This window comes from Azospirillum sp. B510, from assembly GCF_000010725.1.
In the GTDB taxonomy this organism is placed as follows: Bacteria; Pseudomonadota; Alphaproteobacteria; order Azospirillales; family Azospirillaceae; genus Azospirillum; species Azospirillum lipoferum_B.
In genome coordinates, this window is the sequence record NC_013858.1 from 280432 (window position 1) to 391340 (window position 110909).

At 68.8% G+C, this 110909-nt stretch carries 106 protein-coding genes, 2 pseudogenes and 2 riboswitches (2 of these 110 only partly in view); of the genes and pseudogenes, 58 read left to right on the forward strand and 50 right to left on the reverse strand.

The window, feature by feature from the left end:
* Positions 1–859 carry the 5' portion of a 4-hydroxyphenylpyruvate dioxygenase gene (gene hppD / locus AZL_RS28605; RefSeq protein WP_012977878.1) on the reverse strand. Its footprint begins 215 nt before the window's first position, so 859 of the gene's 1074 nt are visible here — the first part of the coding sequence; it begins with the start codon at positions 857–859; its stop codon lies beyond the left edge, outside the window.
* 135 nt (positions 860–994) lie between these two features.
* Here hppD and AZL_RS28610 point away from each other — a divergent pair, with 135 nt between their 5' ends.
* Positions 995–1501: an Lrp/AsnC family transcriptional regulator gene (locus AZL_RS28610; RefSeq protein WP_012977879.1), complete on the forward strand. Its 507-nt coding sequence runs from the start codon at positions 995–997 to the stop codon at positions 1499–1501.
* Between the two features lie 143 nt (positions 1502–1644).
* Positions 1645–2333 (forward strand): annotated as a pseudogene (locus AZL_RS34920) (IS5 family transposase).
* A gap of 32 nt (positions 2334–2365) precedes the next feature.
* Here the strand turns inward: AZL_RS34920 and AZL_RS28625 are convergent.
* From AZL_RS28625 to AZL_RS28665, 9 genes are all read right to left on the reverse strand, one after another.
* Positions 2366–3658 (reverse strand): IS701-like element ISAzs6 family transposase, encoded by a 1293-nt coding sequence (locus tag AZL_RS28625; RefSeq protein WP_012973655.1) that lies wholly within the window; start codon positions 3656–3658, stop codon positions 2366–2368.
* Positions 3659–3735: 77 nt separating this feature from the next.
* Positions 3736–4884, reverse strand: coding sequence for a glycosyltransferase family 4 protein (locus AZL_RS28630; RefSeq protein ID WP_012977880.1), 1149 nt, complete (start codon positions 4882–4884; stop codon positions 3736–3738).
* A gap of 2 nt (positions 4885–4886) precedes the next feature.
* Positions 4887–6128 (reverse strand): glycosyltransferase family 4 protein, encoded by a 1242-nt coding sequence (locus AZL_RS28635; protein ID WP_012977881.1) that lies wholly within the window; start codon positions 6126–6128, stop codon positions 4887–4889.
* Positions 6125–7405, reverse strand: coding sequence for a glycosyltransferase family 4 protein (locus AZL_RS28640; protein ID WP_012977882.1), 1281 nt, complete (start codon positions 7403–7405; stop codon positions 6125–6127). The genes AZL_RS28635 and AZL_RS28640 overlap by 4 nt, the downstream gene beginning before the upstream one ends.
* Before the next feature lie 5 nt (positions 7406–7410).
* Positions 7411–8376: a GDP-L-fucose synthase family protein gene (locus AZL_RS28645; protein WP_012977883.1), complete on the reverse strand. Its 966-nt coding sequence runs from the start codon at positions 8374–8376 to the stop codon at positions 7411–7413.
* 98 nt (positions 8377–8474) lie between these two features.
* Positions 8475–9470 carry an NAD-dependent epimerase/dehydratase family protein gene (locus AZL_RS28650; RefSeq protein WP_012977884.1) on the reverse strand — a complete coding sequence of 332 codons (996 nt, stop codon included), beginning with the start codon at positions 9468–9470 and terminating at the stop codon, positions 8475–8477.
* A gap of 33 nt (positions 9471–9503) precedes the next feature.
* Positions 9504–10859, reverse strand: a complete 1356-nt coding sequence (locus tag AZL_RS28655; RefSeq protein ID WP_012977885.1) for a nucleotide sugar dehydrogenase — start codon at positions 10857–10859, stop codon at positions 9504–9506.
* Between the two features lie 414 nt (positions 10860–11273).
* Positions 11274–12737 carry a flippase gene (locus AZL_RS28660; RefSeq protein WP_012977886.1) on the reverse strand — a complete coding sequence of 488 codons (1464 nt, stop codon included), beginning with the start codon at positions 12735–12737 and terminating at the stop codon, positions 11274–11276.
* Between the two features lie 53 nt (positions 12738–12790).
* Positions 12791–15064, reverse strand: a complete 2274-nt coding sequence (locus AZL_RS28665; RefSeq protein ID WP_042446101.1) for a GumC family protein — start codon at positions 15062–15064, stop codon at positions 12791–12793.
* 508 nt (positions 15065–15572) lie between these two features.
* Between AZL_RS28665 and AZL_RS28670 the strand changes: the two genes are divergently transcribed.
* Positions 15573–15848 (forward strand): hypothetical protein, encoded by a 276-nt coding sequence (locus AZL_RS28670; RefSeq protein ID WP_042446104.1) that lies wholly within the window; start codon positions 15573–15575, stop codon positions 15846–15848.
* Positions 15849–15888: 40 nt separating this feature from the next.
* Complete coding sequence (locus tag AZL_RS28675) at positions 15889–16092, forward strand: YgaP family membrane protein (RefSeq protein ID WP_012977888.1); 204 nt, start codon at positions 15889–15891, stop codon at positions 16090–16092.
* A 79-nt stretch (positions 16093–16171) separates the two neighbouring features.
* On the opposite strand, the gene AZL_RS28680 is transcribed toward AZL_RS28675, so the two are convergent.
* The gene (locus AZL_RS28680) at positions 16172–16741 is read right to left on the reverse strand and encodes an ActR/PrrA/RegA family redox response regulator transcription factor (RefSeq protein ID WP_012977889.1); all 570 of its coding nucleotides are present in this window, start codon (positions 16739–16741) and stop codon (positions 16172–16174) included.
* A 36-nt stretch (positions 16742–16777) separates the two neighbouring features.
* Positions 16778–18187, reverse strand: coding sequence for an ActS/PrrB/RegB family redox-sensitive histidine kinase (locus AZL_RS28685; RefSeq protein WP_012977890.1), 1410 nt, complete (start codon positions 18185–18187; stop codon positions 16778–16780).
* A gap of 63 nt (positions 18188–18250) precedes the next feature.
* Here AZL_RS28685 and AZL_RS28690 point away from each other — a divergent pair, with 63 nt between their 5' ends.
* The 3 genes from AZL_RS28690 to tenA are packed head-to-tail and all read left to right on the forward strand — an operon-like array spanning position 18251 to position 20670.
* Entirely contained in the window at positions 18251–19105 is an 855-nt protein-coding gene (locus AZL_RS28690; RefSeq protein WP_247894540.1) for an ABC transporter ATP-binding protein, read from the forward strand.
* Positions 19092–19934: an ABC transporter permease gene (locus AZL_RS28695; RefSeq protein ID WP_012977892.1), complete on the forward strand. Its 843-nt coding sequence runs from the start codon at positions 19092–19094 to the stop codon at positions 19932–19934. Before AZL_RS28690 ends, AZL_RS28695 begins: the two co-directional genes overlap by 14 nt.
* A 49-nt stretch (positions 19935–19983) precedes the next feature.
* Entirely contained in the window at positions 19984–20670 is a 687-nt protein-coding gene (gene tenA, locus AZL_RS28700) for a thiaminase II (RefSeq protein ID WP_012977893.1), read from the forward strand.
* A gap of 5 nt (positions 20671–20675) precedes the next feature.
* Here the strand turns inward: tenA and AZL_RS28705 are convergent, their stop codons facing one another.
* Positions 20676–21893 carry a citrate synthase family protein gene (locus AZL_RS28705; protein ID WP_012977894.1) on the reverse strand — a complete coding sequence of 406 codons (1218 nt, stop codon included), beginning with the start codon at positions 21891–21893 and terminating at the stop codon, positions 20676–20678.
* Positions 21894–22000: 107 nt separating this feature from the next.
* On the opposite strand from AZL_RS28705, the gene AZL_RS28710 reads away from it, so the two are divergent.
* Positions 22001–23434 (forward strand): CoA transferase, encoded by a 1434-nt coding sequence (locus AZL_RS28710; RefSeq protein ID WP_042446107.1) that lies wholly within the window; start codon positions 22001–22003, stop codon positions 23432–23434.
* A gap of 25 nt (positions 23435–23459) precedes the next feature.
* Here AZL_RS28710 and AZL_RS28715 read toward each other — a convergent pair whose 3' ends face one another.
* Positions 23460–24038, reverse strand: a complete 579-nt coding sequence (locus tag AZL_RS28715) for a manganese efflux pump MntP (RefSeq protein WP_042446110.1) — start codon at positions 24036–24038, stop codon at positions 23460–23462.
* A gap of 83 nt (positions 24039–24121) precedes the next feature.
* Positions 24122–24245, reverse strand: a riboswitch (yybP-ykoY riboswitch).
* A gap of 133 nt (positions 24246–24378) precedes the next feature.
* Between AZL_RS28715 and AZL_RS28720 the strand changes: the two genes are divergently transcribed.
* On the forward strand, positions 24379–25608 hold the full coding sequence (locus AZL_RS28720) for an ISAs1-like element ISAzs5 family transposase (RefSeq protein ID WP_012973506.1): 1230 nt from the start codon (positions 24379–24381) through the stop codon (positions 25606–25608).
* 36 nt (positions 25609–25644) lie between these two features.
* Here AZL_RS28720 and guaD read toward each other — a convergent pair.
* Positions 25645–26961, reverse strand: a pseudogene (gene guaD, locus AZL_RS28725) (guanine deaminase); the annotation flags it as partial.
* A gap of 35 nt (positions 26962–26996) precedes the next feature.
* Positions 26997–28184, reverse strand: a complete 1188-nt coding sequence (locus tag AZL_RS28730; protein ID WP_012977899.1) for a urate hydroxylase PuuD — start codon at positions 28182–28184, stop codon at positions 26997–26999.
* Between the two features lie 241 nt (positions 28185–28425).
* Here AZL_RS28730 and AZL_RS28735 point away from each other — a divergent pair, with 241 nt between their 5' ends.
* The 4 genes from AZL_RS28735 (at position 28426) to AZL_RS28750 (ending at position 33919) form a co-directional block, all read left to right on the forward strand.
* Positions 28426–29187 carry a TetR/AcrR family transcriptional regulator gene (locus AZL_RS28735; protein ID WP_042446113.1) on the forward strand — a complete coding sequence of 254 codons (762 nt, stop codon included), beginning with the start codon at positions 28426–28428 and terminating at the stop codon, positions 29185–29187.
* A gap of 44 nt (positions 29188–29231) precedes the next feature.
* Complete coding sequence (locus AZL_RS28740) at positions 29232–30425, forward strand: efflux RND transporter periplasmic adaptor subunit (RefSeq protein WP_012977901.1); 1194 nt, start codon at positions 29232–29234, stop codon at positions 30423–30425.
* Positions 30426–30435: 10 nt separating this feature from the next.
* The gene (locus tag AZL_RS28745) at positions 30436–33510 is read left to right on the forward strand and encodes a multidrug efflux RND transporter permease subunit (RefSeq protein WP_012977902.1); all 3075 of its coding nucleotides are present in this window, start codon (positions 30436–30438) and stop codon (positions 33508–33510) included.
* 223 nt (positions 33511–33733) lie between these two features.
* Positions 33734–33919, forward strand: coding sequence for a hypothetical protein (locus AZL_RS28750; RefSeq protein WP_042446116.1), 186 nt, complete (start codon positions 33734–33736; stop codon positions 33917–33919).
* 20 nt (positions 33920–33939) lie between these two features.
* Here the strand turns inward: AZL_RS28750 and AZL_RS28755 are convergent, their stop codons facing one another.
* Positions 33940–34131: a hypothetical protein gene (locus AZL_RS28755; protein ID WP_042446118.1), complete on the reverse strand. Its 192-nt coding sequence runs from the start codon at positions 34129–34131 to the stop codon at positions 33940–33942.
* A 354-nt stretch (positions 34132–34485) separates the two neighbouring features.
* Here AZL_RS28755 and AZL_RS28760 point away from each other — a divergent pair, with 354 nt between their 5' ends.
* The 4 genes from AZL_RS28760 (at position 34486) to AZL_RS28775 (ending at position 39188) form a co-directional block, all read left to right on the forward strand.
* Positions 34486–35331: a phosphate/phosphite/phosphonate ABC transporter substrate-binding protein gene (locus AZL_RS28760; RefSeq protein WP_012977903.1), complete on the forward strand. Its 846-nt coding sequence runs from the start codon at positions 34486–34488 to the stop codon at positions 35329–35331.
* Positions 35328–38129: a hybrid sensor histidine kinase/response regulator gene (locus AZL_RS28765; protein WP_012977904.1), complete on the forward strand. Its 2802-nt coding sequence runs from the start codon at positions 35328–35330 to the stop codon at positions 38127–38129. The genes AZL_RS28760 and AZL_RS28765 overlap by 4 nt, the downstream gene beginning before the upstream one ends.
* A gap of 131 nt (positions 38130–38260) precedes the next feature.
* The gene (locus tag AZL_RS28770; RefSeq protein WP_012977905.1) at positions 38261–38653 is read left to right on the forward strand and encodes a hypothetical protein; all 393 of its coding nucleotides are present in this window, start codon (positions 38261–38263) and stop codon (positions 38651–38653) included.
* Between the two features lie 160 nt (positions 38654–38813).
* On the forward strand, positions 38814–39188 hold the full coding sequence (locus AZL_RS28775) for a response regulator (RefSeq protein WP_042446122.1): 375 nt from the start codon (positions 38814–38816) through the stop codon (positions 39186–39188).
* A 34-nt stretch (positions 39189–39222) separates the two neighbouring features.
* Here the strand turns inward: AZL_RS28775 and AZL_RS28780 are convergent, their stop codons facing one another.
* Positions 39223–40437 carry an NnrS family protein gene (locus AZL_RS28780; RefSeq protein ID WP_012977907.1) on the reverse strand — a complete coding sequence of 405 codons (1215 nt, stop codon included), beginning with the start codon at positions 40435–40437 and terminating at the stop codon, positions 39223–39225.
* Positions 40438–40570: 133 nt separating this feature from the next.
* Between AZL_RS28780 and AZL_RS28785 the strand changes: the two genes are divergently transcribed.
* Together AZL_RS28785 and AZL_RS28790 are read left to right on the forward strand one after the other, a co-directional pair.
* Positions 40571–41833 carry a winged helix-turn-helix domain-containing protein gene (locus tag AZL_RS28785; protein WP_012977908.1) on the forward strand — a complete coding sequence of 421 codons (1263 nt, stop codon included), beginning with the start codon at positions 40571–40573 and terminating at the stop codon, positions 41831–41833.
* On the forward strand, positions 41826–42344 hold the full coding sequence (locus AZL_RS28790) for a GNAT family N-acetyltransferase (RefSeq protein WP_012977909.1): 519 nt from the start codon (positions 41826–41828) through the stop codon (positions 42342–42344). The genes AZL_RS28785 and AZL_RS28790 overlap by 8 nt, the downstream gene beginning before the upstream one ends.
* On the opposite strand, the gene AZL_RS28795 is transcribed toward AZL_RS28790, so the two are convergent.
* Positions 42289–42768 (reverse strand): Lrp/AsnC family transcriptional regulator, encoded by a 480-nt coding sequence (locus AZL_RS28795; RefSeq protein ID WP_012977910.1) that lies wholly within the window; start codon positions 42766–42768, stop codon positions 42289–42291. The genes AZL_RS28790 and AZL_RS28795 overlap by 56 nt on opposite strands.
* 182 nt (positions 42769–42950) lie before the next feature.
* Here AZL_RS28795 and AZL_RS28800 point away from each other — a divergent pair, with 182 nt between their 5' ends.
* Positions 42951–43637, forward strand: a complete 687-nt coding sequence (locus AZL_RS28800; protein ID WP_012977911.1) for an alpha/beta fold hydrolase — start codon at positions 42951–42953, stop codon at positions 43635–43637.
* Here AZL_RS28800 and AZL_RS28805 read toward each other — a convergent pair.
* On the reverse strand, positions 43630–44391 hold the full coding sequence (locus AZL_RS28805; protein WP_012977912.1) for an AraC family transcriptional regulator: 762 nt from the start codon (positions 44389–44391) through the stop codon (positions 43630–43632). The two genes, AZL_RS28800 and AZL_RS28805, sit on opposite strands and share 8 nt — an antisense overlap.
* A gap of 362 nt (positions 44392–44753) precedes the next feature.
* On the opposite strand from AZL_RS28805, the gene AZL_RS28810 reads away from it, so the two are divergent.
* Positions 44754–46262 (forward strand): acetyl-CoA hydrolase/transferase family protein, encoded by a 1509-nt coding sequence (locus AZL_RS28810; RefSeq protein ID WP_012977913.1) that lies wholly within the window; start codon positions 44754–44756, stop codon positions 46260–46262.
* Between the two features lie 61 nt (positions 46263–46323).
* Here the strand turns inward: AZL_RS28810 and AZL_RS28815 are convergent, their stop codons facing one another.
* Positions 46324–46494, reverse strand: a complete 171-nt coding sequence (locus AZL_RS28815) for a hypothetical protein (protein WP_247894507.1) — start codon at positions 46492–46494, stop codon at positions 46324–46326.
* 383 nt (positions 46495–46877) lie between these two features.
* Between AZL_RS28815 and AZL_RS37240 the strand changes: the two genes are divergently transcribed.
* Entirely contained in the window at positions 46878–47963 is a 1086-nt protein-coding gene (locus AZL_RS37240) for a hypothetical protein (protein WP_012977914.1), read from the forward strand.
* A 41-nt stretch (positions 47964–48004) separates the two neighbouring features.
* Positions 48005–49186, forward strand: coding sequence for a hypothetical protein (locus tag AZL_RS28825; protein ID WP_012977915.1), 1182 nt, complete (start codon positions 48005–48007; stop codon positions 49184–49186).
* 97 nt (positions 49187–49283) lie between these two features.
* Here the strand turns inward: AZL_RS28825 and AZL_RS28830 are convergent, their stop codons facing one another.
* The 4 genes from AZL_RS28830 to adh form a co-directional block, all read right to left on the reverse strand.
* Positions 49284–51113 (reverse strand): ATP-binding response regulator, encoded by a 1830-nt coding sequence (locus tag AZL_RS28830; protein ID WP_012977916.1) that lies wholly within the window; start codon positions 51111–51113, stop codon positions 49284–49286.
* A gap of 4 nt (positions 51114–51117) precedes the next feature.
* The gene (nosP, locus tag AZL_RS28835; protein ID WP_012977917.1) at positions 51118–52311 is read right to left on the reverse strand and encodes a nitric oxide-sensing protein NosP; all 1194 of its coding nucleotides are present in this window, start codon (positions 52309–52311) and stop codon (positions 51118–51120) included.
* A gap of 120 nt (positions 52312–52431) precedes the next feature.
* Complete coding sequence (locus AZL_RS28840; RefSeq protein ID WP_012977918.1) at positions 52432–52812, reverse strand: DUF779 domain-containing protein; 381 nt, start codon at positions 52810–52812, stop codon at positions 52432–52434.
* 95 nt (positions 52813–52907) lie between these two features.
* The gene (gene adh / locus AZL_RS28845) at positions 52908–54428 is read right to left on the reverse strand and encodes an aldehyde dehydrogenase (protein WP_012977919.1); all 1521 of its coding nucleotides are present in this window, start codon (positions 54426–54428) and stop codon (positions 52908–52910) included.
* Positions 54429–54710: 282 nt separating this feature from the next.
* Between adh and nadA the strand changes: the two genes are divergently transcribed.
* The 3 genes from nadA to nadC are packed head-to-tail and all read left to right on the forward strand — an operon-like array spanning position 54711 to position 58232.
* A complete protein-coding gene (nadA, locus tag AZL_RS28850) occupies positions 54711–55721 on the forward strand; it encodes a quinolinate synthase NadA (RefSeq protein ID WP_052293799.1) in 1011 nt (336 codons plus the stop codon).
* Positions 55722–55779: 58 nt separating this feature from the next.
* Positions 55780–57414, forward strand: coding sequence for an L-aspartate oxidase (locus AZL_RS28855; RefSeq protein WP_012977921.1), 1635 nt, complete (start codon positions 55780–55782; stop codon positions 57412–57414).
* Positions 57399–58232 (forward strand): carboxylating nicotinate-nucleotide diphosphorylase, encoded by an 834-nt coding sequence (gene nadC / locus AZL_RS28860; RefSeq protein ID WP_012977922.1) that lies wholly within the window; start codon positions 57399–57401, stop codon positions 58230–58232. Before AZL_RS28855 ends, nadC begins: the two co-directional genes overlap by 16 nt.
* 57 nt (positions 58233–58289) lie before the next feature.
* Here nadC and AZL_RS28865 read toward each other — a convergent pair whose 3' ends face one another.
* Together AZL_RS28865 and AZL_RS28870 are read right to left on the reverse strand one after the other, a co-directional pair.
* Positions 58290–58856 (reverse strand): carbonic anhydrase, encoded by a 567-nt coding sequence (locus AZL_RS28865; RefSeq protein ID WP_042446130.1) that lies wholly within the window; start codon positions 58854–58856, stop codon positions 58290–58292.
* A 626-nt stretch (positions 58857–59482) separates the two neighbouring features.
* A complete protein-coding gene (locus AZL_RS28870) occupies positions 59483–60655 on the reverse strand; it encodes a mandelate racemase/muconate lactonizing enzyme family protein (protein WP_012977924.1) in 1173 nt (390 codons plus the stop codon).
* 158 nt (positions 60656–60813) lie between these two features.
* Here AZL_RS28870 and AZL_RS28875 point away from each other — a divergent pair, with 158 nt between their 5' ends.
* From AZL_RS28875 to AZL_RS36440, 3 genes are all read left to right on the forward strand, one after another.
* On the forward strand, positions 60814–61806 hold the full coding sequence (locus tag AZL_RS28875) for a LysR family transcriptional regulator (protein WP_012977925.1): 993 nt from the start codon (positions 60814–60816) through the stop codon (positions 61804–61806).
* A gap of 238 nt (positions 61807–62044) precedes the next feature.
* A complete protein-coding gene (locus AZL_RS28880) occupies positions 62045–62275 on the forward strand; it encodes a hypothetical protein (RefSeq protein ID WP_042446133.1) in 231 nt (76 codons plus the stop codon).
* Between the two features lie 132 nt (positions 62276–62407).
* A complete protein-coding gene (locus AZL_RS36440) occupies positions 62408–63043 on the forward strand; it encodes a hypothetical protein (protein WP_012977926.1) in 636 nt (211 codons plus the stop codon).
* Positions 63044–63066: 23 nt separating this feature from the next.
* Here AZL_RS36440 and AZL_RS28890 read toward each other — a convergent pair whose 3' ends face one another.
* Positions 63067–63501, reverse strand: a complete 435-nt coding sequence (locus tag AZL_RS28890; protein ID WP_042446136.1) for a flagellar export protein FliJ — start codon at positions 63499–63501, stop codon at positions 63067–63069.
* Positions 63498–64835 (reverse strand): flagellar protein export ATPase FliI, encoded by a 1338-nt coding sequence (gene fliI, locus AZL_RS28895; protein ID WP_012977928.1) that lies wholly within the window; start codon positions 64833–64835, stop codon positions 63498–63500. Before fliI ends, AZL_RS28890 begins: the two co-directional genes overlap by 4 nt.
* Before the next feature lie 254 nt (positions 64836–65089).
* Between fliI and ctrA the strand changes: the two genes are divergently transcribed.
* From ctrA to AZL_RS28915, 4 genes are all read left to right on the forward strand, one after another.
* The gene (ctrA, locus tag AZL_RS28900; RefSeq protein WP_012977929.1) at positions 65090–65830 is read left to right on the forward strand and encodes a response regulator transcription factor CtrA; all 741 of its coding nucleotides are present in this window, start codon (positions 65090–65092) and stop codon (positions 65828–65830) included.
* Between the two features lie 277 nt (positions 65831–66107).
* Positions 66108–66317 carry a cold-shock protein gene (locus AZL_RS28905; protein ID WP_012977930.1) on the forward strand — a complete coding sequence of 70 codons (210 nt, stop codon included), beginning with the start codon at positions 66108–66110 and terminating at the stop codon, positions 66315–66317.
* 95 nt (positions 66318–66412) lie between these two features.
* A complete protein-coding gene (locus AZL_RS35950) occupies positions 66413–66619 on the forward strand; it encodes a hypothetical protein (RefSeq protein ID WP_042446139.1) in 207 nt (68 codons plus the stop codon).
* A 48-nt stretch (positions 66620–66667) separates the two neighbouring features.
* Entirely contained in the window at positions 66668–66892 is a 225-nt protein-coding gene (locus AZL_RS28915; protein ID WP_012977932.1) for a hypothetical protein, read from the forward strand.
* 96 nt (positions 66893–66988) lie between these two features.
* Here AZL_RS28915 and AZL_RS28920 read toward each other — a convergent pair whose 3' ends face one another.
* The 5 genes from AZL_RS28920 to AZL_RS28940 form a co-directional block, all read right to left on the reverse strand.
* Entirely contained in the window at positions 66989–67828 is an 840-nt protein-coding gene (locus tag AZL_RS28920; protein WP_012977933.1) for a CheR family methyltransferase, read from the reverse strand.
* Complete coding sequence (locus AZL_RS28925; protein ID WP_012977934.1) at positions 67825–68991, reverse strand: protein-glutamate methylesterase/protein-glutamine glutaminase; 1167 nt, start codon at positions 68989–68991, stop codon at positions 67825–67827. The genes AZL_RS28920 and AZL_RS28925 overlap by 4 nt, the downstream gene beginning before the upstream one ends.
* 116 nt (positions 68992–69107) lie before the next feature.
* The gene (locus tag AZL_RS28930) at positions 69108–69473 is read right to left on the reverse strand and encodes a response regulator (RefSeq protein ID WP_012977935.1); all 366 of its coding nucleotides are present in this window, start codon (positions 69471–69473) and stop codon (positions 69108–69110) included.
* Positions 69474–69561: 88 nt separating this feature from the next.
* Complete coding sequence (locus AZL_RS28935; protein WP_012977936.1) at positions 69562–70062, reverse strand: chemotaxis protein CheW; 501 nt, start codon at positions 70060–70062, stop codon at positions 69562–69564.
* Positions 70059–72860 carry a hybrid sensor histidine kinase/response regulator gene (locus tag AZL_RS28940; RefSeq protein WP_012977937.1) on the reverse strand — a complete coding sequence of 934 codons (2802 nt, stop codon included), beginning with the start codon at positions 72858–72860 and terminating at the stop codon, positions 70059–70061. The genes AZL_RS28935 and AZL_RS28940 overlap by 4 nt, the downstream gene beginning before the upstream one ends.
* A 216-nt stretch (positions 72861–73076) precedes the next feature.
* Between AZL_RS28940 and AZL_RS36670 the strand changes: the two genes are divergently transcribed.
* Positions 73077–73250 (forward strand): hypothetical protein, encoded by a 174-nt coding sequence (locus AZL_RS36670; RefSeq protein WP_173380531.1) that lies wholly within the window; start codon positions 73077–73079, stop codon positions 73248–73250.
* Between the two features lie 21 nt (positions 73251–73271).
* Here AZL_RS36670 and AZL_RS28945 read toward each other — a convergent pair whose 3' ends face one another.
* Positions 73272–73952 carry a histidine phosphotransferase family protein gene (locus AZL_RS28945; RefSeq protein WP_012977938.1) on the reverse strand — a complete coding sequence of 227 codons (681 nt, stop codon included), beginning with the start codon at positions 73950–73952 and terminating at the stop codon, positions 73272–73274.
* Positions 73953–74074: 122 nt separating this feature from the next.
* On the opposite strand from AZL_RS28945, the gene AZL_RS28950 reads away from it, so the two are divergent.
* Together AZL_RS28950 and AZL_RS37455 are read left to right on the forward strand one after the other, a co-directional pair.
* Positions 74075–74254, forward strand: a complete 180-nt coding sequence (locus tag AZL_RS28950) for a DUF3553 domain-containing protein (RefSeq protein ID WP_012977939.1) — start codon at positions 74075–74077, stop codon at positions 74252–74254.
* A gap of 109 nt (positions 74255–74363) precedes the next feature.
* Complete coding sequence (locus tag AZL_RS37455; RefSeq protein WP_042446142.1) at positions 74364–74486, forward strand: hypothetical protein; 123 nt, start codon at positions 74364–74366, stop codon at positions 74484–74486.
* Positions 74487–74509: 23 nt separating this feature from the next.
* Here the strand turns inward: AZL_RS37455 and AZL_RS28960 are convergent, their stop codons facing one another.
* The gene (locus tag AZL_RS28960; protein ID WP_042446363.1) at positions 74510–75577 is read right to left on the reverse strand and encodes an esterase-like activity of phytase family protein; all 1068 of its coding nucleotides are present in this window, start codon (positions 75575–75577) and stop codon (positions 74510–74512) included.
* Positions 75578–75802: 225 nt separating this feature from the next.
* On the opposite strand from AZL_RS28960, the gene AZL_RS28965 reads away from it, so the two are divergent.
* Entirely contained in the window at positions 75803–76525 is a 723-nt protein-coding gene (locus AZL_RS28965; RefSeq protein ID WP_148219712.1) for a sensor histidine kinase, read from the forward strand.
* Positions 76526–76534: 9 nt separating this feature from the next.
* Here the strand turns inward: AZL_RS28965 and AZL_RS28970 are convergent, their stop codons facing one another.
* A complete protein-coding gene (locus AZL_RS28970) occupies positions 76535–76906 on the reverse strand; it encodes a NifB/NifX family molybdenum-iron cluster-binding protein (RefSeq protein WP_012977942.1) in 372 nt (123 codons plus the stop codon).
* 233 nt (positions 76907–77139) lie between these two features.
* Between AZL_RS28970 and rpoH the strand changes: the two genes are divergently transcribed.
* Positions 77140–78021, forward strand: coding sequence for an RNA polymerase sigma factor RpoH (gene rpoH, locus AZL_RS28975; RefSeq protein ID WP_012977943.1), 882 nt, complete (start codon positions 77140–77142; stop codon positions 78019–78021).
* Between the two features lie 32 nt (positions 78022–78053).
* Positions 78054–78701 (forward strand): pyroglutamyl-peptidase I, encoded by a 648-nt coding sequence (gene pcp / locus AZL_RS28980; protein ID WP_012977944.1) that lies wholly within the window; start codon positions 78054–78056, stop codon positions 78699–78701.
* A 70-nt stretch (positions 78702–78771) separates the two neighbouring features.
* On the opposite strand, the gene AZL_RS28985 is transcribed toward pcp, so the two are convergent.
* Entirely contained in the window at positions 78772–79680 is a 909-nt protein-coding gene (locus tag AZL_RS28985) for a LysR substrate-binding domain-containing protein (protein WP_012977945.1), read from the reverse strand.
* Positions 79681–79822: 142 nt separating this feature from the next.
* Here AZL_RS28985 and AZL_RS28990 point away from each other — a divergent pair, with 142 nt between their 5' ends.
* Positions 79823–80254 (forward strand): VOC family protein, encoded by a 432-nt coding sequence (locus AZL_RS28990; protein ID WP_012977946.1) that lies wholly within the window; start codon positions 79823–79825, stop codon positions 80252–80254.
* 31 nt (positions 80255–80285) lie between these two features.
* Here the strand turns inward: AZL_RS28990 and AZL_RS28995 are convergent, their stop codons facing one another.
* The 3 genes from AZL_RS28995 to AZL_RS29005 all read right to left on the reverse strand — a co-directional run bounded on the left by AZL_RS28995 (position 80286) and on the right by AZL_RS29005 (position 83234).
* On the reverse strand, positions 80286–80471 hold the full coding sequence (locus AZL_RS28995) for a hypothetical protein (RefSeq protein WP_012977947.1): 186 nt from the start codon (positions 80469–80471) through the stop codon (positions 80286–80288).
* A 217-nt stretch (positions 80472–80688) separates the two neighbouring features.
* Complete coding sequence (locus AZL_RS29000) at positions 80689–82236, reverse strand: ABC transporter ATP-binding protein (RefSeq protein ID WP_012977948.1); 1548 nt, start codon at positions 82234–82236, stop codon at positions 80689–80691.
* A gap of 11 nt (positions 82237–82247) precedes the next feature.
* The gene (locus AZL_RS29005; protein ID WP_012977949.1) at positions 82248–83234 is read right to left on the reverse strand and encodes a BMP family lipoprotein; all 987 of its coding nucleotides are present in this window, start codon (positions 83232–83234) and stop codon (positions 82248–82250) included.
* A 226-nt stretch (positions 83235–83460) separates the two neighbouring features.
* Here AZL_RS29005 and AZL_RS29010 point away from each other — a divergent pair, with 226 nt between their 5' ends.
* Positions 83461–84099 carry a LysE family translocator gene (locus AZL_RS29010; protein ID WP_247894508.1) on the forward strand — a complete coding sequence of 213 codons (639 nt, stop codon included), beginning with the start codon at positions 83461–83463 and terminating at the stop codon, positions 84097–84099.
* A 32-nt stretch (positions 84100–84131) separates the two neighbouring features.
* Here the strand turns inward: AZL_RS29010 and AZL_RS29015 are convergent, their stop codons facing one another.
* Entirely contained in the window at positions 84132–84791 is a 660-nt protein-coding gene (locus AZL_RS29015; RefSeq protein WP_052293800.1) for a DedA family protein, read from the reverse strand.
* Between the two features lie 369 nt (positions 84792–85160).
* On the opposite strand from AZL_RS29015, the gene AZL_RS29020 reads away from it, so the two are divergent.
* Positions 85161–86861 (forward strand): methyl-accepting chemotaxis protein, encoded by a 1701-nt coding sequence (locus tag AZL_RS29020; RefSeq protein ID WP_012977952.1) that lies wholly within the window; start codon positions 85161–85163, stop codon positions 86859–86861.
* A gap of 285 nt (positions 86862–87146) precedes the next feature.
* Here the strand turns inward: AZL_RS29020 and AZL_RS29025 are convergent, their stop codons facing one another.
* From AZL_RS29025 to AZL_RS29040, 4 genes are all read right to left on the reverse strand, one after another.
* The gene (locus tag AZL_RS29025; RefSeq protein WP_012977953.1) at positions 87147–87959 is read right to left on the reverse strand and encodes an IclR family transcriptional regulator; all 813 of its coding nucleotides are present in this window, start codon (positions 87957–87959) and stop codon (positions 87147–87149) included.
* 175 nt (positions 87960–88134) lie between these two features.
* Positions 88135–89103 (reverse strand): DMT family transporter, encoded by a 969-nt coding sequence (locus AZL_RS29030; RefSeq protein ID WP_042446150.1) that lies wholly within the window; start codon positions 89101–89103, stop codon positions 88135–88137.
* 164 nt (positions 89104–89267) lie between these two features.
* On the reverse strand, positions 89268–89990 hold the full coding sequence (locus AZL_RS29035) for an ABC transporter ATP-binding protein (protein ID WP_012977955.1): 723 nt from the start codon (positions 89988–89990) through the stop codon (positions 89268–89270).
* Positions 89983–90750 (reverse strand): ABC transporter ATP-binding protein, encoded by a 768-nt coding sequence (locus AZL_RS29040; protein WP_042446153.1) that lies wholly within the window; start codon positions 90748–90750, stop codon positions 89983–89985. The genes AZL_RS29035 and AZL_RS29040 overlap by 8 nt, the downstream gene beginning before the upstream one ends.
* Before the next feature lie 182 nt (positions 90751–90932).
* Positions 90933–91159, forward strand: a riboswitch (cobalamin riboswitch).
* 44 nt (positions 91160–91203) lie between these two features.
* Here AZL_RS29040 and AZL_RS29045 point away from each other — a divergent pair.
* From AZL_RS29045 to cobJ, 8 genes are all read left to right on the forward strand, one after another.
* Entirely contained in the window at positions 91204–91392 is a 189-nt protein-coding gene (locus tag AZL_RS29045) for a CbtB domain-containing protein (protein ID WP_042446155.1), read from the forward strand.
* 9 nt (positions 91393–91401) lie between these two features.
* Positions 91402–92196 carry a CbtA family protein gene (locus AZL_RS29050; protein WP_012977958.1) on the forward strand — a complete coding sequence of 265 codons (795 nt, stop codon included), beginning with the start codon at positions 91402–91404 and terminating at the stop codon, positions 92194–92196.
* Positions 92197–92209: 13 nt separating this feature from the next.
* Positions 92210–93271: a cobalamin biosynthesis protein CobW gene (cobW, locus tag AZL_RS29055; protein ID WP_012977959.1), complete on the forward strand. Its 1062-nt coding sequence runs from the start codon at positions 92210–92212 to the stop codon at positions 93269–93271.
* Between the two features lie 164 nt (positions 93272–93435).
* Positions 93436–96843: a cobaltochelatase subunit CobN gene (cobN, locus tag AZL_RS29060; RefSeq protein ID WP_012977960.1), complete on the forward strand. Its 3408-nt coding sequence runs from the start codon at positions 93436–93438 to the stop codon at positions 96841–96843.
* Entirely contained in the window at positions 96840–98180 is a 1341-nt protein-coding gene (cobG, locus tag AZL_RS29065; RefSeq protein WP_012977961.1) for a precorrin-3B synthase, read from the forward strand. Before cobN ends, cobG begins: the two co-directional genes overlap by 4 nt.
* Positions 98173–98811, forward strand: coding sequence for a precorrin-8X methylmutase (locus tag AZL_RS29070; RefSeq protein ID WP_012977962.1), 639 nt, complete (start codon positions 98173–98175; stop codon positions 98809–98811). The genes cobG and AZL_RS29070 overlap by 8 nt, the downstream gene beginning before the upstream one ends.
* Complete coding sequence (locus AZL_RS29075) at positions 98808–99557, forward strand: precorrin-2 C(20)-methyltransferase (protein WP_012977963.1); 750 nt, start codon at positions 98808–98810, stop codon at positions 99555–99557. The genes AZL_RS29070 and AZL_RS29075 overlap by 4 nt, the downstream gene beginning before the upstream one ends.
* Positions 99554–100327, forward strand: coding sequence for a precorrin-3B C(17)-methyltransferase (cobJ, locus tag AZL_RS29080; protein WP_012977964.1), 774 nt, complete (start codon positions 99554–99556; stop codon positions 100325–100327). Before AZL_RS29075 ends, cobJ begins: the two co-directional genes overlap by 4 nt.
* An 18-nt stretch (positions 100328–100345) precedes the next feature.
* On the opposite strand, the gene AZL_RS29085 is transcribed toward cobJ, so the two are convergent.
* Positions 100346–101086 (reverse strand): cobalt-precorrin-6A reductase, encoded by a 741-nt coding sequence (locus tag AZL_RS29085; protein WP_012977965.1) that lies wholly within the window; start codon positions 101084–101086, stop codon positions 100346–100348.
* A gap of 55 nt (positions 101087–101141) precedes the next feature.
* On the opposite strand from AZL_RS29085, the gene AZL_RS29090 reads away from it, so the two are divergent.
* From AZL_RS29090 to cobM, 3 genes are read left to right on the forward strand one after another with little or no spacing between them, the layout of a single operon-like run.
* Positions 101142–102380, forward strand: a complete 1239-nt coding sequence (locus AZL_RS29090; RefSeq protein WP_012977966.1) for a bifunctional cobalt-precorrin-7 (C(5))-methyltransferase/cobalt-precorrin-6B (C(15))-methyltransferase — start codon at positions 101142–101144, stop codon at positions 102378–102380.
* The gene (locus AZL_RS29095; RefSeq protein WP_012977967.1) at positions 102368–102811 is read left to right on the forward strand and encodes a cobalamin biosynthesis protein; all 444 of its coding nucleotides are present in this window, start codon (positions 102368–102370) and stop codon (positions 102809–102811) included. Before AZL_RS29090 ends, AZL_RS29095 begins: the two co-directional genes overlap by 13 nt.
* Positions 102808–103569 (forward strand): precorrin-4 C(11)-methyltransferase, encoded by a 762-nt coding sequence (cobM, locus tag AZL_RS29100; RefSeq protein ID WP_012977968.1) that lies wholly within the window; start codon positions 102808–102810, stop codon positions 103567–103569. Before AZL_RS29095 ends, cobM begins: the two co-directional genes overlap by 4 nt.
* On the opposite strand, the gene AZL_RS29105 is transcribed toward cobM, so the two are convergent.
* Positions 103548–104657, reverse strand: a complete 1110-nt coding sequence (locus tag AZL_RS29105) for a cobalt-precorrin-5B (C(1))-methyltransferase (protein ID WP_012977969.1) — start codon at positions 104655–104657, stop codon at positions 103548–103550. The two genes, cobM and AZL_RS29105, sit on opposite strands and share 22 nt — an antisense overlap.
* Positions 104658–104718: 61 nt before the next feature.
* Between AZL_RS29105 and cobA the strand changes: the two genes are divergently transcribed.
* The 5 genes from cobA to AZL_RS29130 all read left to right on the forward strand — a co-directional run bounded on the left by cobA (position 104719) and on the right by AZL_RS29130 (position 109596).
* On the forward strand, positions 104719–105534 hold the full coding sequence (gene cobA / locus AZL_RS29110; RefSeq protein ID WP_012977970.1) for a uroporphyrinogen-III C-methyltransferase: 816 nt from the start codon (positions 104719–104721) through the stop codon (positions 105532–105534).
* A complete protein-coding gene (locus AZL_RS29115) occupies positions 105512–106840 on the forward strand; it encodes a cobyrinate a,c-diamide synthase (protein ID WP_012977971.1) in 1329 nt (442 codons plus the stop codon). The genes cobA and AZL_RS29115 overlap by 23 nt, the downstream gene beginning before the upstream one ends.
* Positions 106841–106843: 3 nt before the next feature.
* Positions 106844–107497: a 5,6-dimethylbenzimidazole synthase gene (gene bluB / locus AZL_RS29120; RefSeq protein ID WP_012977972.1), complete on the forward strand. Its 654-nt coding sequence runs from the start codon at positions 106844–106846 to the stop codon at positions 107495–107497.
* Between the two features lie 176 nt (positions 107498–107673).
* The gene (locus AZL_RS29125) at positions 107674–108603 is read left to right on the forward strand and encodes an AraC family transcriptional regulator (RefSeq protein ID WP_012977973.1); all 930 of its coding nucleotides are present in this window, start codon (positions 107674–107676) and stop codon (positions 108601–108603) included.
* A 156-nt stretch (positions 108604–108759) separates the two neighbouring features.
* Entirely contained in the window at positions 108760–109596 is an 837-nt protein-coding gene (locus AZL_RS29130) for an oxidoreductase (protein WP_012977974.1), read from the forward strand.
* Positions 109597–109662: 66 nt separating this feature from the next.
* Here AZL_RS29130 and AZL_RS29135 read toward each other — a convergent pair whose 3' ends face one another.
* On the reverse strand, positions 109663–109929 hold the full coding sequence (locus AZL_RS29135) for a hypothetical protein (RefSeq protein ID WP_042446162.1): 267 nt from the start codon (positions 109927–109929) through the stop codon (positions 109663–109665).
* Positions 109929–110909, reverse strand: the 3' portion of a protein-coding gene (locus tag AZL_RS29140) for a chemotaxis protein CheA (RefSeq protein WP_012977976.1). The gene runs 1245 nt beyond the window's last position; only the last 981 of its 2226 coding nucleotides appear in the window; the start codon falls outside the window, past its right edge — the gene reads right to left on this strand; the stop codon is at positions 109929–109931. Before AZL_RS29140 ends, AZL_RS29135 begins: the two co-directional genes overlap by 1 nt.

Consider the following 110909-nt stretch of genomic DNA (forward strand, 5'->3'; position numbering starts at 1 on the left):
AGCGCTTCAGGTCCTGCCCGTGGCCGGGTACGCGGCCGTCGATCCGCTCGTAATAGGTGTCGGGCGTGTCCTGGAACGGGGTGCCCATGCCGCGCATCGTCTCCACCGTCCGGATGATGTCGTCGGTGCCGAGCGCCACATGCTGGATGCCTTCGCCCTTGTAGTCGCGCAGATATTCGACGATCTGCGACTTGTTGTCGGCGGACTCGTTGATCGGGATGCGGATCTTGCCGCAGGGGCTGGTCATCGCCTTCGACCGCAGGCCGGTCAGCTTGCCCTCGATGTTGAAATAGCGGATCTCGCGGAAACCGAACAGGCGGCTGTAGAAGTCGGCCCATTCCGCCATCCGCCCGGTGTGGACATTGTGGGTCAGATGGTCGATGTAGGTCAGGCCGGCGCCCAGGGGATGCTGCTCCACCCCCGGCAGGGGCACGAAATCGACCTCATAGATGCTGCCGCGGTCGGCATAGCGGTCGACGAGGTAGATCAGCGAATCGCCGATGCCCTTGATGGCGGGGATGTTCAGCTCCATCGCGCCGACACGGGTCTCGACACCCCAGGCGCCGAGATCGAGCGCCCGGTGATATGCCTCGGCGGCGTCGGCGACGCGGAAGGCGATGGCGCAGATCGACGGGCCATGCTGGGCGGCGAAGTTGCGCGGGAAGCCCGACGGCTCGGCATTGACGATGAAGTTGACGTCGCCCTGGCGATAGAGCGTGACATCCTTCGACCGGTGGCGGGCGATCGCGGTGAATCCCAGCCGCTCGAACAGGCGGCCCAACGCCACGGTGTCCGGCGCGGTGAATTCGATGAACTCGAAGCCGTCGGTCCTCATCGGGTTTTCCCACATGTCGGCCATGGCGTCCCTCCCTTGGTCAATTCCGCGATCAGTGTACCTGACTGTTTGTGGAAATAGCTTTCAAAGCGGGGCGGGCCCACCTATGATTTTGGCAGGCTTTCCCGCAACACCGGGACATGGTGGAGAGATTTTCCGATGCCATCGGCTCTTTCGGAAAGCGACGTCAGACTCCTCATCGCTTTGCAGGAGGATGCGCGCCTGACGGTGCAGGAGCTGGCGGACCGCGTCGGCACCTCCCCCTCCTCCTGCTGGCGCCGGCTGAAGTCGCTGGAGGAGACCGGGGTGATCCGCCGCTATACGGCGCTGGTCGATCCCAAGGCGGCGTCGGTGGGCGAATGCGTCTTCGCCCATGTGACGCTCGACCGCCATTCGGCGGAGACCGCGGCGATCTTCATCGACACCGTGCGCAAACGGCCGGAGGTGCTGGAATGCTATGCGGTGTCGGGCGACGCGGATTATCTGCTGCGGGTCGCGGTGCGGGCCATCGCCGACTACAACCGCTTCCTGGAGGAGTTCGTCTTCCAACTGCCCTTCCAGGTCCGCATCCGCTCCAACTTCGCCCTGAAGGAGATCAAGTTCGAGACGGCGCTGCCTTTGGGGGGCGGGACACATCCCTTCTCCCCTCCGGGGAGAGGGAGCTAGGGCCTGTTGACATTCGCGTTGAGAAGGGGCTTCCTGTGGTCACAGAAATTTGATTCAAGGCTACCAAAAGGGAGGTGGCCTTGGATCGGATTGTATTGCGAGATGATCAGTGGGAGCGGATAGCGCCGCTTCTTCCCGGCAAAGTGGGTGACCCTGGCCGCTCGGCAGCGGACAATCGCCTGTTTTTGGAGGCGGTCCTGTGGATCGTCCGCGTTGGAGCGCCCTGGCGGGACTTGCCCGCAGCGTTCGGCAATTGGAACTCGGTGTTCCAGCGCTATCGCCGATGGGCCAAGGCCGGTGTCTTCGACGAGGTCTTCGCCGCTTTATCGAGCGACGCGGACTTCGAGTACGCGATCATTGATGGCACGATTGTCCGGGTGCATCAGCACGGTACCGGCGCAAGGGGGGGACTCAGGCTCAGGCCATCGGTCGCTCTCGTGGCGGGCTGACGACCAAGATCCTGGCCGTCGTCGATGCGTTGGGGAACCTTGGGCGCTTCATCCTGCTGCCGGGCCAGCGACATGACAGCGTCGGCGTCGAACCGGTGCTGGACGGCATCGAATTCTCCGCCTTGCTGGCTGACAAAGCCTTCGACAGCAACGCCATCCGTATCTTGATCGCCGAGCGAGGCGCGGTCGCCGTCATTCCGTCCAAGGCCAACCGATCTCCCCCGATTCCCCACGACGCCGAGATGTACAAATGGCGCCATCTGGTCGAGAACTTCTTCTGCAAAATCAAAGAATTCCGACGCATCGCCACACGATACGACAAAACTGATACAAGCTTCGCCGCTGCCATTAACCTCGTCGCTACCGTCTTGGTAACACGATGAATGTCAACAGGCCCTAATACTACAGCCGGTCCTTATCGGTTTGGGTGCGTCGTTTCCAATGGGAGCGCCGTGCTCGCTGTTGGTGGCGTCTTCGCCAGATGGACCAATCGATAATGGCGGTGGGTGGCGCGGGGGGCCGGCCGATCAAGGCGACCAGGAGGGCGCGGATCTCGGGCACGGTCAAGGGCAGAAGATCGGCGGACAGGTCGAGTTGATCCTCTCCCCCCGATGGCCGCCGTGCGCACGACGGTGAGAAAGGCCAGGGCCAGCATGGCCAAGGTGACGTGGCGGTGCCAGCCGGTCCACGAGCGCACCTCGTACTGGTCGAGCCCGACCTCGCCCTTCGCCGCCTCGAAGCAGGACTCGATGGTCCAGCGCGACCCGGCGACCCGGACCAATGTGGCGACCGGCGTGCCTTCCGGGGCGAAGGTCAGATAGTAGGTGAGTTTGTCCGGCTCGGCGATGGAGCGGCGCACCAGCAGACCGCGGCACCAGCCCTCGCGCAGGGAAGCGTAGGTTTTGTGCGCCCAGTCGTAGAGGCGTGGCCCCTTGGCTCCGTCGCCAGCACTCAACCGCTGCCAGTCGGTGGCGGTGAAGCCGGTCGTCCGCTCCTTGACCGTATCGAAGCCCATGGGCGCGCGCTGTTTGCTGGTGATCGCCAGCACGTAGCCCAGCGGTTGGCGCTCCAGCCATAGCCGCAGCGCGTAGTCCCCGCCGTAGACGGAGTCGGCGGTCACCCAGCGGCAGGGCAGGCCGGCTGCCACGGCGCGCTCCAGCATCGCCCGCCCCAGTTTCGGCTTGGTGGCGAAGCCGACGGCGTTGGGGACGCCGGCCATCCGTCGGCGTTCGTCGTTGCCAGCCCAGTCCTCGGGCAGATAGAGAGCGCGGTCGACCAGCACCCGGCCGCGTCGGCTGGCGTAGCCGAGGAAGACGCCGATCTGGCAGTTTTCGATACGTCCGGCGGTGCCGGAATACTGCCGCTTCACCCCGACCGAGCGGGTGCCCTTCTTGACGAAGCCGGTTTCATCGAGGACCAGCACGGCCTCATCGTCGCTCAACCGTTCGATGACATAGGCCTGGAGGTCGTCGCGGACGGCGTCGGCATCCCAACGGGTCCGGGCCAGGAAATCCTGCATCGCCGCCGGCGAGCAATCCCCGGCGGCTTCGGCCAACTGCCAGCCATTCTTGCGATCCAGCGGCGCCAAAAGACCTCTCACGTAACGCAGAGCCCGTTGGCGACCGGCCGCGCTGTAGAAGGACCTCAATCCGCCGACCAGCCCTTCCAGGGCATCGGACCATTCCGCCGCTTCCGTCATCTCGGTCATGCTCGGACCCTCCAGTCGGTTCCAAGCTCAACAGGCCGCCCGGCCGCATATTCCGTCTTTCGCGACCGGCTGTAGTACTAACCCGCCACCCGGCGCTTGGCCGGCACGGCGGCGGATGCCGTGGCCGGGTGCGGGCCGGCGATGCGGTCGAGCAGCAGATCCAGGCCGCTGCGGCTGGTCTCATGGGCGACCCGCGCCCGTGTCAGGGTCTGGGCCGAGGCGGCGGCGAGCGCCTCGCGGTCATCGGCCCAGGCGGACAGGATCGGCACGGCCGCCTTGACGAAATCGGCGTTCCGCGGCACCAGCCCGTCGGCCGGGATGTCGGAGCCGATGCAGCCGCGCTCATAGGCCAGCACCGGCACGCCGGCCGCCATCGCCTCGAACAGGACCAGCGGCTGGGCCTCGTTCCGATATTGGGTGGGGAAGACGAAGACGTCGATGTCGCGGTAGAAGGCGTCCTTGGCCTCGCCGGAAACCGGGCCGTGATACTCGACCGCCCCGTCGAAGGCCATCAGCCCGGCGGCGACCATCACATCGTCCCGCTGCGTCAGACCGGGACCGGCAAGGATCAGCTTCGCGTCCACCCCCTCGATCTGCAAGGCGCGCAGCAGGGCGAACAGCGTGTCCAGTCCCTTGTCGGCGCACAGGTTCGACAGATGGCCGATGCGCAGCGGACCGTCGCGCCGGCGGCGCGGCGCGGTGTCCGGCATCGAGAAGATGGCGTTCGACATCGCCATGCAGGTCCGCGCCGCCGGATAGACCGACTGGAAGCGCATCTGCATCGCCGGGCACAGCAGCACATGGGTGCAGTCGGCCCCGGCCACCCTGGTCAGCAGCCGCATCCGCCAGGTCGGCTTGGCTATGGTGGCGAAGGAATGATGGTGCAGCACCCGGTCATAGCCGAACATCCGCGCGGTGCCGGCGAGTGCGGCGGTGTAGAGCGTGCCCCAGCCCGAATCCACCGGCATGTAGAAGCGGCGGTCGGGCTTGCGCAGCCCGGCGGCGAGCCGGCCCATGGTGCGGGCCACCCGCGTCACCTTGCGCAGGTGATAGGCGGGTCCACCGCCGTTCCAGCCCGGCGACAGGTCGGCGACCTCGACACGGCCGCGCCCCCGCATGCGGTCGCGCAGGCGGTCCAGCACCAGGGCGGTGACCCGGCTCATCCCGTCCACCGGCGGCGGCAGGCGCCCGGAGACGACCACATGGGGGCGCGCGTTCCGTTCCATCGTCAACTCCCGGTCAGGGCCGCGCCGGCGGACCGGCCACGCTGGCCACCCTCCGGGTCGGCGGAATAGTCGGACGCATAGTCCGTATCGGCGCTGCGCTCGGCCTTCGGGCCTCCCAGCGCGACCACGGCCTTCTCCACCGACTGGGCGAAGAAGCTGGCATCAGCCAATGCCTCGAAGGGGCGCCCGTTCAGGCTCAGGCGGCGCCACTCCTCCTCGTCACCCGCCACCGACAGCATGTGGCGCGCCAGCCCCTCGGGGTTGTCCGGCTCCACGATGTGGCCGTTCAACCCGCTGCGGATCAGCACGTCGCGCGCCCCGCACTGGTCGGACAGGATGGTCGGCACCCCCATGGCGAGCGCCTCGTTCACCACCAGCCCGAACTGCTCCTCCAGCGACGGCAGCAGCAGGCAAAGCGTGGAGCCCAATGTCTCGGCGATCCCCTTCTCCTGGAGGAAACCGCGGAAGACGATCGACCCGTCCAGCCCGCGCCGCGTCACCTCGGCCCGCAGTTCCGCCTCAAGCGGGCCGGACCCGCAGAGGTGAAGCGGGCGGGCGGCCGGACCGGCCAGCCGTTGGTAAATGTCGTAGGCTTCGACCGCCCTGAACAGGTTCTTCTTCGGGACGAAGCGCGCGATGATGGTGAAGTGGCGATCGGCGAAGGGTACTCCACCAGGGGCCGGTTCCATCCCGGACAGGCGGCGGATGCGCTCGAGCGACAGCGTGTCGTATCCGATGTAGAGCCGATCCTTCGGAAGACCCAACAGGCGGAAGTAATCCACCGTGCGGTGACTGCCGCCGATCCCCGCCTGATAGGGGGCGTAGAAGACGCTTTTGACCATCTCGCGCCACAGGATGCGCGGCTTGTCGTCGTATTTGGACGCGTTCATGTTGATGACACGGCGCCCCATCAGCCGCATGGTCAGGGCGAGCGCGAAGACGTCCGGATCCTCGTAATGGCACAGGAAGACATAGCGCGCGTCGGCGCGCCGGCATTCGCGCAGCAGGGCGCGATACACCGTGGCCGTCGACAGGTCGGCCTTCGACTGGCCGGGGAACAGTGTGATCTTGCGGAAATTCCGGCCCGTTCCGGTCGAATCCCAGGCGTAGGTGTGCGATTTCGACCCGACCTCCAGCCCGACCACGTCATAGACATGGCCCAGCCGGCGGCCGACCGCCTCCAGCCGGTCCATGTGGTAGGGGCCGAACATCTCCCAGCTGAAGACCAGCGCGGGCTTCTTCATGCTGCCTCTCCCATCAGAAGGCGGGCGTAGCGGTCGAGCGCCACGGCGCGGGTGGCGTTCGCCTCCACCCAGGCGCGGCCGCGGCGGCCCATGGCGGTGGCGCGGGCGGGGTCCGACAGCAGGGAGGCCACCGCCTCGGCCATCGCCCGCGGTTCCTCCGGCGGGGTGCAGAGGAAGGCGCCGACCTCGGTCTCCAGCGTGGCGAGCGCCGATCCCGGCAGGCAGGTGCTGACGAAGGGGCGGCCGGCGGCGAGGATGGTCACCGCCTTGCCGGGCATGGCGAAGGCCGCCCCTTCCGGCCGCTGGGGCACCAGATGGACGTCGCCCTCCGCCATCGCCTCGTTCAGCCGGTCCTTCGGCGCCAGCGGCTGGAAGACCACGGTGCCGAGCCCCATCGCCTGGGCGCGGGACTTCAGCTCCTCCTCCAGCCCGCCCTGCCCGCGCAGCAGGACGCGGGCCTGCGGCATCAGCGCCGCCAGATGGCCCGCCATGTCCAGCACCTGCTCCAGCCCCTGCTTGCGGGCGAAGGCGCCGCTGTAGAGCGCGGTGGGCGGCTGGTCGGGGCGCGGCAGCGGGTGGACCGCGTCGGCGTCGACATGGGGCGGAATCACATGGATCGGCCGGGTGACGCCCAGTTCCTCCAGCACGCCGCGCATCGGTTCCGACAGGACGACGATGGCGTCGGCGCGGTTCAACGCGGCGCGCTCCATGGCGCGGATCGCCTTGACCGCCGCCTTGCCGCCCATGCCCAACGCCCCGGCGAGGCCGGACTGGATGTCATGGACGATGGCGACATGGCGGCCGTCCGTGGTCTTGAACCGGTTGGCGATCGCCACCGACAGGATCGACGGGCAGAGCGACAGCACCGCCCGGTGCCGCCCGACCCGGCGGCGGGCGAGGGCCGCGGCGAAGCCGGCATGCAGCACGCCCTCGTGGATCAGCCGGGCCTTCAGGCCGCCGCCGGCCGGCGGGATGGTGTGGAGACGCTCGATCAGCACCCCGTCCACCGTCCGGCTGTCCCGCGACCCGTCGGCATAGTCGTCATAGACCCGGTTGCCGGGATAGTTGGGGCGCGCGGTCAGCACCGTGGTATCGGCCCCGGCCGCCGCGAAGGCGGTGGCGAGGTCGGTCATCATCGGCGCGCTGCCGGCCGGCTCCGGCCAATAGCTCTGCGCCACGAGCAGCAGGTCCCCCGGTACCGGCACATCCGCCAGGGAGAGGGACCCGGACGGCCGGTCGAAGTCCGGCGGCCGCGGATGGGTGGAAGCGTCCGGCATCGGCCTTACTCCGCCGCCTGCTTGGAGGCCGGGGGGTGTGCGGAAGCCGCGTTCTCCAGGAACCAGCCGTAGGTGCGGCGCAGCCCCTCCTCCAGCGACACCCTGGGGCGCCAGCCGGTGGCGAACAGGCGCGACACGTCCATCAGCTTGCGCGGGTGGCCGTCGGGCTTGCTCAGATCATGGGTCAGCGTGCCGGGATAGCCGACGGTGTCGCGGATCGATGCCGCGAGATCGGCGATGGCGATGTCGTCGCCGGGGCCGACATTGATGATCTCCTCGCTGTCATAATGGTCCATCAGATGCAGGCAGGCGTCCGCCATGTCGTCGGCATAGAGGAACTCGCGCCGCGGCGTGCCGGTACCCCACAGGGTGACGGTCGGAGCGCCGGCCAGCTTGGCGTCATGGAAGCGGCGGATCATGCCCGGCAGGGCGTGCGAGGTCTCGGGATCGAAATGATCGCCCGGACCATAGAGGTTCGACGGCATGGCGCAGATGGCGTTGAAGCCATATTGGCGACGGTAGGCCTGGCACATGGTGATGCCGGCGATCTTGGCGACGGCATAGGGCTTGTTGCTCGGCTCCATCGGGCCGGACAGCAGCGCCCCCTCCTTGATCGGCTGCTCCGCATGCTTCGGATAGAGGCAGGAGGAACCGAGGAACAGCAGTTTCTTCACGCCGCCACGCCACGCGGCGTCGATGACGTTGGTCTGGATCAGCAGGTTGTCGCGGATGAAATCGCCGCCGAAGCGGTCGTTGGCGAGGATGCCGCCCACCTTCGCCGCGGCCAGGATCACATGCTCGATCCCCTCGCGGTCGAAGAAGGCGCGTACCGCCGCCTGGTCGGTCAGGTCGAGCTGCGAGCGGTCGCGGATCACCAGATTGGTGTGTCCGGCCTCGGTCAGCCGCCGCAGAATGGCGGACCCGACGAGTCCCCGGTGGCCGGCGACGAAGATGCGGCTGTTGCGGTCCATGCGGGCCGTCTCCTTAAGATCTTGTGCGAGCACTTGCCCCACCCCAACCCTCCCCCGCTGGGCGCGGAGAAGGGTTGGGGTGGGGGTCTAACTTCCCCCTATTCCGCCGCCTGCCCCATGCGCCCCACCTCCGCACGGGCGCGGTCGGCGTACCACTTCACCACGCCGGGCAGGCCGGCGGAGAGCGGGATGCGCGGGGTGAAGCCCAGCGCCGCCAGCTTGGCGATGTCGGGGCTGCGGCGGTCGGTGCCGCCGGGGGCGGCCGGGCCGGGCATCACCTGGGCCTCGCGGCCGAGGCAGGCGACCGTCCGGCGGGCGAGGTCGGCGATGGTGACCTCCTCCGGGTTGCCGACATGGTAGATGCCGAGATGCCCGCCCTTGCCGATCACCGTCACGATGCCGTCGATGGCGTCGTCGATGTGGACGAAGGCGCGGGTCTGACGGCCGTCGCCCTGGATCTTGAAGGGCACCGGCCCGCCCGGGTGGCCGGCGACCGCCTCCACCGCGCGGCGGGAGAATTCCGGCACCACATGGTCCCAGCCCATGTCGGGACCGTAGACATTGTGCGGACGGAAGATCGCCACGCGGTCGAAGCCGCTGCGGCCCCAGTTCACCGCCAGCAGCTCCGAGATCAGCTTGGAGCCGCCATAGCTGTAGCGGGCGTTCAGCACGTCCGGCACCACCAACGGCACCTCCTCCGGCGTCGGCACCAGCGGCGGGGTCTGGTAGGCCTCCGAGGAGGAGGCGACGACCAGATCGCCCACCCCGTCGGCGCGGCAGGCGTCCAGCACGTTCAGCATGCCGCGCACGCCGACATCCAGCACCACCTCCGGCTTCTCGTAGAAATGCTTGGTGCCGTTGACGGCGGCCAGATGCAGCACGCCATCGACGCCGCGCACCGCCCCGCGCACGGCGTCGGCGTCGCGGATGTCGCCCTGGACGAACTCGACATCATCCAGCACACCGGCCAGCCGTCCGGTATGCCCGCGCGAGTTGTCGTCCAGCACGCGGACGCGGTGGCCGTCGCGGACCAGCCGCTGGACCAGGGCGGCGCCGATGAAGCCGCTGCCGCCGGTGACGAGATAGTGTTTCATGTCGGTCAAATTCCTCTTCACGCCCGGTTTCCGTCAGGCCACATGCGCGTAGCGGGCGGCGCCATGGCTGCCGAGCGCCACATAGGCGGTGCCGTCGGGCAGGTCGACGTCACGGCTGTTGAAGTTGTTCCAGAAGTCGTAGATCACGCCCGGCCGGTCCATCCGCTGGGCCAGATCCGGCAGCGGCATCGAGGTGAAGACCGGGTGGTTGTTCAGGATCACCGCCAGATTGGCGCCGGACACCGCCTCGGCCATGTTGGCGGCCGGCTCCAGTCCGAAGCTGCGGATGTCGTCGGGGCGCACCACGGCGTCGAAGCCGCGCAGGCGGGCGGTGGGGAAGCGCTGGCGCAGTTCCTCCAGCACCGGCTTGGCCATGGTGCCGCGCAGATCGTCGGTCGCCGGCCGGCCCTTGAAGGCGAGGCCCATCAGGCTGATGGTCGGCGCCTGCGGGAAGCCCTGCATCGAATGGGCGAGCTTGCCGAGGAACGCGGCGACCTCGACCGGCTGGCTTTCGTTGACCAGACGGCCGGCGGCGGTGATCGCCATCTCCACCCCGACCTCGCGCGCCGCCTCGATCAGGATATGGGGATCCTTCTCCAGGCAGGGGCCGCCGACCGGGCCGGGCAGCGGCAGGTTGGTGCGCGGATATCCCAGCTTGCCGGCGCGCGCCACCTCGACCGCCGAGATCTCCATGGCGTTGCACAGCCGGGCGATCTCGTTGGAAAAGGCGAAGGTGACGTCGCGGTAGGTGTTGTCGACCAGCTTGATCAGCTCCGCCGTCTCCAGGGTGGAGACCTTGACGGTGGTCGGCGTCAGGAAGCCGAAGATCTGCGCCGCGCGGGTGGCGACGTCCAGGCTTTCCGCCCCGACGATCTGCGGCAGCTGGTTCAGCTCCAGCAGGGCCTGGCCTTCCAGCGTGCGTTCCGGGCAGAAGGCGATGTCGAACTGCTTGCCGGTGGCGCGCAGGATCGGCGCCACGACGTTGCGGGTGGTGCCCAGCTTCACGGTGGAGCGCAGGATGACCAGATCGCCGTCATGCAGGCCGGCGGCGACCTGCCGGGTCGCCGCTTCGATCATGTCGGTGCGGACCCGCCCGTCCTTGCCAAGCGGCGTGCCGACCGTGATGATGAAGACGCTGGCCTTGCCGCAATCCTCCTGATCGCGGCTGAAGGTGAAACGGCCGCGGGCCATGACGTGGCGCAGCTTCTCGGTCAGGCCCGGTTCGTGGAAATGCGGGTCGCCCTGGCCGAGCTTGTCGAGAACGTCCTGCCGCACCTCGACCCCATGCACCTGGAAGCCGGCGTCCGCCATCGCGACCGCCAGCGTCAAGCCGACATAGCCGAGCCCGAGGACGCAGACGTTACGATCGGAAAAAGTCTTGGGAAGCATCGTCGCTCCTGCCGTTTGCCGTTGACCCGCCCTTCATGGCAGGCCGCCGAGACGTTTGGAGACCCCCAGCACCCTGGCGCGCCGCCAAGAAGGCAAATGGGGAAATCTCAAAATTCGAAATTGTTTTCTTGTTGTGACTTCATCATGACGATGAAGTACCCCGTACCTGCTGTTGTGCGACGCGAAGTGTTTCAGAAATCGCCGTCCGATGAAAAGACCATGATTGCCGGAACACGCCATATTAATGGTACTAACCCCCGTCGCGGCCAAATGAATGCTTGGGGGCACCAACAGAGACGTTCGAAAGTGGTGCAATAGGCACATTCCGCTTGGTGGCCGGTATGGGCAGCTCCGGCCCCGTGCATCGGGGGTAAGGCAGGCTGCCGGGCCAGGCTCCGCCCCCTTCAGGCCCCCTCAGGCCGGGGCGCTGGTCAGCCGGCGCAGCCTTTTCAGTTGGACCAACCCCGTCAGCACGGCCATGGCCGCATAGAGCACGACCATCGCCATGCTGCCGGCGACGAAATGCACCAGCGCCGGCATCCGATCGAACACGGGTGCCGCGACGCGGTCGAGCGCCAGTGCCGCGGCGATGGCGGCGCCGGCGCACAGCATGGCCCTCGCGGTGATGCCGCCATACAGCTCGCCGACCGCCTGCCTGTGGATCCAGGCGATGGCGATGGTGGCGGCCAGCTCGGCGGTGAAGGTCGCCATCGCGGCACCCTCGATGCCGTAGCGGGGGATCCACCAGATGTTCAGCAGGGCGTTCAGCGCCCCGCCCGCCAGCATGGCGACCATGTAGCCGGTCTGCCGGTGCCAGACCAGCAGCGGGTTGCCGAGGATCATGTTGGCGTAGACCACCGCCGAGGCCAGCATCAGCAGCCGCAGCGCCAGCGTCGCCGGGGCGTAGGCGTCGCCGAACAGCGTCGCCAGGATCGACGGCGCCAGGGCGAGGCCGCCGGCGACGACCAGCCCGCCGACCGCCAGCATGACCGAGGCGTAGGCCCGCATGCGGTCGCGCATCGGTCCCAGCTCGCCATAGGCGGCGGCCAGCTGCGGCAGGAAGGCGTTCATCACGATGTTGCCGACCAGATTGGCAAGCGTCTGGATCTTGACCGCCGCGCTGTACCAGCCGACCTCGGTGTGCGGGGCCAGGAAGCCGAGCATCACCACGTCCAGATGGGTGAAGATCGCCCAGGCGAAGACGCCGACCGCCATCGGCGTCGCCGCCGTCAGGATTTCGCGCCAGACTTCCAGGTCGACCCGCGGGCGCAGATGGCCGAAATCGCGGCGGAAACGGCCGATCATCACCAGCGCGTTGACGGTGATCGATCCGCCGGTGATGGCGGCTGCGGTGATGGCGTCCTCAGGCCCACGCACCAGCAGGAAGACGAGAAGCATGGAGCCGATGGAGGTGCCGATCTCGCGCGTGGCGATCACCCCCATCTTCTCGGTCGCCTGGTAAACAAAGTCGAGCACCAGGGCGTTCCCCAGCAACTGCACCGCCTGCACCAGAAGAACCGCCTTCACCGCCATCGGCTTGTCCAGCGACAGGACGAAAACGGCATAGAGGGCGCCCACCAGCAGGGCCAGAACGGTGCGCAGGGTCAGGACATGCTCCGACAGCGCGGCCGCCCTCTCGCGATGGTCCTCCCGCTCACGGTTGCGGGCGATCTCGCGGATGGCGTAGGTGGACAGGCCCATGTTCACGAACAGCGCCGCATAGGCCATCAGCGAGGTGCCGAAGCCGAGCACGCCGAAACTGTCCGGTCCCAGGACACGCGCCGTCCAGGCGGCGGTGACCAGCCCGCTCGCCATCGTCGCCACCTTGGCGGCGGCAAGGGCGCGGATGTTCCGGAAAATGCGGTGTCCTGCCGACATTCATGGGCTCATCGGTGGTGGGCGGATCGGGTGACGCGGCGCTACCGCCGCTCTCAGTTCGCGTAGTAGCGGCGGTAGCCGTGATAGCGGCCGCTGTCCGGGAACTCGTACTGGGCATGGCGGCGGGTATCGACCTGGCTGAACAGGACGCCCACCACCTCGCCGCCGGCCTCGACCACCTCCTTCAGTCCGGCCATGGCGGTGCCGCGCTTGGTCATGCCCCAGCGGACGATGAAGACGGTCTGGTCGGCGAGGGCCGCCAGCAGCTTGCCTTCCGACACCGCCAGCACCGGCGGCGAATCCAGAACGATGCGGTCATAATCGACCGACAGGCGCGACAGCAGCTGGTGCATGCCCGAGGAGCCCAGCGTGTCCTGCGGCAGCGTGCTGCCATGACCGGCGGCGATGACGTGCAGGCCGGTGCGCGGATCGACCTGGATCACCTCCTCCAGCACCGCGGTGCCGGCCAGCAGCTCCGACAGGCCGCGGCTGTTGGACAGCCCAAGCATCTCGTGCAGGCTTTTCCGCCGCAGGTCGCAATCGACCAGGATCGTCCGCTGGCCGGCGTTGGCGCAGATGCGGGCGAAGGCCGCGGCGACCGAGCTCTTGCCTTCACCGGGAACCGAGGAGCTGAACAGGATCACCCGGTGCCGTCCGTCCGGATTGGCGAGCAGCAGCGAGGTGCGCAGGTTCTGCATCGATTCGGCGAAGGCTGAAATCGGCTTGTCCACCACATAGGCGGCCGGCGAACCGCCGAAGCGCGGGATGCGCGGCACGATGCCCAGGCTGCGCACGCCGGTCGCCGTCTCGAACTGGTGCGGGCTGCGGAACCCGCCGTCGGCCCGCTCGCGCAGCATGGCCAGAAGCACGCCCAGCGTGCCCGACGCCACCAGCGCCAGCAGCAGGATCAACTTGCGGTTGGGCTGCGACGGATCGAGCGGGATCGACGCCTCGGACACGACGCGGGCGTCGGGCTGGCGCATGTCGGTCTGCGCCGCGATCTGCTGCGAGCGGGTCAGCAGCGCCTCATACATCGACTGGGCGGTATTGGCGTCGCGTTCCAGCGTGCGCAGGCCGACGGTCGCCTGCTGCTGCTCGTTCTGCTTGGATTCGGCCTGGTCCAGGCTGGCCTTCAGCGCCTTTTCCCGCCCCTTGGCCAGTTCCAGCTCGTTCCCGAGGTTGGCGACGATCTTGCCGACATCGGCCTTGATCTGGCCTTGCAGGTCGCGCAGCTGGCTTTGCAGGGCCTGAAGCATCGGGTGCTTGCCGCCATAGCGGTTGGTGGCGTCGGCGATCTGGCGCTGGAGATCGACCTCACGCTCGCGCAGGGCCTGGATCAGCGGCGAGCCCAGCACGTCGCCGACCGCCGAGGCGCCGCGCGGCGAATTCGCCATGGCGGTGACGTCGCGCAGCTTGGTCTCGGCCTCCTGCCGCTTGGTGCGGGCCAGGACATAGTCGGTGTTCAGCTGGCTCAGCTGCTGGCCGACCACGGTGCTCTCGTTGGTGGACGAGGTGGTCAGGCCATGCTGGGTCCGGTATTTCTCCACCGCGTCGCCGGTGGTCTGCGCCTCCTTGCGCAGGTCGGTCAGCCGTTCCTCCAGCCACTGGGTGGCGCGCTTGGACGCCTTGAACTTCTCGTCGAGCTGATCGACCAGATAAAGGTCGGCCATGGTGTTGGCGATCAGGGACGCCTTGCGCGGATCCTCGCTGTCGAAGCTGACGGCGATGACGTAGGAGCGTCCCTGCGGCCGGACCGAGGTGTTGTCGAGCACCGCATTGACCACGGCGGTCATCCGGTTGCGTTCGACCTCCTCCGGCGACAGCGGTACGCCGCCGCCCTGCCGCCAGCTGTCGGGAATCCAGTTGCGCGGATTCAGCGCCGCCAGCCATCCGGGCGGCGGCGGACGCAGCGAAGCATTGAATTCCGGATCGTTCATCAGCTTCAGCCTGGTCACGACCTTTTCGGCGAAGGCCGGCGATTTCAGGATCGCGACCTCGCTTTGCAGCGCGCTGATGTCGGGGGTCATGTCGGACACCACGCCGTCGAAATTGAGGACGGTGTTCTTGCGGTGCTCCACCATGATGAGCGTTTCGGCGCTGTAGAGCGGCGTCATCCGGAAGGCGACCAGGGCCGCCAACCCGGTGCCGACCACGATCACCGTACCGATCAACAGCTTGTGCCGCCGCAGGAGCCCGGTGGTCCGGCGCACCGCGCTGGCGGCGCTGGCCGACAGATCATAAGAGATGCCGGGGGAGACGGAACCGGGGCCCCGCCGAGACTCAGGGGTGGTGTGCCGGGGATGATCCTGAAGTTCCTGGGTGGCCAAAGGGTCCTCCTCGCGTAACGACCGGAAAGCGCGGCCATGGGACCGTCCGTGGGCCCGATCCCCCATCGCGGACAGCGGTGGCTGTCCGGCGGGCAGGCTCGGCGGTTCGTCCGATTGGCTGAAACGCAGTGTTAGTCCAGCCGTTGCATCGGCCATCCAGGGCATGCGGCGAGCAACCGGCGCGCAGTGGGTAGTCTTCCTGGCCCTGCCGCATTGCGGTATGGACCGTCGATGCCGGCCGGGGGATAATGGGGGCTACTCGGAAGGACAGGGGCCATGACGCTCGATCGCACCGGCTGGGCTGCGGAGGTCCCGGCGCTTTTCCCGGCCTTGGCGGCACTGGAACCCGAAGCGGCCGGATTCAGCTGTCCGATCCGGCAGCGCTGCTGACACTGGCGGGAAATGATCCGCAGCTCGTCTCCTGAAAGTTTGAGACACCCGCTTTTATGCTGTATTGGATAGGAGATATAGGATAGAGTCTCTCATCCTTTAGACGGAGATATGCGTCATGCCGCACCGTCAAGATAGCGCCACGGTCAGCGTGATCCGTCAGATCCGCGACCACAGCCGTGCATGCCACAACCTGCCCGCCCGCGAGATCCTGCTGCGGGTCGAGCGGCGGATGATCCAATTCCTTGAAAACGGAATGGCTTGGCCGATCTGTGGTCCAGGGGCCGATCAGGACCGCACATCACAGTCCGGTCGGACCCGGATGCCGGAATGGATGCCGGAATGGGTGCCGGAGTGTGACTCTGTCACAGACCATGGCCCGGCCCGGGTGTAGAGCGGTGGACGTCATCGCTCAAACACGGACAGGTGCCATCATGAATTGCCGCAATCTGGGCCCGGTGGACCGCGCGCTGCGCGCCATCCTCGGGCTGATCCTGATTTCACTGACCGTCGTCGGGCCGCAGAGCCTGTGGGGGCTGGTCGGGCTGGTGCCGCTGCTGACCGCGTTCGTCGGCTTCTGCCCGGCCTACACGCTGCTGGGCATCAAGACCTGCCGGACGGACAGCCACATCGCCTGACCCGCATCGACGGAACGTGTCGAACCGGTCCGCCCGGAAGGCGGGCCGGTCGCTCGACGTCAAGCCGGACCCGCCGCCGTCAGGCGCGTGGGGCGTGCTTGTTCAGGATGCGTTGCAGGGTGCGGCGGTGCATCTTCAACCGGCGCGCGGTTTCGGAGACGTTGCGGTCGCACTGCTCGAAGACGCGCTGGATGTGTTCCCAGCGCACGCGGTCGGCCGACATCGGGTTTTCCGGCGGCTGGGGCAGCGGGCGGCCATCGGCCAGCAGCGCCGATTCCACCGCGTCGGCGTCGGCCGGCTTGGGCAGGTAATCGACCGCGCCGGCCTTCACCGCCGCCACCGCCGTGGCGATGTTGCCATAGCCGGTCATCATGACGATGCGGGCGTCGGGGCGGGCGTCGCGCAGGGCCGCGACCACGTCCAGCCCGTTGCCATCGCCCAGCCGCAGATCGACCACCGCGAAGGCGGGGGCCGATTCCTGCGCCACCTCGATGCCGAGTTGCACGCTGTCGACCGCGACGACGTTGAAGCCGCGCTTTTCCATGGCGCGGGCCAGCCGCGTGCGGAAGGGAGCATCGTCGTCGACGATCAGGAGGCTGCGGGTGACGTCGCCAGTGAAGGTCAGTTTGACGGCATCGCCCGACAGCATGTCATCGGTTGTTTTGAGGGTGTCCACCGTGAAACCTCATTTCTTGGCGTTGATGGTTTTCCAGCGCACGGAGATCCGCGCGCCACCGCCGCCCTGCGGGGGATGTCCACCGGCGGTCTGATCGGCGGGCGGGGGGCCGACAGGCTGTTCGTTCGACGGCGGGTTGTTGGTGTAGCGCACGGTCGCCCCGGTCTTTTCCAGCAGCGTCTGCGCGATGAAGATGCCGAGCCCCATATGCCCGCCGCCGGTCTGCCCCTTGGGGCCGGAGCGCTCGCCGCGCACCGACAGATAGGGTTCGCCGATGCGGCCCAGCAGATGGGACGGAAAGCCCGGACCATCGTCCATCACCGTGATGGTGATGCCGCGCCCATCCCAGGCGGCGGCGACCGTCACCTTGTGGCGGGCGAACTGGTGGGCGTTCTGGATGAAGTTGCCGATGCCGTGGATGATCTCCGGGCTGCGGCGCAGGAAGGGCTCCTCCGCCTCGCCGACCGGGTGCGGTTCGACGGCGAACTGGATATGGCCGAGACGGTGCGGAGCGGCGGCGGCCTCGATCAGCGTGGTCAGCGGCAGCCGCTCGAACGGGTCGCCGCCGTCGGCCTCCGGCTTGCGCGCCAGATCGGCCAGGATCTCGCGGCAGCGCATCACCTGGCTTTGCAGAAGCTCGACATCCTCGCCATAGGGGCTGTCGGGCGGCAGGTCGCGCGCCAGCTCCTTCGCCACCACGGCGATGGTGCCGAGCGGCGAGCCCAGCTCATGCGCGGCGGCGGCGGCGAGCGCGCCCAAGGCGCCCAGCCGCTGCTCGCGGGCGAGCGCCACCTGCGAGGCGGCAAGTGCGTCGGCGAAGCGCCGCGCCTCGGCGGCGACGCGGAAGACATAGCCGGCGATGAAGAGCGACGACACCGTCAGCGACAGCCAGACCCCGAAGGCATAGAGCGGCGCCATGGCGCGCACCGGCTCCTCCCACGGCAGCGGGAAATGCCAGAGGGCGAGCGCCGTCAGGCAGATCAGGTTCAGCCCGGTCAGCAGCACCGTGCTGTAGCGCGACAGGATGGCCGCGCCCACGGTCATCGGCGCCAGCAGCAGGATGGCGAAGGGGTTGCTCAACCCGCCGGTCAGATAGAGCAGCAGCGTCAGCTGCAACATGTCGTAGCTGAGATAGAGCGCGGCATCGCGGTCGGCCAGCCGCAGCCGGCCGCCCTGCTGGGCCATCGCCACCACGTTCAGCAGGGCCGACGCGCTGATGGCGGCCAGCACCGGCCCCAGCGGCAACGGGAATTCCAGGCCGAGACTGACGAAGGTCACCGCCGCCAGTTGCCCCAGCACCGCGACCCAGCGGATCAGGATCAGCGTGCGGAGCGTGATGCGGCCGTCCGGCTGCGCCCAGTGCGAGGGCGCCGGCGTTGCCTGGACCGGTACGGTCAGTGCGCTGGCGAGCGTCACCATGATCCATTTCCCCGGAAAGTATGACCCTGGCGGTTGCGGCGCTTGCCGCCATATTCTGTGCCCATGACCGAGCCAACCATTCCCCAGCCCATTCCGCAGCCGCCCCCCTCCCTGCCGGCCGCCCCCCTGCCGGCCGCCACGCCCGCCATCCGGGCGGACCGGCTGACCAAGCGCTTCCCGACGCCGGACGGCGGGGAGGTGACGGCGGTCGACGCCATCGCCTTCACCGTGCCGCGCGGCGGCGTCACCGGCCTCCTCGGCGGCAACGGCGCCGGCAAGACGACGACCATCTCGATGCTGCTGGGGCTTCTGCTGCCGACGGCCGGGACGGTGGAGATCCTGGGCGTCGACATGGCGCGCCATCGGCATGCCGTGCTTCCGCGCATGAATTTCTCCTCCCCCTATGTCGAACTGCCCCATCGGCTGACGGTGCGGGAGAACCTTACCGTCTATGCCCACCTCTACGGTTTGACATGCGTCAAAAAGCGCGTCCAAGATCTGGCCGAGCATCTTGACCTGACGCGGTTTCTCGATCGCCCGTCCGGCGGACTGTCAGCCGGGCAGAAAACCCGCGTGGCGCTGGCCAAGGCGCTGCTGAACGAACCCGAGCTTCTGCTGCTGGACGAGCCGACGGCGTCGCTCGATCCCGACACCGCCGACTGGATCCGGACATATCTGGAGGGCTACCGCCTGCGCACCGGCGCCACCATCCTGCTCGCCTCCCACAACATGCTGGAGGTGGAGCGGCTGTGCGACGGCGTGCTGGTGATGCGGCAGGGGCGGATCGTCGACCGCGGCGCCCCCTCCGCCCTGCTCGCCCGCTATGGCCGCCAGACTCTGGAGGAGGTGTTCCTCGACATCGCCCGCGCCTCCGCCGACCGCATCCTGACCGGGGAGGCCGCCGATGCCGCCGAGTGAAGGCGTTCCCGTTCCGCGCGCCACCTTCTCGGCGAGGCGGGTCGGCGCCATGGTGCTGCGCTACTGGTACCTGCTGCGCGGATCCTGGCCGCGCATCCTGGAGCTGGCCTATTGGCCGACCATGCAGATGATCCTATGGGGCTACATCAACCAGTTCATGGCCTCCAGCAGCGGCGGCGGCAGCGGCTGGGTGGCGCAGGGGGCCGGCGTGCTGGTCAGCGCCGTGCTGCTGTGGGACGTGCTGTTCCGCGGCCAGCTCGGCGTTTCCATCTCCTTCCTGGAGGAGATGTGGTCGCGCAACCTCGGCCATCTGTTCGTCAGCCCCTTGCGGCCCGGCGAATGGGTGACGGCGCTGATGACGATGAGCCTGCTGCGCACGCTGATCGGCGTGCTGCCGGCGGCGGGGCTGGCGCTTCCCTTCTTCGGCTATTCGGTCTTCGCGCTGGGGCTGCCGCTGGTCGCCTTCTTCGCCAACCTGATCGTGATGGGCTGGTCGCTCGGCCTGCTGATCGTCGCGCTGATCCTGCGCTATGGCATGGGGGCGGAGGGGCTGGCCTGGATCGTCGTCTTCATGCTGGCGCCGGTCAGCGCCGTCTATTACCCGGTCTCGGTGCTGCCGGCGTGGCTGCAACCGGTGGCGCTCGCCCTGCCGTCGACCCATGTGTTCGAGGGCTTGCGGGCGCTGGTGTTCGACGGCGCCCTGCGCTGGGACCATCTGGCCTGGGCGACCGGGCTGAACCTGCTCTTCATGGCGGCCGGCATCGCCGTGTTCCTCTACGCCTTCCATCAGGCGCGGGTGCGCGGGGCCTTGCTGCAAACGGGGGAATAGCGGGTAGAGTGTGCGCCCACTCACGCCAGCGACACCGGAGAGCGCCGCCATGACCCGATCCACCCCCAGCCCCGACCTGTTCGACCGGCTCGTCGCCGGGGCGCGGCCGGACTGGTCGGCCTATGTCGACCACGCCTTCGTGCGCGGGATGGCCGACGGGACGCTGCCGCAGGGCTGTTTCCGGCATTATCTGGTGCAGGATTACCTGTTCCTGATCCATTTCGCCCGCGCCTACGCGCTCGCCATCTACAAGGGCCGCGACCTGCGCGAAATGCGGGCCTCGCTGAACGGGCTGAAGGCGATCCTCGATGTGGAGATGGACCTGCATGTCGGGCTGTGCGCCGGCTGGGGCCTGTCCGCCGCCGAGCTGGAGCAGGCGCCGGAGGCCAAGGCGACGATGGCCTACACCCGCTATGTGCTGGAAACCGGCTTGCGCGGCGACCTGCTGGATCTGCATGTGGCGCTCAGCCCCTGCGTCATCGGCTATGCCGAGATCGGCCGCCGGCTGGCCGGGCTGCCCGGCGCCCTGGACGAGGCCAACCCCTACCGCGTCTGGATCGCCGAATATGCCGGCGAGGCCTATCAGGAGGTGGCGCGGGCGGCGCGGGAGAATTTGGACCGGCTGGCGGCCGACGGGATGACGGAGGCGCGCTTCCCCCGTCTGCTGACGATCTTCCGGCAGGCCAGCCGGCTGGAGGCGGATTTCTGGGAGATGGGGATGACGCTGGCGGGGTAGCCGGCTCAAGCCTCTTCCACCGCGACATCGCCAGCGGACTCGTCGGGCGGCACCCCGGTGTAGACGGCGCGGGGACGGATCAGTCGCTCCGTTCCCCGCTGCTCCATCGCTTGGGCGATCCAGCCGACCGCGCGGCCGAGGGCGAACAGCGTGAAGGCCGACCCTTCCGGCAAGCCGAGATGCCGCCGCAGGACCACCAGGGCGATGTCGATCGTCGGCGCCTGTCCGGTCAAACCTTCGGCGGCGCGCAGCAGTTCGGCCGCCGCCGGGTGATCCGGCAGCAGCCGCGCCAGCAACGCCTTGGCGCGGACATCGCCGTTGGGATAGAGCGGGTGGCCGAAGCCCGGAATCTTTTCTCCCGCCGCCAGCCGCCGCTCCAACTGCGCGGCGACGGGCTCATGGTCGGTCAGCCCAGTCCAGAAATGCTCGATCCGCGTGGTGGTCGCGCCATGCCGGTTGCCGGACAGGGCGCAGAGCCCGCCGACCACCGCCGCCCGCAGGCTGGCCCCGGTGGAGGCGATGCAACGCGCCGTGAAGCTGGACGCGTTCAGCTCATGGTCGGCGCACAGCACCAGCGCCCTGCGGACGAGGTCGCCGCCCGCCCCGTCCAGCCCCCAGGCCGCCGCCAGCTGCTGGTGCAGCGGCGCCGCGCTCGGCCGGCTGCGCAGGGCCGCCGCGAAGAGCAGGCGCAGCAGCCCGCCGCAATTCCCGAGGAATCGCCCGTCGGCCGGCCGCCATGACGCCGTCGCGTCGTCGGACGCCCCCGCCAGCAGCAGGGCGGGCAAGGCTTCGGCCGGCGGACTCCCGGCGCAGTGCGGCAACAGGGCGTCATAGGCGGGAAGGACGGCCGGTGGTTCGGGTGGGAACGCGGCGTCCACCGCACAGCCCCAGAACAGGGCCGCCGTCTCCTCCAGCGTCGCCGTGGCCGCCAGGGCCACGGCATCCCGTCCGCGGTAATAGAGCCGTCCGCGCCGGATCAGCGTGATCGCCGATTCGAGAACCGGCACGCCCCAGTCCAGCGTCGATTTGGCGACCTCCTTCGGCCGCCGCCCGCGCTTGCGCTGCGCGCCCAGCCGATCGACCTCGTCGGACAGATAGCGGCTTTGCCGGGGATCCGCCGCGGCATGGGCCTGCAACAGGCCCCGGCTGACATAGGCATAGAGGGTCTGGCGGGACACGCCCAGCCGCGTCGCCGCCTCCTCGGCCGACAGATAGACCGCCATTCCGCCCTCCCCCTCCTGTCCTCATGTTGATTGAAACAATCAAGATTGACGATATGGCAGGCCCGCGATGGAGTGAAGGCGGAGCGACCCAGCCGTCGCCCTATCCGATGGAGACACTCATGGCGCTGATGAACGGGGACTCCGGTTCCCCGCAACGCACGGCCCTTGCCGCGATCTGGCGGGCGGCCGGTGGCGACGACCGGCTTTGCCGGTCCGTCGCGTTTCACGGCGAGGGGGATCTTCCCTCCGTCTTCGCGGTCAGCGCGCTGGCCGCCGCCGCGGTCGCCGCCGCCGGGCTGGCCGTCGCCGAGTTCAGGGAGACCGCCTTCGGCCACCGACCGCCGGTGACCGTCGACCAGCGTCTGGCCTCCCTGTGGTTCGGCACCTCGGTGAGGCCGCGCGGCTGGAGCCTGCCGCCCGCCTGGGATCCGATCGCCGGCGATTACGAGACCAGGGATGGCTGGATCCGCCTTCACACCAACGCCGCGCATCATCGAGACGCGGCTCTGCGCATCCTTGGCACGGCGCCCGACCGCGATGCCGTGGCCGCCGCGGTCCGCCGCCGGGACGCCGACGGGCTGGAAGCCGCCATCGTCGGCGACGGCGGATGTGCCGCGGCGATGCGCGATCTCGCCGCCTGGCGCCGTCATCCGCAGGGGGAGGCCGTCGCCGGCGAGCCGCTGTTGTGGGTCGAGGCGCTGGAGCCCGCCGGCGACATCCGCGCGCCTACCCTGGCGGAGCGCCCTTCGGTGGAACGCCCCTCGGTGGAACGCCCATTGGCCGGCGTGAGGGTGCTGGACCTGACCCGCGTCCTCGCCGGGCCGACCGCCACGCGGTTCCTCGCCGGTTTCGGCGCCGAGGTGCTGCGCATCGACCCGCCCTGGTGGGACGAGCCCTCCCTTCTGGCCGAGATGACGCCCGGCAAGCGCCGCGCCCGCCTCGACCTGCGCGACCCCGGCCAGCGGGAACGCTTCACGGACCTGCTGTCGCAGGCCGATCTCTTGGTGCATGGCTACCGCGCCGATGCCCTCGACCGGATGGGGCTCGGTCGCGAAGCCCGGCAGCGGCTCCGTCCCGGCCTGATCGACGTGTCGCTGGACGCCTATGGCTGGAGTGGTCCCTGGCGGAACCGGCGCGGCTTCGACAGTCTGGTGCAGATGAGCGGCGGCATCGCCGCCGAAGGAATGCGCCGCCATGGCGGCGACCGGCCCAGGCCCCTGCCCGTCCAGGCGCTCGACCATGCCGCCGGCTATCTTCTGGCCACCGCCGCCCTGCGCGGCCTGACCCGCCGGCTGGTGGACGGGCGGGGGTCATCCTGGCGCACGTCGCTGGCCAGGGTCGGGACACTGCTTACCGAACTGCCGCTCCCGGCCGGCGACGGCACCTTGCGGGACGCCGATGCGGGAGACTTCGCCGACGACCCGGAGCATACCGCCTGGGGTCCCGCCCAGCGCCTGAAACCCGCCCTGACCATCGAAGGATCACCGATCCGCTGGGACCGGCCGGCCGGTCCGCTCGGCACGGACGAGGCGCGCTGGTGAATCCCCGACGTCCGGCGGCCCACCTTCAGGCCAGCATATGATCCAGCAGGATCTTCGTACCCAGCCCGATCAGCACCACGCCGCCGGCCATCTCCGCCCAGCGGCCGAGATGGTTGCCGGCGGCCTTGCCGATCAGCACGCCGCCGAACGCCACGGCGAAGGTGACGACGCCGATCAGCGCCGAAGTGGTCACCATGTCGACATCGACCAGCGCCAACCCGGCACCGACGGCGGCGGCGTCGATGCTGGTGGCGATGGCGGTGGTCAGCAGGGCCAGCCACTCCGACCGCGCGCTGCGCACCGGGCCGCAATCGGCTTCGCCGGCATCACCGTCATCCGTGATGGCGTTGCGCAGCATGGCACCGCCGACCAGCAGCAGCAGACCGAAGGCGATCCAGTGATCGACCGACTCGACGAGGCTGGCGAAGGCGATGCCGATCCCCCAGCCGACCAGCGGCATGGCGAACTGGCAGATGCCGAAGGCGGCGCCGACGCGGACCGCCTCGGGCAGGCCGGCACGGCGCAGACAGGCCCCACGGCCCAGGGCCGCGGCGAAGGAATCCATCGAAAGGCTGAAAGCGAGAGCGAGGGAGGTGGCGATCATGGCTATTCCCGGGCCAGACAACACAGTGGAACCGGACGCACTCCGGCTGGCCGCGGAGATGTCCGATCCACTGGTCTCGCCGGGTCGACCCTCTGGTCGCCGTGCGCGCCATGGCGGTAACGGCCGGAGGCCGGAACCATCCAAGTCTGTTGACGCGAACCCCGCCGAATCGATGCCGGCGGGTGGCTACTCCCCAATGACGGCGAAACTCCTACAGGGGCTGGGGGCCTGGGTCAAGCGTCGGATCGCCGCGGGCAGGGCTCCGAAGTCGGGTTAACAGCGGTTTACGAATTGGGAAGTTTCTGATTCGGTGGAGGCTCTCGTCTTGGAAGGTCCTCCCATGAGTTCGATCGAAGCCGGCTTTGGTGAGAAATCGCGGCTGAAGGCGCTGCTGGAACATTTTTCGCGGATCGACGACCCGCGTGCTCCCTGGCGGGTCGCCTATCCGTTACCGGAGATCCTGCTTCTGGCGGTGTGCGGGACGATCGCGGATTGCGAGGATTACGAGGCGATCGCCGCCTGGGGTGAAGCGCGGCTCGACTTTCTGCGGCGCTTCCAGCCCTATCACCATGGGGTGCCGAGCGGACGCTGGCTGACCGTGTTCATGAACCGGATCCCTCCCGGCCTGTTCCAGGACTGCTTCCTGTCCTGGGTGCGCGAGGCGTGGCCCGACCGGCCGGAACTGGTCGCCATCGACGGCAAGACCTCGCGACGCAGCCATGACCGCAGCCTTGGGCAGGCCCCTTTGCACTTGGTCTCGGCCTTCGCCACCACCAGCCGTCTGGTCCTCGGCCAGGAGGCCGTCGAGGACAAAGCCAGCGAACTGGCGGCCATTCCGGTTCTGCTGGAGCGCCTGGCGACCGAGGGCGGGCTCAAGGGCGCGATCGTCACCATCGACGCCATCGCCTGCAACGCCACCATCGCCCAGGCCGTTCGCGACGCCGGGGCCGACTATCTGCTGGCGGTCAAAGCCAACCAGCCCACCCTGCGCGACGAGATCGAGAGTTTCTTCACCAGCGCACCGCCGGAGACGCTCGATCACGCCGCCGATATCGACAAGGGCCATGGCCGGATCGAGCAGCGCGCGGTCACGGTCGCGCGCCAGGTCGATTGGTTGAGCGGCGCGCGGCGTTTTCCCGGCGAAGTCCGCCTGCCCGCCGTCGCCGCCATCGTTCGGGTGGTCAGCAAGACCGAGCTGAAGGATCGTTGCCGCACCGACACGCGCTATTACATCACCTCCGCCCCGCTCGCCGCCCAGGCGGCGGCCGAGGCCGTGCGCGGCCATTGGCGCATCGAGAACCAACTGCACTGGCTGCTCGACGTCGTCTTCAACGAGGACCAGTCCCGCTTGCGCAAAGGCCACGGCGCCCTGAACATGGCCGTCGTCCGCCACTTCGCCATCAACCTCGTCCGCAAGGCCGCCGAACCCGCCCGGCCGCGCTCCGGATTACGGCGCGCCACCAAAAAGCCGGCCGCCACTCCCAGACCCACCAGCATCAAGCTCCGCAGGAAGCTGGCAGGCTGGGACACCGATTACCTCAACGCTATCCTCGACGTTAATATCCGTTAACACGGATTCGGAGCCCTGTCGCCGCGGGTGCGACTTCCGGCCGCGCAGATAGGTGGCGGCCACCGAGCGGTCGTCGCCCAGCGTCACCTGGATGAACAGCTCCTCCTCCAAATCGCCGTCGACCGTCTTCATGCGATGTCGCATAGCCGGCGTGGCGGCGGGGTCGAGCACGACAAGGTCGGCCCAGCGGCCGGGCTCCAGGCTGCCGATCTCGCCGGCCATGCCCAGCGCCTCGGCATTGCCGCGGGTCATCCAGTGCAATGCGGCGAGCGCCGGCAGGTTCCGGCGCCGCAGTTGCAGCACCTTATAGGCCTCCGCCGCCGTCCGCAGCATGGAATAGCTGGTGCCGCCGCCGACATCGGTGGCGATGGCGGTGCGCACCGGCCGCCCAGGCCGCGACAGGGCGTCGAGGTCGAACAGGCCGCTGCCGATGAACAGGTTGCTGGTCGGGCAGAAGACGGCGACCGACCCGCTCTCCGACAGCCGCGCCATCTCCGCCTCCGACAGATGGATGCAGTGGCCGAACAGCGAGGTCGGCCCCAGCAGCCCGAACCGGTCATAGACGTCGGTATAGTCGCGGGCGCCGGGGAACAGGCGGCGCACCTCGGCGATCTCGTCGGTGTTCTCCGAAAGATGGGTCTGCATATGGACGCCGGGATGCTCGCGCAGCAGGGCGCCGGCCGCCTCCAGCTGCGCCTCGGTCGAGGTGATGGCGAAGCGCGGTGTCACGGCGTAGCGCTGGCGTCCCCTGCCGTGCCAGCGGCCGATCAGATCCTTGCCGTCGCGGTAGCTGCCGTCGGCCGTGTCGGTCAGGGCCGCCGGCGCGTGACGGTCCATCATCACCTTGCCGGCGATCAGCCCGGCGCCGCGCGCCTCGGCCTCGGCGAACAGGGCGTCGACCGACTGGGGATGGACGGAGCCGTAGACCACCGCCGTGGTCGTGCCGTTGCGCAGCAGCTCGTCCATGAAGAAGGCGGCGTTGGCGGCCGCATGCGCCGGGTCGGCGAAGCGCTGCTCCTCGATGAAGGTGTATTTCTCCAGCCAGTCGAGCAGTTGCGCGCCGTAGGAGGCGATGACCTGGGTCTGCGGGAAATGGATGTGGGTGTCGATGAAGCCCGGCAGCACCAGCTTGCCGCCGTGGTCGTCGACCGTCAGCCCGGCGGGCAGCCGGCCGCGCAGGTCGGCCCAGTCGCCGGTCTCCAGGATGCGCCCGTCGGCATCGGCCAGCAGCAGCCCATCCTCGAGATAGGTCAGGCAATCGAGGTCCCCCGGCCCGGCGGGCGCCCGGTGGAAGCTGAGCAGACGGCCGCGGATGGCGGTAGCGATGGGGGCGGCGATGGTTTGGTCGGGCATTGGGATCCGGTGCGATGGAATGCTGTCAGGGAGGGTTACTTGACGTCGTCGGTCCATGCCGCCAGCACCGCCCGCTCCTGCGGGGTGATTCCGGTGATGTTGGCGGGAGGCATGGCGCTGGTGAAACCGGCCTGCAAGCGGATCTGGTCGGCATGGCGGCGGATGCCGTCGCCTTCCAGCACGACGCCGCGCGGCGGGGTGGCGATGCCCTCCCACACCGGCTGGGCGGCATGGCACATGCCGCACCGGGTGGAGACGATCTCCTCCACCTCGGCGAAGCCGACCTTGAGCGGCGCCGTGCCGGCCGTGCCGGCGGTGGCCGGCCCCATGGTGCTGAGCCAGACGCAGCCCAGCATGCCGGCGGCGGCAACCCCCCAGGTCCACCAGGGCGTCGGCTTGCCGGCGTGGCGGCTGTTGAAGAAATGGCGGATCGCCGTGCCGGCCACCAGCACCAGCGCCACCATCACCCAGTTGTAGCGGGTGGAGCTGACCAGCGGGTAATGGTTGGACAGCATCAGGAAGACGACCGGCAGGGTCAGATAGTTGTTGTGCAGCGACCGCTGCTTCGCCTGCTTGCCCAGCGCCGGATCCGGGGTCTCGCCGCGCAGCATGGCCGCCACCGTCCTGCGCTGGTTGGGGATGATCAGCATGAAGACGTTGCAGGCCATCATCGTCGCCATCAGGGCGCCGACCTGCAACATGGCGCCCCGCCCGCTGAAGATTTTCGTCATCCCCCAGGCGGTCGCCACCAGCAGCACGAAGCCGGCGATGGCGAGCGCGCCATCGTTGCGGCCCAGCGGCGACTTGCACATCAGGTCATAGGCGACCCAGCCCGCCACCAGCGCGCCGGCGCTGATCGCCACCGCCTGCCACCGGGTCAGCGCCATCACGTCCTGGTCGATCAGGAACAGGTCGGCGCCCCGGTAATAGAGCACGCACATCAGGAAGAAGCCGCTGAGCCAGGTGGCGTAGGATTCCCACTTGAACCAGGTGAGCTCCTCCGGCAATTGCGGTGGGGCCACCATGTATTTGGTCATGTGGTAGAAGCCGCCGCCATGGATCTGCCAGGCGTCGCCCGCCGTCCCGGCCGGCGCCCCCGCGCGGCGGCGCAGCGAGGCGTCGAGATGGATGAAGTAGAAGGACGATCCGATCCAGGCGATGGCGGTGATGACATGCAGCCACCGCGCCAGGGCGTTGATCCATTCCCACAGGATGGGCTCCATCACGCGCACGCTCCTTCCGGTCAGGGTCCAGTTCCCCGACTCTAAAGCGATTGCGCGGGTGCGGAAATCCATTCGTCCATCCCAACAGCTTCAAAGAATGGCGAAAGATCGGCAGCCAGGCGGACGGGCGGCACCCGCTTTCGCAAAGCCCATGGACAAGTTGCCGCACCCGAACTATATGAGCCCCACTCAAGGTAAGTGAGTGCTCACTTATTATCTCAACAATCAGCGCACCCAACCAATGGCGCCACGCCTGGACAGCCGCGCCCGCAAGCGGGCGATCATCGACGCGGTCTTGCCGCTGTTCGCGCGCAAGGGGTTCGCCGCGACGACGACTCGCGAGATCGCCCAGGCCGCCGGCGTGTCCGAAGCTTTGATCTTCAAGCATTTTCCATCCAAGGCGTCGCTCTATGAGGCGATCTTCCTGAGCTGCGTCGACGACGACCCGGACTATGAACGGCTGGTGGCGCTGCCGCCGAGCACCACCACGCTGGTGCGGATGATCCAGGAGTTGGTGAGCCATTTCGTGATCGAGATTCCAAGCGATCCCGTGGAGCGCACCCGCCATCGCCTGTCGATTCAAAGCCTGCTCGAGGATGGCGAGTTCATGCGGCAGGTCTTCGAAGGCTTGCGCAGCCGTTTCCTGCCCTGCTTCGCCGCCTCCATCGCGGCGGCGACCGCCGCCGGCGATCTGCGGCCCGGCCCGATCGATACGGAGAACGGGCTCTGGCTCGCAGCACATCTGTGCGAGATGATGGCGACCCTCTGCCTGTCCGGCGGGGCGGTCGTCCCCTACCCCTGCGAGCGTTCGGAGCTTGCGCGCCAGACCATTTGGTTCATTCTGCGCGGACTGGGCCTCTCCGACGAAGCCATCGCCGCGCAGGAGCGTGGCGGGCGATTTCCCTTCCTGCCGTCCGAACCACCACCCGACGGTGGCGGCGCGGCAGCGGAACCGACGACACCCATGACCCAATATCCAAAAGACCGGAGCAACCGATCGTGAGCCTGGATCATCCGCCAAAGACCGAGACGTCATTCGGCCATCCGGTGTCCGAGCCGGGCCACGGGACGCCTCCACGCCCCTCGCCACCGCCGCGCAAGCCGGTGACGACCGGGCGTCTGACCCTGCGAATCGTCATCACCCTGGTGATCCTGGGACTGCTGGGCGCCGGGCTGTATGGCTTCAACAGCTTCCGCAACAAGGCGATCGCCGACTTCTTCGCCAACAACAAGCCGCCGCCCACCCCGGTGGCGCTGGCGGAGGCGACGGTGCAGACCATTCCGAAATACCTGTCGGCGATCGGCACGTTGCAGGCGGCGCGTCAGGTGACGGTGGCCCCCGAGGTCGCCGGCCGGGTCGACCGCATCCCCTTCGAGTCGGGCGCCCGCGTCAAGGCCGGCGACCCGCTGGTCCAACTGAACGACGCCACCGAACAGGCCGACCTGCTGGCCCAGCGCGCCCAGGCGCGTCTGGCCGAGCTGAACCTGGAGCGCTATCGCGACCTGCGCCGCAGCCAGGCCACGCCGCAGAGCAACGTCGACCAGTATCAGGCCCAGCTCGACGAGATCAACGCCAACATGAAGCGGTCCAGCGCCCTGATCGGCCAGAAGCTGATCAAGGCGCCGTTCGACGGCGACCTCGGCATCCGTCAGGTCAATGTCGGCGATTACGTCAATCCCGGCGCCGCCATCGTCACGCTGACCGACCTGTCGCAGCTCTACATCAATTTCTCGCTGCCGGAACAGGCCTTCCCCAAGCTGTCCGTCGGCCAGGATGTGCTGATCAATGTCGACGCCCTGCCCGGCCGCGATTTCGCGGCGAGGATCACCACGATCGAGCCGCAGGTCAGCGCCGACACCCGCGCCGTCAAGGTCCAGGCGACCATGGACAACCGCGAGCGCCAATTGCGGCCGGGCATGTTCGCCAATGTCCGCGTCGTCCTGCCACCGCAGCCCAACACCCTGATCGTGCCGGAAACCGCCGTCGATTATACCGTCTATGGTGATTCGGTCTTTATCGCCGTGCAGCAGAAGGGCCAGGACGGCAAGGATCATCTGGTGGTGGAGCGCAAGCCGGTGAAGGTCGGCGACCGCTTGTCCAACCAGGTGGAGATCCGCAGCGGCCTGACCCCCGGCGACCGCGTGGTCGTGTCGGGCCAGCTGAAACTGAGCAACGGCGCCGCCATCGTGCCGGCGGAAAGCAATCCGCTGACCCCGCCGCAGACCCTGCCGAAGAACTGAGGCCGACGCCATGGGCAGTTTCACCGACATCTTCATCCGCCGGCCCATCCTGTCCGTCGTGGTCAGCCTGCTGATCCTGCTGGTGGGGGCGCGGGCGATGCTGGAACTGCCGATCCGGCAGTATCCCCAGCTTCAGAACACCGTCATCACCGTCACCACCAGCTATCCCGGCGCCTCGCCGGAACTGATGCAGGGCTTCATCGCGACGCCGATCGAACAGGCGGTGGCGACGGCGGAGGGTCTCGACTACCTGACCTCCTCCTCGACCCAGGGGCAAAGCGTCGTCACCGCCTATGTCCGGCTGAACTTCGACCCCAACGTCGCGATGACCGACGTGATGGCGAAGGTGCAGCAGGTCAAATACCAGCTGCCGCGCGAGGCCAACGACCCGATCATCCTGAAATCGACCGGCGAGACGACCTCGATCCTCTATATGGGCTTCTCCAGCCCCGACCTGCCGGAAGCGGCGATCTCCGACTATCTGACGCGCGTGGTGCAGCCGGTGCTGTCCACGGTGAACGGCGTGGCCCAGGCCAAGATCCTCGGCGGCCAGACCTTCGCCATGCGGCTGTGGCTGGATCCGGTGAAGATGGCGGCGCGCGGCATCTCGCCCGCCGACGTGTCGGCGGCGATCTCCAGCAACAATTTCCAGTCGGCCCCCGGCCAGACCAAGGGCGTCTTCGTCATCACCAACGTCACCACCAACACCGGGCTGACCGATGTCGAGCAGTTCCGCGACATGGTGGTGAAGGCCAAGGACGGGGCGCTGGTGCGCATGCGCGACATCGCCACCGTCGAACTCAGCTCCAAGAGCTTCGACGCCAGCGTCGCGATGAACGGCCAGCAGGCGGTCTTCATCGGCGTCGATTCGACCCCCACCGGCAACCCGCTGAACATCGTCGAAGACATCCGCAAGATGGAGCCGGACCTGCGGCGCAACCTGCCGCCCGGCATGAAGATGGAGATCGTCTATGACAGCACCCGCTTCATCCAGGCCTCCATCGACGAGGTGGTGAAGACGCTGGTCGAGGCGGTCGCCATCGTCATCGTCGTCATCTTCCTGTTCCTGGGATCCTTCCGCTCGGTGCTGATCCCGATCGTCACCATCCCGCTGTCGATCGTCGGCGCCGCCACCTTCATGCTGGCGCTGGGCTTCTCGCTGAACCTGCTGACCCTGCTGGCGATGGTGCTCGCCATCGGCCTCGTGGTCGACGACGCCATCGTCGTGGTGGAGAACATCCATCGTCACATCGAACATGGCAAATCGGCGGTCGCCGCCTCATTGATCGGCGCCCGCGAGATCATCGGACCGGTCATCTCGATGACCATCACGCTGGCGGCGGTCTATGCCCCGATCGGCCTGCTGGGCGGGCTGACCGGCGCGCTGTTCCGCGAATTCGCCTTCACGCTCGCCGCCTCGGTGATCGTGTCGGGCGTCGTCGCCCTGACCCTGTCGCCGATGATGTGCTCGGTCATCCTGAAGGAGGGAAAGCCGGGCCGCTTCGCCGCCTTCCTCGACCGCCAGTTCGAGAGGCTGGCGGACTGGTACGAGCGGCGGCTGGACGGCATGCTGGACTATCGCGCGGCGACCCTGCTGTTCGCGCTGGGCGTCCTGCTGTCGGTCGGCTACCTGTTCGCCCACACCATGTCCGAACTGGCGCCGGAAGAGGATCAGGGCATCCTGTTCGGCATCTCCAAGGGGCCGCAATACGCCAACCTCGATTACATCGACAGCTTCGGCAAGCAGATCGACGACACCTTCGCCAAGTTCCCGGAGACCGACACCCGCTTCGTGCTGACCGGCCTGCCGACGCTGAACCAGGGCTTCGCCGGCATGATCCTGAAGCCATGGGCCGAGCGCGCGCGTTCGGCCAAGCAGCTTCAACCGCTGGCCCAGGCCGAGCTTGGCAAGGTGACGGGCATCAACGTGTTCCTGGTGTCGCCGCCCGCCCTGCCCGGCTCCACCGGCGGCCTGCCGGTGCAGATGGTGATCTCCAGCCCCGGCGATTACCGCACCATCTTCGACGCCATCGAGCGGATCAAGGAGGCCGCCACCAAGAGCGGCATGTTCATCGTCACCGACACCGACCTGCAATATGACAGCCCGGTCGTCCGGCTGAAGATCGACCGCGCCAAGGCGGCCGACCTCGGCCTGTCGATGCAGGCGGTGGGCAACACGCTGGCGGTGCTGGCCGGCGGCAACTACGTCAACCGCTTCAACCTCAACGGCCGCTCCTACGAGGTCATCCCGCAGGTGCCGCGCGCCGACCGGCTGACGCCGGAGTCGCTGGCCGGCTTCTACGTCACCTCCGGCTCCGGCACCCAGATCCCGCTGTCCACCGTGGTTTCGGTCGAAACCGGGGTGGGGCCGAACGCGCTGAACAAGTACAACCAGCTGCCGTCCGCCACCTTCTCCGCCGTGCCGATGCCGGGCGTGTCGATGGGACAGGCCGTCGCCTTCCTGGAGGAGCAGGCCCGGCTCCAACTGCCGGCCGGCTTCAACCATGCCTATCTGTCCGAATCGCGGCAGTTCGTGACGGAAGGCAACCAGCTGATGATCACCTTCGCCTTCGCCCTGATCGTGATCTATCTGGTGCTGGCGGCACAGTTCGAGTCGCTGCGCGATCCGCTGGTGATCCTGGTCTCGGTGCCGATGTCGATCTGCGGCGCGCTGCTGCCGCTGTTCTTCGGCGTCGCCACCATGAACATCTACACCCAGGTCGGCTTGGTGACGCTGATCGGCCTGATCTCCAAGCATGGCATCCTGCTGGTGGAGTTCGCCCGCGAGATGCAGCTGAACGAGGGCGTCGACCGCCGCACCGCGATCGAGCATGCCGCCCGTGTCCGCCTGCGCCCGATCCTGATGACCACCGCGGCCATGGTGGTCGGCCTGCTGCCGCTGCTGACCGCGGCGGGCGCCGGTGCCGCCAGCCGATTCTCCATCGGTCTGGTGATCGTGGCCGGCATGCTGATCGGCACGCTGTTCACCCTGTTCGTCCTGCCGGCGGTCTACACCCTGCTGGCCAAGGACCATTACGCGGCGTCGCGCTCCACCCGCGAGGAGCAGCTGCGCAGCTTGAGCTGATCGGCTCGCGCCACAGCCTGGAAAGGCCCCTTCCGCCCGCCGGAGGGGGCCTTTTTCATGCAGGGTTATCGCATTTGACAAGAATTGCCCTCTCCCGTCCCGGGAGAGGGTGTCAAATGCGATAGCCGTGCTTTTTCATGATTGTCTTATTGAACGGAATTCCGGTTTCGGTAAGATTTCCTGACCCCGTGATGCCTGCGGGCGCTGGTTGCGGAGCGAGGCGATGACGAGACGATCATCCTACAAGCTGGCGCTGGCCGCTTTCGCCGTCTCGTTCCTGCTCTGCCTGTTCAGTTTGTCCTGGGATTTTTACAGAAATCATGCCGTGAACTGGCATGCGGCCGTCCTGATCCCGATCATTGGAACACTTACGCTCTCCGTCGCAAGGAAACTCAAGGGCGAACCGTAAAACCGGCGGAGAAGGCGGCGCTATTCGGCTCCCGGCCGTACCAGCGCGGTCACCTCTTCGCCCTCCTCGCGGCGGAGCATCCAGACCAGCCAGCGTTCGGTGCGGATCAGCAGCCGGCGGGCCTCGACACTCCCGCAATTGCGGCTGTGATCGCGCAGCAGACGGATGGCGCGACAGATGCTGGATTGCGGATTGAGGGCTCGATCCGGCACGACGGGATCCTCGAGACGGCTTTGAAAGCCCCGACACATAATGGACGGTCCGCCGGACAATGCGTGATCTTTCGCGGACGCGCGCCGATTCCAATACCGGCGCCGTTTAAAAGTTACGCGCCGCACGCACATTGATGCAGCCTGAAATGATCAAAGTTTCACGGACCTTGCGCAATACGGGTTCTTGGCCGTGACAGGCGCGGACGAACTCTCCCTGCGCGCTCTTGCCCCTACCTGCGGCTTTTATCGAATGTTATATCTTTCGCCTTAGATCAGTGGTTGGACCGCAACCCTCACACCGCCGGCATTTTGACGCCCGCGTGCCGTCCCGCTTGCCGCAAGGATCAAAGACTCATGACCAAGCGCCTGCTCACCGGCCTTGCCGTGTTCTGCTCCGTCCTCCTGTGCGGCCTCGCGGGCATCGCGCCGGCCCTGGCCGACGAACAGGCGTTCCGCATCGGCATCGCCCCGCACACCAGCGCCCGCGTCATCATCGAACAGTACCAGCCGGTGCGCCGCGCGGTGGAGGCGGCGCTGGGCCGCCCGGTGGAGATCGTGACGGCCCCCGACTTCACCGCCTTCGCCCGCCGGGCGGTCGAGCAGGAATACGACATCGCGGTGACCACCGGTCATCAGGCCCAGCTTCTGCGCAAGGACGCCGGCTATCTGCCTCTGCTGACCTACCGGGCCGACTTCCGCGCCGTGCTGGTGACGGCGGCCAAGGGCCCCTATCAGAAGGCGGACACGCTGGCCGGCACCACGGTGCTGGGCCTCAGCCCCTCGTCGCTGGTGACGCTGTGGGGCCAGCATTGGCTGGCCGACAGCAAGCTGCCCAACGTCCAGATCCGCTATGTCAGCGCCGCCGACAGCGTGGCCCAGCTGATCCTGGCCGGCGACGCCTCGGCCGGCTTCATGTCGCTGGCCAACCGCGCCAAGCTGGCGCCGGAGGTGCAGGCCCAGCTCTCCACCATCGCCGAAAGCCGTCCGATGGCGGGCCGCGTCTACATGCTGAACGGAGGGCAGGGCGCCCTCCTCGAACCGCTGCGCAAGGCCCTCCTCGCCTTCGGCGAGACGGCGGAGGGCAGGAGCTATTTCGACGCCAACCAGCTCGGCGGCTACCGGCTGGTCAGCGATGAGGAGCTGGAGGCGATGGAGCCGCTGGCCGACGAGGTGCGGAGCGTCCTGAAGGCCGGGAAATGATCCTGACACGGCTGGCGCCCTGGAAGACGCTGCGCGGGCGCATGCTGGCCGCCGCCATGGCGGTCGAGGCGATCATGCTGACCCTGATGGTCGCCAACAGCGTGCGCCTGCTCTATGGCAGCCTCGCCGAGCAGGCCAAGCTGCATGCCGAGCAGGTGGCGCCGGTGCTGAACGCGGCGCTGGTGGCGCCGCTGGCCCAGCGCGACTACGCCACCCTCCAGGCGGTGCTGGACGAGAGCCGCACCAATGGCGGGGTGGTCTATCTCGCCGTCAGCGACAGCAAGGGCAAGCTGGTGGCGATCAGCGGCTGGCCGCAGGGCCGGGCGCTGCCCGATCCCGACCCGTCCCTGACGCTGGACGCCAAGGACGGCGAGGCCCGTTACGACGTGGCGGTGCCGGTGTCGCTGGCCGGGCAGAAACTGGGCGCCGTGCAATTCGGCCTGGACCTGCTGCACATCGTCCAGGCGCGCCGCGACCTGCTGACCCAGGGCATCGCCATCGCCTTGTCGGAGATCCTGCTGTCGGCCGGGCTGCTGACCCTGCTGGGCCTGTGGCTGACCCGCCATCTGGCCGCCCTGGCGCGGGCCAGCGAACGGGTCGCCGCCGGCGATTACAGCCCGCCGGACCTGGCGGAGGGCAACGACGACATCGGCCGGCTGGGCGCCGCCTTCAACACCATGTCGCATGCCATCAAGGAGCGGGTGGACCAGCTGACCGTCGCGCTGGACGAGCAGGAGGCGCTCGCCCGCGATATGGAGCAGGAGCGCGCCCGCCTGTCGGCGCTGCTGTCGGCGATGGATTTCGGCGTGCTGTTCGTCGGCGGCGACGGCCGCATCGCCTACGCCAACCCGGCCTTCTCCACCCTGTTCTCGATCGCCGGGGCGCCGGTCGGCCACCGGCTGGACGAGACTCTGGCCAATGCCGGCAACGCCCCGCTCGACACCGACCACGCCCTGCTGTCGGCGGTGGACGCCGACGAACGGCGGGAGATGACGTTGACCGACGGACGCATCGTCGGCTGGCACAATGTCCCGGTGCGCAATGCCGCCGGCGCCGCCATCGGCAAGCTGTGGCTGTGCATCGACGTGACCGAGCCGCGCCGCGCCGCCGAACAGCTGTTCCAGGCCAAGGAGAAGGCGGAGGCCGCCAGCCGGTCGAAGACCGAGTTCCTGGCGACGGTCAGCCATGAGCTGCGCACCCCGATGAACGGCGTGCTGGGCAACCTGACCCTGCTGGCCGACGCCTCGCTGCCGGCGGAGGAGAAGCGGCTGGCCGACGTCGCCCGCCGGTCGGCCGAGACCCTGCTGCGGCTGTTGGACGACATCCTCGACCTTTCCAAGCTGGAGGCGCGGCGCATCGACCTGGAGGAGGCCGACTGCGCCCTGCCCCAGTTGATCGACGGCGTGCTGGAGCTGCTGCGCCCCAGCGCCACCGACAAGGGGCTGGATCTGTCGGCCCGGCTCACGCCGTCGGTGCCGGAGGTGATCGTCACCGACCCGGCCCGGCTGCGCCAGATCCTGTTCAATCTGGTCGGCAACGCGGTGAAATTCACCGAGGACGGCCACATCGCCGTGCGGGTGCGCCGGCTGGAGCCCGGCCCCGACATCGGCGCCGACATCGGCGTCGACGGCCATCCGGACTCCGTCCTGCTGGAATTCGAGGTTGAGGACACCGGCATCGGCATCGCGCCCGACTCGGTGCCCACCTTGTTCGACCGCTTCACCCAGGCCGACAGCTCCATCACCCGGCGCTATGGCGGCACCGGGCTGGGGCTGGCGATCTGCCGCGACCTCTGCCTGCTGATGGGTGGCGGCATCACCGTCGAGACGGCTCCGGGCCGCGGCAGCGTCTTCCGTTTCACCATCATCGCCCGTCCCGGCGATCCGTCGGCGCTGCGCCGCGTCGATCCCGCCCACGGCACCGGCGTCGGCGAGGCCGCGCGGGTCGCGGCCCTGCCGCCGCTGCGCGTGCTGGCGGTCGATGACATCGAGGTGAACCGCGACATCGTCCGCGGCATCCTGGAGCGCGCCGGCCACAGCGTGGCGCTGGCCGCCAGCGGCGGCGAGGCGGTGCGCCTGGTGCGCGAACGGGATTTCGACCTCGTCCTGATGGACATCCAGATGCCGGGCATGGATGGGCTGACCGCCACCCGCCGGCTGCGCGACCTGCCCGACCCGAAGGGCCGCATCCCGATCCTGGCGCTGACCGCCCACGCGTCGGGCAGTTCGCGGCCGGAATGCCTGTCGGCCGGGATGAACGGTTTCGTCACCAAGCCCCTGCGCCCGACCCTGCTCTTCGCCGAAATGGCGGCGGCGCTAGGCGGCGACGCCGCCGCGCCCGCTCCCTCCTTCGGCGGTTCCGCTCCCGCACCCGCCACTCCGGAGGCCGTCTTGCCCCTTGTACCCGACATCCCGGCAGCCGACCTTCCGGAGCCCGACCTGCTGGACCCCGACCTGCTGGACGGGGAGCAGGTGTCGCTGCTGCTGGAGGTCCTGACGGCCGAGGATTGGGCCGCGTCGGTCGCCGGCTTCACCGACAATGGCCGCAAGACCATCGACAGCATGGTCGCCCAGGCCCGCGCCGGGGAGCCGCACAACCGCACCGCCCACACGCTCAAGGGCACCTCGCTCAATCTCGGCGCCGCGGCGCTGGGCCGGCTGGCGAAGGAGCTGGAACATGCCCCGGCCGCCATGGTTCTGACCCAGGAGGGACGGCTTTACGATCTGCTCGACCGCTCGCTGGCCGAACTCCGCCTTCGCCGGCCGCCTCCACCGGCTGGTGAGCGTCCGAACGGATAGGAGGGCGGCCGGACAGTCACCCAACGGACAGCGGCACCCCCACATTCGGGCAGGGGGCCACGGCACAAAAGCCTTCCTGGCGCGTTGTTCCTCCAACACAACCGGCGGAAACACAGCGGCGGAGAGGCGACATGAGCGAGCTTGCGGACGATCTCGACCATCGGACCGATGTGCGGGGCGGGTTGCCGGCGGGCCGGGCGCGCGCATCGGCGCGTGACGCCCTGACCGCCGCCGGCTTCACGCCGATGGATTTGGGCGGCGGTTGCCATGCCTGGTATCGCCGGTCCGATGACGGCACCCATGCCCTGATTTCGCACAACAACGCGCTGGAGGGCGACCCGGCGGCCAGGGACTGGATCATCGGCCAATATGGCGAGCGTGGCGGCTTCGTCGAGGTCGGCGGCCTGCCGCTGTCCCGCGCGCTGGAGGGCGCAGACCTCCTGCCCTCGCCGCTAAGGCCGGACGGATCGCTGGTCGAGGCGCTTTATCCATCCCTGCAACAGGCGCTGGATGATCTTGGATGATAGCCGGACCATGGCGCGCGGATGGCCCAATGGGCGATGACCAAGGTCCGGGTGGACAAGCGCGGGGCTGAACGGAAAAGCTCACGCCGGTTGCCGGGTGGGATCATGCCCCCCATCCGCCGGTTACCGACAGTCCCGACCAGCCGCGAGCCGCCTGCCCATGGAAGCCGACCGATCCCAGCCCTTGCGCATCCTGCTCGTCGAGGACGAGCCGCTGGTGGCCATGGCCATCGAGGATTCTCTGGAAACCCAGAATGTCGGCGTCGTCGGTCCCGCCGCCACGGTGGCGGAGGCGCTGGACCTGATCGCCGAGGGCGGCATCGACGCCGCCCTGCTCGACGTCACGCTGCGCGGGGAACGCGTCGACAGCGTCGCCGACGCGCTGAGCGCCAGGGACATCCCCTTCGTCTTCACCACCGGCCATGGCGCCGCCGGCCTGCCGCGCAACCATCAGGATCGCCCTGTCCTGACCAAACCCTTCCGCGAGATCGAGATGAACGACGCCATCGACCGCTATTTCCGGGGAGCCGTGTGAGGCTCCACCCCAATCCCCTTGATGATCCTCCCGATCAGCCCGGCCGCCCGTCGGCCCGCGGCGCCAGCAGGATCGGGGCATAAGCGGCGAGATAGAGGGTGAAGGCCGCGACCCAGGCGTAGCCCGACCATTGCAGCGCCGCCCACACCCACTCCACCGGCAGCAGCGGCGAGGCGGTGCGGGCGACCGCCGCGACCGTCAGCAGCGCATAGGCGGCGACCGTCAACCGCGACACCACCAGCGGCCGCCCGGTGTGGCCGAGCGAGGCGCGGCTCATCACCGCCAGGATCAGGGTGGCGAAGGCGCCGACCGTCAGCGCATGGATTCCCGCCGCCGCCGGCAGCCCGGCCAGGGCCTGCAACCCGCGCAAGCCCAACGCCACCGGCACCCACAGGTAGCCGACATGCAGGATCCACAGGATCGGCGAGCGCCAGACCTTCCAGCCCCGCCAGCCGGCCAGCCGCACCGCATGGGCCACGGCGGCGGCGAGCGCGATCAGCCCGGTGACCACCGAGTCCGGCGCCAGCATCGTCGCCGGGACCAGAAGCAGCGTCAGCGCCAGCGTCGACCGTTCCACCAGCGGCCAGGAGCGCAGCGCCAGCCCGGCCTTCCCCAGCCCGTTGCGGGTGAAGGCCGGCAGGATGCGCCCGCCGATCACCGTCACCATCATCAGCACGATGCCGAGACCGAGCGCCAGCCCGGCCTCCGTCCCGCCATCCAGCAGTTCCAGCCAGTCCAGATGGATCAGCAGGTTGGCCACGGTCATCAGCGCCAGCAGGATCAGGAAGGCGCTGTTGCGCCATTTGCCCGCCGCCACCAGCGGCCGGGCGAGCGCCACGCCCAACCCCGGCAGGAAGGCGAGGTCGATCACCGCCGCCACCGGCTCCGGCATGCCGGTCCAGGGGAAGACGGCGACCCGGCCGGCGACCCAAAGTGCTGCGAGCGCCATCAGCGGCGCGCCGGCCACCGCCTTGGTCCCGGTCCAGCTCGGCACCGCGGTCAGCAGGAAGCCGGCGACGGCGGCCACCACCATGCCGAACAGCATCTCATGCGCATGCCAGGCGCCGGCGCCGGGCGCATGGTCCGGCCATTCCCCGGTCACCAGCACGCCGAGCCAGGCGGCGAGCAATCCGACGGCGGCGACTCCGCTGGCCAGGAAGAAGAAGCGGAAGCCATATTGGAACAGGATCGGGATGGTGGGGCCGTCGTCGCGGCCGGCGAGGCTGGGGATCGACATGGGCGGGGACATGGGCGGAAACTCCGGGAAAACGGATGCTGCGATGCAGGATGACCGTCAGCCTGCGCGCGCCGCCCACCTGTCGCCTTGACGAAAATCAAAAGCATTCTCAAGGTGACATCCCATCCTCTTTCGCCCCGGCCCCATGCCCCGTTCCGAAAGCCTGTCCCTGCGCGAGGCCCGGCGCATCGCCATCGCGGCGCAGGGCTTTCCCAACGCGCCATCCGCCGACGGCCTTGCCGGCGATCCGGTGGAGGCCCGCCATGCCCGGCGCCTGATCGGCCGGCTGGGGCTGGTGCAGATCGATTCGGTCAATGTGCTGGTGCGCTCCCATTACCTGCCGCTCTTCTCGCGGCTGGGCTCCTACGAGGCGGCGCTGCTCGACCGGCTGGCCTATGGCGGCAAGCGGCGGGCGCTGTTCGAATATTGGGGCCACGAGGCCTCGCTGATCCCGGTGGAGCAGCAGCCGCTGTTCCGCTGGCGGATGGCGCGGGCCGAACGCGGCGAGGGCGTCTATGGCGAACTGGCGCGCTTCGCCATCGAACGGCGCGCCTACATCGACTCCGTCCTGGCGGAGGTGGCGGCGCGCGGCCCGATGGGCGCGTCGGAACTCAGCGCGGCCGGGCGCGGGGCCGGCGGCTGGTGGGGGTGGAGCGACGGCAAGCGGGCGCTGGAATATCTGTTCTGGGCCGGGCTGGTCACCACCGCCGGCCGGCGCGGCTTCGAACGGCTCTATGACCTGCCGGAGCGGGTGCTGCCCGCCGCCATCCTCGCCACCCCGACGCCGGAGGAGGGCGAGGCCCAGCGCGCCCTGCTGCGCATCGCCGCCCGCGCCCATGGCGTGGCGACCGAACGCGACCTGCGCGACTATCACCGGCTCGAACTTGCCGATACCCGCCGGCGCATCGCCGAGCTGGTGGAGGCCGGCGAGCTGCTGCCGGTGACGGTGGAGGGCTGGGACCGCACCGCCTATGTCGCCCCCGACCTGCGGGTGCCGCGCAAGGCCACGGCCCGCGCCCTGCTTTCCCCCTTCGATTCGCTGATTTGGGAGCGGCAGCGCACCGAACGCCTGTTCGGCGCCCGCATCCGGCTGGAGATCTACACCCCCGCCCACAAGCGGGAACATGGCTATTACGTCCTGCCCTTCCTGATGGACGAGCGCATCGCCGCCCGTGTCGATCTGAAATCCGACCGCAAGGCCTCGGCCCTGCTGGTCCAGGCCGCCCACGGCGAAGCGCACAGCCGTCCCGAAACCGTCGCCCCGGCCCTGGCGGCGGAGCTGCGCCGGCTGGCCGGCTGGCTGGCGCTGGAGCGGATCGTCGTTAAGGGCGGCGGCGATCTGGCGCCGGCCCTGACCAGTGAGTTGGCCAGTGAGTTGACAGGGGAGTTTACCGCGCATCATGGATGACCTGCCGACGCCAGAGATCCGCCCGGCGCGCCCCGCCGATCTCGACGATGTCGCGGCCCTCTGGTTCGAGAGCGCGAGCCGGATGGAGGGGGTGTCGGCGGCCTTTCCCGGCCACGAGGAGCTGCGCGGCCGGATCGACCGGGAGCTTGCGGCCGGCTGGGATTTGCGCGTCGCCCTGTCGAATGGGCGGATCGTCGGGCTGCTGGCGCTGATGCCGGCGGAGGCCAAGCTCGACCAGATGTTCGTCCACCCCGACCGGCAGGGCCATGGCATCGGGCTGGCCCTGCTGGATCTGGCGAAGAGCGTCATGCCGGACGGCTTCTCCCTGCGCACGCCCCTGGCGAACCGGCGGGCGCGCCGCTTCTATGAACGCCATGGCCTGGACCTGCTGGGGGAAGGCGTGCATCCTGTCCTGGGCACCGCCGTCTGTTTCTATGGCTGGCGCGGCGGGGCAGTCACTCCAGATGGTCGAGCGGCAGCCGGGTCTCGAACTTCACCTCCTTCAGGGTGACGCTCGATTTGACATGCGACACCGCGGGGATGGAGAAGATGCGTTCGCTGAGGAAGCGGCCGTAATCCTCGGTGGTCGGCACGACGATGCGCAGCAGATAATCGGCGTCGCCGGTGACGGCGAAGCATTCCAGTACCTGGGGCATGCCGGCGATGGCGCTTTCGAACTGTTCGACCGCATTCTCCTTGTGACGCTCCAGCGTGACATGGGCGAAGACGCATTCCCCCAGCCCCAGCTTGCGCGGGTCGAGCTGCACGGTGTAGCGGCGGATGACGCCGATCTCCTCCAACGACCGCACCCGGCGCCAGCAGGGGGAGGCGGACAGGCCGACGCTGTCGCCCAGCTCCTGCATGGTCAGGCGGGCATTCTCCTGAAGCGCCGCCAGGATGCCCTTCTCGTGCCGGTCGAGCTTGACCGCCGCCATCCGCAATATCCTCCGCCCACAAAACCGTTTCATCTGCAAACATAGGGCGGGGCGGCGGCCGGTGCGAGCCTCTTCGCGCAAGCCCTTTTCCATCCAGAGGAAAATTCCACCGCCCCGGCTGGACGTCCCGGCCGCCGCCATGGTCTGACTGACCCGTCCGACCGCAAGCGGGAGCCGCCACCATGAGTTCCACCCCGACCATCATTCTCGTCCATGGCGCCTTCGCCGACGGCTCCTCCTGGGGCCGGGTGATTTCCCGCCTCCAGGCGGAAGGGCTGGCGGCGGTCGCGGTGCAGAACCCGCTGGTCTCGCTCGACGATGATGCCGCCCATGTCCAGCGCGCCATCGACCGGACCAGGGGGCCGGTGGTGCTGGTCGGCCATTCCTGGGGCGGCGCCGTCATCACCCAGATCGGCGATCAGGAGCGGGTGAGGTCGCTGGTCTACATCGCCGCCTTCGCCCCCGATGCCGGGCAGTCGCCCAACGACACGCTGAAGCCCTTCCCGCCATCCGCCGGCCTGTCGGGGGTGTCGGTGGACAAGGGCCGTTTCCTGACCCTGACGCCGGAGGGCATGGCCCGCAACTTCGCCCAGGATCTGCCGGCGGCGGAGGCCGCCCTGCTGGCCGCCACCCAGGGGCCGGTCGCCGCCGCCTGCTTCGCGACCAGGGTGAGCGCCGCCGCCTGGAAGGCCAAGCCTTCCTGGTACGTCGTCGCCACCCAGGACCGCATGCTGCCGCCGGATTTCCTGCGCGCCACCGCCGCGCGCATCGGCGCCCGGACAGCGGAGGTCGACAGCGGCCACGCCCCCCATCTGTCGCGCCCCGACGCCGTGGCGGCGGTGATCGTCGAGGCGGCGCGCGCTATCTGACCGCCTTCCGCAGCGCCCCCGGCGTGGTGCCGCGCCGCCGCCGCAGGCTGCGGGTCAGGGCGGTCTGATCGGAGAATCCGACCGCCAACGCCACCTCGGCCAACGGCAGCCGGCCATCGCGCAGCAGCGCCTCCGCCCGGTCCAGCCGCAGCTCCGCCAGCAGGCGGGCCGGGGTGCTGCCGGTCCGGACACGAAAGCGCTCATGGAAACGGCTGGGCGCCAGACCGGCGGCCTCGGCCAGTTCCGCCACCGTCAGCGCTTCGCCGCAACGCTCCGCCATCAGCGCGAGGGCGCGGTCGATGGGATCGGCCGGCAGGGGCAAGACCGGCGGTGCGGGCTCCGCCGACCGGCGGGTTTCCAGGGCGCGCAGCAGCAACCCCGCCGCATGATGCGCCAGCACCGGGTCGAGCGGCCGGTCGGCCGCCTCCGCCGCCAGATAGCACACCAGCCCATCCAGCGCCCCATCGATGGCGAAGAAGGCGTCGCAGGCGCGGACCACCGCTTCCGGCACCAGCCCGGCGGCCGGCACGTCCAGCACCACGAAGCGGTTGGTGCCGCCGCTGCGGAAGCTGTGCGGCACCCCGTCGGCCACCAGCACCCCCTGCCCATCGCCCACCCGCCCGCGGGCGCCGCCGACCTCCATGTCGAGAGTGCCGGTGACGGGCAGGACGATCTGGTGATGGTCATGGGCGTGCCGCCGTTCATGCCCGTCGTAACTGCGGGCGCTGACGGTCGGCCGATGCGGGGACGCCACGCCGGCGGACTCCTGAGGTCGGTTGGCTGATCTCGGCCGTGAAGGCCGATGCTACGCCGTTCTCCCCGGCGCGGACAAGTGCGGGAACGCGGGCACGGGATTCGGGCAACTTTCCTTGAATACCAATATACGAAATTGAGTTTCAGGAAATCTGGCAAGAACCTTATCAAGTCGATATCCGAATTCCGCACCGAACTGCCGATATTCGCACACCTATTCACTTGAGAATGACCTGATATTCCGGACGAACAATTGCGGCGGCCGACTGGTGTTCCCTATTGAGTATTTTCAACCAAGAAATACGGCCGCAGAAGAACGGATCGTTCGCCAGTCGCCAAAAAACACATACAAAGGAACGCCCGATGTACCGAGACCGCATCCGACTGAAATCGCTGTGGGGCAAGGTCGTGCCGGCCGAGGAGGCCGCCTTCCTCATCAAGGACGGCATGACCGTGGGCATGAGCGGCTTCACCCGCGCCGGCGACGCCAAGGCGGTGCCGCTGGCGCTGGCCGAGCGCGCCGCGTCCGAGACGCTGAAGATCACGCTGATGACCGGCGCCTCGCTGGGCAACGACGTGGACAGGATCCTGACCGAGGCCGGCGTGCTGTCGCGCCGCCTGCCCTTCCAGGCCGACCCGGTGCTGCGCAAGGCGATCAACCGCGGCGAGGTGATGTTCGTCGACCAGCATCTGTCGGAGACGGTGGAACTGCTGCGCTCGCGCCAGATGGGACCGGTCGATGTCGCGGTGATCGAGGCCTGCGCCATCACCGACACCGGCGGCATCGTGCCGACCACCTCGATCGGCAATTCGGCAACCTTCGCCATCCTGGCCGAGAAGATCATCGTCGAGCTGAACCTGACCCAGCCGCTGGATCTGGAGGGGATGCACGACGTCTACATCCCGACCCGCCGCCCCTTCCGTGAGCCGATCCCGGTGGTGACGGCGGAAAGCCGCGCCGGCCTGCCCTATATCCCGATCGATCCGTCGAAGATCGCCGCCATCGTGGTGACGCGCAAGCAGGACAGCTCCGCCAGCATCCAGCCGCCGGACGGCGAGACCAGCGCCATCGCCGGCCATCTGATCGAGTTCCTGGACCGCGAGGTTCGCCAGGGCCGACTCGCCCGTTCGCTGTCACCGCTCCAGGCCGGCATCGGCACCATCGCCAACGCCGTGCTGCACGGGCTGATCGACGGGCCGTTCCACGACCTGACCATGTACAGCGAGGTATTGCAGGACAGCACCTTCGAGCTGTTCGACGCCGGCAAGCTGACCTTCGCGTCGGGATCCTCGATCACGCTCAGCGCCGGCAAATATGCCGAGGTGCTGCCGAAAATCGGCTCCTACAAGGGCCGGCTGCTGCTGCGCCCGCAGGAGATCTCCAACCATCCCGAGGTGATCCGCCGGCTGGGGGTGATCGGCATCAACACCGCGCTGGAATGCGACATCTACGGCAACGTCAACTCGACCCACGTCAACGGCACGCAGATGATGAACGGCATCGGCGGATCGGGCGATTTCGCCCGCAACAGCCATCTCGCCATCTTCGTCACCAAGTCGCTGGCCAAGGGCGGCGCCATCTCCAGCATCGTGCCGATGGTCACCCATGTCGACCACAACGAACATGACGTCGACGTGCTGGTGACGGAGGTCGGGCTGGCCGACCTGCGCGGGCTGGCGCCGCGCGAACGGGCGGAGACGATCATCCGCAACTGCGTCCATCCCAGCTACCGCGAGCTGGCGGCGGACTATCACCGCCGGGCGCGCGTGCGCGGCGGCCACACCCCGCATCTGCTGGAGGAGGCCTTCGCCTGGCACTGCCGGTTCCAGCAGACAGGCAGCATGATCCCGGCGATGCAAACCGCCGGATAGGAAGCCTCGAAACCGGGCGGGCCGCGGAATTCCGCGACCCGTTCCCATTACCTGTATGCCGTCACACGTGCTGCCCGCCATTGCGCTCCAAATAGAGAAGCAGGGCTGGATAATAGTGTTTGCGATCCGATGAAATCTTTTCACAGAAACGCTTGGCGGCTCCGCTCTTGAACCACTCATCAAGCTGGCCGTTTTCGCGCTTCTCCGCAACCGCCTTGTCGATGGCGTCCAAAATCCTGTGTATCACCTCAGGCCTCGTCTTGTGAGAACCGGGCGGCGCTTTCGTCGTCCTGCCTCTTTTATATGGCCCAATTGGCAGTGACCGGCCCCGCGTTCTGGGAATGGCTGCATGCTGCAACGCACAAAACAGCTTGCGCAAAATCGTTACCGGTAAATCATTCCACAATCGCGCGGCTTTCCGCACAGTCGCTCTGCCAGATATGTTCTTATAGTTGTGTTATCTTAAATCATTTTCTCTAATATTATTTTCATACATTTGAATGATTACTAAAGGAGGAATTTCGTTTTATTTCGATCCAATTTGGTTGTTGCTGTACGTCCCAATTTCCGAAAAATGGCGATTGTCTGTTGCCGAATTTACAAAAGGATTTTCCAATGAGCACTCAAGAATCTAACAATATCATCCCGCATCCCATCGACCCTCTGGCAATTCCGATGGTTCCGGTTCAAATCCCTCTTCAGGGTGGAACCGATGGTGTCTTCCATATGGCAATCCAAATACCGGGATCGAACGGGGTTTCCTCCAAGAATGCCGTGGTGCAACTCGACACCGGATCGACGGGCTTGGTACTTCCCGCCGAGTTTTTCTATGAGGAGGGCACCTATAGCTATAACGAACAGACGAAGGAGATCACCGGCACGCTGATGCCCGGCGTCAAGAAACATGGACACGCGACGGTGAAATACGAACCGTCGACGGATGACATGCATGGCTTCCATTTCAGCGTCCCGAACCTGCTCATCGGGGTCGTGAATAACGTGGGAGCGGCCATGACCTCGGAGGTCACGGCGATCGGCATCGTTGAAAAGACGCCGCATATGTGCGGCATCGGTTTCGGACGGCCGGTTCTGGCCAGCAATCCCTTCCTGTCGGTCGTCGGCATGTCCACCGGGAACCTGTATCCCTCGTTCCTGCTGACCACCAAGGGAATCTGGCTCGGCCTGACGCCGGAAGAGGCGGCCAAACAGTTGGGCGGCAGCTTCGGCTATCAGAAACTGACCTATGAAGGTCCGGCTCCCCAGCCGTTGAACTCCAGCCAGTGGTCGACGCCGACCGGCTATTTCCGGGTCAGCAACATCAATCCGACGGACACGACCAAATACGGGATCCTGGTGGATACCGGGGTCGATCTCGCGATGGTGAAGTCCCCGATCACCGACCTGGAAGACCAGATCAAGGCGGGATCGATCGTCGCCGTCGAAATACCGGTCGAGCCGGCTAGCGTCACCGTCGCTTACAGCTTCGCGATCACCGGTCACACGACCGTGAAGCTCGGCCCGAAGGCACCGGAAAGCTTCGTTTTCACCACCAAGGCGATGCCGGACACGGTCGCCCCGAAATATCTGGTGCCGCGCGGCACGGGCAACTTCGTCAACACCGGCTTCCATCTGCTGAACAGCTATCAGCTCTTTTTCGACGCGAAGGTCGGACAGGTCGGCTACGCCGCCTATCCCGCCTGATCCACCCTCCCATCCGCAACCGATTGCCCGCGAGACCGGACATGACCCGGACCAAGAAGCCACCACCCAGCACCGCACTGCCATCGCCGCTCAACCTGACGATCGAGCAGATCCTGAATGCCGGCGCCACCATCGTTCCACTGTTCATCGTTCCCTTCGACAAGACCAATCCCTACGCCCGCAAGGTCGGGATTCCGGTGATCGTCACACCTGACGCCCCGACGCACGGCACCCAGTTGCCCGAACCCGTGCTGTTCGAATTCGACACCGGAGGCAAGGCATTCTGGGCCGACAGCGCGAAGCTGCCGTCACTGGCCGGTTGCACCACCCATGGCGAAGTGTTCACCCAATACACCAGCGGCATCACCTATTTCGGCCAGGCGACGGATGTCTATGTATCCCTGATAGCCGGAGCCGGCCCCGGTCCGGTCACCACCAAGGCGACCATCGCAGCGGTCGATACCATCCTGCGGCCGAAGGACCAGCAGGAAGGCCCTTCGACCTTCCCCATCTTCAACTATTTCTCCGGGGATTTTGGCGTATCCCTGCAAAGCACGGCGTCCGCGCCGCAGTCGCCCCTGAAGCATCAACTTCCCTCGGGCTATTCGCCGCCCTCCAGCATGCCGGAGATGCTGGGCGTTCTTTCCCAGCTTTCCTACAACAACGGCGCCGGCTTCATCGTCGACCTCGTGAACACCGTTCCCTATATCGGCGAGGAACTGCCGAAGGGAACGCTGGTCGGGCGGTTGATCCTGGGTGGCATCGAAACGCTGGCCACCAGCTTCCCGCTGGCCTATGCCATGCAGTCGGCGGGAACCTCCTACACCCAGCTTTTCGGGGACGAAACCAAGATCGCCACCTATGCCGAAGGGATCGCGACCGGAACAGCCTATGTCCAGGTTCCCGACACCCCCTATGCCAGTGCGCCGGACATCTCCTATGTGATGGACACCGGCGCCACGGAGACCACCTTCTATCAGGGCACCAATCTCAACGTCAGCATGCGGCCCGCGGTCGGCGACAGCATCGTGCTGAATCTGGACGGCGGCCAGACGGTGATGAAGTTCACCGCCGGCAGCGAGCAATGCAACGACCTGACCGCCTGGGGCAAGGGTGATCGCGGGAACGGATGCGTCAACACCGGACTCGGCATGTTCCTGCAATTCCCGGTGCTGTACGATCTCGCCAATGGAAAGCTCTGCCTGCCGGCCCCGCCCAACTGACCCAGTCCAACCGGCATCGACTGAACCAACCTGACCAAACCGGCAGGTTTCACCGGCGGCGCGCGTCCCGACAAGGGGCGGGCGCCGTCGGCGTCCGCTACCCCACCAGCCCCGACATCACCGCGCGCAGCTGCGCCGGCTTCACCGGCTTGTTCAGCACCAGGCAGCCGGCCGCCTTGGCCTCGTCCGCCAGTTCGGGTGTGCGGTTGGCGGTGACGATCACCGCCGGCAGGATGCGGCCGCAGGCGGCGCGCAGCCGCGCCACCTCGTCGACGCCCAGCACCCCGTCGTCGAGGTGATAGTCGGCGATCAGCAGATCCGGCGGCTGCGGCATGCCCGACAGCAGGGCAAGCGCCTCGTCGCCGTTGGTGGCCGACACCACGTCGCAGGCCCAGCCGCGCAGCAGCGCCTCCATCCCCGCCACCACCGCCGGCTCGTTGTCCAGCACCAGCACCGAGGTGCCGGCCAGCCGGTTGGTCATCGGCCGGGCGGCGACGCTGGCCGGACGCACGGCGCGGCGTTCGGTGCCGCGCGGCACGGTGACGGCGAAGACCGAACCGCGCCCCGGCTCCGACCGCACGGTGACCGGGTGGTCGAGCATGCGGGCGACGCGGTCGACGATGGCGAGGCCGAGGCCCATGCCGCGGTCGCGCCCCTTGGTCACCGGGGTGTCGAGACGGCGGAACTCCTGGAAGATCTCCGGGATCTTGTCGCGCGGGATGCCGGGGCCGTTGTCCCACACCTCGATGCGGATGCCGTCGCCGACCCGGCGGCAGCCGACCACCACCCGGCCGCCCTGGACATAGCGCAGCGCGTTGGACAGGAAATTCTGCACGATCCGGCGCAACAGCCGCATGTCGCTGCGCACCACCGCCCCCGATCCCACCACCTTCAGGTCGATGCCGCGCCCGGCCGCCACCGCCGCATATTCGGTGGCGAGCGGCGCCAGGATGCCGCGCAGCGGGAAGTCGGTGACCTCCGGCGTCACCGCCCCGGCATCGAGCTTGGAGATGTCGAGCAGCGCCGACAGCAGATCCTCGACCGAGGCGAGCGCCACGTCGATGTTCTCCACCAGCTCCGCGTTGGCGTCCGGCTGCTCCAGGTCGGCAAGCGCGGAGACGAACAGGCGGGCGGCGTTCAGCGGCTGCAACAGGTCGTGGCTGGCGGCGGCGATGAAGCGGGTCTTCGACAAATTGGCCTGATCGGCCTGGAACTTGGCCTGCTGGAGCTGGTCGTTCAGAGTCATCAGGGCGGATTTCTCCGCCTGTTCGGATTCGCGCCGCCGCTCCTCCTCGCGCTTGACGTCGGTGATGTCGGTGTAGACGCCGACGATGCCGCCGTCGCGGGTCCGCCGCTCGTTCACCTGGATCCAGCGCCCGTCCGCCAGCCGGTTGAGGAAGACGCCCTTCAGGTCATGGCGATGCTCCATCCGCTCGCGCAGCCAGACCTCGGGCGGCGGCTCGCTGACCGCGCCGGCGGCGGCGACCATCGCCACCAGATCGTTGAAGCGGATGCCGGCCTGGATGCGGCCCGCCACCGCCGGCCAGTAGGACAGGTATTTCCGGTTGCACAGCACCAGCCGGTCCGCCGAGTCGAACAGGGCGAACCCCTCATTCACCGATTCGATGGCTTCGAACAGGCGGGTGCGCATGGTGTCCGCCAGCTCCTTGGCGCGGGCGAGGTCGCGGTTGCTGTCCTCCAGCTTGTGCAGGGCGCGCTCCAGCTCCAGCGTGCGCTCGCGGATCTTCTGCTCCAGCACGATGGCGGTCTGGAACAGCGAGAAGGCGCCGCCCTGGAAATCCATCGACCGTTCGACACGGTCCATCAGCACCTTGTTGATGCGTTGCAGCTTGGCGTTCTCGCGCTCCAGCTCGGCGATGCGGTCTGCGGGGTCGAGCGTCCAGTTGCGGGTTTGCATGCCGGCCATGGCTTTAGCGCCCTCCGATGGCGACGCCCGTGAAGGTCTGGTTGACGTGCATGCCGTTCACCTGCTCGCCATAGGCGCAGAAACCGACGACGCGATGGCGGGCCAACCGGTCCGACATCACGGCGTTCAGCTGCCGCTGTTCCATCTCCAGCCGGCGCAGGATGCAGTCGCAGCCGAGGATCAGGTCGGGGGCGCCGACCTCCGCCTCGATGCCCTCGATCAGCCCGTCGAAGTTGGCGACCGGATCGACCCCTTCCGCCACCGTCAGCACGATGCCCTCGTCGATGGCGCAGAAGAAGGTCAGGCTCTCGTCGTCATTCACCTTCTGGATCGAGCGGACATGATACTGGCCGCCGACCCGCACCACGACGGGGTGCGAGGCGAAGATCATCGGGGTCAGCGGCTCCCCCTCCAGCCCGACCAGCCGGGCGTACTCGCGGCCCGCCGGCTCGGCGTTGATCTCATGGACGATGCGGTGCTGCGGATCGGCGCCGGTGACCACCATCTTGCGGTCGGAGCTGACGAAATGCTGGGTGCGGAAGACGGTGAAGGGCCGGTTGGTGGTGAACAGCGTCACCACCGCGGCATTGGGGTGGAAGGCGCCGTCATGCAGGACGAAGGTGCGCTCGAAATGCAGGTCGTCGCCGGCCGACGCGCCGAACAGCGGGATGTCGATCAGGGCGTTGTGCAGCGCGCTGACCACCGTCTCCTCGCTCATCGACAGCCCGTCGATCAGCAGCATGGCGAAGCTGCCGGCCTCCTCGCCCAGCGGCACCGGCCGCGACGCCATGGCGCGGTCGCGGCGCGACAGCAGGGAACGGGCGATGGCGGTGCTGTCGGCGATCTCGAAGCGGTCGACATGGTCGACCAGCGCGGTGACGATGCAGAAATCCTCGCTCGGGAAGCCGACCGCCACCAGGGCGTTGGTGGTGTAGCCGCCGGGGCCGATCTCCCCCGCCGTGGTGCAGCCGATGACCGGCACCATGCCGAATTCCGCCGCCAGCGCGTCGGCCAGCGCGTGGCGGTCATAGCTGGGGGCGCAGAAGACGACCACCAGCTCCAGCGCCGCATCGCCCAGCCCGGCGCGCAGCTCGCGCGCCGCCGCCTCCGGGCGTTCGGCATGGGTCACGGCGCGCGGCATCCCGTCGCCGGCCACAGCCTTCACCGGATCGTCTGCGGACCTCTCCTGTGCGGACATGGCGGCCTCCGGCACCCCCCTCTCCGCGCGCGGGTGCGATCCGGCAAGGGTACTCCAGGGATGGCGGCGGGCAAGACCAATCCGCGGACCGGTGAAGGAGGACATGGCGCGGGGCGGCTCCTAAAGATGTTCCGCCGGCCGCGGATCGGACAGGCCGGCCAGTTCGTCGTCGGTGAAGAGGCGGGCCCTGGCGGTGAAGCGCACGCCGTCCGGCGCCTCCAGCGAGAAGCCGCCGCCACGCGCTTGTATCACGTCCAGGATGACCTGGGTGTTGCGCCACCATTGGAAGGTGTCATCGGACATGCAGAAGGGCGCACCGGCGACCGTGCCGAGACAAAGGTCGCGCCCGCCCAGCCGGAACTCCCCCAGCGGCAGGCAGAGCGGCGCCGACCCGTCGCAGCAGCCGCCCGACAGATGCAGCATCAGCGGGCCATGCTTCGCCGCAAGGCGGTCCAGCAGGGCGACGGCCTCAGGTGTGGCGATGACGCGATCGGTCGGCATGGAGGCGTTCCTTTAACACGAAACCGCGGAAGGAAAGAAAAAAGGCCGGGGGACACGCCCCCGGCCCAGGTTTGCCCGATAGGGAGGAGCGGGGCTCAGAAGAAGCCGAGCGCTTTCGGGCTGTAGCTGACCAGCAGGCACTTGGTCTGCTGGTAGTGGTCGAGCATCATCTTGTGGGTCTCGCGGCCGATGCCGGACTTCTTGTACCCGCCGAAGGCGGCGTGGGCCGGGTACAGGTGGTAGCAGTTGGTCCACACCCGGCCGGCCTGGATGGCGCGACCCATGCGGAAGTAACGGCTGCCGTCACGGCTCCACACGCCGGCGCCCAGGCCGAACTCGCTGTCGTTGGCGATGGCAAGCGCCTCCTCCTCGGTCTCGAAGGTGGTCACGGCGACGACCGGGCCGAAGATCTCCTCCTGGAAGATGCGCATCTTGTTGTGGCCTTCCAGGATGGTCGGCTGGACATAGTAGCCGCCCTCCAGCTCACCGCCCAGATGGGCGCGCTCGCCGCCCAGCAGCACCTTGGCGCCCTCGGCCTTGCCGATCTCGATGTAGGAGAGGATCTTCTCCAGCTGCTCCTGCGAGGCCTGGGCGCCGATCATCGTGCCGCCATCCAGCGGATGGCCCTGGGCGATCTTCTTGACGCGCTCGACCGCCAGCTTGATGAAGCGGTCGTAGATCGACTTCTGGATGAGGACGCGGCTCGGGCAGGTGCAGACCTCGCCCTGGTTCAGCGCGAACATCGCGAAGCCTTCCAGCGCCTTGTCCAGGAACTCGTCGTCTTCGGCCATCACGTCTTCGAAGAAGATGTTCGGCGACTTGCCGCCCAGCTCGACGGTCGACGGGATGATGTTTTCCGCGGCGTATTGCAGGATCAGGCGGCCGGTCGAGGTCTCGCCGGTGAAGGCGATCTTGGCGATGCGCTTGTTGGTGGCGAGCGGCTTGCCGGCCTCGAGGCCGAAGCCGTTGACGATGTTCAGCACGCCCGGCGGCAGCAGATCGCCGATGATCTCGGCCAGCACCATGATCGCCATCGGGGTCTGCTCGGCCGGCTTCAGCACGATGCAATTGCCGGCGGCCAGCGCCGGAGCCAGCTTCCAGGCCGCCATCAGCAGCGGGAAGTTCCAGGGAATGATCTGGCCGACCACGCCCAGCGGTTCATGGAAGTGGTAGGCGTAGGTGTGGTGGTCGATCTCGCCGATCGAGCCTTCCTGGGCGCGGATGCAGCCGGCGTAGTAGCGGAAATGGTCGATGGCGAGCGGTACGTCGGCGGCGCGTGTCTCGCGGATCGGCTTGCCGTTGTCCAGCGTCTCGGCCAGCGCGATGACCTCCAGCCGCTCTTCCATGCGGTCGGCGATCTTCAGCAGGATGTTCGAGCGCTCGGTCGGCGAGGTGCGGCCCCAGGCGGTCCTGGCGGCATGGGCGGCGTCGAGCGCCAGCTCGATGTCGGCGGCCTGGGAACGGGCGACCTCGCACAGCGGCTTGCCGGTGATCGGGGTCAGATTGGTGAAGTATTGGCCGTCCACCGGAGGAACCCACTGGCCGCCGATATAGTTGTCGTAGCGGGGGCGGAGGGCGATCTGCTTCTGAAGCGTGTCGAGAGCCTGGTGGAGCATTTGGGCCGTTCCTCTCAGTGTGGCGAACCGGTCAGGTCCCCGGTCCGGCGCGTTTGTCGGCGCCATTCAGCCACTCTGGGAGGTGGAGGGTAAATTGTACTATGGAAGGAGACGGTGTGGGGGTGCGATTGTTCGCACACCGCCCTATGCCGGGCCGCTCCTCCACCTCCGCCATGAAGGCGGCAGAGCCCGCTTGCCTCCCCTCCCTGTTCTTTGCGCTTGATATACTCTTATAGAGCACATATGGTTTTGCTCAGAAAGAGTACACTGCGGAGCGGCAAAATGCCCGAGGTCGCCGAACTCGCCTACACCCCCGCCGTCGCCGCGGCGACCGCGCCGATCTATGAGCGGATGAAACGCGTCGTGCCGGCCATCGAATGGCCCTTCCACGCGCCGCTGGTCCACGCCATCAACGCGCTGAAGCGCGAGCGCAACGCCGTCATCCTGGCGCACAACTACCAGACGCCGGAGATATTCCACGGTGTGGCCGACATCGTCGGCGACAGCCTGGCGCTGGCCGCCAAGGCGACGCAGACCGACGCCGACGTCATCGTTCTCGCCGGCGTCCATTTCATGGCGGAGACGGCGAAGCTGCTGAACCCGGCCAAGACGGTGCTGATCCCCAGCCGCAACGCCGGCTGCTCGCTGGCCGACAGCATCACCGCCGCCGATGTCCGCCTGCTGCGCGAGGCGCATCCCGGCGTGCCGGTGATCGCCTATGTCAACACCTCGGCCGAGGTGAAGGCGGAGGTCGACATCTGCTGCACCTCGGGCAACGCGGTGGAGGTGGTGGAATCGCTGGGCGTCGACCGGGTGATCTTCCTGCCCGACGAATATCTCGCGAAGTATGTCGCCACCCAGACCAAGGTCGGGATCATCGCCTGGAAGGGCCATTGCGAGGTGCATGAGCGCTTCACCGGAACGGAGATCGACGAGTTCCGCCGCCGCTTCGACCGGCTGACCGTGATCGCCCATCCCGAATGCCCGCCCGACGTGCTGGAGGCCGCCGATTTCGTCGGCTCCACCGCCCGCATGATCGATTTCGTCGGCACCGAGAAGCCGCCGCGGGTGCTGATGGTCACCGAATGCTCGATGAGCGACAACGTCGCCGCCGCCTCGCCGGACACCGAGTTCGTGCGACCCTGCAACCTCTGCCCGCACATGAAGACGGTGACGCTGCCGGGCATCCTGGAGGCGCTCCGGACCCTGGAACCGCGCGTCGAAATCCCCGACGCGCTGGCCGCGCGCGCCCGCCGCTCGGTGGAGCGCATGCTCGCGGTGAAGCCGAAGTGATCCCTCTCTCCCCAGGGGGGAGAAGGGACTTGTCCGCGTTGCATCGAGGAGTCCCCCCGTGACCTCCAGCACGCCTTACGATGTCCGTGACGCCGAGGTGATCGTCGTCGGCTCCGGCCTTGCCGGGATGACCGCGGCGCTGCGGCTGGCGCCGCGCGCGGTCACCCTCATCACCAAGACCGCCGGCCTGCCCGGCGGCTCCAGCCTCTACGCCCAGGGCGGCATCGCCGCCGCCGTCGGTCCCGGCGACCGGCCGGAGGACCATGCCGCCGACACCATCGCCGCCGGCGCCGGGCTGGTCGATGCGGCGATGGCCGCCCTGCTGACCCGCGACGGCGCCGCCCAGGTCCGCCGGCTGTTGGAGGACGGCCTGCCCTTCGACCGCGCACCCGACGGCTCGCCGCTGCTGGGCCGCGAGGCCGCCCATGGCGCCGCGCGCATCGTCCATGCCGGCGGCGACGCCACCGGCCGCACCCTGGTCACAGCACTGGCCGAGCGGCTGCGCGCCACACCCTCGGTGCGGGTGGAGACCGGCGCCTTCGCCGTCGATCTCGTGCTGCGCAACGGCCGGGTCTGCGGCCTGCTGGCCTGCCATGGGCAGGGCTGGGTGCTGCACCGGGCGCCGCGGGTGATCCTGGCGACCGGCGGCATCGGCGCCGCCTTCGCCCGCACCACCAACCCGGCGGAGGCGACCGGCGACGGGCTGGCCATCGCCGCGCGGGCCGGCGCCCGGCTGGCCGACCTGGAGTTCGTGCAGTTCCACCCGACCGCGCTCGCCGTCGATGCCGACCCGGTGCCGCTGCTGACCGAGGCCTTGCGCGGCGCCGGCGCCCTGCTGCTCGACCGGACCGGCCGGCGCTTCATGCCCGACGAGCATCCGCTGGCGGAGCTGGCGCCACGCGACGTGGTCGCCCGCGCCATCGGCCGGCGCGTCGCGGCGGGGGAGCCGGTGTTCCTCGACCTGCGCCCGGCGCTGGCCGCCAAGCCCGGCGGCTTCCCCACCGTGCTGGCGCTCTGCGCCGAGCATGGACTAGACCCCTTCGCGGCGCCGATGCCGGTGGCGCCCGCCGCCCATTACCATATGGGCGGAGTCGTCACCGATGCCGATGGGCGCACCAGCCTGGAGGGGCTATGGGCCTGCGGCGAGGTCGCCCGCACCGGCGTCCATGGCGCCAACCGGTTGGCGAGCAACTCCCTGCTGGAGGCGCTGGTGTTCGGCGCCCGCGTCGCCCGCGACGTGGCGGAGCGGCCGCTGGCGCCGCTGCCGCCCTTCGCCCTGCCCCGTCCGCCGGCGGTCGCCGCCGATGTCGGCGATGCCCTGCTCGACGCCATCGGGGCGGAGGGGCGGACGGCTCTTTACGAGGGTGCCGGGCTGGTACGCGACGGGCTCGGGCTGCTGGCCGCCCGGCGCAAGCTCGACCGGCTGGCGGCGGCGCTCGACACGCTACGCTGTGACGACGGCGATGAGGCCCCGCCCGCCATCATCCGCCGGTGGGGCGAAGCGCGCAACCGGCTGCTGGTCGGCCGGCTGGTCGTCCATGCCGCGCTGGCGCGGCGCGAGAGCCGCGGCGCCCATTGCCGCGGCGACCATCCCCTGGCCGACCCCGCCTCGACCTCCCGCACCCTGACCCTCAGCGATCTGGCCGGCACCGCCGGCCCCCTGCCCGGAGACGCCGCATGCTGCATCCTCTGACCGTCGAGCCCATCGTCCGCGCCGCCCTGGCCGAGGATCTGGGCCGGGCCGGCGACATCACCACCGACAGCATCATCCCGGCTGGCGCGACGGCGACCGCCCGCATCGCCGCCCGCAAGGACGGCCGCGTCGCCGGGCTGGACGCGGCGCTGATCGCCTTCCGCCTGCTCGACCCGGACATCGCCGTGGCGCTCGAGCGCACCGACGGCGATGACGTTCCTCCCGGCGGCACCATCGCCACCCTGAGTGGCAAGGCCCGCGCCCTGCTGACGGCGGAGCGCACGGCGCTGAACCTGATGGGCCGGCTGTCCGGCATCGCCACCGCCACCCGCGCCCTGGTGCGCGAGGTCGATGGGACCAAGGCCCGCATCGTCTGCACCCGCAAGACCACCCCCGGCCTGCGCGTGCTGGAAAAGCACGCGGTGAAGCTGGGCGGCGGCTTCAACCACCGTTTCGGGCTGGATGACGCCGTGCTGATCAAGGACAACCACATCGCGGTCGCCGGCGGCGTGCGCCCGGCGGTGGAGCGGGTGCGCGCCGCCATCGGCCACATGGTGAAGGTGGAGGTGGAGGTCGACACGCTCGACCAGCTCGACGAGCTGCTGGGCCTGCCGGTCGATGTCGTGCTGCTCGACAACATGGACCCGGAAACCTTGCGGCGCGCCGTGCGGATGGTCGACGGCCGGCTGCTGACCGAGGCGTCGGGCAATGTGACGCTCGCCACCGTCCGCGCCATCGCCGAAACCGGCGTCGACATGATCAGCTGCGGCTGGCTGACCCACAGCGCCCCCAACCTGGACCTGGGGCTGGATATGTGAAGCCCGCCCGCCGGCACTCCCGCTCCCCAACCGGGGGCGGGGGTGCCGGCCGCGCCGTCACGCCGCCAGCGTCTCGACCTTGCCGTCGAGACCCATCATCAGCAGCTCGACCTCCAATTCGGGATGGCGTTGCTTGGCCATGTCCTTCAGCTTGGTCAGATATTGGCCGTGGACCTCGGTCTCGCGCTTGGGGTCGCCTGCCAGATCCTGATTGAGGAAGGCCTTGTAGGCGCCGCAGTCACGGTGATCGATGACGACCAGCCGCTTCACATGGTGCAGCTCGCGGGCGATCTCGACCTCGTCCCAGAAGGCCTCGCCCCAGGACGGCTTCTTGTCGTTCAGCGCGCCAAGGCTGGCGCCCGCCAGAACGATGTGATCGTATTTCTCCTTCAGGCCGCGCCCGTCCATATACTCGGCGACCCGCGCCATCAGCCGGTAATCCATGCAGGTCAGCAGCAGCGTGTCGACGCCGCCCGCCTGCGCCGGCCGCGTCAGCATCGGGGTCAGCAGCGTCACCCCGGCGCCCAGCGTCGCCAGCTTCAGAAAGCCGCGGCGCGAATTGTGCGGAGCGTGGCAACAATCATGGCCATGCCCGGCGGACCGATGCGTCGTCAGATCCCTCATAAAGCCCTCCCTGATTTGTCGATCAGGCGGAGGGTAATCGCGACTTAAGGGAAACTCCATCCACAAGGTTCATCAGTAGGGATTTCCCGTATCGCAGAAAAACATACTATCTTTACGGTCCAATCCATATTTTCTTTCCAATCTATGCAGCACATTGACGGCATATCCATGAAATCTTGATAATCTTCCATGCAGAAAACTGCGGACCCTTGGCAATCCTTGGAAAACCCACTGGAAACGAAATGGGCCACCCCGTTTCAAGGGGGCGGCCCGTTCCAGGCATGGGCGTATCCCGGTCGTCAGCGTTCGGCCGTCACCCGCCGCGCGTGCTGCTCGGCGCCGGTGTTCCGACCGATCCAACGGTGCTGGAGGCCGGCGGCGGCGATGCGCTCGCGCTGTGGTTGGGCGAACAATCCGCGTTGGCGATCCCAGCCGTCAGGAGAGTGGCGAGACCGAACAAAGCGGCGACGACCGGACTGGCTCCATGAGACATTGGATCACCTCCTTTCTGAAACGTTGCGACCATCATCAGATTGACACAGTAGGACAGTTGGTCAATGGCCGACTCGAACATTGACGATGCCGTCTCCCAATCGTACAGGCTTTGACCTTGACCCGGAGTATGCTTATCGGGTTCCCAGCAGCCCGCTCATGGTGGCGAACAGTTCCGACTTCGCTTCGAAGCCGACGCCCGGCAGATCGGGCAGACGCACCCGGCCATCCTCCACCGCGATGCCGTCGGCGAAGCCGCAGAAGGGCTTGAAGACGTCAGGGTAGGATTCGTTGCCGCCCAGATGCAGGCCGGCGGCGATGTTCAGCGACATCTGATGACCGCCATGCGGCACCACCCGCCGGCTGGACCAGCCGTTCTCCTTCAGCATGTCCAGCGTGCGCAGATACTCGACCAGCCCATAGCTCAGCGCGCAGTCGAACTGCAACCAGTCACGGTCGGGCCGCATGCCGCCATGGCGGATCAGGTTGCGGGCGTCCTGGTGGGAGAACAGATTCTCGCCGGTCGCCATCGGGCGGTCATAATGCTTGGCGAGTTCGGCCTGCAACGCATAGTCCAGCGGGTCGCCGGCCTCCTCGTACCAGAACAGGCCGTAGGGCTTCAGCGCCTCCCCGTAGGCGATGGCGGTGTCGATGTCGAAGCGGCCGTTGGCGTCGACGCACAGATTGTCGCCCGACCCGACCACCTCCAGCACCGCGTCGATGCGCCGCAGATCCTCCGCCAGCGGGGCGCCGCCGATCTTCATCTTCACGACCCTGTAGCCGCGGTCGCGGTAGCTGCGCATCTCGTCCTGAAGCGCCTTCACATCCTTGCCGGGATAGTAATAGCCGCCGGCGGCATAGACCCAGACGCCGTCATCGGCCACCCCGCCGCGGAACCGGTCGGCCAGCAGGCGGTAGAGCGGAACGCCGGCGATCTTGGCCACGGCGTCCCACACCGCCATGTCGATGGTGCCGACGGCGACCGACCGTTCGCCATGGCCGCCCGGCTTCTCGTTGGTCATCAGCCGGGTCCAGATGCGGAACGGGTCGAGATTTTCGCCGGTCTCGTCCAGCAGGCTGTCGGGGGCCGCCGACATCAGCCGGGGAATGAAGCGCTCGCGCAGCAGTCCGCCGGCGGCATAGCGGCCGTTGGAGTTGAAGCCGTAGCCGATCACCGGCTTGCCGTCGCGCACCACGTCGGTGACGACCGCGACGACGCTGCAGGTCATCTGGCTGAAATCGATGAAGGCGTTGGCGATGTCGGACTTGATGCCGGCGGTCTGCTCGCGGATTTCGACGATGCGCATGGCGGTTCCTCTCGCAGCGTGGTGGCGCGTTTCGTGCCGGCACTGTAGGGATGGGGAAGGCCGCCGGGCCAATGCCAAGGCCGGAACGCATCATGCGGGTTCGGCATAGGGCGCCCAGAGGGACGGGACGGGCCGGCAGACGTGACGAAGATTGGGCGATGGAACTCTCCTGGCTCGACGATTTCCTGGCGCTGGTGGATTGCGGCAATTTCTCCCGCGCCGCCGATGCGCGCCATCTGACCCAGCCGGCCTTCAGCCGCCGCATCCGCGCGCTGGAGGATTGGGCCGGCACCCCGCTGTTCGACCGCAGCGCCCAGCCGGTGACCCTGACCGAGGCCGGACGGCGCTTCCGCCCCTTCGCCGACGAAACCGTCCGCCGCCTGCTTCAGGGCCGGGAGGAGGCCCGGCTCGCCGCCCAGTCGGAGGCCGCGACCCTGCGCTTCGCCGCCACCCACGCGCTGTCGCTGACCTTCTTCCCCTCCTGGCTCAGGGCGCTGGAGGCGCGGGCGCGGCTCGGGGCCATCACCCTGTCTTCGGACAGCATGGAGGCTTGCGAGCGGCTGATGCTCGCCGGTCAAGCGCAGTTCCTGCTCTGCCATGCCCATCCGGCGGCGGCGGGGCGGCTGGAGGCGGAGTCCTTCCGTTCGGTCGTCGTCGGCGGGGACCGTCTGCTGGCGGTGACGGCGCCCGACGCCGACGGGCGGCCCCGCCATCTGCTGACCGACGGCGAGGCCAGGCCGCTGCCCCACCTGTCCTACAGCCGCGAATCCGGCATGGGCCGCATCCTTGAGGCGGTGCGGGCGGCGCGGCCGCTTCCCGGCGCTCTCGACACCGTCTTCACCTCCCACCTCGCGGCGGTTCTGCGCACCCTGGCCCGCGACGGGCGCGGCGTGGCCTGGCTGCCGGAAAGCCTGATCGCCGAGGATCTGGCCCGCGGTTCGCTGGTTCGCGCCGGGGTGCCGGCGGGCGACGAGCGCTGGACCGTGCCGGTGCAGATCCGGCTGGTCCGTCCCCGCGCCCGCCAGAGCAAGGCGGCCGAGACTTTCTGGACGCTGGCGGTCGAGGCCGCCCTGTGGCGCAACGCCGAGTCGGCGGCGGAGCCCGCCGCCCCGGTTGCCAGAGCCGAATCGACCATCGAAGAAGAGTTGTGAGCGCCCGGCGCCAAGTCGCTTTGATCATTGACATTCCCGAAATCGGCTGTCCGGCCGCGCGATTTCTCTGGCGCTACCCCGTCCGATCGGGCAAAATTTGCCTAGTCGGAGTGAAGCCGGGCTCCGACGCGGCCGGTCCGGACCCAAGCGGTTCGATGACCGGTGTCCCGCATCGTCGCCGATGCATCGTTCGCCGGCTTGTCCAAGAAGCGTCGCGTCAGCGGCCGGAGGAACGATCATGGGTGTCAGCAGCATCGGTGGAATCGGCGGCTATCAGCAGCAGCCCTACGCCACCCCGTTAAGCAGCGGCCCGGCCGCGGCGCAGCGGTCCACCTCTCCCGTCGAATCCGCCCAGGAAGACCAGACCGAGCGTGACCGCCGCCAGCAGGAGGCGCAAACGGTACAGAGCGGGTCCAGCGGCGGCAACACGACCCCGACACGCGGCCAGAACCTGAACATCTCGGTCTGATCCGCACCGGATCGTCCGGATCGGATCGCAAGGGCCAAGGCGGCGGGGAGACGGCAGCGGGACAGCGCCCAGACTGGGAGCGGCCCCAAGGAACAACGCCTGGAGAGCGGGCAGGAAGGGCGGGAGGCAGCGATGGAGATCCGTGGCGTTTCCAGCACGACGGCAGTCCGCTCCGCCGCTTATCAGCCGACGGAGTCCGGCGCCGCTTCCCAATCCGGCGCCGCCGAGGCCTCCGTCACCAAACAGCCCGGTGGTGTCGCCACGGGAGCCGAAAAGGCGTCGGGCAGCGGCTACATCAGCCCCTTTATGCGCTATGATCAGGGCGCACGGGTGGCTGTGCTCTATTTCCGCGATTTCGACACCGGCGAAACCCAGGACCAGATCCCGTCCCAGCGCGTGGTGGAGGAATATCGCCGCACCGCCAGCCGGTTGACCCAGGAAAACGTGCAGGGGAAAATGGCGGGATCGCAAACCGCCGCGAAATCCTCGCCGAACTCCTCGACGACTTCCGCGCCGGGCAACTCCAGCGACGGGGCCGGGTCGGCACCCGGTGGCGGCGTCAGCCCGGCGGGGAGCGCGGCCGGGTCGGCCGCCCCTGCCTCCCTTGCCGTTTCCTTCGCCAGCGGCGCGGGCGGCGGCGCAGCCATCGGCACCAGCTCCGGCGCGTCCCCGCTGGCATCCGCTCAGACGGGCGGCGGTGCCGCTCCGTCAACGACCGGCGGCTCCTATGGCGGTTCGCCGGGCGGTCTGGTTTCGGTGACCGTCTGATCGGACCGGCCTGACAAACAGGCTCATCCCCCCGCCGTCTCCTCCTCCGCCTGACGGCGCCGGAAGCCGACCAGCGCGGTCTCGTCCAGCATCGCGGCCTCCTTGCGCTTCAACTTGTCGCGCTCGCGCTTCAGCCGTTCCTCTTCCGCCAGCTCATAGCGCTTCAGTTCCTGGAAGGCCTCGGCCATCTCGTCGGTGGCGATGCTGATCTGCGCCTCGACCTGGGCCAGCGATTCGCCGAGCTTGCGGCCACGCTCCATCGCCGCCTGGGCGAAGTTGGAATAGGTGAAGGAAACGGAGAAATCCTCACGCACGGTTTCCTGTTCGTGCGTGATCTCCTGCTTCACCTTCTCGATCTCGTTGCGCAGCCGGTCGGCCAGCGTGTGGAGTTCCGCGAGGACGCGACGCTTCTCGTCCAGATGCAGCTTCTGTAGGCGGATGATCGTCTTCAGGCTCATTGCGGCCACTGCACCCCAAAGATTTCAGCGAGCATGGCATAGCTGGTCTCCAGATCGGTGGCCTCGCGCTTGCCCTGCTTCAGAAAGGCTTCCAGCGCCGGCTGGAAGTGGATCGCCTCGTCGACCTGCGGGTCGGTGCCGCGGCGATAGGCGCCGAGCCGGATCATCTCCGCCATGTTGTCGTAGGAGGACAGCAGGCGCCGGGCATGGCCGACCAGTTCATTCTCGTTCGCCGTGTTGCAGCCGGGCATGGTGCGCGACACGCTGCGCAGGATGTTGATGGCGGGGTAGCGCCCGCGCTCCCCGATCTGGCGCTCCATCACGATATGGCCGTCGAGGATGCCGCGCACGGCGTCGGCGATCGGTTCGTTGTGGTCGTCGCCGTCGACCAGCACGGTGAACAGGCCGGTGATGGTGCCCGACCCGACCACCCCCGGCCCGGCGCGCTCCAGCAGGCGCGGCAGTTCGGCGAAGACGGTCGGCGGATAGCCCTTGGTCGTCGGCGGTTCGCCCGCCGACAGGCCGATCTCGCGCTGGGCCATGGCGAAGCGGGTGACGCTGTCCATCATGCACAGCACGTCGCGGCCCTGGTCGCGGAAATGCTCGGCCACCGCCAGCGTCATGTAGGCCGCCTGCTTGCGCATCAATGGCGCCTCGTCCGAGGTGGCGCAGACGACGACGCTGCGGGCCAGACCCTCCTCGCCCAGATCCTCGGTGATGAATTCCTGCAACTCGCGGCCGCGCTCGCCGATCAGCCCGATCACCGCCACCTCGGCGGCGGAAAAGCGCGCCAGCATCGACATGACCGAGGATTTGCCGACACCCGATCCGGCGAAGATGCCCATGCGCTGGCCGCGGCAGCAGGTGAGAAAGGCGTTGATGGCGCGGATGCCCAGATCGAGCTTCTCGCCCACCCGGGCACGGGAATGGGCGTTGGGCGGGGTGTTGCGGATCGGCGTGCCCTGCGGCCCCTTGGGCAGCGGCCCCTTGCCGTCCACCGGTTCGCCCAGCGCGTTGACGACGCGGCCGAGCCAGGCGTCGGTGGGATAGATCATCGCCTGGTCGCCCGCCACCAGCGCGCGGCAACCCAGCCCGACCCCGTCCAGCGCGCCGAAGGGCATGGCGAGCGCCCGGCCCTGCCGGAAGCCCACCACCTCGCACGGAACCCGGCGGCGATCGCGCGTCTCGACGATGCAACGGCCGCCGACCGACAGCTCCTTCTCGATGCCGCCGACCTCGACCATCAGGCCCGACACGGCGGTGACGCGGCCGTAGCGGCTACAGTCGGGAATCTCGTCGATGTCACGGATCAACTGATCGATGTCGAACGGCATGGTTCGGATACCGGCGCCCCAAAGACGGGACGCCCTCCTATTAAGGGGTAGTTCTTCGGACAGCGGCGACGTTAACCACCTTGATCGTATCTTGCGATGGAAGGATTAACGTTGTGTAAGCGCTTGGCGCTGGCGTTAAGCTGAATCGTCTGTTAACTTGTGTAAACGGAGTGGTTGAAATCGGTCATCAAGGACCGGGGGGCCGATCCGGGGTCGGGTTGCGAAAGCGCGCCATCAAACGTCGGGATATCGCCATGAGGGTTCTGCTGGTTGAAGACGACTCCTCCGTCGCGAAAAGCATCGAGCTGATGCTGAACACGGAAGGATTCATCGTCGACTCTACCGACCTGGGTGAAGACGGGCTGGAGATCGGCAAGCTCTATGACTATGACATCATCATTCTCGATTTGATGCTGCCGGACATCGATGGTTACGAGGTTCTTCGCCGCCTGCGCGCCGCCCGCGTGACCACCCCGATCCTGATCCTCTCGGGCCTGACCGAGATGGACAACAAGATCAAGGGGCTGGGCTTCGGCGCCGACGATTACCTGACCAAACCCTTCGACAAGCGCGAATTGATCGCCCGCATCCAGGCCATCGTCCGCCGGTCGAAGGGCCATTCCGACAGCATCATCCGCACCGGCCGCCTGACCGTCAATCTCGACACCCGGACGGTGGAGGTCGACCAGTCGCCGCTGCATCTGACCGGCAAGGAATACGGCATCCTGGAATTGTTGAGCCTGCGCAAGGGCACGACACTGACCAAGGAGATGTTCCTCAACCATCTCTATGGCGGGATGGACGAGCCGGAATTGAAGATCATCGACGTCTTCGTCTGCAAGCTGCGCAAGAAGCTGGCCGCCGCCACCCAAGGCGACAACTACATCGAAACGGTGTGGGGCCGTGGCTATGTGCTGCGCGATCCGCACGAGGAAATTGCCGAAGGCAATCCCCCGCCGCCGCCGCGCGTGCCGCAGCAGCAGGCCGCCGGCTGAGGAATTCCCGGCCAGCCCGGTTTTTCTTTGGGGTCATCCAGCGTCCGGCGAGCTTTGTCCTTGAAAGCCGGGCCGGGCGTTCCCATGTGAGACGGGTCATTCTGCTTCGGACTGCGGGGCGATCAATCGCCCCCACGCTCAGCCTCCCCTTGCTTTGGACCTGTTCGCCCGCGCGGATCATCTTCGCCGGCACGGACTTCGGGGGGCCGCCAATCCCACACCCAGTCTGATGCGCCGCACCGGTGGTGCGGCGCCCTTTGCGTCATGGGAGACAGACATGCCCGTCGGCACCGTCAAATGGTTCAACAGCACCAAGGGCTTCGGTTTCATTCAGCCGGAAAGCGGCGGCCCGGATGTGTTCGTTCACATCTCCGCTGTCGAACGCGCCGGGCTGCGCAGCCTGGTCGATGGCCAGAAGATTTCCTACGAGGAACAGCGCGATCCCAAGCGCGGCAAGACCTCGGCGGAAAATCTGAAGGCGGTCTGACCGCCTGACCGCCGACCTGCGGAAAAAGGGGCATCGGGAAACCGGTGCCCTTTTTCCGTGTTGACCTAATCCCCCTTGCCCAGAGGAGAACCGCGATGGCTTTCAAACCGAACTACAACCAGCAGCGGGCAGAGCGCAACCGGGCCAAGGAACAGAAGAAGCAGGAAAGACTGCAACGCCGCGAGGAGGGGGCCGCCGCCCGCCGCTCCGGCGAACAGGCCGACGGCGAACAGAGCGACCGGGACGGTGGAGCCGCAGAGGATGACGCCGCCCCGACCAGCACCGACACCAACAATGCCTGACCGGCCGGCCGCAAGCACGGCCGACCGCGACCATACGGAGGACAGGCCATGGCCCGTCAGAAGAAACAGCCCGTCGAGAATGCCTTCGCGCTTTTCGACGTGATTTATCAGGATGGTGCCCGCACCTCGAACCGCAAGGTGCCGACCACCGACATCGACCAGTTCGACCGCGAGAACTCAATCCGCGCCTTCATCGAGGCACAGGACCGCAAGATCGCCGAGATGTCCGGCAACCCGCGCGGCCCGATCAAGTCGATCACGCCATCGGTGTGACGGACCTTCCCGGTATGGTGACCGATCCGGGGGCGGCTTCTCCGCCCCCGTCGCACCGACCGGCTCCCGGCGTTCCAGCGCTCGGCTTTCCGCCCCTCACGCCACCTTGGCGCCGGCGGCGGAGAAGCCGCCCAGGCTGTAGAGGCCGCGCTGCCCTTCCACCGGCTTGAACTTGTCGGTGATGCCCAGAACCGTCTCCGCGCCGCCCAGATACAGGACACCGTCCTGCGGCATCTGGCGGGCGATGGCCTCCAGAACCTTGGCCTTCGTCGGCTGATCGAAATAGATCAGCACGTTGCGGCAGAAGACAATGTCGAACTGCCCCAGCGCCGACAAATCGCCCAGCAGGTTCCATTCGCGGAACGACACCATCTGGCGCAGCTGCTGGCTGATCTGCCACTTGTCGCCGTTCTGCTTGAAATGCTTGACCAGATGCGTGATCGGCAGGCCGCGCTGCACCTCGAACTGGGTGTAGACGCCGGACTTCGCCCGCTCCACCATTTCCGCCGAGATGTCGGTGCCGACGATCTCGATGCGCCAGCCGGCCAGCTTCGCCGCCTCGTCGTTCAGGATCATCGACAGCGAATAGGCCTCCTGCCCCGACGAGCAGGCGGCCGACCAGATGCGCAAGGACCGCTTGGCGGCCCGCGCCTCCATCAGCTTCGGCAGCACCAGCTGCTTGAACTGGTCGAAGGGCTTCTGATCGCGGAAGAAGGACGACTCGTTGGTCGTCATCGCTTCCGTGATGTCGCGCAGCAGCGCCTCGTCCTTGCGGGTGCGGACGGTGGTCGCCAGCTCCTCAAGGCCCTTCATGTTCCACTTGCGCGCCACCGGCATCAGCCGGGATTCGAGCAGGTATGCCTTGTCCCGGGTCAGGACCAGGCCGGAACGCTGCTTGAGCAGCGTGGAGAACATGTCGAAATCTTCGACTCTCATGCTGCCCTCGACGCGAGCTTGCGGATGTGGGGACCGATTTCCTTGAGCGGCAGGATGGCGTTGCAGATGCCGGCTTGCGCCACCGCACCCGGCATGCCCCAGACCACGCTCGACGCCTCGTCCTGGGCGATCAGGGTACCGCCGCCATTGACCACGTCGGTGCAGCCCTTCAGCCCGTCCTGACCCATGCCGGTCAGGATGCAGGCCAGGATCTTGCGGCCACCGAAGGCCTTCAGGATCGACCGCATCATCGGATCGACCGCCGGGCGGCAGAAATTCTCCGGCGGATCCTTGCTGAGCGTGATCACGTTCGCCCCCGCGCGCTGCGCCACCAGCATGTGGAAGTCGCCGGGCGCGATGTAGCAGCGGTTCTGCACGATCGGCTCGCCGTCCTTGGCCTCGCGCGCATCGATGCCGCATTGGCGGGTGATATGCTCGGCCAGGATGGTGGTGAAGGTCGCCGGCATGTGCTGGGTGATCAGGATCGGCTGGCTGACGCCGGCCTTCAGGTGCGACAACACCTCGAACAGCGCCTGCGGGCCGCCGGTCGAGCTGCCGATGGCGATCACGTCGGGCTTGGTCGCGATGGCCCCGGCCGGAGTCGGACGGGTGACGATCGGCCCGACCTCGCGCTTCAGCAGACCGATGGGCGACGCCGGGGTCAGCGGACGGATCTCGCCGCGCGACCGCGACCCGGCGCGCCTGGCGGCGGCGCCCAGCGCCTTGACCTTGGCGACCAGCTCGCGCTTGAAATCCTCCGCCCCGCCGATCTCGCGGGTGGAGGTCGGCTTCGGGATATAGTCGGCGGCACCGGCGGACAGGCAGCGCAGCGAAACATCGGCCCCGCGCAGCGTCAGCGTCGAGGCCATGATGATCTTGACCTGGGGCGCCACCGCCAGCAGCTTCGGAATGGCGGTCAGCCCGTCCATCACCGGCATCTCGATGTCGAGGACGATGACGTCGATCGAATTGCGCTGCAACGAACTGACCGCCATCTGGCCATCGCCGACGGAGGTGACGACGCGGATCTCCGGGTCCCCCTCCAACGCGCGGGTCAGCAGGCCACGGATGACGGCGGAGTCGTCCACCACCATGACCCGGACGGGATCCGGATTGGCCGGTCGCGCGGTGGTGAGGGGACCTCTGCCTAAACTGTCCGACATAAGGGCGATTCGCCTTTCAACTCGACGGGTTCAACGCGGCGTCTCCTGGCGTCCCCTCCGGGACGCTGTCCGGACCGCCCATGACCCTCGGATCACGGGGGCGGCTCGGGCAGGGGTCAGAGAAGGCCGACCTGCGCGAACTTGGTCTGGATGATGTCGCTGTCGAAGGGCTTCATGATGTACTCGTTGGCCCCGGCGGACAGCGCTTCCTGAATGTGGGCGAGGTCGTTCTCGGTGGTGCAGAACACCACCTTGGGCTGGTCGCCCCCGCTCATCTTGCGCAGCCGGCGCAGGAACTCGATCCCCGTCATCACCGGCATGTTCCAGTCCAGCAGGATGGCGTCGGGCATCTGCACCGCGCAGGCTTCCATCGCCTGCTTGCCGTCCTCCGCCTCGGAGCAGGTGAAGCTCAGCTCTTCCAGGATCTTGCGTGCAACCTTGCGGACCACGCGGCTGTCATCGACCACCAGGCAGGATTTCATTGCGGCAGGGCCTCAGGTCATCGGTTCGCGGGCGGGAAGCCGGACGGACGGAACGGCGCCCCCCTATCGGGAAGGGCGCCGCGATCCGTCAGGCCGCCTCTATGGTCGTGAAGTTGAGCAGACGCGGCACGTCCAGCACAACCATCAACTGGCCGTTCAGCCGGTAAATTCCGGTCGACACCTCACGCCAGCGCGGGTCCAGCGTCGCCGGGTTCCGCTCGAAGTCCTCCTTGGTCAGGCTCAGGACCTCACCGACCGAGTCGACCATCAGGCTGTACAGCTCGCCACGCAGATCGACGACGATCGACATGCCGGGCTTGTCCTTCGGCCGGCCGGTCAGACCGAGCCGGAGACGGACGTCTATGGCGGTGACGATGCGGCCGCGCAGGTTCAGCGATCCGGCGACCTCGGGCGGGGCCAGCGGGATACGGGTGATCCGCTGATGGCCCAGCACGTCCTGCACCTGAAGGACCGGGATGCCGAACATCTGGTCGGCGATCGTCATGGTCACATAGTCCTGGTTGCCGGAGGCGACGAGGTCGTCGCCCTTCGACTTGCGGACGGTGGACGGCAGCTTGGCGTTGCTCATGCGGCACCTTTCTGTTCGGTCAGCGTCTGCTGCAGCGCGAAGAGCAGCGCGTCACGGTCGAACTTGGCGACATAGTCGTTGAAACCGGCGATGCGGCCGCGGTCGAGGTCACGGGCGCTGGCGTGGCTGGACAGCGCCACCATCGGCACACCCTGCCAGCGGCTGCCGTGGCGAACCGCCTCGGCGAAGTCGAAGCCGCTCATGCCCGGCATCTCGATGTCGGAGACGATGACGTCGAAGTCCTCGCCGGCCTCGCAGAGCGCCAGCGCGTCGCTGGCATTCTCCACCGCCGTCACGTCGTAGCCGGCGACCGACAGCAGCGGCGTCAGCAGGTTGCGGAAGAAGGGGCTGTCGTCCACCAGCAGCACGCGTTGCAGCTTCTCCTCCTCGAACCCCTCCTGGGTCGAGGAGCCGAACCAGTCCTTGTAGGCCTGGGTCAGGAAGAAGCCGGCGTCGATCACCTCGGTCGCCTTGCCGGCGATGATCGCCGAGCCCATCAGGCCGGGACGCTCCGCCGCCAACTGGACATTCAGCTTCTCCTCGACGATGTCGACGATCTCGTCGACGATCAGGCCCATCGAGCGGTCGCCATCGGCGAAGACCAGAACCGGCTGGCGGCCTTCCCGGCCCAGCATGAAGTTCGGGTCGATCGGCACCAGCGGCATCAGCTTGCCGCGGTACTGGACCACCGGCAGGCCGTTCGACAGCTCGACCGACGCCAGATCGACGTCCTCCAGGCGGGCGACCAGCGACAGCGGCACCGCCTTGGGCGCGCCCTCGCCGGCGCGGAACAGCAGGAGCGCCATCTTGTCCTCCTGGCGCTGGGTCTGGACCGCGGTGGTCTCCTTGCCGGCGGCCTCGCCCATCGCCATCTCGCCGGTGGCCGACGCGATGCCGTTGGGGTCGAGGATCATGATGACCGAGCCGTCGCCCAGGATGGTGTTGCCCGAGAACATCTCGATGTGGCGCAGGATCGGCGCCACCGGCTTCACCACGATTTCCTCGGTGTCGAACACGCGGTCGACCATGATGCCGAAGGTGTAGGTGCCGACCTGGGTGACGACGATGAAGGTCTCGTCCGCCGGCTTCTTGGCGTCCTCGCTGTCGTCCAGCCGCAGCAGCTGCTGGAGCGAGACCAGCGGCAGCAGGCGGTTGCGCAGGCGCAGCACCGGCGTGCCCTTCAGCCGCTCGATGGTGTGCTCGCTGTCGGAGGCGGCGCGCACCAGCTCGACGACGCTGATCTGCGGGATGGCGAACCGCTCGCCGGCGCATTCCACGATCAGGGCCGAGACGATGGCCAGCGTCAGCGGGATCTTGATGATGAAGGTCGAGCCCTTGCCCTGGGCCGACTTGATCTCGATCGTGCCGCCGATCTTCTCGATGTTGGTCTTCACCACGTCCATGCCGACGCCGCGGCCCGACACGTTGGTCACCTTGGCGGCGGTGGAGAAGCCCGGCTTCATGATGAACTGGATGATCTGCTGGTCGGTCATCGAGGCCAGCTCGATCTCCGACGCCATCCCGTTCTGGATCGCCTTCTGCTTGATCCGGTCGATGGCAAGGCCCTTACCGTCGTCCTGGATCTCGATGATGATGTGGCCGCCCTCGTGATAGGCGTTCAGGGTGATGCGGCCGGTTTCCGTCTTGCCGGCCTTCACACGCTCCGCCGGGATCTCCAGCCCATGGTCGGCGCTGTTGCGCACCATGTGGGTCAGCGGATCCTTGATCAGCTCCAGAACCTGGCGGTCCAGCTCGGTGTCGGCGCCGAGCATCTGGAGGTCGATCTTCTTGTTCAGTTCATGCGCCAGATCGCGCACCAGACGCGGCAGCTTGGCCCAGGCGTTGCCGATGGGCTGCATGCGCGTCTTCATAACGCCTTCCTGCAACTCCGACGTCACATGGTTCAGGCGCTGCAACGGCGCCGCGAACTCGCTCTCCTTCTGCGACCGCAGGATCTGCAGCAGCTGGTTGCGGGTCAGCACCAGCTCCGACACCATGGTCATCAGGTTTTCGAGCAGGTCGACGTTGACGCGGATGGTCTGGGCGGCGACCGCCGATTCCTTGGTCGCGGCCTCGGCACCGGCATCGCCGCCGCCGGCATTGCCGCCGGCCGAACCGCCGGCCATCGGGGCGACCGGCGCCGGCATCTTCGCGGCGGCCGGCTCGGGCTCCGGCACGACGAGATCATGCGAGGGCTCTTCGACCGGCGCGGGCGCGCGGGTGGCGACCGCCGTGCTGGCGGCCGGAGCGGCGGCGGGAGCCGGGGCGGCGGGCGCATCGTTCGGGCCGGGAGTGGCGTTCCACAACGCCTCCAGATCGTCCAGCGACGCCGGCCGTTCCTCCGCGGCGGCGACCGCGGGAGCGGTCGGCGGCGGCGGGGGTGGCGGCGGAGCGGCGGCGGCCGGAGCGGGGCCGCCCAGCTTGCCCTCGGCGCACAGGTTCAGACGCTCGATCAGCGGCAGGTCGTCGCCCGGCGGTTCCGCCTCGGTCGCTTCCAGCACCGCCAGCAGGCTCTTGATGGTGTCCAGAGCCTGCAGGATCAGCGAAACGGCTTCCGGGTTGATGGTCAGCTCGCCATCGCGGAACTTGCCCAGCACGTTCTCCGACGCGTGCGCCACCTTTTCCAGGCGGGGCAGGCCGAGAAAGCCGCAGGTGCCCTTAATGGTGTGGACGAGCCGGAAGATGTTCGACAGCAGTTCCGGATTGTTCGGATTCTGCTCCAACCGGACCAGCTCGACGTCCAGCACCGAGAGGTTTTCGTTGGTCTCCGTCAGAAATTCGGACAGCAGATCATCCATGTCGCATTCCCCAGGCCCAATGTTTATGGTCCGCGCCGTCCTGCGGCTCGAACGGGCAGCATCGAGGGGCCGCCGGTTGCGCTCCAGTCCAGGTAGGGGGGAGCCTGTCAAATACTGATTAAGAGAACCTTACCTCTTCCGATAGGGAGTCTTCGGGTCGCCTCCACCGCCAGGATCGAGGCTTGATTGTCACATATGGAACCAGTGGGAGGATAGATGACCGACGCCGAACTCGCCCGCTCCGTGCGCGACGCCGTGGAGCGCCTCAACAGCGCGCTGGCGGAGGCCGCGCGCCACAATCTCGCGGTCACGCTGCGCACCACCTCCCACCAGACCGGCGGCGGGGTCGAGCAGGTCGTGGTCGAACCGCGGATCTTCAAGCAGCTGTGACCGCGCCGGACCGGGCGCCGCTCACCAGCGCGCGGTGAGGACCAGCCGCTCGCCGCCTTCGGGAACGACGCCGATGCGGAAGCCGTCGGCCTCGGCCAGCCGGCCGGTGATATAGGCATGGATGGTGCGCGGCGTCAGCGCCGCGGCCGAGGCGGTGCCGGCCAGCGCCGCCGCCGCGTCCGGATTGAGGCCGCCCGGCCGGCCGGCGGCGGTCACCGTGACGCCGCCGGCGGTCTCGTCCCCGTCGGCGGCGACGGAGACCACCCCGCCATGGGTCAGCGCCTCGTCCGCCAGCATCACCAGATTCAGCAGGAGCTTCACCACGCCGCGCCGCTGGGCGGTCATGTCGTGGGGCACCCGCTCCGGCCAGTCGAGCCGGGTGCGCCCGCCCTCGACATAGCCGGCGGCGGCGGCGCGGGCATCCCCGAAGCCCTTCTGGTCACGCCCGGCCTGCCCATAGGCCAGCCGGAACACCCGCAGCCGGCGGTCGGCCTGCCCGGAGGAATGGTCGATCAGCTTCACCGCCTCGCCCAGGAAGCCGCCGATGGCGCCGCCATCCTCGTCCTCCTGCATCTCCTCGATCAGTTCCAGACCGTTGCGGATGGCGCCGACCGGGCTGACCAGATCATGGCAGAGCTTCGACGCCAGCAGTTCCAGCACGCGGATGTCGACGCTGACGGGATGGGAGGACGATTCGGTCACGAGGCGGACTCCGGGCAAATGGAACGGCGACGGTATGAAGCCGATGATTCTATACTTTCCGGGCGCCGCCGCACAGGCGGTCGCATTTCCTATGCGGAACAGTGTGAGGAACGGGACGCTCCATGGACGATTCGCTGGTGCCCGGCGCCTGGGTGCGCCATCCGGACCAACCCGACTGGGGGCTGGGGCAGGTCCAGTCGGCCATCCGCAACCGCATCACGGTGAATTTCGAGCATGCGGGAAAGGTGCTGGTCGACTCCGACGTCATAGCGCTGACGGTGGTCGATCCCGATGAAGGTTGAACTTCGGGGCTGGATTGCGGGGCTGGATTGCGGGAAAGCACGGATTGCGCAACCCCATACGGTTTGCTTTGATGCGACCGGGCTTGTCACAGGACCAGGGAGGGATGGGATGAAGGCAATGATCCTCGGCTTCGCCGCGGCGGCGGTGGTCGCGCTGTGCGCCGCGGCGGCGCTGACCTCCCTCGGTCACTCGACCGCGGAGCGGTACTCCAGCCAATCCGTCCGCCTGTAGGCGATGTCTCCCCGGAGACCGCCTCACGAGGGCGGGCCGTCCAGGGCGAACAGCAGCAGGTAGGTGCGCTGGAGCGGACTGAAATTGTTGTCGGAGATCAGATAGACCAGCGTCTGTCCCGCCGGACCCGGCCGGGTGGCGATCCCTTCGAAATTGTCGTTGATCAGCGGGGCCTCCAGACGGCCCAGCTCCTCCCCGTCGACCACGGCGCCGGCCGTCAGCTGCCGGGCCGCCACGCGCACCAGCCGCGACGACCAGCCGCCCAGCAGCGACACCCGGCGTTCCAGCACCAGCACGCCGCCATCCGGCAACGGAGCGACGCTGGTCGGTCGGTAGCGCGGCGCCACCCGGTAGGTGAAGGGCTGCCAGTCGGCCTCGACGCGCGGCATGCCGTCTCCCGCCCCGTCCGCCGCCAGACCCGCCCGCGTGATCCAGGCGCGGCGCTCCCGGTGGCCGTCATCCTCTCCCTCCTCGATGGTCAGCAGCCGGCCGTCGGGAAGGCGGGTCAGCGCCTCCAGCCCGCCATTCTCCGGCGTGCTCTCCATCCCCGGCGGCCGGGGAATCGGCACCGGGATCCCTTCCGGCCCGCGGTCGCCGCCGGTGTAGCGCAGGATGCGATGGTCCCGCTCCAACGAGACCAGCCAGCCGCCGTCGGGCAGGCGCGTCAGGTCCTCGGCATCGGTGCGGCGCTTGCGGTTGGACGTCCCCTCCTCCACCGTCAGCGGACGGGCGCGGATTTCAGAGAGACCGGCCAGCCCGCCGTCGGGGTCGCTGCCGAGCCGGCCATCGACCACCAGCCCGGTATCGCCGATGGCGACGAAACGGTCGCCGGCCGGATCCACCCAAAGGCCGGACAGTCCACCGACCCGCCCGCCCCCGGCGACGTCCAGCCCGCCCAGGAAACGCAGCGGCCCGAGCGTCCTCCTGTCCGGCCGCCCGCGGTCGAGCGGCACCGGGGTGCTGGTGACCGGCCCGGATCCGGTTTCGGACCCGCCTTCGGATCCGGCGCCGCCGGAACCGACCACGGCGGCGCATCCGCCGGACAGGGCGAGCAGCAGCAGGCCCCACAGCATCGTCGTTCGCATCGTCATGCTGCCACTCTTGTCGGTGCAACCGAGGGACACAATCTCTCTTTCGGCTTTCTTTTGGCATTTCCTGACGCGGGACGATGGCGCAGCCGTCACGCCGTCCCCATCATATCGGCTAGGCGCGGCGGGTTACTCCCTCAGAACCGGTGGGGCCGGCCCGACAAGCGCTTAGATTGACGACTGAATTCGACGATGCTTACCAGTGATGATCGAGCCGAGTCCGTTCCCATGCCGATGCTTCCGCGGTCGCAGGCCGCCCATTGCCCTCCGGACCAGACCGGTGACGGCGTCTCGTCCGGCCCATCCGGCGGCATATCCGGCGCCTCACCGGCCGACCGGCTGACGGCGCGCATCCAGGAGCTGGAGGCGGAGCTGCGGGAATTGCAGCATCGCGCCAAGAACAGCCTCCAGTTGGTGATCAGCCTGCTGAAGCTACAGGCCGGCCGCGTCCGCGATCCCGACGCCCGCGCCGCCTACGAACAGACCATGGTCCGCATCGAGTCGCTGGCGATCCTCTACCGGCAGCTGCATGAAAGCGGCGCCGGCACCCATGTCGACCTCGGCCGCTACGTCACCGCCCTGTGCGAGGCGGTGCGGGAGGGGACACCCGGCGCCCTGTCGCGCGTGCCGGTGACGGTCACCTCCGACCCGATCCAGATCGGCCTGTACGAGGCGATGCCGCTCGGCCTGATCATCGCCGAGCTGGTGACGAGTTGCCTGCACCACGCCTTTCCCGACGACGGCTGGATCCGCATCACCGTGCGCCGGCAGGGCGGCGACCGCGCCCGCCTGACGGTGGAGGACAATGGCCGCGCCCTGCCCGCCGGCTTCGACACCACGGCGGAGGATGGGCTGATGCTGGCCGAGGCGCTGGCCGGCCAGCTCGGCGACACGCTGTCCACCGACAGCGACGCCGCCGGCACCACCGCCAGCGTCAGCTTCCCGGTCTGATACCGGCGGTCATTGATGATGACCGTCATGATGCTCATGCGGGTGTTCCGGTTCGGGCGCCGGGTCCAGGGTGCCGGCGAACCAGCTGCGGATCGCCCGCAGCGGGTCGGTCTCCGTCGTCGTCACCGGCTCGATGCCACGGCGCTTCATATGGGCGACGAAGCCGGCGCCGGACGATCCGGTGATGACCGCCCGCGCCACGTCGATCGGGTGGGGCCGGCCGTCGCCGCACAGATGCAGCACCTCCTCCTCCCCCAGCTCGATCCGGCCGGTCTCGACCGGCTCGCTGCCGGCCTCGGCCTCATAGACCAGGAAACGGCGGGTACGTCCGCCATGGGTGGCGATGGTCGCGAAATCCTTGGTGCCGACGGCGATCTTCATGGCATGCGGTTCCCTTGCGGTGAAGCCCGGCGACGCCGATGGTCCTGCCACGTCCGCGCCGGCTCCGCACTGAGCAAGGTCAATCGGCGCCCACAACCACAGCGACAAAAGACCGCCGGGCTTGACTTTCAGCACCGAATTCGTACTATATCGATGCCTGCTCCGTCGGAGAGGCCTGGGCTCGCCGCTTGGGAGCCCTGCACCCGTCATATCGCTTCGCCTGAGGATGTGACATGAGCACCGCCATCGCCCTCCGTTCGCCCGATGCCGGCGAATCCCTGTCCCGCTACATCAACGACACGCACCGCTACCCGGTCCTGACGGCCGAGGATGAATACATGCTGGCCAAGGCCTGGACCGAGCATGGCGATGTCGATGCGGCGCACAGGCTGGTCACCAGCCATCTCCGTCTCGTCGTCAAGATCGCCGGCGGCTATCGCGGCTATGGCCTGCCGCTGTCCGACCTGATCGCCGAGGGCAATCTCGGCCTGATGACCGCCGTCAAGAAATTCGAGCCGGAACGCGGCTTCCGCCTGTCCACCTACGCGATGTGGTGGATCAAGGCCTCGATCCAGGATTACATCCTGCGGTCCTGGAGCCTGGTGAAGATCGGCACCACCGCCGCGCAGAAGAAGCTGTTCTTCAGCCTGGGCCGCCTGAAGCGGAAGCTGGGCGAATATGGCGGCGGCGACCTGCATCCCGACAGCGTCACCAGCATCGCCACCGACCTCGCCGTGCCCGAGGATGACGTGGTCGCCATGAACCGCCGCCTGTCGGCGCCGGTCGCCTCGCTGAACGCGCCGATGAGCGCCGAGGGCGATTCGGGCGAATGGCAGGATCTGCTGGCCGACGACCGCCCGTCGGTGGAGGAGTCGCTGGTCGAACGCGGCGAGGCCCGCCAGCGCAGCGCCCTGCTGCACGAGGCGATGGGCGTGCTGAACGACCGCGAGCGCGACATCCTGACCAGCCGGCGCCTGTCCGACAGCCCGCTGACCCTGGAGGATCTGTCGGTCCGCTACGGTGTCAGCCGCGAGCGCATCCGCCAGATCGAGGAGCGCGCCTTCGAGAAGGTCGCCCGCCAGACCCGCGTCCTGGCCGCGGCCATCGCGGCCTGACCGCTCCCGCTCCGGCAAGGCTCACCGGTCCGATGCCGACCGTGCTGCTCACCGGTTTCGAACCCTTCGGCGGCGAGACCGTCAACCCGTCCTGGGAGGCGGTGCGGCTACTGGACGGCTGGGAATGCCGCGGCCACCGCGTCGCCGCCCGCCTGATGCCCTGCATGTTCGGCGCGGCCCTCGATGCGCTCGAACGGGCGGTGGCGGAGACCGGCCCGGTGGCCCTGCTCGCCGTCGGACAGGCGCAGAGCCGGGCGGAGTTGTCGCTGGAGCGGGTCGCCGTCAATCTGGACGATGCCCGCATCCCCGACACCGCCGGCAACCAGCCGGTGGACACGCCGGTGGTGGCGGGCGGCCCGGCCGCCTATTTCGCCAGCCTGCCGGTCAAGGCCATCGCGGCATCCCTGCGCGGCGCCGGAATCCCCGCCGGCCTGTCGCACAGCGCCGGCAGCTTCGTCTGCAACCATCTGTTCTACGGCGCCTGTCATCTGCGGGCGGTGCGGCGGCCGGCCATGCGCGTCGGCTTCCTGTACATCCCGCTGGCGCCCGAACAGGCGGTGCGCCATCCGGGAGCCCCGTCGATGGCGGTGGATCAGGTGGTCGCCGGCCTGCGCATCGCGGTGGATACCCTGCTGGCGACCGCCGAAGACCGGCATGAGGCGGCCGGGGCGCTGGAGTAGCGCGCTCTATAGCTTTATGGTTGGCGATCGGATCACGCTCCAGATCGAGTCCGATTCCCCACGATCCGGTCTACTCCGCCTCGCTCAGCAACCATTCCTTGAAACGGCGCACCCGACGCGCCCGCTCCGCACCCGGCGCGTGGGCGATCAGGTAGCGGCCACGCGGCCGCAGCGTCTCCTGGATGGGCTGGACCAGCCGGCCCGACGCCACGTCCTCCCGCGCCAGGAAGACCGGCAGCAGGGCCACCCCCATGCCCGCCGACGCGGCTTCGATGATCATGAAGAAATGCTCGAAGGCCAGCGACAACGCCGATTCGGGCAAGGGCAAGCCGAAGGCGGCGAGATAGACGCGCCAGGAATCGGGCCGGGTGGTGTGCCGCAACAGCCGGTGCGACGCCAGATCGGCCGGACGGCGCAGCGGCGGCCCCTGATCCAGCAGCGAGGGCGCGCAGAAGACGCCCATCGTCTCCGGCATCAGCGTCGCCATCTCCGCGCCGGGCCACTCCTCCACGCCATAGCGGATGGCGATGTCGATGTGTTCCTTGGCGAAATCGACGCGGTGCTCGCCGATGCCGACCTCGACCTGGATGTCGGGATTCTCCGCCTGGAAGCGCTTCAGCCGGGGAATCAGCCAGCGCTGCGTCAGGGTCGGCAGCGCGCTGACCCGCAATACCCCGCCATCCTGCGCGCGGGTCGCCCGCACCGCCGCGGCGATGCGGTCGAGCGCCGCCGACGCCTCGCCATGGAAGGCGGCGCCCGCCGGCGTCAGCTCGATGCCACGGCCGACGCGGCGGATCAGTTCGACCCCGAGATCGGCCTGAAGGGTCTGCATCATGCGGCTGACGGCCCCCTGGGTCACCGCCAGCTCGTCCGCCGCCCTGGTGAAGCTGAGATGGCGGGCGACCGCGACGAAGCTGCGGACGGCATTGAGCGACGGCAAGGGGCGGTCGGAAGCGCGGTTGGAGGCGCGGTTGGGCATGGGCGACCCGAATCATGAGTTGAACTCATAAAACTCAGCCCGAGAACTCGTTTGTCAAGCCCGGGTGGATAAGGTCTGTTGGACGCCTCGACAGCCGCTTTTGGCAGCCACCCGCCACCCGGTCCCGAAAGGCCATCCATCGATGACGACGCTGACGCCCTTCCACATCGCCTTTCCGGTCGACGATCTGGCCGCCGCCCGCCATTTCTACGGCACCGTGCTCGGCTGTCCGGAAGGGCGCAGCAGCGACGAATGGATCGATTTCGACCTGTACGGCCATCAGATCGTCGCCCATCTGAAGCCGCGCGCGCCCGATGCGGCACCACCGGCCCACCAGAACCAAGTGGACGGCCACGATGTGCCGGTCCCGCATTTCGGCGTCGTGCTGCACCCCGCCGACTGGGACGCCCTGGCCGAAAAGCTGAAGGCCGCCGGGGTGAGGTTCGTGATCGAGCCCTACACCCGCTTCAAGGGCCAGGTCGGCGAGCAGTCCACCATGTTCTTCCTCGACCCCGCCGGCAACGCGCTGGAGTTCAAGGCCTTCGCCGACCTGTCGCAGCTGTTCGCGAAGTAACCGATGTGAAGGCGGGAGCCGCGGGCCATTCCTACGGATAGGCCCGCCGGCACACCGCCGCGATGATCTCGCGAAGCCAGCGGTGGGCCGGATCCGCCCGCAGGCGCGGATGCCGGATGGCGGAGATGGCGAAGTCCGCCGTCCAGACCGGCAGTTCGAAGCTGTCCAGCCCGAGACCGGCGGCATGAGCGGCGGTCTCGGGCTGTTGCCCAGGCACGAGCGGGGCACCGCCGCGGCTCAGCCCCAACTCCGCCAGCGCATCGTCGACCGGTCCATGGAATTCCCCACGGCGCGATGCGACGACGTGGCGGCAGGCGGCATAGCGTTCCGGCGATCGAGGACAGCATTCCGAAATATCTCGACTATCAGGGCCGGACGGTTCCCTGGTGATGGGGGGATGATGGGGAGCGGTGCCCCCACCCCATCCCCCACACTCACCCGCAACCCGCCATCATCAGCCCCAGCGTCTTCTCGTCCGCCCGGTCCGGCATCACCTCGCCGACGATGTGGCCGTCGAACATCACGATGATGCGGTCGGACAGCGCGCGGATCTCGTCGAGCTCGACCGAGACCAGCAGGATCGCCTTGCCCTGGTCGCGCAGGGCGACCAGCCGGCGGTGGATGAACTCGATGGCGCCGATGTCGACGCCGCGGGTCGGCTGGCCGACCAGCAGCAGGTCGGGGTTCCGCTCGATCTCACGGGCCAGAACGATCTTCTGCTGGTTGCCGCCGGAAAAATTGGCCGCCGCCAGCGACCCGTCGCGCGGGCGGGTGTCGTATTCCTCCATCCGGCGGGCGCAGCTGGCCGCCACCGCGTCGCGGTCCAGCAGAACCCGGCCGTTCCAGGCCGGATCGTCCTGGAAGCCCAGGATAGAGCATTCCTCCGCCGAGAAGCTGGTGACGAGACCGACCTTCTGGCGGTCCTCCGGCACATGGCCCACCCCAAGCCCGCGCAGCGCGCGGGCGTTGAAGCGGTCGGGATGCCCGGCCAGTTCCTCCCCGCGCAGGCGGACGGAGCCGCCGGCGATCGGCCGCATGCCGGCCAGCGCCTCCAGCAGCTCGGACTGGCCGTTGCCGGACACCCCGGCGATGCCGACGATCTCGCCGGCCCTAACCGACAGGCCGACGCCCTTCACCCGCTCCACGCCGGAGGGATCGCGCACCCGCAAGCCCTCGACCCGCAGCACCTCCGCCCCCGGATTGGCCGGCGCCTTGTCGACGCGCAGCAGAACCTTGCGGCCGACCATCAGCTCGGCGAGATGCTCCCGGCTGGTGTCGCGGGTGGCGACGTTGGCGACCACCTGCCCGCGCCGCATCACCGTGACATTGTCGGTCAGCTCCATGATCTCGCGGAGCTTGTGGGTGATGATGATCACCGTCTTGCCCTGCTGGCGCAGCGCCCGCAGGATGCGGAACAGATGGTCGGCCTCCTGCGGGGTCAGCACGCCGGTCGGCTCGTCGAGGATCAGGATGTCGGCGCCGCGGTAGAGCGCCTTGAGGATCTCGACCCGCTGCTGGGCGCCGACCGGCAGGTCCCCGACCGGGCTGTCGAGATCGACCTCCAGCCCATAGTCGCGGGCCAGCCGGGTCAGCTCCGCCCTGGCGCGGGCGAGACCGCCGGCCAGCGTGACCCCGCCTTCCGCCCCCAGCAGCACATTCTCCAGCACGCTGAAGGGGTCCACCAGCATGAAATGCTGGTGGACCATGCCGATGCCGGCGGCCAGCGCGTCGCGCGGGGTCCGGATGGCGGCGGCTGCGCCGTTCACCCGGATCTCGCCGCCGTCGGCGCGCAGATAGCCGTAGACGATGCTCATGATCGTCGACTTGCCGGCGCCGTTCTCGCCGATCACCCCATGGATCGTCCCGGCCGGAACCGCCAGCGACACGTCGCGGTTGGCGTGGTTGGCGCCGAACCATTTGTTGATCGCCACCGTCTCCAGGGCGATTCCGGACCGGGCGGCCGGCGCGCTTGCCTGCGTCATGAAGGACCCGCTTACGGCTGGTACGGCTTGACCGCCAGCGCGCCCGCGATGATCCGCGCCTTCGCCTCTTCCAGCTTCGCTTCGATCTCCGGCGTGATCAGCTTGCGGTTGTTGGCGTCCAGCGCATAGCCGACGCCGTCCTCCTTCAGCCCGACGACCCGGTGGCCGGCCTTCCAGCTGCCGTCCTTCGCCGCCTTCATGCAGTCATAGACGACGACGTCCACCCGCTTGACCATCGAGGTCAGGACGCTGCCGGGATGGACATGGTTCTGGTTGCTGTCGACGCCGATGGACAGCTTGCCGGCATCGGCCGCCGCCTGTAGCACGCCGAGGCCGGTGGCGCCCGCCGCGGCGAACACCACGTCGGCGCCGCGGCCGAACTGGCTCTTGGCCAGCTCCGCCCCGCGGCCGGGATCGTTCCAGGCGGCCGGCGTAGTGCCGGTCATGTTGACGAACACCTCGTCGCTCCCCGCGACATGCTTCACGCCCTGCTCGTAGCCGGTCAGGAAGTTGCGGATCAGCGGGATGTCCATGCCGCCGATGAAGCCGACCTTGCCGGTCTTCGACGCCAGCGCCGCCGCCATGCCGACCAGGAAGGATCCCTCCTCCTCCTTGAAGGTCACGGACTGGACGTTGGGGGCGTCCAGCTTGTCGTCGATCAGACAGAATTTGGTGTTGGGCGATTCCTTCGCCACCTTGTCCACCGCCGCGGTCTGCGAGAAGCCGACGGCGACGATGACCGAGGCGCCGCGGCGCACCAGCGTCCGCATCGCCTGCTCGCGCTGGCCCTCGTTGGTGATCTCGAACTCGCGGTAGGCGGTGCCGGTCTCCGTCTTGAAGCGCTCGGCGCCGTTGTAGGCCGCCTCGTTGAAGGACTTGTCGAACTTGCCGCCCTGGTCGAACACCACGGCCGGCGAGAAGTCCTCCGCCGACGCCTCGGCAGCGGTCGCCGTGATCGCCGTCATCGCCAGCATGGCGGCAAGAATACGCGTCTTCATGTCCCACCCACTCCGGAAAGCCGTAACTTGACCCGAAGGATAACCGCGCCATCATTTCACACAACAGGGAAAGCGGACCAAGCGATGCAGCGAATCGGGGCGCCCCCCGGTTGACGACGGGGACGGGGACGTTTATCACCCCCGCCGACAGTCATCGCGGCGAACCGGTCCCGACAAGCCGGTCATCGGAAAAATTGGGGGGCGAGGCTCGGTGGACGAAGTCTGGGTGCTCTTGCAGGGAATCGCTCTCGGATTCGCCATCGCCGCACCCGTCGGACCGATCGGTCTGCTGTGCATCCGCCGCACCCTGCAACACGGCCCGCTGATGGGTTTCTTCACCGGCTTCGGCGCCGCGGTGGCCGACACCATCTATGGCGCCATCGCCGCCTTCGGCGTCTCGACGGCGCTCAGCTTCCTGCGCGGGCACGAAATCGCCTTCCAGCTGGTCGGCGGCATCTTCCTGCTGGTGGTGGCGGTCCGCACCTTCCGCCAGCAGCCCGACGCCGAGGAGCGCGAGGCGGCATCCGCCCCGGACACCAAATCCTGGCTCGCCGGCTTCATGACCGGCCTGTCGCTGACCCTGACCAACCCGGCGACGATCATGGCCTTCATCGCCATCTTCGCCGGTTTCGGCCTGGGCGGCACCCTGAGCCGGCTGGAGGCCTCGACCCTGGTGCTCGGCGTCTTCATCGGGGCGTCGCTGTGGTGGATGACGCTGTCGATGGGGGTGGCGGCGGTGCGCCACCGCATCTCCGACCGCGGGCTGACCATGCTGAACCACTGCACTGGCGTGGCGCTCGGTGCCTTCGGCTTGTGGGCGCTGGGCATGGCCGCCACCGGGATCGTCGGGATGGCCACGGCCTGAGCGGCCGCCCCTCGCATGGGAACCCGAGCGTTTCAGCCGGCGGTCGGCGTGACCGTCGGCGCGCCGCGGCCCGAGTGCCCCTTGCGCAATAGGCGCAGCTGCCTGCCCAGCCGCCACAGATACAGCCCGACCAGCACCACCAGCAGCCCGATGGTGAAATAGCCGACCAGCCGGTGGGCGAAGGGCCAGCGGGACAGCATGTAGCCGGTCCAGGCCAGCAGCAGCGTCCACAGCACCGACCCGAGGCCGGAGGCCAGCGCATAGGTCAGGACCGGCATCCGGCAGGCCCCGGCCGGGATGGAGATCAGCGTCCGCACCCCCGGCACCGGCTGCGAGAACAGCACCGCCAGCCCGCCGCGTCTGGCGAACCAGTCGGTGCTTTGCCGCACCCGCTTCGGGTTGATGGTCAGCCAGGGGCCGTATGTCTTCAGGAAGGCTTCGAGCCGGTCGCGCCCCATCAGCCGGCTGGGCAGGAACCACACCAGTTGACCGGCCAGCGAGCCGAACCCGCCGGCGATGGCGACCCCGGCCAGCGTGAACTCGCCGGTCGCCGCCCCGATCCCGGCCAGCGGGATCACCGATTCGGCAGGGATCGGCGGGAAGATCCGCGCCAGCGCCACCAGGAAGAAAATCCCGACATAGTGGAGGTTGTGCATCACCTGCACCAGCCAGTCCGTCAAACCACCCGCCAAGCCTCGCCTCCCCTGCCGGAGTGCAGCCACGTTCCGAAAACGGCCGTCGGGTGCGAAGGGTTCCCGAACGGACCGGAGGGGACGGGCGGGGAACCTGCGACCATCACGCGCCGACCGCATGGCGGACGAGCCATTAGCCGATTCTCATAAATTCGTCCGCGGGGCCAATTCGTGGAGCCGCGACATATGGCCAGGCTAAATAAAAATGAATATAGAAATGAGTCAAAATCTAACACTTTTAGCGTAATGGTGATTTTTCATAAACGATAACGATATTTTAACATTAAAATCTGAACAATAAAAAGATCTAATGAAGCCATTCCGGCGACATTCGAGAAAGAAACCGCAACTTCCCGGAGAGTTACAGGAATGTCTTTGGGCAATCTGAAGATTTCTATAAAGATCATGTTGATTGTTGGATTACTTTCAGCGGTAAGCCTGACGGTCGCCGGATTCGGAGCAGTCGGATTGCGCTTCGTCGGCAGCGCGATCACGGATCTCGACGAAGCGACGACAGAGGTTCGCCTCAGCTCCCGCCTCAACCGCCTGCTCGCGGAGATCAATCGCGACGAATACAGCCTGGTGGTCAATCCCGATGAGGTGGCGACCGTCGCCGCCGCCATCGACGAGCGCCGCAAGGCGCTGGCCGACGCCATCGCCCAACTGCATCGCACGATCGACGGAGAACAGATCACCATCCTGGCGAAAATCGAGAAACAGCTTCCCACCTATTACGAAAAGCTGTCGGCATCCCTCGACGCCGCGCGCAAGACCCAGGGCGCATCCTCGCTGACCGACAGCCAGCGGATCATGAAGGCTGCGCTCGAGGCCAGCCGCGCCGATGTCAGGAACATCCGCAGCGACATCACCGCCTTCCTCAATTTCACCGAGAAGGAATCGACGGCGCTGGCCCGCCAGGCCGAGGAGGCCGCCGCGGCGAAGCTGACCCGGATGTTCGCCATCGCCGGCGCCGGAACGCTCGCGGGCATCCTGCTCGGCCTGATGATCGCGCAGAAGGGAATCGTCGGGCCGATCAAATCCATCGTCTCGTCGCTGCGCGGACTTGCCGATGGCGACCTGACGGTCGCGATCTCTGGAACGCGACGCCGCGACGAGGTGGGAATGATCGCCGAGACCGCGCGCGTCTTCAAAGCCAACCTGATCCGCAGCCGCGAGATGGAGGAGGAGGCGAAGCAGGCCGAGGCCAGGGCGGCGGCGGACCGTAGGCGGACGATACTCGGGTTGGCGGACGAGTTCGAGACGAGCATCGGCGGCGTCGTCGAAGCGGTATCCAGCGCCGCGACGCAGCTACAGTCCACCGCACGGACCATGTCTGCCGTCGCCGAGGAAACCGCCAGCCGGTCGACGGCGGTCGCCGCCGCGACCGAACAAGCCTCGGCCAACGTCCAGACGGTGGCCGCCGCGTCCGAGGAGCTCGGCAGCTCCATCGGCGAGATCAGCCGGCAGGTGGCGGACTCCGCCTCCATCTCCAGCCAGGCGGTGAGCGAGGCGGAGCGGACCAACGTCACGGTCGAAGGCCTGGCCGTTGCGGCGCAGCGGATCGGCGACGTGGTCAGCCTGATCCAGAACATCGCCAGCCAGACCAATCTTCTGGCGCTGAACGCGACCATCGAGGCGGCCCGCGCCGGAGAGGCGGGCAAGGGGTTCGCCGTGGTGGCGAGCGAGGTGAAGCAGCTCGCCAACCAGACCGCCAAGGCGACCGGGGACATCTCCGCCCAGATCACCGAAATCCAGAACCAGACCGGCGGTGCCGTCACCGCGATCCGCAACATCGGCCTGACCATCACCCAGGTGAACGAGATTTCCAACGGCATCGCCGCCGCGGTCGAGGAGCAGAGCGCCGCGACCGCCGAGATCGGCCGCAATGTCCAGCAGGCGGCCCAGGGAACGCAGGAGGTATCCTCCAGCATCGCCGGCGTCAGCAAGGCCGCCGAGGAGGCCGGCACCGCGTCCAACGAGGTGCTGTCGGCCGCGACCCAGCTGTCGCAGGAGGCGGGTCGCCTGCGCCGCGAGGTGGAAGGCTTCCTCTCGCGGGTCAGGGCGGCCTGACGACCCTCACCCGCACGGGATCGCGGAGGCCGATCCCGGAAGGACCGGGGTGAACGGGGCGTTGGAGTGAACGTGCCCACACATCCCGAACACCCCGGCCCTTCCGGGTGGGTTGGCCAGTCGCTCCTCGGGTCGTCCTTGGCACCGGATAGGCGGCCCGCCGGGACAACGGCCTGGAACGCTTCGCAGGATGCGGCCAGGCGGCCTTCCGGTCCAATCGGTTGAGCCGAACGCCGTGATAGGCGCCGCCGATCGATGGGACCCGATCGGCGGGCGGGCCGGCCCCTACCCGTTGAACAGCGCCGCGTCGATCCGCCGGACCATCGCCACCAGCCTGGGCGCATCCTCCTCCTCCAGCTTGCGCGGATCGACCAGGAAACCCGGCCCGCCGCAGTTGAAGGCGAGGATCTGCGACCCGTCGCGCGGCACGAAGGGAACGCCTATGGCATGCACCTCGGACTTCCAGGCGCCGATGGAGCGGCAATAGCCGCGCGTCCGGTAATCCTCGATGGCCTGGAGGATGCCGTCATGGATTTCCGTCCAATCCTCACCCTCATGCTCCTCCAGCTTCGCCATCAGCGGCGCGCGCTCCGTCTCCGGCAAGGCCGCCAGATAGGCGCGGCCCATGCTGGTGGTCGACAGCTTGACATGGGAGCCGACGTCGAGCGACAGGGTGACCGGCCCGGCCGCCTTGCAGCATTCCAGGTAGATCATGCTGAGCCGGTCGCGTCCGCCCAGCGCCACCGCCAGCCCGGTCTGGTCGGCCAACTCCTGCATCAGCGGACGGGCGACCTGCCGGACGCCCATGCCCGACAGGCTGGCATAGCCCAAGGCGAGCACGGAGGTGCCGAGCCGGTATTTGCCGGTGGTCTGGTCGTAGGCGAGATAGCCCAGCTTGGCCAGCGTGTAGGTCAGCCGCGACACCGTCGGCTTGGGCAGGCCGGTGCGCTGCGCCAGCTCCAGATTGCCCAGCATCGACTCGTTGCGGCGGAAGGCGCGCAGCAGCTCCAGACCGCGGGCCAGCGCCGTGACGAAGCGCGGGTCCTTCTCCTCGTCCGCCATGTCGTCGGCGACCAGAGCCTCTTCCCGCCTGCGCATGACCTAGCCCCTCCCGCAACAGATCGCGGGACGATCCTGCCAGCGGGCGGAGAGGGCGTCAACGGAACGTTATTCCGCTATACGAAACTTGTTGCACCAGCCCACAGCCCATGACGCCGCATCCGTTGGTACCGCGATGCGAGCGAAATGCCCAGCGGCGTCGTGTCACACCCCATCAAGAGCGGAATCGATCGTCGCCGGCCGCTCCGGATCGAAAGCGATGGGCCAACTGTTCCCCAGCCCTTCTCACGATCCCAGGCAGCCGGAAGGGGGCGTCGCTTTGAAATTGGATCACGGTCACGGCAAGTATGGTTGTCGCGGCGCTGGCAAGCTGGATGCCGGACAGCGCTTCGCCAAGCGCGATGAACGCGATCGCCAGACCGAATACGGGGGTGAGGTTGAGAAAGCTTCCGGCGAGGTTGGCCGGGATCTTCGACAGAGCGAACATGTAGAGGGAAAAGGCGAGCGCGTATTGAATGACGCCCGACGCGATCGTGATGCCCCAGCTTCCGGCGCTTGTCGGCAGGACGGTGCCGGTTCCGCCCCACAGCATCTCGAAAGGGAGGGCGGCAAGAGCGAGCGCCAGCGCCGACAGTTGCTGAAGCCCCACGACGACGATCGGGTCATGGTCGACCAGCAGCCGTGAACTGAGCACCACATACAGGGCGGCGCCGGCGGTGGCGAGAAAGACCATCGCGATGCCGAAGGGCGACCCTGCGCCGTCGCGCGGGCCGAACGCGCCCAGGGTTACCGCCAGGCCGGCAAGGGCGACAGCGGACAGAAGCACGAAGCCCGCGGTTGGCCGGACTTTCAGAAGGCAGGCCGACAGGACCACGATCATGATCGCCTCGAACGCCTGAATCAGCGTCGCGTCGCCGGCGCGGATCGAAACAAGGCCGATCAACCCCAGCAGATAGGCGGCACCGGGCTCCAGCAGCCCCAACAGCGTGATGACGCGGCAGTTCCTCCAGGGCGGCACAGGACGGCGCGTAAGAAGGATGACCGACCACAGGACGACCACGCTCGCGCTCAACTGCAAGACCAGCAGGGCGATCGGCGTCACCTCGTCGAGCGCGGATTTCGACAGGACGGTCGCGCCACCCCAGCAGAAGGCGGCGCAGGCCGCCGCCAGGGCGCCGCGCATCTTGGCTGTCCTGTGCATCCCCTGCTCCCGTCGGAGGGCCGGCCGCTTCGGATCGAAACGGTCGGGTGACGCGGGCAAGATACGCCGTGAACCGCTTCCAGCCAACCGCGTCACGGTTGCCGGAACCCGCACCCCGATCCGGGGATGATGGGGAGCCGGACGGCCTACACCCCCAGATAGGTGTGCAGCTTGTCCATGTTGGCATGGAGCTGGTCGTTGGGGATCATGTCGACCACATGGCCCTCCTCCATCACGTAATGGCGGTCGGCGATGGTGGCGGCGAAGCGGAAATTCTGCTCCACGAGCAGGATGGTGAACCCGCGCCGCTTCAACGCCCGCACCGCGACGCCGATCTGCTCGATGATCACCGGAGCGAGTCCCTCGGTCGGCTCGTCCAGCAGGATCAGGGTGGCGCCGGTGCGCAGGATGCGGGCGATGGCCAGCATCTGCTGCTCGCCGCCCGACAGCCGCGTGCCCTGGGTGCCGCCGCGGCCCTTCAGGTTGGGGAACAGGTCGTGGATCTGCGCGACCGTCATCCCGCCCTCCTTGACCACCGGCGGCAGCGTCAGATTTTCGTCGACGCTGAGGGAGGAGAAGATGCCGCGCTCCTCCGGCACATAGCCGATGCCGAGCCGCGGGATCCTGTGCTGCGCCATGCCGATCAGCTCCTGGCCCTGGAAACGGATCGAGCCGGTGCGCCTGCCCATGATGCCCATGATGGCGCGCATGGTCGAGGTCTTGCCGGCGCCGTTGCGGCCCAGCAGCGTCACCACCTCGCCCCGGCGAACCTCCAGGCCGACACCGTGCAGCACATGGCTTTCGCCGTAGAAGCCATGCAGGTCGGCGATCTCCAGCATGGCGGTCTTCGTGTTGCCCCCGTCAGGCATGTCCGGTCCCCATATAGGCTTCCATCACCTGCGGGTTCCTGGAGACGGTCTCGTACGGCCCCTCCGCCAGGATCTCGCCGCGGCGAAGCACGGTGATGCTGTCCGACAGGTGGGCGACGACCGACAGGTTGTGCTCGACCATCAGCACGGTGCGGTCGGCGGCGACGCGCTTGATCAGGGCCGCGGTGCCCTCGATGTCCTCATGGCCCATGCCGGCCAGCGGTTCGTCCAGCAGCATCACCTCGGGGTCGAGCGCCAGCGTGGTGGCGATCTCCAGCGCGCGCTTGCGGCCATAGGGCAGCTCCGCCGCCGGATGGCCGGCCCAGGGCGTGAGGTTCACCGCCTCGATCAGTTCCAGCGCCCGGCCATGCAGCTCATGGAGCGACGACTCGGACTTCCAGAAATGGAAGCTGGTACCGAGCGGGCGTTGAAGCGCCACCCGGACATTCTCCAGCACGCTGAGATGCGGGAAGACGGCGGAGATCTGGAAGGAGCGGACCAGACCCATCAATGCGATGTCGGCCGGCTTGGTGCGGGTGATGTCGCGGCCCTTGTAGAGGATCTGCCCGCGCGTGGGGGTGAGGAACTTGGTCAGCAGGTTGAACACCGTGCTCTTGCCGGCGCCGTTCGGGCCGATCAGCGCATGGATGGTGCCGCGGCGGACCTTCAGGTTCACGTCCCGAACCGCCACGAATCCCTTGAACTCCTTCGTCAGGTTGCGCGCTTCCAGGATGATGTCGTCGTTCGCTGCGGCGGTCATCGGTCGCGAATTCCCCCCTCCGGTCTTTGCGGCGTCCTTCATCCGCCAAATCCTTGCGGCGGAAAACATCACACTTGCGGACTCTCCGTCTATCAAACATCACAGCACCCAAAATGCCACTGCGCAAGACCGTCCGCAGGGCGGATATCGGATTGCGGGCTTGCCAAAGCGGCGCGGCGCTGCGATGGTGGCCGTCCGACGGTGCCCCGCCCGTCCTGACGGACGGCTGGGATAATAGGGAATGCGGTGCGGACCGACCCTCTGGACTGGTCCAATGCCGCGGCTGCCCCCGCAACTGTGTGCGGCGAGCGTCCTGTCCATTATGCCACTGGTCCTTGACGGCCGGGAAGGCGGACGGCGATGCGGCGACCCGCGAGCCAGGAAACCTGCCGCCGGACGCATCAATTTTTCCCAACCCCGCCGGGTGTGGCGGGAGAACAAGGATATCGGTCCATGACCACGCGTTCGCTTCACACCGCAACCGGTTCCGCGACCCGTAGCGCCGCCCAGACCGCGGTCGCCGCCTTCGCCGCCATCCTGCTCGGCAGCTTCCTGCTGTACGGCGTCGGCTTCGCCCAGCCGCAGCAGATCCATGACGCGGCCCACGACACCCGTCATTCCTTCGCGTTCCCCTGCCACTAAGCCAGGGTCATGGAACTGATCCGGCGGCTGTTCACAGCCGCACTGGTCGCGGGCGTGCTCTCCGGCACGGCCGCGTCCGTCGTTCAGCAGGCGACCACCGTCCCGCTGATCCTCGAAGCCGAGAAATACGAGGTGGTGACCCCGCCTCCGGCCACGACGGCTACGGCCACTGCCGCCGCCCCGGCCGCCAGCCCTGCCGCCAGCCCTGCCGATGGCCACCAGCATGGTCCGGTGCGCCAGATCGGCGAAGGCGTGCCGACCTCGCTGGACGAGGCGATCCAGCGCATCGGCCTGACCATCGTCGCCGACCTGATCACCGGCGTCGCCTATGCGCTTTTGTTGGGGGCCGCGATCCTGCTGGCCGGCCGGCCTGTCGATGCGCGGCGCGGGCTGGTATGGGGCATGGGGGGCTTCGTCGCCGTCTCGCTGGCGCCCTCCTTCGGCCTGGCCCCGGAACTGCCGGGCATGGCCGGGGCGGAACTGGAGCTGCGCCAGCTCTGGTGGCTGTCCGCCGCCGCCGGAGCCGGCGTCTGCCTGCTGGCCTTCGCCTTCGCCCGCAACCGTCTGGTCATCGCCGTCGCCGTTCTGGCCGCGGCATTGCCCCACCTGATCGGCGCCCCGCATCCGGAAAGCGCCGAGGGTGCGGTTCCGCCGGAACTGGCCGCCCGCTTCGTCGCCGCCTCTCTCGGCGGGGCCGCGCTGTTCTGGGCGATCCTGGGCTCGGCCTGCGGCTGGCTGATGAGCGCTCTCGTCGGCGAGGCCGAATCCCGCCCGGCCCTGCGGGCCCAGCCCGGCGCGCGCTAAGGAGGCGCACTCCATGTCCGCTCTTGCGAAAACGGCCGCCGGCAAGGTGCCGGCGACCGTCATCACCGGCTTCCTCGGCGCCGGAAAGACCACGTTGATCCGCAGCCTGCTGGAAAAGGCCGATGGCCGCCGGCTGGCGCTGATCATCAACGAGTTCGGCGATGTCGGCATCGACGGCGACATCCTGCGCGCCTGCGGCAACCCGACCTGCACCGAGGACGACGTGATCGAGCTGGCGAACGGCTGCCTGTGCTGCACCGTCGCCGACGACTTCGTCCCGGCCATCGAGAAGCTGCTGGCCCGGCCGGAGCCGCCCGAGCATATCGTGATCGAGACCAGCGGTCTGGCCCTGCCCAAGCCGCTGGTCCAGGCCTTCCACTGGCCGGCGATCAAGACGCGGGTCACGGTGGACGGCGTCATCGCCGTGGTTGACGCCGCCGCCGCCGCGGAAGGCCGCTTCGCCCCCGATCCCGCCGCGCTGGAGGCCCAGCGCGACGCCGCCGGCACCGTCGATCATGAAACGCCGATCGAGGAGGTGTTCGAGGATCAGCTGCTCTGCGCCGACCTGATCGTCGTCAACAAGACCGATCTGGTAGCATCCGGCGACCTCGCCCGCGTCGAGGATCTGATCCGCGGCGCCCTGTCCCACACGGTCGGCCGCGACGCCAAGCTGGTGCGGGCCTCCCAGGGTGCCGTCGACCCGCTGGTCCTGCTCGGCGTCGGCGCCGCGGTGGAGGACGATCTCGCCAACCGTCCCAGCCACCATGACGACGAAGAGGGCCACGACCACGACGACTTCACCAGCTTCGTGGTGGAGTTGCCGGCGCAGCCCGACCCGGCCGCTCTGGCGATGACACTGGAACAGGTCGCCGGCCTGCATGGCGTGCTGCGCCTGAAGGGCTTCATCGACGTGCCCGGCAAGCCGATGCGCCTGCTGGTCCAGGGTGTCGGCACCCGCATCCAGACCCATTACGACCGCTTGTGGAAGCCGGGCGAGGAGCGCCGCAGCCGCCTGGTGGTGATCGGCGAGACCGGGCTCGACCGCGACGCGGTGACGCGGGCGGTCGTTGGGTAGGGGTTAGGGTGCCGCTGCTTTTGCCCCACCCCAACTCCCCCGCTTCACAGGGAAGGGACTGCCACCACCTTTCCAATCAAGTGCTTACTCCCTCTCCCGCCCAGCGGGGGAGGGTTAGGGTGGGAACAGGCGTCCCCACTCTTTGAACATAGCCTCGGACACCCATGCATCTGCTCGCCGCCCGCCAGGACGAACTGGACGCCGGCCCCCAGGCGGAAGATCTGGGACAGACGCCGGCCGACATCGTCATGCTGTCCTTTTCCGACAGCGACCTGACCGCGCTCGCCGCCGCGTGGCGGACGGGACGCGCGTCGCTGCCCAGCCTCCGCCTCGCCAACCTCAACCGGCTCGGCCATCCGCTGTCGGTCGATCTCCATGCCGATACCGTCGTCGCCAAGGCGAAGCTGGTGGTCCTGCGCCTGCTCGGCGGCAGCGGCTATTGGCGCTACGGCCTCGACCGTCTCTCCGCGCTGTGCCGCGAGCGCGGCATCCCGCTGGCCGTCCTGTCCGGCGAGGCGCAGCCCGACCCCGGCCTCGCCGCCTACGGCACGGTCCCGCCGGAGACCGCCGACCGGCTGTGGCGCTATTTCACCGAGGGCGGCCCGGCCAACATGGGCCATCTGCTGGCCTGCGCCGCGACGCTGGCCGGCACGCCGATCCATCATGAGGATCCCGCCCCGGTCCCGCGCTTCGGCGCCTACGATGGCTGGACCGGTCCCATGGCCTCGAACGCCCCGGTGGCGGCGGTCGTCTTCTACCGCTCCCATCTGCTGGCCGGCGATCTCGCCCCGGTCCATGCCCTGTGCGACGCGCTGGCGGCGCGCGGCCTCGCCCCCCGCCCGCTGTTCGTCGCCAGCCTGAAGGAACCGGACTGCGCCGCCTGGATGCGCGCCAGCCTGACCGCGCGGGACGCCGCCATCGTCGTCAACACCACCGCCTTCTCGGCGGCGCGCGACGACGGTTCGCCGCTGGAGGCCAACGGCACGCCGGTCCTGCAAGCGATTCTCGCCACCACGCCCGAGGCTGGATGGCGGGCGTCCACGCGCGGGCTCGGACCATCCGACCTCGCGATGAACGTGGTGCTGCCGGAGATGGACGGCCGCATCATCGCCCGCGCCATCGCCTTCAAGACGGCGGGCGAGCTGGACCCCGACCTGCAATTCGCCGCCCCGCTGCTGCGCCCGATCCCCGACCGGGTGGCCTTCACCGCCGACCTCGCCGCCGGCTGGGTCCGCCTGTCCCGCACCCCGCGGGCGGAGCGGCGGCTGGCCTTGGTGCTGTCGGACTATCCCGGTCCCGGCGGCGGCATCGGCCACGCCGTCGGCCTCGACGGCCCGGAGAGCACCGTCGGGATTCTTCACCGTCTGGCCGCCGAAGGCTACGGCCTGTCCGTCATTCCGGAGGACGGCGCCGGCCTGATGGCGGCGCTGACGGCGGAGCCCGCCCCGGTGCTGTCGCTGACCGGCTACCAGCGCCTCGCCCCGCCGGAGCTGCGCGCCCGCATCGCCGCGACCTGGGGCGAGCCCGCCGCCGATCCCGCCTGCCGCGACGGCGTCTTCGCCTTCCGCGTCCTGCGCTGCGGCAATGCCGTGGTGGCGGTGCAGCCCAGCCGCGGCCACGGCCCGCTGACCACCGCCCAGCACCACGACCCCGACACCCCGCCCAGCCACGGCTATCTCGCCTTCCATCTGTGGCTCCGCCATGTCGCCGGCATCCATGCCCTGGTGCAGATCGGCGCCCACGGCACGCTGGAATGGTTGCCGGGCAAGGCGGTGGCGCTGTCGGCGGCGTGCTGGCCGGAGATCGTCGGCGGCGCCCTGCCGACCCTCTATCCCTTCATCGTCAACAACCCCGGCGAGGGGGTGCAGGCCCGCCGCCGGCTGGGCGCCGTGCTGGTCGGCCACCTGACCCCGCCGCCGGTCGAGTCCGGCCTGTACGGCGACCTCGCGGCGCTCGAAACCGCCATCGACGAATATTCGCAGGCGACCGGGCTCGATCCGCGCCGGCTGGGCATGCTGCGCGAGACCATCCTCGATCTCGCCTGGAAGTCCGGCATCGCCGCCGACTGCAATCTGCGCCCCGACGACGATCCCGATGCCATCCTGTCGCGGCTGGACGCCCATCTCTGCGACGTCAAGGAGATGCAGATCCGCGACGGGCTGCATGTCTTCGGCCGCAGCCCGGCCGGCGAACGCCGCGACCGCCTAACCGCCGCGGTATTTCGGACCGGCACCGCCAGGACCGCCGATCCGGCGACGGTCGCCGACGCCGTCGATGCCTGCGGCGAGGCGGAGATGCGGGCGCTGCTCGACGGGCTGGACGGCCGCTTCGTCCGTCCCGGCCCCGGCGGCTCGCCGGCGCGCGGGCGGGCGGACACGCTGCCGACCGGGCGCAACCTCTATGCGCTCGACCCGCGCGGGGTGCCGACGCCGACCGCCTGGACGCTCGGCTGGCAGGCGGCGGACGCGCTGATCACCCGCTTTCTCCAGGACCATGGCGACTGGCCGCGCCGGCTGGTGGTGGATTGCTGGGGTACCCCGGCCATGCGCACCGGCGGCGACGAGCTGGCCCAGGCGCTGGCCCTGCTCGGTGTCCGCCCGCTCTGGGAGAACGGCTCCGGCCGCGTCACCGGCTACGAGATCATGCCAGCCGGCGTGCTCGGCCGCCCGCGGGTGGACGTGACCCTGCGCATCTCCGGCCTGTTCCGCGACGTGTTCCCGCAGCAGATCGCCCTGTTCGATCAGGCGGTGCGCGCCGTCGCCGGCCTCGACGAGCCGGACGACATCAATCCGCTGGCCGCCACCGCGCGGGCCGAGGAACAGCGCCTCGCCGCCTCCGGAACCGACGCGGCGGATGCCCGCCGCTGGGCCACCGCCCGCATCTTCGGCGCCGCCCCCGGCGTCTATGGCACGGCGCTGTCCGGCATGATCGCGCGCGGCGACTGGAGCGCGCGGGCCGATTTCGGCGCCGCCTATCTGGAGGGCGGTTGCCACGCCTATGGCGCCGGGCTGGAGGGTGTGCCGCTGCCGGCATTGTTCCGCCGCCGGGTCGGCGGCGCCGACGCGCTGGTCCACCACCAGGACCAGCGCGAGCATGACCTGCTGTCCACCGACGGCTTCATGCAGTTCGAGGGCGGCTTCGCGGCGGCGGCGGCGCTGGAGGATTCCGAACCGGCGCTCTACCATCTCGACAGCGCCGACCCGGACAAGATCGCCGTCCGCACGCTGGCGGAGGAGATCGCCCGCACCCTGCACGGCCGGGCGGCCAACCCGCGCTGGATCCGGGGCATGATGCGCCATGGCTATCGCGGTGCTGCGGAACTGGCGGCAAGCGTCGACACGCTGTTCGCCTTCGCCGCCACCACCGACGCCGTCCGTCCCGCCCATTTCGACCTGCTGTTCGACGCCTATGTCGAGGATGCGGAGGTCTGGGACTTCCTGTCGCAGGACAATCCGGCGGCGGCCCGGCACATTCTGGCGCGGATGAGCGAGGCGCTCGACCGCGGCCTGTGGCACCCCCGCCGCAATTCCACCGCGGAGGATCTGCGGCGCCTGCGGGAGATCGCCGCATGACCACCCCCGTCGCCAACCAGCCGAGACGGCGCGGCGCCTGCCCCGGCGTGCTGGCGCCGATGCGGGTCGGCGACGGGCTGCTTCTGCGCGTCCGTATCCCGGCCGGGGTCCTGCCCGCCGACCATGCCCGCCGAATCGCCGAATTGGGGGACCGTTACGGCAACGGTTTGATCGATCTCAGCCAGCGCGGCAATTTGCAGCTTCGCGGCATCTCCGCCGACGGGCTGGAGCCGGTGACCGAGGCCCTGCGCGCGATGGGCTACGTCTCCGCCGACGCGGCGGGCGAGGCGGTGCGCAATGTGCTGTGCTCCCCCACCGCCGGGCTGGATCCCACGGCGGCGATGGACGTACGGGCGGTGGCACGTACGCTCGACGTACGGCTGGCGGAGGACGCCGATCTACACCGTCTGCCGCCGAAATTCGGCTGGCTGGTCTGCGGCGGCGGGATCGGCCATCTGGCGGACGGCGGCACGGATGTACGCTTCGATGCGGTGGATGCGGCGCGGTTCCGGGTGGCGCTGGGCGGAACGCTGGCGACGGCGGCACCGCTCGGCCTGTGCCGGGCCGACGACGTGGCGGATGTCGCGGCGGCGCTGGGCCGCGCCTTCCTGGAGCTGCGCCCGTCAATGCCCGAACCGCCGCGCCGCATGGCCGGGCTGGTTGCCGCGATCGGCACTGAGCCCTTCTTAACGCGCCTTCTCCTGCTGATTTCTCCTCTCCCCCCCGGGGAGTGGATCAAGGGGAGGGGGACGCATCTCATGGATGTCTTCGGCGATGCCGATCCCCCTCATCCCACCCTTCTCCCCAGGGGGGAGAAGGAGCAAGCCCCAGCATTCCTCATAACCGCCTTCCCCTTCGGCCGCCTCACCTGTGCCGCCCTTTCAGCGCTCGCCTCCGCCTGCGCCGAGATCCGCATCACCCCCTGGCGCGCCCTGCTCCTTGTCACCCCGTCCCCGGACGCGGAAGCCACCGCCCAGGCGCACGGCGCCATCCTGTCGCACACCGACCGGCGGCTGAAGCTGACCGCCTGTAGCGGGGCCGGTGGCTGCGACGTCGGCACCACCGACACCCATGCGACGGCGCTCGCCATCGCCGACCGCGCTGGCCCCTTGCTGGACCATGTCCGAATGGTGCATGTGTCGGGCTGCGCCAAGGGTTGCGCCCATCCCGCCATCGCCGATGTCACCCTGACCGCCCGCGACGGGCTGTATGACGTCGGCCTGAACGCCAAACCCGGTGACGCCGCCCGCCATGCGCAGGGGCACACCGGCCTGTCTCCCGCCGACGCCGTGGCCCGCGTCGCGGATCTGTTGACCGAGGAGTCCACCGGTGCCTGAGCCGCTCTACGACTATATCCGCGACGGAGCGGCCATCTACCGCCAGTCCTTCGCCACCATCCGGGCGGAGGCCGACCTGTCGGCCATCCCCGACGACCTGAAGCCGGTGGCGGTGCGGGTGATCCACGCCTGCGGCATGGTCGATGCGGCCCGCGACCTGCTGTTCTCCGCCGATGTCGGCAGTGCCGCCCGCGCGGCGCTGCGCGCCGGCGCCCCCATTCTTTGCGACAGCGAAATGGTCGCCCATGGCGTGACCCGCGCCCGCCTGCCGGCCGGCAATGATGTCGTCTGCACGCTGCGCGACCCCGCCGTGCCCGATCTGGCGAGGAGCATCGGCAACACCCGCTCCGCCGCGGCGCTCGACCTGTGGGGCGAGCGGCTGGGCGGATCGGTGGTCGCCATCGGCAACGCGCCGACCGCCCTGTTCCATCTGCTGGAGAGGCTGGCGGCCGGGGCGCCGAAGCCGGCGGCGATCCTCGGCTTTCCCGTAGGCTTCGTCGGCGCGCTGGAAAGCAAGGAGGCGCTGGCGGAAAACCCCTTCGGCGTTCCCTATCTGGCGATTCGCGGCCGGCGCGGCGGCAGCGCCATGGCCGCCGCCGCCGTCAACGCGCTGGCGAGCGACGTCGAATGAGCGGCGACACCCCCAATCCCCCGCTCCTGGGCACCCTGTTCGGCGTCGGCGTCGGCCCCGGCGATCCGGAGCTGATGACCTTGAAGGCGGTGCGCACCATCGGCGCCTGCCCGGTCGTCGCCTATTTCTGCAAGCGCGGCACGCGGGGGCAGGCCCGCCGCATCGCCGATCAGGCGATCAGGCCCGACCAGATCGAGCTGCCGATGGCCTATCCGGTGACGGTGGAGCTGCCGCCGACCCATCCGGATTATGGCCACCAGATCGAGGCCTTCTTCGACGAGTCGGCCGGTCGCATCGCGGAGCATCTCGCCGCAGGCCGCTCCGTCGCCGCGCTGAACGAGGGGGATCCGTTCTTCTACGGCTCCTTCATGCATCTGTTCCTGCGGCTGTCCGGGCGGTTCCGGGCCGAGGTGATCCCCGGCGTCACCAGCATGGTGTGCAGCGCCTCGCTGCTGCCGCGCCCGCTGATGCTGCGCGACGACGTGCTGTCGGTGATCCCCGGCACGCTGGATGAGGAGTCGCTGCTCCGCGCCCTGACGGCGGCGGATGCCTGCGTGGTGATGAAGCTGGGCCAGAATCTGCCCAAGGTCCGCCGCGCCATCGCCGCCGCCGGGTTGGCCGGGCGGGCGTGGTATGTCGAGCGCGCCAGCATGGACGAACAGCGCTTCATGCCCTTCCTGGAGGCGCCGGACGTCGCCCCCTACTTCTCGCAGATCGTCATTCCGGGCGAGGGCAAGCGCGGATGAGCGGCCCGGACAGGAATGGCTGGCTGAAAGTCGTGGGCCTCGGCCCCGGCCCCGAGGACTGGCTGACGCCGGAGGCCCGGCGCGATCTGGCCGAGGCGACCGACCTCGTCGGCTATTTCCCCTATGTCGAGCGCGTGCCGCCGGGCGATCAGGTGCGCCACGCCTCCGACAACCGGGTCGAGCTGGACCGCGCCCGCTTCGCTTTGGATCTCGCGGCACAGGGCCGGCGGGTGGCGGTGGTGTCGGGGGGCGATCCCGGCATCTTCGCCATGGCCGCCGCCATCTTCGAGGCGCTGGACGATCCGGACGCGCCTGCGGCGTGGCGCACGGTCCCGCTGTCGGTCGATCCCGGCCTATCGGCCATGCAGGCCGCCGCCGCGCGGGCCGGGGCGCCGCTGGGCCATGATTTCTGCGCCATCTCGCTGTCCGACAACCTGAAACCGTGGGAGGTGGTGCTGAAGCGCCTGCGTCTGGCGGCCGAGGCGGATTTCGTCATCGCGCTCTACAATCCGATCTCCCGCGCCCGCCCCTGGCAACTCGGAGCCGCCTTCGATGCCCTGCGCGACATCCGCGCGCCCGAGACGCCCATCGTGCTGGGCCGTGCCGTCGGCCGTCCCGACGAGGAACTGACGGTGACGACGCTGGGCGAGGTGCGGGCGGAGCAGGCCGACATGCGCACACTGGTCATCATCGGCGCCTCGCACACCCGGCTCATCGCGCGACCCGACGGCGGGCGCTGGGTCTACACGCCCCGGCATTACCGGGGGTGAGGGCAAGCCGTGGAAACCTCACCCCACCCCCTCCAGCCACCCCACCGCGTCCTCCACGTCGCGCAGCTCCGCGACACCGTTGCCGGCCGGCCGCTCCACCATCACCACCGGCAGGCCGAGCCGGCGCGCCGCCTCCAGCTTGGCGTCGGTGGCGCGTCCGCCGCTGTTCTTGCTGACCACCACCTCCACCCCCTCCCCGCGCATCAACGCCAGTTCGCTCTCCATGGTGAACGGCCCGCGGTCGAGGATCAGGCTCATGCGCGGCAGGGCGGGCGGCGGGTCGGGCGGATCGACGGCGCGGATCAGATAGCGCTTGTCCGGCACCGCCTCGAAGGCCGCGACCTCCTGCCGGCCGATGGTCAGGAACACGCTGTCGCCCAGGCCCCGCAAGGCCAGCGCCGCGGCCCCCATGTCCGGCACACCGATCCAGCGATCGCCCGGCCCGGCCACCCAGGCCGGCCGGGACAGCAGGCGCACCGGGACGCCGGCCAGCGCGCAGGCCGCGGCGGCGTTGGCGGAGATCCGCGCCGCGAAGGGATGGGTCGCATCGATCACCGCGCCGATGCCCTCGGCGCGCAAATAGCCGGCCAGCCCCTCAACCCCGCCGAAGCCGCCGATCCGGGTCGGCAGCGGTGGCAGCACCGGATTCTTCGTCCGGCCGGCCAGCGACACGCGGGCGTCGATGCCGGGATGCCCGGCCAGCCGCTTCGCCAGCGCGGTCGCCTCCGTCGTGCCGCCCAGAATCAGCACCTTGACCATCAGCACCTTGACCAACTCCCCCTCCCCACCCGTCAGGATCGGCGCCATGGATAGCATGGGAACGGGCCGCTGGCTCACCATCGTCGGCATCGGCGAGGATGGCTGGGACGGTTTGTCGCCCACCGCCCGCGCGGCGGTCGAGAGCGCGGCCATCCTCCATGGCGGCAGCCGTCATCTCGATCTCGTGCCGGTCGTTGCCGGACAGGAACGGCTGCCCTGGCCGTCGCCGATGACCGACGCCTTCCCCGGCCTGCTCGCCCGGCGCGGTCGGCGCGTCTGCGTGCTGGCGAGTGGCGACCCGTCCTGGTACGGGGTGGGCGCTACCCTGTCGCAACTCGTTCCGGCCGCGGAAATGACGGTGATCCCGGCGGCCTCGGCCTTCAGCCTCGCGGCATCCCGGCTCGGCTGGCGGTTGCAGGACTGCCGCTGCCTGACCGTTCATGGCCGACCGCTGGAGCAGGTTGTTCCGCATCTGCAACCAAACTCTAAACTTCTGATTCTTTCCTGGGACGGAACGACTCCGGCCAAGCTCGCCGCCCTGCTGCGCGCTCGTGGCCTCGGCGCCTCGCGCCTGACCGTGCTGGAGGCGATGGGCGGCCCGCGCGAGGCCAGGCTGGACGCCACCGCCGACGACTGGTCCGCCGAGCGCGCCGCCGACCTCAACACAATGGCACTGGAGTGCGTCGCCGCCCCCGGCGCCCGCATCCTGCCGCTGGCCCCCGGCCTGCCCGACGACTGGTTCGAGCATGACGGCCAGATCACCAAGCGCGAGGTGCGCGCCGTCACCCTGTCCTTCCTGGCGCCGCGCCGGGGCGAACTGCTGTGGGATGTCGGCGCCGGATCGGGTTCCATCGGCATCGAATGGATGCTGCGCTGCCCCACCAACCGCGCCATCGCCGTCGAGCACCAGCCGGAACGGATCGCCCGCATCCTCGCCAACGCCACGAACCTCGGCGTGCCCGGCCTGACGCTGGCGCGCGGCAAGGCGCCGGCGGCGCTGGACGGGCTGAAGCGGCCGGACGCCATCTTCATCGGCGGCGGGCTGACGGCGGATGGCGTACTGGCGGCCTGCTGGAACGCCCTGCCCCCCGGCGGGCGGATCGCCGCCAACGCGGTGACGCTGGAAAGCGAGGCGGTGCTGATCGACGCGCACAAACAGCTCGGCGGCGAATTGACCCAGATTTCGATCGCCCGCGCCTCGGCGGTCGGCGGCTTCCGTGGCTGGCGGGCGGCGATGCCGGTCACGCTGTGGCGTGCCGAAAAGCCCTATGCGGAGGGCGCATGGACCGCCTGACGCCCGATGCCCCGCTGTTCGGCCCGGTCTTTGTCGGGCTGGGCTGCCGCCGTGGCTGCGGTTGGGAGGAGATCGCCGCTCTGGTCGCCGCCGCCTTCGACGAGGCGGCGCTGCCCGACGACGCGCGCCAGTTGGCGGCGCTGGCCGCCCCGGCGATGAAGGCCGAGGAGGCCGGGTTGACGGAAGCCGCCCGCGCGCTGGGATTGCCGCTGCGCTTCATCGAGGAGGACGCGATGCTGGCGGCGCAGGACCGCGTCCACACCCGCTCCTCAACCGTGCTGGCCGCCGTCGGGTTGGCCTCGGTGGCGGAGGCGGCGGCGCTCGCCGCCGCCGGATCGGGATCGCGCCTGCTGCTGCCGCGCCGCTCCACCCCGCGCGCCACCGTGGCGCTCGCCCTGCCGACCGTCGCCCTCTCGGAGACCCGTTCATGACCGTCCATTTCATCGGTGCCGGACCGGGCGCTCCCGACCTGCTGACCCTGCGCGGCCGCGACCTGATCGCGCGCTGTCCGGTCTGCCTCTATGCCGGCTCGCTGGTGCCGAGGGAGATCATCGCCCACGCGCCGTCCAACGCGCGGATCATCGACACCGCGCCGCTGACGCTGGAGGAGATCGTCGCCGAGTTCCGGGCCGCCCATGCCGCCGGCCAGGACGTGGCCCGGCTGCATTCCGGCGACCTGTCGGTCTACAGCGCCTTGGGCGAGCAAACGCGCGTCCTGCGGGACCTGGGCATCCCCTACAGCATCACCCCCGGCGTGCCGGCCTTCGCCGCCGCGTCGGCGGCGCTGGGGCGCGAGCTGACCCTGCCGGAGGTCAGCCAGACGCTGATCCTGACCCGCACCGAGGGCCGCGCCTCGGCGATGCCGGCCAACGAGACGCTGGAGGTGCTGGGCGCCTCGGGCGCCACCCTGGCGATCCACCTGTCGATCCACGTCATCGACCGGGTCGTCGAACGGCTGACCCCGCTCTACGGCGCCGACTGCCCGGCGGCGGTGGTCTATCGCGCGACCTGGCCGGACGAGCGGGTGCTACGCGGCACGCTGGCCGACATCGCGGCCCAGGTCGCGGCCTCGCCGATGGAACGCACAGCGCTGATCCTGGTCGGCCCGGCGCTCGGCCATGAGGAGTTCCGTTGCAGCGCGCTCTATGACGGCAGCCATGTACGGCGCTACCGGGGGCTGGGGGAGTGAGCGCTTCCGACGATCCGCCCCTGGCGGTCGGTGACCAGCACCTCGACGGCGACCGGAGCGTCCTCCAGCACGTCCTGGGCGGCGCGGCGGGCCAGCTCGGCCACATGGTCGGCCAGGGCCAAGCCGGCGGCGTCCGCCATGCCCAGCACCTGCGCCGCCGTGTTGGCGCCGCGCGCCCGCGCGACCAGCTCCGGCCCGGCGCCGAGATCGGCCAGCCGCCCGGCCAGCCAGTCGAAATCGACACTGTTGCGCTTGCTGTGCAGGTCCATCAGCCCGCGCGCCAGCTTGCCGAACTTGGCGAAGCCGCCGCACAGGGTCAGGCGCGGCACCGGATGCCGGCGCAGATATTTCAGCGTGCCGCCGACGAAATCGCCCATGTCGAGCAGCGCCTGTTCGGACAAGCCATAGCGCGCCACCACCGCCTTTTCCGACAGATCGCCGGTGCAGGCCGCGACATGGGCCAGCCCGGCGGCGCGCGCCACGTCGATGCCGCGCTGGATCGAGGCGATCCAGGCGGCGCAGGAATAGGGCACGACGATCCCCGTCGTGCCCAGGATCGACAGCCCGCCGAGGATGCCGAGCCGCCCGTTCATGGTCCGCTTGGCGAGCTGCTCGCCATTCTCCACCCCGACCTCGACCACCAGATCCGCCGGCTGGCCCGCCTCGGCCGCCGCCACCACCACCGCCTGGGCGATCATGGCGCGCGGCACCGGGTTGATGGCGGGTTCCCCCACCGCCAGCGGCAGGCCGGGCAGGGTCACGGTGCCGACGCCGGGACCGGCGCGGAACCCGACGCCGCCGCCGGGCGGGCCGCGCCACACCCGCGCCCGCACCAGCGCGCCATGGGTCACGTCGGGATCGTCGCCGGCATCCTTGACCACGCCGGCCATCGCCCAGGGACCGTCCGGCCCCGCCCCCCGCTCCGTCACCGCCAGGGCGAAGGCCGGGGTCTGGCCGCCGGGCAGGGTCACGGTCACCGGATCGGGAAACTCCCCGCCGAACAGCGCCACCGCCGCCGCCCGCGCCGCGGCGGTGGCGCAGGTTCCCGTCGTCCAGCCGCGGCGCAAGGGTGTAGCATGCTCCGGCATGCCGCCCCCCTCCCCGGCACCCGCACCGCCTTCCGTCTTCTCCGAGCCCGAGTCCGCGTTCATGTCGTCCCAGTCGTCCATTCCCGAAAGCGTCCTGGTCCCCTTCGCCCCCGGCAGCGTCTGGCTGGCCGGTTCCGGCCCCGGCGACCCCGGCCTGCTGACCCTGCTGGCGCTGCAAGGTCTAAGGCAAGCCGACGTCATCGTCCATGACGCGCTGGTCGGCGAACGGATCATGGCGCTCGCCAGCCCGTCGGCAAGGCTGGAATTCGCCGGAAAGCGCGGCGGCCGCCCCTCCGCCCACCAGCACGACATCACCAGCCGCCTGATCGAACTGGCGAAGGAGGGGCACCGCGTGCTCCGCCTGAAGGGCGGCGATCCCTTCGTCTTCGGCCGCGGCGGCGAGGAGGCCCAGGCGCTGGCGGCCGAGGGCATCCCCTTCCGCATCGTCCCCGGCATCACCTCCGGCATCGCCGGCCCGGCCTATGCCGGCATCCCGGCGACCCACCGCGACACCAACCAGGCGGTGATCCTGGCGACCGGCCATTCGCTGGGCGACGGGCCGGACTGGCGGGCGCTGGCGGCGACCGGGGTGCCGCTGATCCTCTATATGGGCTGGAAGGCGCTGCCGACCATCGCGGCGGAGCTGATGGCCGGCGGCCTGTCCGCCGACACCCCCGTCGGCGTGGTGACGGAGGCGACGACCCCCAACCAGAAAAGCCTCGTCACCAGCCTCGGCGCCTGCGTCGCCGATCTGGCGGCGAGCGGACTGGAGCCGCCCGCCATCATCGTCATCGGCGAGATGGTGCGGCTGCGCCCGGCGCTGGACTGGCTGCCGGCCCAGGCGGCGCTTCAGCATGCCAGGGAAGCCAATGGCTGACGGCCTGATCGTCGCCGCCCCGGCGTCGGGCACCGGCAAGACGACGCTGACTTTGGGCCTGCTGGCGGCACTGCGCGCCCGTGGCCTCGCGGTCGGGGCGGTGAAGGCCGGGCCGGACTACATCGACCCGGCCTTCCACCGCGCCGCCACCGGGCGGCCGAGCGTCAATCTCGACACATGGGCGATGGGTCCGGATCTGCTGGACGGGTTGGCCGCCCGTGCCGCCGAGGGCGCCGAGCTGCTGGTCTGCGAGGCGCTGATGGGCCTGTTCGACGGGGTCGCCGGAGTCGGGGCCACCGGCACCGGCTCGACGGCGGAGATCGCGGCGCGCACCGGCTGGCCGGTGCTGCTGGTGGTCAACGCCAAGGGCCAGTCGCAATCGGCCGCGGCGCTGGTGAAGGGCTTCGCCACCTACCGCGACGATGTGACCATCGGCGGCGTCGTGCTGAACAATGTCGGCAGCCCGCGCCACACCGCGCTGGCCGGCGGCGCCATCGAGGCGCTGGGCATCCCCGTCCTGGGCGCCCTGCCGCGCGCGCCGGATCTCAGCCTGCCCGAACGCCATCTCGGCCTCGTCCAGGCCGACGAGACGGAGGGGCTGGCCGACCGGCTGGCCGCCCTCGGCCGCTTCATCGCCGGGCATGTCGATCTCGACCGCGTCGTCGCGCTGGCCAAGCCGTCCAGGGCCGGACGCGGCAGCGACGCCCCCGCCCTGCCACCGCTGGGCCAGCGCATCGCCATCGCGCGCGACGCCGCCTTCACCTTCGTCTATCCGCACCTGACCGCCGGCTGGCGGGCGGCGGGGGCGGAGCTTTCCTTCTTCTCGCCGCTGGCCGACGAACCGCCACCACAGGACGCCGACGCCGTCTATCTGCCCGGCGGCTATCCGGAGCTGCATGCCGGCCGCCTCGCCGCCAACGCCACTTTCCGCAACGGCCTGCGGGAGGCGGCGCGGCGGGTGCCGGTCTATGGCGAATGCGGCGGCTACATGGCGATGGGCGAGACGCTGGAGGATGCCGATGGCGTCACCCACCCGATGACCGGGCTGCTGGGGGTGCGCACCTCCTTCGCCAGGCGGCGGCTGCATCTGGGCTACCGCCGGGCGACGCTGCTGGCCGACGGGCCGCTGGGTCCGGCCGGCACGCTGCTGCGGGGACACGAGTTCCACTACGCCTCGACGCTGTCCCGTGGCGACGACGCGCCGCTGTTGAGCGCCACGGCGGCGGATGGCGCCGACCTCGGCGATCTCGGCAGCCGGCGCGGGCTGGCGCTCGGCTCCTTCTTCCACCTGATCGCGCGGGGGTGACGGATGGAGGAGGATTTCACGGCGGCGGAGCGCGACGCGCTCTACAAGGCGATCTTCTCCCGCCGCGACGTGCGCGGCCAGTTCCGCCCCGACCCGGTGCCCGACGAGGTGCTGACCCGCATCCTGACCGCCGCCCACCATGCGCCGTCGGTCGGCTTCATGCAGCCCTGGAACTTCATCGTCGTCACCGACCAGGAGGTGAAGGCCCGCATCCACGCCGATTTCGCCCGCGCCAACCAGGAGGCGGAGGCGATGTTCGAGGGGGAGCGGCGCGGCCTCTACAGCCGGCTGAAGCTGGAAGGCATCCGCGAGGCGCCGGTCAATCTCTGCATCACCTGCGACCGCGAGCGCTCCGGCCCGGTGGTGCTGGGCCGCACCCACATGCCGGCGATGGACCTCTACAGCTGCGTCTGCGCCGTTCAGAATCTGTGGCTGGCGGCAAGGGCGGAAGGGCTGGGGGTGGGCTGGGTCAGCATCCTGCATGAAGAGGCGCTGAAGCGGACGCTCGGCATCCCGGAGCGGATCGTGCCGATCGCCTATCTCTGCCTCGGCCATGTCAGCCATTTCGAGACGGTGCCGGAGTTGGAGACCAAGGGCTGGCGCAAGCGCCTGCCGCTGGAGGAGCTGGTGTTCAGGGACCGCTGGCAGGGGGCGTGAATGGGGTTTGGCGCATCCGGATTTTCGGCGCGGGCCAGACGCCGGTTGGAGGCCGCCCCTGGTTCGATCCTCGTGAAGGATTGCCTGATCCTCCATGACGCCGAACTGGAGATTGGGAGCGGCGGCGGCTGAACCTTATCTTGGTGGGCCGCGGATTGACCGGGGCGGAGGCTGCCATGTTCAAGGAGACCGAATTCTCGCTGATCCTGGATCGCGTGACCTCCGAGCTGGGGGATGGCGTCCATGAAACGCGAATTCCCCGGCTGGCGGTGATCCGCGCCGGCAGCCCGACCGAACAGCTCCACACGGTCTATGAGCCCTCCGTCTGTTTCGTCGCGCGGGGGGCGAAACGCACCATCGCCGGCGACCGGATCCTGGATTACCGGGCCGGTCAGTATCTCGCCGTGTCGCTCGACCTGCCGGTGATCGGCCAGGTGACGCAGGCGACGGCCGAGAACCCCTATCTGTGTTTGCGCCTGACGCTTGATCCGGTGCTGCTCAGCGGCATGATCCTGGAGGCGGGATTGAGGGCGCCCGCGCGGATGGACCAGGGGCTGGCCCTGGCGGCCAGCCTCGCCACGGCGGAGATGATCGACGCGGCGTCCCGGATGGCGCGGCTGCTGGAAACGCCCGGCGCCATCCCGGTGCTGGCACCGCTGGTGGAACGCGAACTCCTGTACCGCCTGCTGACCGCGGATCAGGGCGGCCTGCTGCACCGGATCGCGCTGGGGGAGAGCCGCGCCGCGCAGATCGGTTGCGCCGTCAAATGGATCAAGGACAATTTCCGCGAACCGCTGCGCATCGAAACGGTGGCCGCCAAGGCCAACATGAGCCCATCGGCCTTCCACCAGCATTTCAAGGAGGTCACGGCGCTCAGCCCGCTGCAATACCAGAAGCAGCTTCGCCTGCTGGAGGCGCGGCGGCTGATCCTGGCCAATCTGGCGGATGCCGCAAGCGCCGGCTTCGCCGTGGGCTATGGCAGCCCGTCGCAGTTCAGCCGCGAATATGCCCGTCTGTTCGGGTTCCCGCCCATCCGCGATGCCGCCCGCCTGCGTTCCTCCCTGACCGGCGGCGATGCCGGCGCACGGCGGGCCGCCCAAGCCTGACGATCAAGCCTGACGATCAAGCCTGACGATCAATTTCGGAGGATCGGGCAATCCCGCCGGACCTCTGGTCTACAGGCGAATGGCCGTCCGCCCCTATCCTTTCCTCCTCGGAACCGCAACCGACTGCGGTTTTCCATCGAAGTAAGGAAAACGGACATGGGCAAGATTTGGTTCATCACCGGCAGCGCGCGCGGCATCGGGGCGGACGTGGCGAAGGCGGCGCTCGCCGCCGGTGACCGGGTGGTCGCCACCGGCCGCAAGCTCGACCAGCTGCGCGCGGCCTATGCCGACCATGGCGACCGCGTGCTGACGTTGGCGCTCGACGTCGCCGACGAGGCGCAGGCGGAGGAGGCGGTGCGGGCGGCGGTCGACCGCTTCGGCCGCATCGACGTCCTGGTCAACAACGCGGGCTTCGGTCAGCTCGGCCTGTTCGAGGAGATCGACGCGGCGGATGTCGAGCGGCAATTCGCCACCAACGTGTTCGGCCTGTTCCACGTCACCCGTGCCGTCCTGCCGGTGATGCGGCGCCAGCGGTCCGGACGCATCCTGAACCTGTCCTCCATCGGCGGCGTCCTCGGCTTCGCCGGCGCCTCGGTCTATTGCGCGGCGAAATTCGCGGTCGAGGGCTTCTCGGACTCGCTGGCCCCGGAGGTGGCGCCCTTCGGCATCCATGTCACCGTCGTCGAACCCGGCTTCTTCCGCACCGATTTCCTGGACGGCAGCTCGGTCCGCTACGGCTCCCGGCGGATCGAGGATTACGCCGCCCACTCAGCCGGCTTGCGGTCGAGCTATGACGGCTACAGCCACAAGCAGCCGGGCGATCCGGCCAAGCTGGCCGCCGCCATGGTCGCGCTCGCCGACGCCCCCGAGCCGCCGCGCCACTTCCTGGCCGGCTCCGACGCCGTGGAGATGGCCGATGGCGTGATCAGTCGGCGCAGCGCCGAAATCGCCGCGTGGCGGGACCGCTCGGTCGGCACCGATTTCGCCGCCTGACGCCAGGGGGAGTGGCGGCCTCGCTCCCCGCGGCCGCCACCGCTCCGGAGAATCAGGCAAGACCCTTCAGGCGGCGGATCCCCGGTCGGGGGACAGGATGCCGCCCAATACAGGCGCCGCCCAGCGCCCCAGAAACGCTTCCTCCGGCGCCGCCGCCACCGCCGGCTTCGCCGCCATCAGCAATTGCAGCAGCGCCGTATGCAACTCCGTGCAGGCGGACAAATCCACGCGGGGGGCCGCCGTCGTCTCCAGCCATTCGGCGAACGGCAGGGCGTCCTCGACGGTGCAGGCGGCCTCGAACCGGGCGAGGCCGGCGTCATAGCGGATCGGCATCACAACAGCTCCCGCAGATCGAGCACCAGGATCAGCCGGCCGTCACCCAGCATCGCGGTCCCGGCATAGCCGCGCAAGCCGCGCAGCACCCCGCCCATCGGGCGCAGCACCACGTCGGCGCGCTCGCCGACATCATCCGCCACCACGGCGACCGGACCGTCGCCCAGTTCGGCCAGCACCACGCACTCGGCCTCGCGCGGCCGCCCGTCGTCGGGCTGGCCGAGCAGGCGGCGCAGGCGGACCAGCGGCATCACCCGCCCGCGCAGCACGACGCTTTCCGCCCGCTTCACCGCGCGGATCCTGCTCCGCTCCACCCGCTGGACGGAGCCGACCAGCGCCACCGGGATGCCGTAGAGCGCACCCGCCGCCTCCACCACCACCACGCGGGTGATGCTGAGCGTCAGCGGCAACGCCAGCCGCACCAGCGTGCCGCTGCCGGGGGTGGACGCGATCTCCACCCGGCCGCCGGCCCGTTCCACCGCCGCCCGCACCGCGTCCATGCCGACCCCGCGGCCCGACAGGTCGGACACGCTGCCGGCGGTGCTGAAGCCGGGGGCGAAGACCAGCCGAACCGCGTCGGCATCGCCGAGCGCCGCGGCGGCCTCCGGCTCCAGCAGCCCCTTGGCGACGGCGGCACGGCGCATCGCCGCCGGGTCGATGCCGGCGCCGTCGTCCGACAGTTCCACCACCACCCCGCCCTTGTCCTGGAAGGCGCGGACCAGCAGGGTGCCGGCCAGGGGCTTGCCCAGCGCCGCCCGGCGGTCCGGCGTTTCGATGCCATGGTCGAGCGCGTTGCGCACCAGATGCAGCAGCGGCTCGCCCAGCACGTCGAGGATATCCTTGTCGGCCTCCGTCTCCGCTCCCTCCAGCACCAGCCCGACCGTCTTGCCCAGCCGGCGGGCGGTGTCGCGCACCAGCCGGGGCAGCGGATCGAACACACGGGCGACCGGCAGCAGCCGCAGCCGCAGGGCCGCATGGCG

Bases quoted from the DNA above. Each gene is read 5' to 3' on its own strand.
- AZL_RS28610 (WP_012977879.1), top strand. From the start codon at position 995: ATGCCATCGGCTCTTTCGGAAAGCGACGTCAGACTCCTCATCGCTTTG.
- AZL_RS28625 (WP_012973655.1), bottom strand. From the start codon at position 3,658: ATGACCGAGATGACGGAAGCGGCGGAATGGTCCGATGCCCTGGAAGGG.
- AZL_RS28630 (WP_012977880.1), bottom strand. From the start codon at position 4,884: ATGGAACGGAACGCGCGCCCCCATGTGGTCGTCTCCGGGCGCCTGCCG.
- AZL_RS28635 (WP_012977881.1), bottom strand. From the start codon at position 6,128: ATGAAGAAGCCCGCGCTGGTCTTCAGCTGGGAGATGTTCGGCCCCTAC.
- AZL_RS28640 (WP_012977882.1), bottom strand. From the start codon at position 7,405: ATGCCGGACGCTTCCACCCATCCGCGGCCGCCGGACTTCGACCGGCCG.
- AZL_RS28645 (WP_012977883.1), bottom strand. From the start codon at position 8,376: ATGGACCGCAACAGCCGCATCTTCGTCGCCGGCCACCGGGGACTCGTC.
- AZL_RS28650 (WP_012977884.1), bottom strand. From the start codon at position 9,470: ATGAAACACTATCTCGTCACCGGCGGCAGCGGCTTCATCGGCGCCGCC.
- AZL_RS28655 (WP_012977885.1), bottom strand. From the start codon at position 10,859: ATGCTTCCCAAGACTTTTTCCGATCGTAACGTCTGCGTCCTCGGGCTC.
- AZL_RS28660 (WP_012977886.1), bottom strand. From the start codon at position 12,737: ATGTCGGCAGGACACCGCATTTTCCGGAACATCCGCGCCCTTGCCGCC.
- AZL_RS28670 (WP_042446104.1), top strand. From the start codon at position 15,573: ATGCCGCACCGTCAAGATAGCGCCACGGTCAGCGTGATCCGTCAGATC.
- AZL_RS28675 (WP_012977888.1), top strand. From the start codon at position 15,889: ATGAATTGCCGCAATCTGGGCCCGGTGGACCGCGCGCTGCGCGCCATC.
- AZL_RS28680 (WP_012977889.1), bottom strand. From the start codon at position 16,741: ATGCTGTCGGGCGATGCCGTCAAACTGACCTTCACTGGCGACGTCACC.
- AZL_RS28685 (WP_012977890.1), bottom strand. From the start codon at position 18,187: ATGGTGACGCTCGCCAGCGCACTGACCGTACCGGTCCAGGCAACGCCG.
- AZL_RS28690 (WP_247894540.1), top strand. From the start codon at position 18,251: ATGACCGAGCCAACCATTCCCCAGCCCATTCCGCAGCCGCCCCCCTCC.
- AZL_RS28695 (WP_012977892.1), top strand. From the start codon at position 19,092: ATGCCGCCGAGTGAAGGCGTTCCCGTTCCGCGCGCCACCTTCTCGGCG.
- tenA (WP_012977893.1), top strand. From the start codon at position 19,984: ATGACCCGATCCACCCCCAGCCCCGACCTGTTCGACCGGCTCGTCGCC.
- AZL_RS28705 (WP_012977894.1), bottom strand. From the start codon at position 21,893: ATGGCGGTCTATCTGTCGGCCGAGGAGGCGGCGACGCGGCTGGGCGTG.
- AZL_RS28710 (WP_042446107.1), top strand. From the start codon at position 22,001: ATGGAGACACTCATGGCGCTGATGAACGGGGACTCCGGTTCCCCGCAA.
- AZL_RS28715 (WP_042446110.1), bottom strand. From the start codon at position 24,038: ATGATCGCCACCTCCCTCGCTCTCGCTTTCAGCCTTTCGATGGATTCC.
- AZL_RS28720 (WP_012973506.1), top strand. From the start codon at position 24,379: ATGAGTTCGATCGAAGCCGGCTTTGGTGAGAAATCGCGGCTGAAGGCG.
- AZL_RS28730 (WP_012977899.1), bottom strand. From the start codon at position 28,184: ATGGAGCCCATCCTGTGGGAATGGATCAACGCCCTGGCGCGGTGGCTG.
- AZL_RS28735 (WP_042446113.1), top strand. From the start codon at position 28,426: ATGGCGCCACGCCTGGACAGCCGCGCCCGCAAGCGGGCGATCATCGAC.
- AZL_RS28745 (WP_012977902.1), top strand. From the start codon at position 30,436: ATGGGCAGTTTCACCGACATCTTCATCCGCCGGCCCATCCTGTCCGTC.
- AZL_RS28750 (WP_042446116.1), top strand. From the start codon at position 33,734: ATGACGAGACGATCATCCTACAAGCTGGCGCTGGCCGCTTTCGCCGTC.
- AZL_RS28760 (WP_012977903.1), top strand. From the start codon at position 34,486: ATGACCAAGCGCCTGCTCACCGGCCTTGCCGTGTTCTGCTCCGTCCTC.
- AZL_RS28765 (WP_012977904.1), top strand. From the start codon at position 35,328: ATGATCCTGACACGGCTGGCGCCCTGGAAGACGCTGCGCGGGCGCATG.
- AZL_RS28770 (WP_012977905.1), top strand. From the start codon at position 38,261: ATGAGCGAGCTTGCGGACGATCTCGACCATCGGACCGATGTGCGGGGC.
- AZL_RS28775 (WP_042446122.1), top strand. From the start codon at position 38,814: ATGGAAGCCGACCGATCCCAGCCCTTGCGCATCCTGCTCGTCGAGGAC.
- AZL_RS28780 (WP_012977907.1), bottom strand. From the start codon at position 40,437: ATGTCCCCGCCCATGTCGATCCCCAGCCTCGCCGGCCGCGACGACGGC.
- AZL_RS28785 (WP_012977908.1), top strand. From the start codon at position 40,571: ATGCCCCGTTCCGAAAGCCTGTCCCTGCGCGAGGCCCGGCGCATCGCC.
- AZL_RS28790 (WP_012977909.1), top strand. From the start codon at position 41,826: ATGGATGACCTGCCGACGCCAGAGATCCGCCCGGCGCGCCCCGCCGAT.
- AZL_RS28795 (WP_012977910.1), bottom strand. From the start codon at position 42,768: ATGGCGGCGGTCAAGCTCGACCGGCACGAGAAGGGCATCCTGGCGGCG.
- AZL_RS28800 (WP_012977911.1), top strand. From the start codon at position 42,951: ATGAGTTCCACCCCGACCATCATTCTCGTCCATGGCGCCTTCGCCGAC.
- AZL_RS28810 (WP_012977913.1), top strand. From the start codon at position 44,754: ATGTACCGAGACCGCATCCGACTGAAATCGCTGTGGGGCAAGGTCGTG.
- AZL_RS37240 (WP_012977914.1), top strand. From the start codon at position 46,878: ATGAGCACTCAAGAATCTAACAATATCATCCCGCATCCCATCGACCCT.
- AZL_RS28825 (WP_012977915.1), top strand. From the start codon at position 48,005: ATGACCCGGACCAAGAAGCCACCACCCAGCACCGCACTGCCATCGCCG.
- AZL_RS28830 (WP_012977916.1), bottom strand. From the start codon at position 51,113: ATGGCCGGCATGCAAACCCGCAACTGGACGCTCGACCCCGCAGACCGC.
- nosP (WP_012977917.1), bottom strand. From the start codon at position 52,311: ATGTCCGCACAGGAGAGGTCCGCAGACGATCCGGTGAAGGCTGTGGCC.
- AZL_RS28840 (WP_012977918.1), bottom strand. From the start codon at position 52,812: ATGCCGACCGATCGCGTCATCGCCACACCTGAGGCCGTCGCCCTGCTG.
- adh (WP_012977919.1), bottom strand. From the start codon at position 54,428: ATGCTCCACCAGGCTCTCGACACGCTTCAGAAGCAGATCGCCCTCCGC.
- nadA (WP_052293799.1), top strand. From the start codon at position 54,711: ATGCCCGAGGTCGCCGAACTCGCCTACACCCCCGCCGTCGCCGCGGCG.
- nadC (WP_012977922.1), top strand. From the start codon at position 57,399: ATGCTGCATCCTCTGACCGTCGAGCCCATCGTCCGCGCCGCCCTGGCC.
- AZL_RS28865 (WP_042446130.1), bottom strand. From the start codon at position 58,856: ATGAGGGATCTGACGACGCATCGGTCCGCCGGGCATGGCCATGATTGT.
- AZL_RS28870 (WP_012977924.1), bottom strand. From the start codon at position 60,655: ATGCGCATCGTCGAAATCCGCGAGCAGACCGCCGGCATCAAGTCCGAC.
- AZL_RS28875 (WP_012977925.1), top strand. From the start codon at position 60,814: ATGGAACTCTCCTGGCTCGACGATTTCCTGGCGCTGGTGGATTGCGGC.
- AZL_RS28880 (WP_042446133.1), top strand. From the start codon at position 62,045: ATGGGTGTCAGCAGCATCGGTGGAATCGGCGGCTATCAGCAGCAGCCC.
- AZL_RS36440 (WP_012977926.1), top strand. From the start codon at position 62,408: ATGGAGATCCGTGGCGTTTCCAGCACGACGGCAGTCCGCTCCGCCGCT.
- AZL_RS28890 (WP_042446136.1), bottom strand. From the start codon at position 63,501: ATGAGCCTGAAGACGATCATCCGCCTACAGAAGCTGCATCTGGACGAG.
- fliI (WP_012977928.1), bottom strand. From the start codon at position 64,835: ATGCCGTTCGACATCGATCAGTTGATCCGTGACATCGACGAGATTCCC.
- ctrA (WP_012977929.1), top strand. From the start codon at position 65,090: ATGAGGGTTCTGCTGGTTGAAGACGACTCCTCCGTCGCGAAAAGCATC.
- AZL_RS28905 (WP_012977930.1), top strand. From the start codon at position 66,108: ATGCCCGTCGGCACCGTCAAATGGTTCAACAGCACCAAGGGCTTCGGT.
- AZL_RS35950 (WP_042446139.1), top strand. From the start codon at position 66,413: ATGGCTTTCAAACCGAACTACAACCAGCAGCGGGCAGAGCGCAACCGG.
- AZL_RS28915 (WP_012977932.1), top strand. From the start codon at position 66,668: ATGGCCCGTCAGAAGAAACAGCCCGTCGAGAATGCCTTCGCGCTTTTC.
- AZL_RS28920 (WP_012977933.1), bottom strand. From the start codon at position 67,828: ATGAGAGTCGAAGATTTCGACATGTTCTCCACGCTGCTCAAGCAGCGT.
- AZL_RS28925 (WP_012977934.1), bottom strand. From the start codon at position 68,991: ATGTCGGACAGTTTAGGCAGAGGTCCCCTCACCACCGCGCGACCGGCC.
- AZL_RS28930 (WP_012977935.1), bottom strand. From the start codon at position 69,473: ATGAAATCCTGCCTGGTGGTCGATGACAGCCGCGTGGTCCGCAAGGTT.
- AZL_RS28935 (WP_012977936.1), bottom strand. From the start codon at position 70,062: ATGAGCAACGCCAAGCTGCCGTCCACCGTCCGCAAGTCGAAGGGCGAC.
- AZL_RS28940 (WP_012977937.1), bottom strand. From the start codon at position 72,860: ATGGATGATCTGCTGTCCGAATTTCTGACGGAGACCAACGAAAACCTC.
- AZL_RS36670 (WP_173380531.1), top strand. From the start codon at position 73,077: ATGACCGACGCCGAACTCGCCCGCTCCGTGCGCGACGCCGTGGAGCGC.
- AZL_RS28950 (WP_012977939.1), top strand. From the start codon at position 74,075: ATGGACGATTCGCTGGTGCCCGGCGCCTGGGTGCGCCATCCGGACCAA.
- AZL_RS37455 (WP_042446142.1), top strand. From the start codon at position 74,364: ATGAAGGCAATGATCCTCGGCTTCGCCGCGGCGGCGGTGGTCGCGCTG.
- AZL_RS28960 (WP_042446363.1), bottom strand. From the start codon at position 75,577: ATGACGATGCGAACGACGATGCTGTGGGGCCTGCTGCTGCTCGCCCTG.
- AZL_RS28965 (WP_148219712.1), top strand. From the start codon at position 75,803: ATGCCGATGCTTCCGCGGTCGCAGGCCGCCCATTGCCCTCCGGACCAG.
- AZL_RS28970 (WP_012977942.1), bottom strand. From the start codon at position 76,906: ATGAAGATCGCCGTCGGCACCAAGGATTTCGCGACCATCGCCACCCAT.
- rpoH (WP_012977943.1), top strand. From the start codon at position 77,140: ATGAGCACCGCCATCGCCCTCCGTTCGCCCGATGCCGGCGAATCCCTG.
- pcp (WP_012977944.1), top strand. From the start codon at position 78,054: ATGCCGACCGTGCTGCTCACCGGTTTCGAACCCTTCGGCGGCGAGACC.
- AZL_RS28985 (WP_012977945.1), bottom strand. From the start codon at position 79,680: ATGCCCAACCGCGCCTCCAACCGCGCTTCCGACCGCCCCTTGCCGTCG.
- AZL_RS28990 (WP_012977946.1), top strand. From the start codon at position 79,823: ATGACGACGCTGACGCCCTTCCACATCGCCTTTCCGGTCGACGATCTG.
- AZL_RS29000 (WP_012977948.1), bottom strand. From the start codon at position 82,236: ATGACGCAGGCAAGCGCGCCGGCCGCCCGGTCCGGAATCGCCCTGGAG.
- AZL_RS29005 (WP_012977949.1), bottom strand. From the start codon at position 83,234: ATGAAGACGCGTATTCTTGCCGCCATGCTGGCGATGACGGCGATCACG.
- AZL_RS29020 (WP_012977952.1), top strand. From the start codon at position 85,161: ATGTCTTTGGGCAATCTGAAGATTTCTATAAAGATCATGTTGATTGTT.
- AZL_RS29025 (WP_012977953.1), bottom strand. From the start codon at position 87,959: ATGCGCAGGCGGGAAGAGGCTCTGGTCGCCGACGACATGGCGGACGAG.
- AZL_RS29030 (WP_042446150.1), bottom strand. From the start codon at position 89,103: ATGCGCGGCGCCCTGGCGGCGGCCTGCGCCGCCTTCTGCTGGGGTGGC.
- AZL_RS29035 (WP_012977955.1), bottom strand. From the start codon at position 89,990: ATGCCTGACGGGGGCAACACGAAGACCGCCATGCTGGAGATCGCCGAC.
- AZL_RS29040 (WP_042446153.1), bottom strand. From the start codon at position 90,750: ATGACCGCCGCAGCGAACGACGACATCATCCTGGAAGCGCGCAACCTG.
- AZL_RS29045 (WP_042446155.1), top strand. From the start codon at position 91,204: ATGACCACGCGTTCGCTTCACACCGCAACCGGTTCCGCGACCCGTAGC.
- AZL_RS29050 (WP_012977958.1), top strand. From the start codon at position 91,402: ATGGAACTGATCCGGCGGCTGTTCACAGCCGCACTGGTCGCGGGCGTG.
- cobW (WP_012977959.1), top strand. From the start codon at position 92,210: ATGTCCGCTCTTGCGAAAACGGCCGCCGGCAAGGTGCCGGCGACCGTC.
- cobN (WP_012977960.1), top strand. From the start codon at position 93,436: ATGCATCTGCTCGCCGCCCGCCAGGACGAACTGGACGCCGGCCCCCAG.
- cobG (WP_012977961.1), top strand. From the start codon at position 96,840: ATGACCACCCCCGTCGCCAACCAGCCGAGACGGCGCGGCGCCTGCCCC.
- AZL_RS29075 (WP_012977963.1), top strand. From the start codon at position 98,808: ATGAGCGGCGACACCCCCAATCCCCCGCTCCTGGGCACCCTGTTCGGC.
- cobJ (WP_012977964.1), top strand. From the start codon at position 99,554: ATGAGCGGCCCGGACAGGAATGGCTGGCTGAAAGTCGTGGGCCTCGGC.
- AZL_RS29085 (WP_012977965.1), bottom strand. From the start codon at position 101,086: ATGGTCAAGGTGCTGATTCTGGGCGGCACGACGGAGGCGACCGCGCTG.
- AZL_RS29090 (WP_012977966.1), top strand. From the start codon at position 101,142: ATGGGAACGGGCCGCTGGCTCACCATCGTCGGCATCGGCGAGGATGGC.
- AZL_RS29095 (WP_012977967.1), top strand. From the start codon at position 102,368: ATGGACCGCCTGACGCCCGATGCCCCGCTGTTCGGCCCGGTCTTTGTC.
- cobM (WP_012977968.1), top strand. From the start codon at position 102,808: ATGACCGTCCATTTCATCGGTGCCGGACCGGGCGCTCCCGACCTGCTG.
- AZL_RS29105 (WP_012977969.1), bottom strand. From the start codon at position 104,657: ATGCCGGAGCATGCTACACCCTTGCGCCGCGGCTGGACGACGGGAACC.
- cobA (WP_012977970.1), top strand. From the start codon at position 104,719: ATGTCGTCCCAGTCGTCCATTCCCGAAAGCGTCCTGGTCCCCTTCGCC.
- AZL_RS29115 (WP_012977971.1), top strand. From the start codon at position 105,512: ATGCCAGGGAAGCCAATGGCTGACGGCCTGATCGTCGCCGCCCCGGCG.
- bluB (WP_012977972.1), top strand. From the start codon at position 106,844: ATGGAGGAGGATTTCACGGCGGCGGAGCGCGACGCGCTCTACAAGGCG.
- AZL_RS29125 (WP_012977973.1), top strand. From the start codon at position 107,674: ATGTTCAAGGAGACCGAATTCTCGCTGATCCTGGATCGCGTGACCTCC.
- AZL_RS29130 (WP_012977974.1), top strand. From the start codon at position 108,760: ATGGGCAAGATTTGGTTCATCACCGGCAGCGCGCGCGGCATCGGGGCG.
- AZL_RS29135 (WP_042446162.1), bottom strand. From the start codon at position 109,929: ATGCCGATCCGCTATGACGCCGGCCTCGCCCGGTTCGAGGCCGCCTGC.